The sequence below is a fragment of the Pseudomonas sp. PH1b genome (assembly GCF_000633395.1).
Taxonomy (GTDB): domain Bacteria; phylum Pseudomonadota; class Gammaproteobacteria; order Pseudomonadales; family Pseudomonadaceae; genus Aquipseudomonas.
Genome location: NZ_AYMU01000008.1, coordinates 57,203 through 172,545 on the forward strand (window position 1 = coordinate 57,203; position 115,343 = coordinate 172,545).

89 protein-coding genes (2 of these 89 running past the window's edge) are annotated in these 115,343 nt (G+C 64.6%); 42 read left to right on the forward strand and 47 right to left on the reverse strand.

Translation table 11 applies throughout. The annotated features are described in order from the left end of the window. A protein-coding gene (locus U873_RS0114630) for a M20 aminoacylase family protein (RefSeq protein WP_025128969.1) crosses the window boundary here: on the reverse strand, positions 1-136 show its 5' portion. 1,040 nt of this gene lie to the left of the window's left edge; 136 of the gene's 1,176 nt are visible here — the first part of the coding sequence; it begins with the start codon at positions 134-136; its stop codon lies off the left edge, out of view. Between the two features lie 145 nt (positions 137-281). On the opposite strand from U873_RS0114630, the gene U873_RS0114635 reads away from it, so the two are divergent. The 3 genes from U873_RS0114635 to U873_RS0114645 all read left to right on the forward strand — a co-directional run bounded on the left by U873_RS0114635 (position 282) and on the right by U873_RS0114645 (position 3,829). Next, entirely contained in the window at positions 282-1,232 is a 951-nt protein-coding gene (locus U873_RS0114635; RefSeq protein WP_025128970.1) for a LysR family transcriptional regulator, read from the forward strand. Between the two features lie 92 nt (positions 1,233-1,324). Further along, entirely contained in the window at positions 1,325-1,705 is a 381-nt protein-coding gene (locus U873_RS0114640) for a RidA family protein (protein ID WP_025128971.1), read from the forward strand. Between the two features lie 123 nt (positions 1,706-1,828). Further along, entirely contained in the window at positions 1,829-3,829 is a 2,001-nt protein-coding gene (locus U873_RS0114645) for a U32 family peptidase (protein WP_025128972.1), read from the forward strand. A 44-nt stretch (positions 3,830-3,873) separates the two neighbouring features. On the opposite strand, the gene U873_RS36950 is transcribed toward U873_RS0114645, so the two are convergent. The 3 genes from U873_RS36950 to U873_RS0114660 form a co-directional block, all read right to left on the reverse strand. After that, positions 3,874-4,011: a PSPA7_2676 family Cys-rich small protein gene (locus U873_RS36950; protein ID WP_177330277.1), complete on the reverse strand. Its 138-nt coding sequence runs from the start codon at positions 4,009-4,011 to the stop codon at positions 3,874-3,876. A 101-nt stretch (positions 4,012-4,112) separates the two neighbouring features. Continuing rightward, positions 4,113-4,634 (reverse strand): hypothetical protein, encoded by a 522-nt coding sequence (locus U873_RS0114655; RefSeq protein ID WP_115658605.1) that lies wholly within the window; start codon positions 4,632-4,634, stop codon positions 4,113-4,115. A 53-nt stretch (positions 4,635-4,687) separates the two neighbouring features. Continuing rightward, positions 4,688-4,909: a PLDc N-terminal domain-containing protein gene (locus U873_RS0114660; protein ID WP_025128974.1), complete on the reverse strand. Its 222-nt coding sequence runs from the start codon at positions 4,907-4,909 to the stop codon at positions 4,688-4,690. A gap of 256 nt (positions 4,910-5,165) precedes the next feature. Between U873_RS0114660 and U873_RS0114665 the strand changes: the two genes are divergently transcribed. Then, positions 5,166-5,873 carry a peptidoglycan DD-metalloendopeptidase family protein gene (locus tag U873_RS0114665; RefSeq protein ID WP_025128975.1) on the forward strand — a complete coding sequence of 236 codons (708 nt, stop codon included), beginning with the start codon at positions 5,166-5,168 and terminating at the stop codon, positions 5,871-5,873. A gap of 265 nt (positions 5,874-6,138) precedes the next feature. Next, the gene (locus U873_RS0114670) at positions 6,139-7,365 is read left to right on the forward strand and encodes an MFS transporter (RefSeq protein ID WP_025128976.1); all 1,227 of its coding nucleotides are present in this window, start codon (positions 6,139-6,141) and stop codon (positions 7,363-7,365) included. 34 nt (positions 7,366-7,399) lie between these two features. Here the strand turns inward: U873_RS0114670 and U873_RS0114680 are convergent, their stop codons facing one another. Together U873_RS0114680 and U873_RS0114685 are read right to left on the reverse strand one after the other, a co-directional pair. Beyond that, positions 7,400-8,491, reverse strand: coding sequence for a polyamine ABC transporter substrate-binding protein (locus tag U873_RS0114680; protein WP_371261312.1), 1,092 nt, complete (start codon positions 8,489-8,491; stop codon positions 7,400-7,402). A gap of 108 nt (positions 8,492-8,599) precedes the next feature. Next, positions 8,600-9,415: a carbon-nitrogen hydrolase family protein gene (locus U873_RS0114685; protein WP_025128978.1), complete on the reverse strand. Its 816-nt coding sequence runs from the start codon at positions 9,413-9,415 to the stop codon at positions 8,600-8,602. A 115-nt stretch (positions 9,416-9,530) separates the two neighbouring features. Here U873_RS0114685 and U873_RS0114690 point away from each other — a divergent pair, with 115 nt between their 5' ends. Then, entirely contained in the window at positions 9,531-10,340 is an 810-nt protein-coding gene (locus U873_RS0114690) for a helix-turn-helix transcriptional regulator (protein ID WP_029978414.1), read from the forward strand. 126 nt (positions 10,341-10,466) lie between these two features. Here U873_RS0114690 and U873_RS0114695 read toward each other — a convergent pair whose 3' ends face one another. Both U873_RS0114695 and U873_RS0114700 read right to left on the reverse strand, forming a co-directional pair. Further along, positions 10,467-11,564: a P1 family peptidase gene (locus U873_RS0114695; RefSeq protein WP_025128980.1), complete on the reverse strand. Its 1,098-nt coding sequence runs from the start codon at positions 11,562-11,564 to the stop codon at positions 10,467-10,469. 328 nt (positions 11,565-11,892) lie between these two features. Beyond that, complete coding sequence (locus U873_RS0114700) at positions 11,893-13,365, reverse strand: aldehyde dehydrogenase (RefSeq protein ID WP_025128981.1); 1,473 nt, start codon at positions 13,363-13,365, stop codon at positions 11,893-11,895. A 129-nt stretch (positions 13,366-13,494) separates the two neighbouring features. Between U873_RS0114700 and U873_RS0114705 the strand changes: the two genes are divergently transcribed. Further along, entirely contained in the window at positions 13,495-14,409 is a 915-nt protein-coding gene (locus tag U873_RS0114705; protein ID WP_025128982.1) for an AraC family transcriptional regulator, read from the forward strand. Here U873_RS0114705 and U873_RS0114710 read toward each other — a convergent pair. The 3 genes from U873_RS0114710 to U873_RS0114720 all read right to left on the reverse strand — a co-directional run bounded on the left by U873_RS0114710 (position 14,406) and on the right by U873_RS0114720 (position 19,129). Next, positions 14,406-15,155, reverse strand: a complete 750-nt coding sequence (locus U873_RS0114710; protein ID WP_025128983.1) for an SDR family NAD(P)-dependent oxidoreductase — start codon at positions 15,153-15,155, stop codon at positions 14,406-14,408. The genes U873_RS0114705 and U873_RS0114710 overlap by 4 nt on opposite strands. A 224-nt stretch (positions 15,156-15,379) precedes the next feature. Beyond that, positions 15,380-17,662: a P-loop NTPase fold protein gene (locus U873_RS0114715; RefSeq protein ID WP_025128984.1), complete on the reverse strand. Its 2,283-nt coding sequence runs from the start codon at positions 17,660-17,662 to the stop codon at positions 15,380-15,382. A gap of 57 nt (positions 17,663-17,719) precedes the next feature. Then, a complete protein-coding gene (locus U873_RS0114720) occupies positions 17,720-19,129 on the reverse strand; it encodes a hypothetical protein (protein WP_025128985.1) in 1,410 nt (469 codons plus the stop codon). A 362-nt stretch (positions 19,130-19,491) separates the two neighbouring features. On the opposite strand from U873_RS0114720, the gene U873_RS0114725 reads away from it, so the two are divergent. Continuing rightward, the gene (locus tag U873_RS0114725; protein ID WP_025128986.1) at positions 19,492-20,118 is read left to right on the forward strand and encodes a response regulator transcription factor; all 627 of its coding nucleotides are present in this window, start codon (positions 19,492-19,494) and stop codon (positions 20,116-20,118) included. Between the two features lie 10 nt (positions 20,119-20,128). Continuing rightward, positions 20,129-23,350 (forward strand): ATP-binding protein, encoded by a 3,222-nt coding sequence (locus tag U873_RS0114730; RefSeq protein ID WP_025128987.1) that lies wholly within the window; start codon positions 20,129-20,131, stop codon positions 23,348-23,350. A gap of 8 nt (positions 23,351-23,358) precedes the next feature. Here the strand turns inward: U873_RS0114730 and U873_RS0114735 are convergent, their stop codons facing one another. From U873_RS0114735 to U873_RS0114755, 5 genes are all read right to left on the reverse strand, one after another. After that, complete coding sequence (locus tag U873_RS0114735; RefSeq protein WP_025128988.1) at positions 23,359-24,399, reverse strand: fimbrial protein; 1,041 nt, start codon at positions 24,397-24,399, stop codon at positions 23,359-23,361. A gap of 3 nt (positions 24,400-24,402) precedes the next feature. Then, entirely contained in the window at positions 24,403-26,913 is a 2,511-nt protein-coding gene (locus tag U873_RS0114740) for a fimbria/pilus outer membrane usher protein (protein WP_025128989.1), read from the reverse strand. Between the two features lie 83 nt (positions 26,914-26,996). Further along, complete coding sequence (locus U873_RS0114745; RefSeq protein WP_025128990.1) at positions 26,997-27,722, reverse strand: molecular chaperone; 726 nt, start codon at positions 27,720-27,722, stop codon at positions 26,997-26,999. Positions 27,723-27,770: 48 nt separating this feature from the next. Then, positions 27,771-28,358, reverse strand: a complete 588-nt coding sequence (locus U873_RS0114750) for a fimbrial protein (protein ID WP_025128991.1) — start codon at positions 28,356-28,358, stop codon at positions 27,771-27,773. Between the two features lie 291 nt (positions 28,359-28,649). Next, positions 28,650-29,555: a helix-turn-helix domain-containing protein gene (locus U873_RS0114755; RefSeq protein WP_025128992.1), complete on the reverse strand. Its 906-nt coding sequence runs from the start codon at positions 29,553-29,555 to the stop codon at positions 28,650-28,652. Between the two features lie 163 nt (positions 29,556-29,718). Here U873_RS0114755 and U873_RS0114760 point away from each other — a divergent pair, with 163 nt between their 5' ends. From U873_RS0114760 to U873_RS0114770, 3 genes are read left to right on the forward strand one after another with little or no spacing between them, the layout of a single operon-like run. Beyond that, on the forward strand, positions 29,719-31,077 hold the full coding sequence (locus U873_RS0114760; RefSeq protein ID WP_025128993.1) for a glutamine synthetase family protein: 1,359 nt from the start codon (positions 29,719-29,721) through the stop codon (positions 31,075-31,077). 48 nt (positions 31,078-31,125) lie between these two features. After that, positions 31,126-32,214 (forward strand): polyamine ABC transporter substrate-binding protein, encoded by a 1,089-nt coding sequence (locus U873_RS0114765; protein WP_025128994.1) that lies wholly within the window; start codon positions 31,126-31,128, stop codon positions 32,212-32,214. Continuing rightward, positions 32,211-33,524 (forward strand): FAD-binding oxidoreductase, encoded by a 1,314-nt coding sequence (locus U873_RS0114770; RefSeq protein WP_025128995.1) that lies wholly within the window; start codon positions 32,211-32,213, stop codon positions 33,522-33,524. The genes U873_RS0114765 and U873_RS0114770 overlap by 4 nt, the downstream gene beginning before the upstream one ends. A 231-nt stretch (positions 33,525-33,755) precedes the next feature. On the opposite strand, the gene U873_RS0114775 is transcribed toward U873_RS0114770, so the two are convergent. Beyond that, a complete protein-coding gene (locus U873_RS0114775) occupies positions 33,756-34,703 on the reverse strand; it encodes an alpha/beta fold hydrolase (protein ID WP_025128996.1) in 948 nt (315 codons plus the stop codon). A gap of 92 nt (positions 34,704-34,795) precedes the next feature. Continuing rightward, positions 34,796-35,551: a TetR/AcrR family transcriptional regulator gene (locus tag U873_RS0114780; RefSeq protein WP_025128997.1), complete on the reverse strand. Its 756-nt coding sequence runs from the start codon at positions 35,549-35,551 to the stop codon at positions 34,796-34,798. A gap of 353 nt (positions 35,552-35,904) precedes the next feature. Here U873_RS0114780 and U873_RS0114785 point away from each other — a divergent pair, with 353 nt between their 5' ends. From U873_RS0114785 to U873_RS0114800, 4 genes are read left to right on the forward strand one after another with little or no spacing between them, the layout of a single operon-like run. Further along, entirely contained in the window at positions 35,905-36,609 is a 705-nt protein-coding gene (locus U873_RS0114785; RefSeq protein WP_025128998.1) for an ABC transporter ATP-binding protein, read from the forward strand. Beyond that, a complete protein-coding gene (locus tag U873_RS0114790; RefSeq protein ID WP_025128999.1) occupies positions 36,606-37,805 on the forward strand; it encodes an ABC transporter permease in 1,200 nt (399 codons plus the stop codon). Before U873_RS0114785 ends, U873_RS0114790 begins: the two co-directional genes overlap by 4 nt. Then, entirely contained in the window at positions 37,798-39,297 is a 1,500-nt protein-coding gene (locus U873_RS0114795) for a TolC family protein (RefSeq protein WP_029978416.1), read from the forward strand. Before U873_RS0114790 ends, U873_RS0114795 begins: the two co-directional genes overlap by 8 nt. Beyond that, on the forward strand, positions 39,287-40,573 hold the full coding sequence (locus U873_RS0114800) for an efflux RND transporter periplasmic adaptor subunit (RefSeq protein WP_025129001.1): 1,287 nt from the start codon (positions 39,287-39,289) through the stop codon (positions 40,571-40,573). Before U873_RS0114795 ends, U873_RS0114800 begins: the two co-directional genes overlap by 11 nt. Before the next feature lie 153 nt (positions 40,574-40,726). Here the strand turns inward: U873_RS0114800 and U873_RS0114805 are convergent, their stop codons facing one another. From U873_RS0114805 to U873_RS0114850, 10 genes are all read right to left on the reverse strand, one after another. After that, complete coding sequence (locus U873_RS0114805) at positions 40,727-42,430, reverse strand: AMP-binding protein (protein WP_025129002.1); 1,704 nt, start codon at positions 42,428-42,430, stop codon at positions 40,727-40,729. A gap of 19 nt (positions 42,431-42,449) precedes the next feature. After that, positions 42,450-43,748, reverse strand: coding sequence for an acetyl-CoA C-acetyltransferase (locus U873_RS0114810; protein ID WP_025129003.1), 1,299 nt, complete (start codon positions 43,746-43,748; stop codon positions 42,450-42,452). Next, positions 43,748-44,638, reverse strand: coding sequence for a MaoC/PaaZ C-terminal domain-containing protein (locus U873_RS0114815; protein WP_025129004.1), 891 nt, complete (start codon positions 44,636-44,638; stop codon positions 43,748-43,750). Before U873_RS0114815 ends, U873_RS0114810 begins: the two co-directional genes overlap by 1 nt. Positions 44,639-44,641: 3 nt before the next feature. Beyond that, the gene (locus U873_RS0114820; RefSeq protein ID WP_025129005.1) at positions 44,642-45,994 is read right to left on the reverse strand and encodes a 3-oxoacyl-ACP reductase; all 1,353 of its coding nucleotides are present in this window, start codon (positions 45,992-45,994) and stop codon (positions 44,642-44,644) included. 30 nt (positions 45,995-46,024) lie between these two features. Then, on the reverse strand, positions 46,025-48,574 hold the full coding sequence (locus U873_RS0114825; RefSeq protein WP_025129006.1) for an acyl-CoA dehydrogenase: 2,550 nt from the start codon (positions 48,572-48,574) through the stop codon (positions 46,025-46,027). A 277-nt stretch (positions 48,575-48,851) separates the two neighbouring features. Further along, entirely contained in the window at positions 48,852-50,267 is a 1,416-nt protein-coding gene (locus U873_RS0114830) for an outer membrane protein transport protein (RefSeq protein WP_025129007.1), read from the reverse strand. Between the two features lie 124 nt (positions 50,268-50,391). Beyond that, on the reverse strand, positions 50,392-50,883 hold the full coding sequence (gene praB / locus U873_RS0114835) for an alkane oxidation protein activator PraB (protein ID WP_025129008.1): 492 nt from the start codon (positions 50,881-50,883) through the stop codon (positions 50,392-50,394). A 204-nt stretch (positions 50,884-51,087) separates the two neighbouring features. After that, positions 51,088-51,579 (reverse strand): alkane oxidation protein activator PraA, encoded by a 492-nt coding sequence (praA, locus tag U873_RS0114840; protein WP_025129009.1) that lies wholly within the window; start codon positions 51,577-51,579, stop codon positions 51,088-51,090. A gap of 157 nt (positions 51,580-51,736) precedes the next feature. Further along, positions 51,737-53,014: an alkane 1-monooxygenase gene (locus U873_RS0114845; protein ID WP_025129010.1), complete on the reverse strand. Its 1,278-nt coding sequence runs from the start codon at positions 53,012-53,014 to the stop codon at positions 51,737-51,739. A 293-nt stretch (positions 53,015-53,307) separates the two neighbouring features. Continuing rightward, complete coding sequence (locus U873_RS0114850; protein ID WP_025129011.1) at positions 53,308-54,303, reverse strand: alpha/beta fold hydrolase; 996 nt, start codon at positions 54,301-54,303, stop codon at positions 53,308-53,310. A gap of 265 nt (positions 54,304-54,568) precedes the next feature. Here U873_RS0114850 and U873_RS0114855 point away from each other — a divergent pair, with 265 nt between their 5' ends. The 4 genes from U873_RS0114855 (at position 54,569) to U873_RS0114870 (ending at position 58,783) form a co-directional block, all read left to right on the forward strand. Continuing rightward, positions 54,569-56,137 carry an NAD(P)/FAD-dependent oxidoreductase gene (locus tag U873_RS0114855; protein WP_025129012.1) on the forward strand — a complete coding sequence of 523 codons (1,569 nt, stop codon included), beginning with the start codon at positions 54,569-54,571 and terminating at the stop codon, positions 56,135-56,137. Next, positions 56,124-57,020: an SDR family oxidoreductase gene (locus U873_RS0114860; RefSeq protein ID WP_025129013.1), complete on the forward strand. Its 897-nt coding sequence runs from the start codon at positions 56,124-56,126 to the stop codon at positions 57,018-57,020. Before U873_RS0114855 ends, U873_RS0114860 begins: the two co-directional genes overlap by 14 nt. A gap of 37 nt (positions 57,021-57,057) precedes the next feature. Then, complete coding sequence (locus U873_RS0114865) at positions 57,058-57,897, forward strand: metal-dependent hydrolase (protein ID WP_025129014.1); 840 nt, start codon at positions 57,058-57,060, stop codon at positions 57,895-57,897. A gap of 100 nt (positions 57,898-57,997) precedes the next feature. Next, a complete protein-coding gene (locus U873_RS0114870; protein ID WP_025129015.1) occupies positions 57,998-58,783 on the forward strand; it encodes a type 1 glutamine amidotransferase domain-containing protein in 786 nt (261 codons plus the stop codon). Here the strand turns inward: U873_RS0114870 and U873_RS0114875 are convergent. The 4 genes from U873_RS0114875 to U873_RS0114890 form a co-directional block, all read right to left on the reverse strand. Then, positions 58,759-59,961 (reverse strand): MFS transporter, encoded by a 1,203-nt coding sequence (locus U873_RS0114875; protein WP_025129016.1) that lies wholly within the window; start codon positions 59,959-59,961, stop codon positions 58,759-58,761. The two genes, U873_RS0114870 and U873_RS0114875, sit on opposite strands and share 25 nt — an antisense overlap. A gap of 575 nt (positions 59,962-60,536) precedes the next feature. Then, on the reverse strand, positions 60,537-61,397 hold the full coding sequence (locus U873_RS0114880; protein ID WP_025129017.1) for an NAD(P)-dependent oxidoreductase: 861 nt from the start codon (positions 61,395-61,397) through the stop codon (positions 60,537-60,539). A 147-nt stretch (positions 61,398-61,544) separates the two neighbouring features. After that, complete coding sequence (locus U873_RS0114885; RefSeq protein WP_025129018.1) at positions 61,545-62,147, reverse strand: TetR/AcrR family transcriptional regulator; 603 nt, start codon at positions 62,145-62,147, stop codon at positions 61,545-61,547. Between the two features lie 98 nt (positions 62,148-62,245). Then, positions 62,246-63,322 (reverse strand): sigma-54-dependent Fis family transcriptional regulator, encoded by a 1,077-nt coding sequence (locus tag U873_RS0114890; RefSeq protein WP_025129019.1) that lies wholly within the window; start codon positions 63,320-63,322, stop codon positions 62,246-62,248. 830 nt (positions 63,323-64,152) lie between these two features. On the opposite strand from U873_RS0114890, the gene U873_RS0114900 reads away from it, so the two are divergent. From U873_RS0114900 to U873_RS0114925, 6 genes are all read left to right on the forward strand, one after another. Then, on the forward strand, positions 64,153-65,226 hold the full coding sequence (locus U873_RS0114900) for an ABC transporter substrate-binding protein (protein WP_025129020.1): 1,074 nt from the start codon (positions 64,153-64,155) through the stop codon (positions 65,224-65,226). A gap of 22 nt (positions 65,227-65,248) precedes the next feature. Next, the gene (locus U873_RS0114905) at positions 65,249-66,472 is read left to right on the forward strand and encodes a lipase family protein (protein ID WP_025129021.1); all 1,224 of its coding nucleotides are present in this window, start codon (positions 65,249-65,251) and stop codon (positions 66,470-66,472) included. Positions 66,473-66,487: 15 nt separating this feature from the next. Then, positions 66,488-67,696, forward strand: coding sequence for an LLM class flavin-dependent oxidoreductase (locus U873_RS0114910; protein WP_025129022.1), 1,209 nt, complete (start codon positions 66,488-66,490; stop codon positions 67,694-67,696). Between the two features lie 4 nt (positions 67,697-67,700). Further along, positions 67,701-69,290 (forward strand): ABC transporter substrate-binding protein, encoded by a 1,590-nt coding sequence (locus U873_RS0114915; RefSeq protein ID WP_025129023.1) that lies wholly within the window; start codon positions 67,701-67,703, stop codon positions 69,288-69,290. A 372-nt stretch (positions 69,291-69,662) separates the two neighbouring features. After that, on the forward strand, positions 69,663-72,242 hold the full coding sequence (locus U873_RS0114920; RefSeq protein WP_025129024.1) for a TonB-dependent receptor plug domain-containing protein: 2,580 nt from the start codon (positions 69,663-69,665) through the stop codon (positions 72,240-72,242). A gap of 40 nt (positions 72,243-72,282) precedes the next feature. Then, complete coding sequence (locus U873_RS0114925) at positions 72,283-73,377, forward strand: LLM class flavin-dependent oxidoreductase (protein ID WP_025129025.1); 1,095 nt, start codon at positions 72,283-72,285, stop codon at positions 73,375-73,377. A gap of 162 nt (positions 73,378-73,539) precedes the next feature. On the opposite strand, the gene U873_RS0114930 is transcribed toward U873_RS0114925, so the two are convergent. From U873_RS0114930 to U873_RS0114965, 8 genes are all read right to left on the reverse strand, one after another. After that, positions 73,540-74,007 carry a transposase gene (locus U873_RS0114930; protein WP_025129026.1) on the reverse strand — a complete coding sequence of 156 codons (468 nt, stop codon included), beginning with the start codon at positions 74,005-74,007 and terminating at the stop codon, positions 73,540-73,542. A gap of 190 nt (positions 74,008-74,197) precedes the next feature. Continuing rightward, complete coding sequence (locus U873_RS0114935) at positions 74,198-75,988, reverse strand: ABC transporter ATP-binding protein (RefSeq protein ID WP_025129027.1); 1,791 nt, start codon at positions 75,986-75,988, stop codon at positions 74,198-74,200. After that, on the reverse strand, positions 75,985-76,830 hold the full coding sequence (locus U873_RS0114940; RefSeq protein ID WP_025129028.1) for an ABC transporter permease: 846 nt from the start codon (positions 76,828-76,830) through the stop codon (positions 75,985-75,987). Before U873_RS0114940 ends, U873_RS0114935 begins: the two co-directional genes overlap by 4 nt. Positions 76,831-76,853: 23 nt before the next feature. Continuing rightward, positions 76,854-77,915: an ABC transporter permease gene (locus tag U873_RS0114945; protein ID WP_025129029.1), complete on the reverse strand. Its 1,062-nt coding sequence runs from the start codon at positions 77,913-77,915 to the stop codon at positions 76,854-76,856. After that, a complete protein-coding gene (locus U873_RS0114950) occupies positions 77,908-79,479 on the reverse strand; it encodes an ABC transporter substrate-binding protein (protein WP_025129030.1) in 1,572 nt (523 codons plus the stop codon). Before U873_RS0114950 ends, U873_RS0114945 begins: the two co-directional genes overlap by 8 nt. A gap of 10 nt (positions 79,480-79,489) precedes the next feature. Continuing rightward, positions 79,490-80,689 carry an LLM class flavin-dependent oxidoreductase gene (locus U873_RS0114955; RefSeq protein WP_025129031.1) on the reverse strand — a complete coding sequence of 400 codons (1,200 nt, stop codon included), beginning with the start codon at positions 80,687-80,689 and terminating at the stop codon, positions 79,490-79,492. Between the two features lie 159 nt (positions 80,690-80,848). Further along, entirely contained in the window at positions 80,849-81,580 is a 732-nt protein-coding gene (locus U873_RS0114960; protein ID WP_025129032.1) for a class II aldolase/adducin family protein, read from the reverse strand. Between the two features lie 15 nt (positions 81,581-81,595). Next, the gene (locus tag U873_RS0114965; protein ID WP_025129033.1) at positions 81,596-82,651 is read right to left on the reverse strand and encodes an ABC transporter substrate-binding protein; all 1,056 of its coding nucleotides are present in this window, start codon (positions 82,649-82,651) and stop codon (positions 81,596-81,598) included. A gap of 756 nt (positions 82,652-83,407) precedes the next feature. Here U873_RS0114965 and U873_RS0114975 point away from each other — a divergent pair. The 6 genes from U873_RS0114975 (at position 83,408) to U873_RS0115000 (ending at position 92,636) form a co-directional block, all read left to right on the forward strand. Continuing rightward, the gene (locus U873_RS0114975; RefSeq protein WP_025129034.1) at positions 83,408-84,655 is read left to right on the forward strand and encodes an acyl-CoA dehydrogenase family protein; all 1,248 of its coding nucleotides are present in this window, start codon (positions 83,408-83,410) and stop codon (positions 84,653-84,655) included. A 354-nt stretch (positions 84,656-85,009) separates the two neighbouring features. Then, the gene (locus U873_RS0114980) at positions 85,010-86,791 is read left to right on the forward strand and encodes an ABC transporter ATP-binding protein (RefSeq protein WP_025129035.1); all 1,782 of its coding nucleotides are present in this window, start codon (positions 85,010-85,012) and stop codon (positions 86,789-86,791) included. Next, positions 86,784-88,691, forward strand: coding sequence for an ABC transporter ATP-binding protein (locus tag U873_RS0114985; RefSeq protein WP_025129036.1), 1,908 nt, complete (start codon positions 86,784-86,786; stop codon positions 88,689-88,691). Before U873_RS0114980 ends, U873_RS0114985 begins: the two co-directional genes overlap by 8 nt. Positions 88,692-89,310: 619 nt before the next feature. Further along, positions 89,311-90,468, forward strand: coding sequence for an LLM class flavin-dependent oxidoreductase (locus tag U873_RS0114990; RefSeq protein WP_025129037.1), 1,158 nt, complete (start codon positions 89,311-89,313; stop codon positions 90,466-90,468). Between the two features lie 19 nt (positions 90,469-90,487). Continuing rightward, the gene (locus U873_RS0114995; RefSeq protein WP_025129038.1) at positions 90,488-91,540 is read left to right on the forward strand and encodes an ABC transporter substrate-binding protein; all 1,053 of its coding nucleotides are present in this window, start codon (positions 90,488-90,490) and stop codon (positions 91,538-91,540) included. A 37-nt stretch (positions 91,541-91,577) separates the two neighbouring features. Next, positions 91,578-92,636, forward strand: a complete 1,059-nt coding sequence (locus U873_RS0115000) for an ABC transporter substrate-binding protein (protein ID WP_025129039.1) — start codon at positions 91,578-91,580, stop codon at positions 92,634-92,636. 240 nt (positions 92,637-92,876) lie between these two features. On the opposite strand, the gene U873_RS36955 is transcribed toward U873_RS0115000, so the two are convergent. Then, positions 92,877-93,158: a hypothetical protein gene (locus U873_RS36955; RefSeq protein ID WP_025129040.1), complete on the reverse strand. Its 282-nt coding sequence runs from the start codon at positions 93,156-93,158 to the stop codon at positions 92,877-92,879. A 100-nt stretch (positions 93,159-93,258) separates the two neighbouring features. Here U873_RS36955 and U873_RS0115010 point away from each other — a divergent pair, with 100 nt between their 5' ends. The 5 genes from U873_RS0115010 to U873_RS0115035 all read left to right on the forward strand — a co-directional run bounded on the left by U873_RS0115010 (position 93,259) and on the right by U873_RS0115035 (position 101,333). Next, complete coding sequence (locus U873_RS0115010; protein WP_025129041.1) at positions 93,259-95,529, forward strand: TonB-dependent receptor; 2,271 nt, start codon at positions 93,259-93,261, stop codon at positions 95,527-95,529. A 440-nt stretch (positions 95,530-95,969) separates the two neighbouring features. After that, a complete protein-coding gene (locus tag U873_RS0115015; RefSeq protein ID WP_025129042.1) occupies positions 95,970-98,441 on the forward strand; it encodes a TonB-dependent siderophore receptor in 2,472 nt (823 codons plus the stop codon). 548 nt (positions 98,442-98,989) lie between these two features. Next, positions 98,990-99,757, forward strand: a complete 768-nt coding sequence (locus U873_RS0115025; RefSeq protein ID WP_025129044.1) for an ABC transporter permease — start codon at positions 98,990-98,992, stop codon at positions 99,755-99,757. 9 nt (positions 99,758-99,766) lie between these two features. Continuing rightward, a complete protein-coding gene (locus tag U873_RS0115030; protein ID WP_025129045.1) occupies positions 99,767-100,528 on the forward strand; it encodes an ABC transporter permease in 762 nt (253 codons plus the stop codon). 10 nt (positions 100,529-100,538) lie between these two features. Continuing rightward, on the forward strand, positions 100,539-101,333 hold the full coding sequence (locus U873_RS0115035; protein ID WP_025129046.1) for an ABC transporter ATP-binding protein: 795 nt from the start codon (positions 100,539-100,541) through the stop codon (positions 101,331-101,333). Between the two features lie 481 nt (positions 101,334-101,814). On the opposite strand, the gene U873_RS0115040 is transcribed toward U873_RS0115035, so the two are convergent. Genes U873_RS0115040 through U873_RS0115060 form a run of 5 tightly spaced genes read right to left on the reverse strand, consistent with a single transcriptional unit; the run spans position 101,815 to position 106,258 of the window. Further along, positions 101,815-102,579 (reverse strand): ABC transporter permease, encoded by a 765-nt coding sequence (locus U873_RS0115040; protein ID WP_025129047.1) that lies wholly within the window; start codon positions 102,577-102,579, stop codon positions 101,815-101,817. Continuing rightward, positions 102,579-103,778, reverse strand: a complete 1,200-nt coding sequence (locus U873_RS0115045; protein ID WP_025129048.1) for an ABC transporter substrate-binding protein — start codon at positions 103,776-103,778, stop codon at positions 102,579-102,581. Before U873_RS0115045 ends, U873_RS0115040 begins: the two co-directional genes overlap by 1 nt. Next, positions 103,744-104,583, reverse strand: a complete 840-nt coding sequence (locus U873_RS0115050; RefSeq protein WP_025129049.1) for an ABC transporter ATP-binding protein — start codon at positions 104,581-104,583, stop codon at positions 103,744-103,746. The genes U873_RS0115045 and U873_RS0115050 overlap by 35 nt, the downstream gene beginning before the upstream one ends. Beyond that, positions 104,580-105,650 carry an acyl-CoA dehydrogenase family protein gene (locus U873_RS0115055; RefSeq protein ID WP_025129050.1) on the reverse strand — a complete coding sequence of 357 codons (1,071 nt, stop codon included), beginning with the start codon at positions 105,648-105,650 and terminating at the stop codon, positions 104,580-104,582. Before U873_RS0115055 ends, U873_RS0115050 begins: the two co-directional genes overlap by 4 nt. A 47-nt stretch (positions 105,651-105,697) precedes the next feature. Continuing rightward, on the reverse strand, positions 105,698-106,258 hold the full coding sequence (locus U873_RS0115060) for a carboxymuconolactone decarboxylase family protein (protein WP_025129051.1): 561 nt from the start codon (positions 106,256-106,258) through the stop codon (positions 105,698-105,700). 103 nt (positions 106,259-106,361) lie between these two features. On the opposite strand from U873_RS0115060, the gene U873_RS0115065 reads away from it, so the two are divergent. Next, positions 106,362-107,273 carry an AraC family transcriptional regulator gene (locus U873_RS0115065; protein WP_025129052.1) on the forward strand — a complete coding sequence of 304 codons (912 nt, stop codon included), beginning with the start codon at positions 106,362-106,364 and terminating at the stop codon, positions 107,271-107,273. A gap of 23 nt (positions 107,274-107,296) precedes the next feature. Here U873_RS0115065 and U873_RS0115070 read toward each other — a convergent pair whose 3' ends face one another. Then, positions 107,297-107,512, reverse strand: a complete 216-nt coding sequence (locus U873_RS0115070) for a molybdopterin-binding protein (RefSeq protein ID WP_025129053.1) — start codon at positions 107,510-107,512, stop codon at positions 107,297-107,299. A 227-nt stretch (positions 107,513-107,739) separates the two neighbouring features. Here U873_RS0115070 and U873_RS0115075 point away from each other — a divergent pair, with 227 nt between their 5' ends. The 4 genes from U873_RS0115075 to U873_RS0115090 form a co-directional block, all read left to right on the forward strand. Beyond that, positions 107,740-108,561 (forward strand): aldo/keto reductase, encoded by an 822-nt coding sequence (locus U873_RS0115075; protein ID WP_025129054.1) that lies wholly within the window; start codon positions 107,740-107,742, stop codon positions 108,559-108,561. 164 nt (positions 108,562-108,725) lie between these two features. Continuing rightward, the gene (locus tag U873_RS0115080; protein ID WP_025129055.1) at positions 108,726-111,563 is read left to right on the forward strand and encodes an ATP-binding protein; all 2,838 of its coding nucleotides are present in this window, start codon (positions 108,726-108,728) and stop codon (positions 111,561-111,563) included. Further along, complete coding sequence (locus U873_RS0115085) at positions 111,550-112,740, forward strand: EAL domain-containing protein (protein ID WP_025129056.1); 1,191 nt, start codon at positions 111,550-111,552, stop codon at positions 112,738-112,740. Before U873_RS0115080 ends, U873_RS0115085 begins: the two co-directional genes overlap by 14 nt. Positions 112,741-112,849: 109 nt before the next feature. Further along, positions 112,850-115,343, forward strand: the 5' portion of a protein-coding gene (locus U873_RS0115090) for a hybrid sensor histidine kinase/response regulator (protein ID WP_025129057.1). The gene runs 749 nt beyond the window's last position; only the first 2,494 of its 3,243 coding nucleotides appear in the window; its start codon is at positions 112,850-112,852; the stop codon falls past the right edge of the window.

Genomic DNA, 115,343 nt, shown 5'->3' on the forward strand with positions numbered 1-115,343 from the left:
GCAGGTGGTGGATCACCCGCTCCCGGGTGAGGAATTCTTCGTAGCCCAGCTCGGGCTCGGCGTGGATCGCCTGCCTGAGTTCGATCATGGCCGGGGTGATATCGGCGATGCCGGGGGTTATCCAGGTTTTATGCATGGGGTTATGTCCTGAGCGTCAAGGAAGGCTGGCACCGCCATTGAACCGGTCCAGGCCTTGTGGCTAACCTAGCGCCGCGAACCGGCGGACATAAGCCGCAAAAACGTTGTCGTGACAACCTTTGGTATTCAGGAGAGGCAAGCCCGTGAAGTTGCATCAATTGCAGGCGTTGATCGCGGTGGCCGAGGGCGGTGGGATACGCGCCGCCGCTCGCGGGCTGGGATTGTCCCAGGCGGCCGTGACCCGGGCCCTGCGCGAGCTGGAGGAGGAACAGGGCCTGCCCTTGCTGACCCGCCATGCAGGGGGCGCACGGCTGACGACCGCGGGGCAGATCCTGCTGCCCCACGCCACGCAGATCGCCAACCAGTTGCAAAATGCCCAGAGGGATTTGGCCAGCCTGCGCGGAGAAACCCCGTCCAGGCTCTGCGTCGGGGTCACGCCCTGGCTTGGGCAGACGCTCCTGGCCCCGGCCGTGCGGGCTTTTCGCCAAGCGCTGCCGGCCGTTCAACTGGAGTTGTACGAAGGCTTGCAGGCGGTCAGCCTGCCGTTGCTGCGCAGCGGTCTGATGCACCTGACCCTGGGCCCTGCCAGTGCCCTGCCCGCCCAGGAGTTCGTCCATCTGCCCCTGGCGCGCTATCGCATGCGGGTTCTGGCATCGCGCGCTCACCCGCAACGCGCCGCCCGCTCACTGGGGCAATTGCTCGATGAAGACTGGGTAATGAACTTCAGCCAGTCCAGCTACGCTGCGGTGATCCATGAACTGTTCAGCCGGCACGGCTTCAGCGTGCCGCCCGGACGCATCGTGTGTGCCCAGTCCAGCGCCATGCTCAGCAGCCTGATCGTCGACGCCGGCATGCTCGGCTACTCCCCCGAGCCCATGCTCCTGTGCGCCCCCTTGCGCGAAAGCGCCCAGGCGCTGGAGCTGGAGGAGCCCCTCGAAGAGGCCGACATCAGTGTGATTCACCTGCGCGACCAGCCCCTGGACTCGGCCGCCCGCTGCTTTATCCAGTGCCTGCAGACGACCCTGAAAGCCTGCAACCGCTCGCGCGAGGACCACCACCAGCGCCTGGCCAGAATGCTCAGCCTGCAGTTCTGAGCGGATCAGGTGCTCGGCAGAATATCCGTCACCTCGCTTTACCCTTAAACTGCCCGGCAGATCACCCTTTTTCCAAGCCACAAGAGCTCCCCATGACCAATCCGGACCTGACCTTCATTCCCGATCCCGACGCCGACTCCATTTCCTCCGACGTTGCCGGCTTCGGCGGCCTGCTGGTTTCCACCCAGATCCCCACCCGCGCCGACGGCAGCCTGGAACTGGGCGACATCACCGCGCAGAGCGAATGCACCCTGCAGGCGCTGAAGGTGGCCCTCGAAGGTGCCGGCAGCTCCATGGACCGGGTCCTGCACCTGACCATCTACCTCACCGACATGGCCGACCGCGCCGCCTTCAACCAGGTCTACCAGCGCTTCTTCGCCAAGCCCTGGCCCGTGCGCGCTGCGGTCGGCGTCGCCGCCCTGGCAGTGGAAGGCATGCGTGTGGAAGTCACCGCGATGGCCGCCAAGGGCTGAACCGGCTGCCACAGCTGCGGCCGTGCGATGCCGGCGGCCGCCATCGGGCAGCACACAGGTGCCGGTCGAGCGTTTCGCCGCTACAATGCGCGCCTCGACCGTGACAAGCCTGATTAAAAAAATATGTCCTTGCCCAAGCATCACCTGGAACTGCTCAGCCCTGCCCGCGATGTGGCCATCGCCCGCGAGGCCATCCTGCATGGCGCCGACGCCGTGTACATCGGCGGCCCGAGCTTCGGCGCCCGTCATAACGCCAGCAACGAGGTGGGCGAAATCGCCCAGTTGGTGGAGTTCGCCCGGCGCTATCACGCCCGGGTCTTCACCACCCTCAACACCATCCTCCACGACAACGAGCTGGAACCGGCGCGCAAGCTGATCCACCAGTTGTACGACGCAGGGGTCGATGCGTTGATCGTCCAGGACCTGGGGGTGATGGAGCTGGACATTCCGCCCATCGAGCTGCACGCCAGCACCCAGACCGACATCCGCACCCTGGAGCGGGCCAGGTTTCTCGACCAGGCCGGTTTCTCGCAGTTGGTATTGGCCCGTGAACTGAACCTGAAGGAAATCAGCGCGATTGCCGCCGAGACCGACGCGGCCATCGAGTTCTTCATTCACGGCGCCCTGTGCGTGGCGTTTTCCGGCCAGTGCAATATCTCCCACGCCCAGACCGGCCGCAGCGCCAACCGTGGCGACTGCTCCCAGGCCTGCCGCCTGCCCTACACCCTCAAGGACGAGCACGGCGGCGTGATCGCCTACGAGAAACACCTGCTGTCGATGAAGGACAACAACCAGAGCGCCAACATCCGCGCCCTGGTGGAAGCCGGCGTGCGCTCGTTCAAGATCGAAGGGCGCTACAAGGACATGGCCTATGTGAAGAACATCACGGCCTACTACCGCCAGCGCCTGGACGACGTTCTCGAAGACCGTCCGGACCTGGCCCGGGCGTCCAGCGGCCGCACCGCGCACTTCTTCGTCCCCGACCCGGACAAGACCTTCCACCGTGGCAGCACCGACTATTTCGTCAGTGAGCGCAAGATCGACATCGGCGCCTTCGATTCGCCGACCTTCACCGGTCTGCCGGTGGGCACCGTGGAAAAAGTCGGCAAGCGCGACCTGCAAGTGGTGACCTTCGAGCCGCTGTCCAACGGCGACGGCCTCAACCTGCTGGTCAAGCGTGAAGTGGTGGGCTTTCGCGCCAACATCGCCGAGGCCCGCGGCGAATTCGAGGAAGACGGCGAGAAGCGCTACCGCTATCGGGTCGAGCCCAACGAGATGCCCGAAGGCCTGCATCGCCTGCGGCCCAACCATCCGCTGAGCCGCAACCTCGACCACAACTGGCAACAGGCCCTGACCCGCACCTCTTCCGAGCGCCGCATCGGCCTGTCCTGGCTCGCACGCCTGAGCGCGGAGCGTCTGGAACTGAGCGCCACCAGCGAAGAAGGCATCAAGGCCAGCGTCACCCTGGATGGCCCGTTCGGCGTGGCCAACAAACCGGAACAGGCCCTGGAGCAATTGCGCGACCTGCTGGGGCAACTGGGCACCACCCTCTACCACGCCACCGACATCAAGCTGGACGCGCCCCAGGCGTATTTCATTCCCAACTCCCAGCTCAAGGCCCTGCGCCGTGAGGCGATCGAAGCCCTGGATGCGGCACGCATCACCGCGCACCCACGGGGTAGCCGCAAGGCCGAGAGCAACCCGCCGCCGGTGTACCCGGAGTCGCACCTGTCGTTCCTGGCCAACGTCTACAACCAGAAGGCCCGGGACTTCTACCACCGCCACGGGGTGCAGTTGATCGACGCCGCGTTCGAGGCCCACGAAGAGCACGGCGACGTGCCGGTGATGATCACCAAGCACTGCCTGCGCTTCTCCTTCAACCTGTGCCCCAAGCAGGCCAAGGGCGTGACCGGCGTGCGCACCAAGGTGGCGCCGATGCAACTGGTGCACGGTGACGAAGTGCTGACCCTGAAGTTCGACTGCAAGCCCTGCGAAATGCACGTGGTGGGCAAGATCAAGGGCCATATCCTCGACCTGCCGCTACCAGGCAGCGCCGGCGATTCCGTTGTCGGCCATATCAGCCCCGCGGACCTGCTCAAGACCATCCCTCGCGCGCCACACTGAGTGACCAGCGAGCGTGGCCAGGGCCACGCTCGCCTGCTCCCCCGTCAAGCCGACAGGCGGGTGGTCATGTGCCAGTAGCGTTGCGTGCCGCAGCGCAGGCAGCGCTGACACAGCAACTGGCCCTCGCTGGGTTGTTCTTTGGTGCACCACCGGCAACCACGCACCAGACAGACAATGCTCATGCCCCTTCTCCCGATGCCCTTCTTGCCGGGCTCCTACCCTGACTGACCACGCGGGCTCCCGAAGGTTTGGCCGGATGTGCCGCGCCCACCCATGAGCCGGCTCAAGACCCCGGGTTGGTCACCTGGATGTACACCGCCCAGCTCCCCAACAGCAGCCAGAACACCGCGAACAACCAGGGGGAGCGCATGGAAAACAGCAACGACTTGCGATAGCCCTTGTGGCTCGATTCGCTCTCGCAGAACAGTGGCGATTCGTCGTAGGCCAGGCCCATCAGCGGCTCACTGTGCAGCAGGTGGCTCTGCTTGAAGTGCCAGTGATCGATGATCTCGTACGCGGCCCTGATCCCCGGCCAGGCATTGAGGGAACTGAGGATTCCCAGCAACGCCAGAAACGGCGGCACCGACAGGGTAAAGAGCTTGCCCCACTCCGGATTGAGGTTGGCCATGCAGGACGCGAAGGCGATCACCAGGAAGGCCTGGGCCGTCAGGTACGCGTCGGTGCGGTTGGCCAGGATGGTGGTTTCGTACTGGATTTCTCGGCGGTAGAAGTCCAGGCGCTCCTTGGGTGAGCCGAACATCTTGGCGTTGTGCTCGCTGAGTTCGGCTTCATCCACCTGGGACATGAGGATTCTGGGCACGGCAAGGTCTTCCTCGGTTATGCAGTCAATACTGCGTCTCAGCCTTTGCCGGCATTCGACGCGGCGGCGTCACGGCTCAACGCCTTGGGGCCGACGCAGAGCCAGAGCAGCAGCCCCAGCAAGGGTAAAAAGATGATCACCACGATCCACAGCCCCTTGTTTTCGGCCCGCGCAGCGCTTTTGAGCAAAGCCTTGATGGCCCAGAGCTCGGCCAGCAGCACCAGCACTGCCAGAGCGATCCAGATGTATTCGATAGGCATGAAGTTCCTCCCGGTCTGAACTGCTTTAGGTGGGCGGCGCAAGCGAGGGTTCATTAAGTTTGCGCACTGGCAGCTCCCCGGACAGGGAAACGGCGGACAAGGCCCTGCACGCGGTGACATCCTGATTGAATTTAACGCTGCTTGTTGCGGTCTATAGCGCGCCTCTCAAGTCGCAAACAGGTATAGTTGCCGGCTTGCCTGGCGCGTCGCGGGCAGCTCGAGCTGCAGGGCTTTATCAGGACTTAATGGTTGCCGTGTGTTGGTAAGACTTCTATTGATTGCACTACTGCTGGCGGTATCGGCCTGCAGCTCCAATTCCTCCAGCCCTGGCGGCAACGCGCCCCTCAAGGCCGGTGAATATCGGGTCAAGCGTGGTGACACGCTGTATTCGATTGCCAGCCGCAACGGCAAGAACTGGAAGGAAGTGGCGCGGCTCAACGGCCTCCGGGCGCCCTATACCGTGGAAGTCGGCCAGGTGCTGCGGGTTGGCGGCGCGACCAGGACCACCCGAGTGGTCAGCAGCAAGTCGCGCAGCACCGCCAGCAAGAGCAAGGGCAAGGCCGCGCCGCCTGCCCCGCCGATGCCCAAGGTCACCTTGCAGGGCTGGAGCTGGCCACTGCGCGGGGTGCTGATCGGCCGCTTCTCGCCCACCGGCAAGCTCAACCAGGGCATCCGCATCGCCACCACCCAGGGCCAGCCGATCCACGCCACCCTGGGCGGCAAGGTGGCGTTCGCCGGCTACATGCGCGGCTACGGCAACCTGATGATCCTCCAGCACGGCCCCTCCTACACCAGCACCTACGCCTACAACAGCCGCCTGGTGGTCAAGGAGGGCCAGATGGTGATCAAGGGCCAGAAGATCGCCGAGGCCGGGTCCCAGGACACCGACCGCGCCCAGTTGTATTTCGAGATCCGCGCCAACAGCGTGCCCGTCGACCCGTTGCGCCTGTTGCCGCCGGGCTGAGTGGCGTCTTGCCCCACAAGGCGCCGGCTGGACGCAGAAGAAACAACTCGGGGGTTTCAAGCATGGTAGTGGCCAGGGCCGGCGCTATCATTTGCCGGAGGGTTTGAGCGGGGGTATTTCAGCCCATGGCGCTCGAACTCCCTGTCCCGAGACGGGGCCGGCACAGCACCTGGGTTATCGCCCCGAGCGGTAACCTGCCCGCCAACCTGCTCTTCCTGCGTCCCCCTTACTGCCATGCAGATACAACCATTGGCCTGGATAACTCATGTCCACGAATACTCACGCCTGCAATAAAGCGCCGTCCCGAATCTTTCTGGTCTTTCTGACGCTGTCACTGATGGTGTCCTTGATGAACAGCAGCGTGCCAACGCCGCTGTACCCCTTCTATAAGCAACAGCTGCAGTTGAGCGCCGTAGAGCTGACGTTGATCTTCGGCGTGTACGGCGTCGGCGTCCTGCTGTCGCTGCTGACCCTGGCCGGGATCGCCGGGCGCCTGCCGGACCTGCGCAAGCTCTTGCTGCCCGCCGCCAGCCTGGTGGTGCTGGGCGCCTGGCTTTTTTCCCAGGGCAACTCCCTGTGGCAACTGGGTAGCGGGCGGCTGATCGCAGGCCTGGGCTCGGGGGCGATGACCGTCGGGGTCAACCTGGCGCTGTTGCGCTTCGGCCCCGCCGACAACGGCAAGCTCGCGGCGCTGCTGGCTACCCTGGCGATGGTCAGCGGGCTGGCCCTGGGCCCGCTGCTCAGCGGTGCCGCCCTGCAGCTGGAGCTCTATCCCCTGATGCTGCCGTTCTGGTTGATCATGCTCCTGGGGCTGGCGGCCTGCGTCGGTGTGCTGGGATGCTGGCCGTCAGCGCCGACCCTAGCGCCGACCGTTGCCAACCCGCCGCCGATCAAGTCCCCCGGGCTGATCCAGAGCCTGCAGGGCATTGGCCTGCCCTATCACCTGTGCGCCTGGGCGGTGTTTTTCAGTTGGTCGTTTGCCGCCTGCGTGTTCGTCATCGGCCCTGGAGCCGCCGAGCAACTGCTGGGGCTGCAGGACCACGGAATATTCGGCTACGGCATTTGCGCCTATCTGCTGATCGCCGGGGCCAGCCAGCTGTTCTGCCAGCGCCTGGAGGCCCGGCGCGCCCTGCTGGGCGGCCTGCTGTGCCAGAACCTGGCCTTCGTCATGCTGCTGATGGCCTTCTACCAGGGCTCCTTGCTGTTGGCGGTGCTGGCCATGATCGTCGGCGGCTACGCCTACGGCGCAATCTTCGTCGGCAGTGCCCGGCTGATCAACCAACTGGCCCAAGGCCGTAGCCACGGCACGCTCATCGCCTACTTCTACATGACCATCTACGGCTTCAATGCCGTGCCGATTCCCCTCGGCCTGCTGGTGGACTCATCCGGCATGGCCCGGGCGATCAACAGCGCGCTGATCGTGTTCCTCGTGCTCGGCAGCGCGCTGTTGCTGATGGCCCACAGAACCCGCCTGGCCTGCCCGCGCCCGTGACCGCGGAGCCGGGCCCAAGCCACCACCGGCACCGCTAGCTGCCGCTCTTGACCTTGCTCCAGACCCGGGTCCGCACCCGCTCCAGTTTCAACGGCAGCGGCTCCAGGGGGAACAGAGTGTCGAGCACTGCCTGGCTCGGGTAGACGCTGGGGTTGTCGCGGATCTTCTGCTCGATCAGCGCCTTGGCGGCCAGGTTGCCGTTGGGGTACTTCAGGTAGTTGGTGGTCTGGGCGATCACTGCCGGGCGCAGCATGTAGTCAATGAACTGCAGCCCCTGTTGCGGGTTGGGTGCATCGTTGAGCAGCACCAGGCTTTCGACCCAGATCGGCGCGCCCTCCCGAGGGATGCGGTATTCGATATGCCGGCCATTGCCAGCCGCTTCCGAGGCGGTCCTGGCGTCCAGCACGCCACCGGCCCAGCCCAGCACCACGCAGATATTGCCGTTGGCCAGGTCGGTGATGAATTTCGAGGAATCGAAGTAGCGCACATAGGGGCGCAGCTTCAGCAACAGGGCCTCGGCCTGGCGATAGTCCTCGGGCTTCTGGCTGTTGTAGGGCAGGCCCAGGTAGTGCAAGGCGATGGGAATTACTTCGCCTGGGGCATCCAGCATGGCCACGCCGCACTGGCTGAGCTTGGCCAGGTTGTCTTCCTTGAAGATCAGGTCCCAGGAATCCACCGGTGCGTCGGCGCCGAGGATCGCCCTGACCTTGTCGGCGTCATAACCGATACCGGTGGTGCCCCACAGGTAGGGCACGGCGTAGCGGTTGCCCAGGTCGTTGCCCTGGACCTTGGCCAGGATCTGCGGGTCCAGGTGGGACCAGTTGGGCAATTGGCTGCGGTCCAGCTCCTTGAGCACCCCGGCCTTGATCAGGTTCGGCAGCAGGTCGCCGGTGGCCACCACCACGTCGTAGCCGCTGCGCCCGGCCATCAGCTTGCTCTGCATGACATCGCTGTTGTCGAACACGTCGTAGGTCGCAACGATCGAGGTTTGCGCCTGGAAGTCCTTGGTGGTGTCCGGGGCGATGAAGTCGTACCAGTTGTAGATGTGTACCTGGGGCTCGGCGCTGGCGGCGCACGCCAGGCTGAAACTGAACACCAAGGCCAGGGCCCGTCGGGCGCAGCGCATGCTTGTCATCGGGATACTCCACAGCGCCGGCTTCCGCCCCTGGGGGGACAGCACCGTGCCTGCTGATAGTGGGATTGTTGTGGCAGGAATCAGAGCGCTGAAGCTGCGTCAGGGAATCAACAGTTCACGACGACCGTCCGGGTGGTCGATGCGTTCGCCGTTCAAGAACAAGCGACGGTCGCTGAGGTAGTGGTAATCGCGGCGGGCAGCCTGGAGCTGCTGCGGATCGAGGCTGACCACCTGCCGGCACTCATCGCGCCCGGCCTCGAACAGCACCCGGCCGAACGGATCGATGGCGGCGCTGCCACCGGCGAACACCAGCCCGTCGTCGCCCTCGCCGACCCGATTGACCATCACCGCGAACAGCTGGTTCTCCTGGGCCCGGGCCATGATCGCGGTGCGGTGCACCGGCCCATAAGGGTCCATATTGCCGTTGCTGACGATGATCAGCTCGGCCCCCAGCTGCGCCAGGGCCCGGGCGCTTTCCGGCAGCTCGATGTCGTAGCAGATCAGGAGGCCGACCCGCAGGCCCTTCCACAGCACCGTGGCATAGCGGTCACCGGGACGGAAATCGCCGCGCTCCGAGGGCCACAGATGGGTCTTGCGGTAGTGCAGCGCGATGCCTTCGGGGGTCAGCAGCAACGAGCTGTTGTAGTAGTGGCCTTCGGCACTTTCCGCCAGGCCGATGACCACCGCCACATTGCGCTGGCGCACCACCTGCAGCACCGCCTGCACGCTCGGCCCGTCGAGGGGTTCGGCGCACAGCGGCAATTGTTCGGCGCCGACGAACCCGCTCAGGCAGGTTTCCGGAAACACCAGCAGATCGGTGTCCGCGGCGCAGGTTGTAATGGCTTCGAGCACCCGCCCCAGGTTATAAACGCTGTCGCCGTCACGGCCAGCCAGTTGCACCAGTTCAATCTTCATCTCTGATCCTTGCACGCGTTGGAGGCGTCGCCGATGGCCGCTACAGGCACCGGCGACCCTTGGAGTATGGAGCGCCGCACAGCGGCAAAGAATCACTTCGATGGGGTACCCCGCTATGGGTAGCGAAACGCACCTGACCTTGCAGGATGTGGCCTGGCACGACGCCGTGGGCCGCTTGATCGAAACCCTGGACCAGGAGCATTTCTGGAGCGCGCTGGTACGCCTGCTCCGCCACTACGTGCCGGTGGACAACTGGGTGGTGCTGATCTTCAGCCCTGGCCGGCCCCGGGTCCTGGCCGAGTCCGCGGCGGCAGACGGCGAGCCGGACGCCCTGTTCCAGGACTACCTCAAGGGCCTGTACCTGCTGGACCCGTTCTACATCCACAACCGGGAAACGCCCCGCAGCGGTCTGTTTCGCCTGGAGGACGTGGCCCCGGAATGCTTCGAGCAGACCGACTACTACCAGCGCTATTTCCGCCTCAACGTGGTGGCCGACGAGGTGCACATCAATGTCCAGCTCGATGGCCAGCGCACCCTCAGCCTGTCCCTGGGCTGCCAGTGCCGCTTCAGCCCCGAGCAGACCGCCCTGCTGGGGCTGGTCCAGCCCTGGGTGGCGGCGCTGATGCGCCAGCGCCTGGTGTTCGAGCGCGAGCCGGCGGATCTGCCCCAGCCCGCGCCCAGCTGGCAGAGCCGCCTGGAACAGGCCACCTGGCAATCGGGCACGGCCCTTTCGGCGCGGGAAATGGAAGTGGTTCAACTGCTGCTCAGCGGCTGCTCGAACAAGGAAATCGCGCGCAAGCTGGCGATTTCCGCCGAGACCGTGAAGGTGCATCGCAAGCACCTGTACAGCAAGCTGGGGATCAAGTCCCAGTCCGAGCTGTTCGCCCTGTTCCTGCAGGCCCAGGAAGGTGGCGAGCAAGGCTAGAGAGGCAAAAAAAAAGCGAGCGGACCACTCAAGATGCGCTCGCCAGATCAAATCGTGGATCAGCCCGTTTGCGGGCCCCCGCAGCGGTCGGTCAGGCAACCCGTCAGCAGGGCCGGGCCATCGCTTTCAGCGGCGCCAGCCCACCTGCTCCAGGGCCGCCAGCAGGCCCTCGGGCTTCAAGGCCAGGACTTGGCGGCCACAGCCGCTCAGGTCATCGGCGGCCAGCATCGCATTCAGGATCGCCTCCTCCACAGCATCCGCAGCGGCCAGGAACAGTGCCGAGATGTAGTCGTTGTTGACCATTTGCACAGCCGTGGTCGGCGCCCCCGGATGCCCGTGGTTGGCCACCGGCAGGTTGCGGTTGCCCACCGAGAACGCCAGGAAGATATCGCCGCTGGAATCCTCAGTCCCGCCACCGACCCGGGCCAGGCCGACACTGGCTCGCTGTGCCAGCCGGGTGCACTGGTGCGGCAACAAGGGTGCATCGGTGGCAATGGTGATGACGATCGAGCCCATGCCCGGCTCGCCGACATGGCCCGCGCCCTTGAACGGCGATGCCACCTCAGCCAGCACCCGGCCCACCGGGTAGCCCGCTACGCGCAACTCTTCGCGCACGCCATAGTTGGCCTGTACCAGTGCACCCACGGTCCAGCCCCCCTGCTCCTGGCTCAAGACCCGCGATGCAGTGCCGATGCCCCCCTTGAATTCATGGCAAATCATCCCGGTGCCGCCGCCGACATTGCCCTCGGCCACCGGCCCCGAACGTGCCTCGCCCAGGGCCGCCGCCACATGCTCGGCCGTGACATGCTGCCCCCAGATATCGCTCAGCACCCCGTCGTAGGTCTCCAGCACCACCGGCATGCACCAGTAAGTGTGTTGCCTGGCCATCTCCCGCTCGGCCGCCACCAGCGCATCGCGGACCACACCCACACTGTGGGTGTTGGTGTAGGCAATCGGCGAGGCCAGCAGGCCCGCCTCGCGAATCCACTCCAGGCCCGTGGCGTCACCATTGCCATTGAGCACATGGACCCCGGCAAAGCAGGGTTCCAGGTGCGCCGATCCGCTGCGCGGCTCGATCACCGTCACCCCGGTATGAATCGACGCCTCGGCGGTTTCCAGGCTGAGGGTGTGATGGCCGACCCGCACGCCGGGCACATCGGTAATAGCGTTGTAGACGCCTGGGGTACCCGAACCCAAGGTGATGCCAAGGTCGCGTAAACGCATTGTTGCACTCTCCACATTCGATCGATTAAGGGCTCGAAGTGTAGGAACCTGCACTGCAATTGACGATAACCCTCATTTGTTACCCCCAGCAGGTTAATGCCCTGCGGGGTAACTAAAACGCACCGGCTACGTCGCAAAAGTTACTGCCGGCGGAGATAAAAGTTAATAAAGACAGACCCGGCAATATGCATGATCAGCACAAATCAGGAGGCGGACCCTGCTCTTCGAAAGAGCCAGGCGATTCAACTCGCAATCATCAACTCGATAATCAACCGAACACGGCCCGCCCTGAGAAGTTCATCTCTTAAGTTGGAAAAACCCTTGGCAGTTAACGCGGAGCAAACCAGGGTGCCGGCACTTCAGCCTGAACGGTAATGGTCTTGACCTGGGTATAGGCATTCAGGGTTTCGCGGCAGAATTCACGACCGATGCCACTGTTCTTGTAGCCGCCAAAGGCAGTGCCATCACTGATATTGGAGTAGCGGTTGATCCACACCGAGCCGGCCTCCAGGCGGTTGGCGGTGGCCATGGCGTTCTTCAGGTTCGCGGTATAGATCCCGGCGGCCAGGCCGTATTCGGTGTCATTGGCCTGGGCGATCATCTCTTCGTAATCGTCCCACTGGATCAACGACAGCACCGGACCGAAAATCTCTTCCTGGCAAATACGCATGTGATTGCCGGCGAGCAACACCGTGGGCTGGATGAAATAGCCCGCCTCGCAACCGGCAACTTCGGCCCGTGCGCCCCCTACCAGCAGCGTGGCGCCCTCGGCTATGCCGATATCGATGTATTCCAGGACCTTGCGCCCCTGATGGGCCGAGACCAGGCAACTGACCCGGGATTCTTCATCCAGGGGCGAACCGACCCTGACCCGCCGGAACGACTCGATCAGCTTGTCCTTGAAGGCCTCGAAAATATCCCCGTGGACAAACAGCCGGGTGCCGGCCAGGCACGACTGGCCGTTGTTGTGAATCGCCGCGAAGGTGGCGTTATCCACCACGGCGTCCAGGTCCTCGACATCGGCAAAGACGATATTCGCGCTCTTGCCCCCCAGCTCCAGGGTCGCCGGCACCAGGCGCTCGGCAGCCACCCCGGCGACAATCCTGCCCACCTCGGTGCTACCGGTGAACGACAGTTTGCGCACCTGCGGATGGGCACTCAGGGCCGCGCCCACCACTTCACCGAGGCCGGTGACGATGTTGACCACCCCGGCGGGGAAAATCCGCGCGATATGCCGCCCCAGCTCCAGGGTCGACAGCGAGGCATTTTCATCGGGCTTGAGCACCACGGTATTGCCCGCGGCCAGGGCCGGCGCCAGCTTGAATGCCGCCATGATGGCCGGTGCGTTCCAGGGAATGATCTGCCCGCAAACGCCCAGGGGCTCACGCTTGCCCAGGGCATAGCCACCAGCGATCTCGCGACCATGGTCCTCATGGGCCAGGATCACCGAGGCAAAGTAGCGGTAGTGCCGCACTGCGGTTTGGTAGTCCTTGCGCACTTCACTGATGCAGCGCCCCACATCCAGGGCATCGATCCGCGCCAGGCGCTCACTGTCGGCCTCCACTGCATCGGCCAGGGCATTGATCAGCCGTGCGCGCTCCTGCTGCCCCAGGGCTTTCCATCCGGCAAAGGCGCCATGGGCAGCACTGACCGCACGATCAACATCCTGTTCATTGCAGTAATGGATAGTTGCCAGGCACTTGCCCGTCGCCGGGTCCTGTGCGGTAAATGTGCCGTTATTGTTTATTTCAAATACGCCGTTAATCAACGGCCCGTACACTTCAGAAAATTCGACGTTCATGATCCTGCCTCTTGAAATTGAAACTCTCGACAAACTGCTATAGGGATAAAAATGGCGCTTTATATATCTCGCTGGATAATCACGGTGTTAACATCCCTCTCCCACTTTCAACAACACAACGGATGACCAATGGACCCGCTCTCAGGTGTTCTGTCTTTATTGCGCATTCGCAACTATCACTCTGCAACATTGAAACTGGCAGGCGATTGGGCATTCAGCTTTCCTGAAAATGCCGGGATCAAGTTCACCACCGTGGTCCAGGGTGGCTGCTGGTTATTAGTTGAAGGCGAACAACCACAACAACTGCAACAAGGTGATTGCTTCCTGATGACCCGGGGCGTTCCCTTCGCCCTCTACAGCGATATGACTCAGGTTGCGCTGGATTCCACCCCGTACTTTCGACGGCTCGCCGAAGATGAGATCGCCCTCGATCATGGTGGCGAACAGACCCAACTGGTCGGCGGCCGCTTCGAGTTCACCGGAGTGCCGGCCCAGGTCCTGCTCAGCACCCTGCCGTCACTGGTCCACATCACCGGGGCTTCAGCCCAGGCGTCCATCCTGCGCTGGGCCCTGGAGCGATTTACCTCGGAGCTGCGCCAACACAAGCCGGGGCGCTCGCTGATGACTGAACACCTGGCTCACATCATGCTCGTTGAGGTGCTGCGGGCTCACCTGAACGCCCTCGGCAGCGAAGGCACCGGCTGGTTTGCCGGCCTCGCCGACCGCAACCTCAGCGCCGCGCTGAGTGCGCTGCATGCCGACCCGGCGCGACGCTGGTCTGTGGAAGAGCTGGCCCAACGGGCGAACATGTCGCGCTCGGCCTTCGCCCTGCGCTTCAAGAGCATTGTCGGGGTCGCCCCCATGGAGTACCTGACCCGCTGGCGCATGCTCCTGGCCAGCGACCGCTTGCGCAATGGCGACGACAGCATCTCCAGCATCGCCTTCTCCCTCGGCTACGAATCGGAAAGCGCCTTCAGCACCGCGTTCAAGCGGGTGATGAGCGAAGCGCCGCGGCACTACCAACGCGGGCAACAACGCCGCTAGCGCAAGCCACCGCCGATGATCAGGGTCTCGCCGGTGATCCAGCCGGCAGCGTCCGAGGCCAGGAATGCCACCGCCGGTGCAATGTCCCGGGGGCTGCCGATCCGCCCCAGGGGCGTGATGGACTCGATCTTGCTGCGGAACTCGTCGGCGAAGAAACCACTGGCGTGCACACCCTCGGTCTCCACCAGCCCCGGGTTCACCGAGTTGACCCGGATCTTCCTGGCCCCCAGCTCATTGGCCAGGGTGCGGGTAATGGCGTCCACCGCCCCTTTGGACGCGGTGTAGACCGTGGAGTTGGCCGGGGTGAACGAGGTGACACTGGAGCTGATGTTGACGATGCTGCCACCGGCCGGGTTGAAGTATTCGAGGGCGGCCTGGGAGCAGAGAATCAGGCCCAGGACATTCAAGTCGAAGTGGCGGTGGAAGGCTTCTTCGGTGACATCGGCCAGGGCCCCGGTGGAATAGACCCCGGCATTGTTGACCAGGATATCCAGGTGGCCGTACTGATGGCCGATGGTCTTGAACAGCGCCTTGACCTCAAGGCTTTTCGAGACATCGGCCTGGATCGCAAAGGCCCTGCCGCCCTGCTCGACGATCTGCGTCACCAGCTGCTCGGCATCGGCCTGGCTGCGGGTGTAATTGACGATGACCGTAGCGCCCTCTGCGGCGAGCTGCCTGACGATCTCGGCGCCGATGCCCTTGGAGGAACCGGTCACCAGGGCGATTTTCTTTTCCAGTTTTTTCATGCTTGAACCTTCTGCTGCGCTCGTCAGTCATCTGTTCGCCCAGTGGCACCGGGCGATGGATTGAGCTTAAGCCTGAGGTCCGAGGGTGTTAATCACTGAAAAGCCGGGAAACTTGCTCCAGCGTCCAGGGCAGTGCGTGCAAGGTCCGCTCGCCGCGTTGTAGCAGGAACAGGGTGAAGCGAAGGCATGACGGCAGCTAAACAAGGCTGATCGACAGTTACGGATCACAACAGGCTTTGCAGTGGATGCCAAATATCGCCCTCCCGGCCATTCCACCACGCGGGCAGCGGCAGCAGTTCCACTGCCACGCCACCGCGCAGCAGTCGCTGGTGCAGCTCCTCCAGGTAGACCAGCGTCTGTATTCTCGGCTCGACCTGCATCAGCGCTTCCCAAGCCAGTTCAATGTACCGGGCATGAAGCGGCGCCGAGTACTGGGGCATTAGCGATAGGATCCCGTCCTGCTCCAGGCCAAAGTTACCCAGGTAGCTCATTGCGTTCTCGGCCACTACCGCCTGCTGCCCAGGGTTTCTCGGGCGCCGCATGAGCTGCTCCAGCTGCTGTACTGCCTCCGGTGTTCGATACAAGGGGGACGTCATGGAGTTCAGGACCCAGAGATATTTCGACTCCCCCTTGAGATAGGCGTTGGCGATTCCGTTGGGTAGGAAGAACAGCTCCAGGGCCCGACTGATGAGCTCCGGTATTACTGACTGGCTTATATCCTGCAGGTAAGCCATTCGCAGCTCCGGGTCCTGTCGGCTATAGGTCAGGTTGTTCTGCAACTCCTGGGCCTGACGATAAACCACCGTAGGGTCGTTGCAGCGCCGGGCGATGTCGCGGGCCAGCGCCCGTTCACGCTGGCGCAGGTCGCGCTCAAGCGCGGTGTCATCCTGGGTCGAGTAGTTAAAGAAGGTCCTGATCGCCGTTACACAAGTCTCAGGTTCACGACCGACAACGGCCAGCACGCCTCCCAGCTCGCCGCCGTACAAGAGCGCCATCAGTTCAAGCAGGTCAGCACAGTTTTCAGAGGCACGTTCAAACCCGTCGCGCGAGTAGCTCGAACGCGCCTCGTTGCACAGTTGGGCATAGAGGATATTGACAGCCTTGAGCATGTCCGCGGCCACGGCCGCTTCAGCTTCGCCACTTCGATCCACTGCGCCATGAATGAATTCATCAATGATTCGCGGGGTTCTGTGCTCAAGCCAGGCGTCGAAAAACCCTGTGAGCTCGGAAGAGGTAAAGGCCGGTACGCCCACTGCCAGGCTCATCTCGTAGTGGATTTTTTCCAGCCACGACTGGCTATCGATCCGGGCTTTGATCACCTCCTCGAACAGCCCCAGCGCCCAGGTACCTTGCGGGCTGTTGGCGGCATGGGGCGTCATGGCCAGCGCAGCCTGCCGGTGCAGGTTGCACGCCTCTTCATTGGGCGAAGCAAACATCAGTGGCCTGAATGCATTGACGATCTCCTGGAAGTGCTGCGTGAAATACTCCGCCATGCCCGGCTCGCTCTCGCGCAACAGGGTCTGCAGGATAATCCCGCGCCAATCCAGCTCATCCTTTGCGTGCCGATCGCGGGCTGCGCCGAAGACCGACAAGCTGCGGCAGATGCGCTTGGCGTAGCGCGGGTTGCCGGGAAACCACTGGGCGCACTGCTCGATGGCCAGGGCCGGCAGGAACCCACAGCTGTCCGCCAGACTTTTAGCCGCCATTCTCTGCACCTGCTTGGGCGTTGGTGCCGGCAAGGTGAAGGGCAGGTCGATGATCTTGTCGAGAAAATGCTCGGCAGACTCGCCAAAGGCCGCGGAATAGCTGTGCAGCGCCCGGCTGACCAGCGCCTTGTCAAAGGCCAGGACAAACACGAAATCCGGCCAGTCGAGCAGTTCCCGCAGGGCCAGCAGCGTCTGCGGAATCACCTGCGGATCGGCCCGGTCGAGGTCGTCGATGAAGACGATCACCCGCTTCTTTGCCAGTTTTTCGTGCAATGCGCTCAGGTCTTCTGCATCCAGCTGCAGCATGCCACTGAGCTTGTCGAAAACCACTCCGGATACCTGAGCTGCGGCGCTGATCACCGAGGCGTACTCGGCCGAGTCTGGAAGCGGCACCTGGGCAGTGGAGTTCGACACTTTGCTCAGGGTGTCGGTGACCTTTTTACTCAACCGCTTCAACCAGGGCTGCAAGGGCTCGGCCAGGTTCCTGCGGTGCAACTCCGTGGTCAATTGCAGATAGAACTGCGCCATGAACCCCGCCTCTCCGGTGACCTGCCACACGGGCAAGCGCACCACGATGTCGCCGGTCTCCTCGGCAATCTGCTGCAGAAAATTCAGCACACTGGTCTTGCCGCTGCCCCACGGGCCGTACAGGCCGATCCGGGTGGACCAGCCCGTGGGCGTCGCGGTGATCATGCGCTGGATCAGCTTGGCCACCGGCCAGCGGTCCAGGAGATCGTCGGCGCGTTGAGTGAGCGCCGCATCATGCCCGCCCGGGGCGCTGAATACCTGTGTTGCCAACATCTGCCTAGATCCTTGTGCTGGTTTGCGTTTGCCTGCCGGGCTGGATGAGCCGCAGCCCTATTGCTGCTGCGGCTTGATCAGGTCGATGGAAATCATCTTGTGCATGCCACTGAGCGGCACCATGCGCTTGATGTCCATCTGGTAGAAATCGGTCACCGGGCTGATGGACGCCGGCATGCCGGGGGTGCAGCCGGTCAGGCTGTAGAGGTTCATGTAGTCGGCATTCGGCTCGCCCACGGTGCCCTGGCGCATGGACAGGCTGCAACGCAGGCTGCCCTTGAGCCCCGGGCCGCCGTCACCCTGGACTTCCAGGCGCAACGGGCAGACACCCATGCGTCGCCCGCCCATCCAGGGGTCCTGGGCCTGCGGGCATTCCTGATCGCCGACGGTGGCCATGACCTGGCCCACCAGCTGGCGCAGGTCCTTGTTCTGGTCGGGCCAGACTTCGCCGTTGTCGACCATGCGGTCCTTGATGAACAGGGTGTAGCGCACCGGGAAACCGACCTTGTTGCTGAGCATGAAGGCGCCCTGGGAATAGGCGAGCTTGTCACCGGCCTGGCAACCGGCGCGGTCGGTGACGGCAAACTCGGTGGTGTTGAGGTTCCTCATGTCGGTGCCGCCGTTGAACCTGATCAGGCACTGGGCCTGCCGGCCGTCGCGGCAGCCGTTTTCCATCAGGCGCAAGCCTTTGCCGACCACGGCGCTGTCGTCGATGACAAAGCCGTTGAAGTTGCTCATGTCGCTGGGCAGCACGCGGTTGACTCGCAAGTCGACGAGAAAGTCGCCGTTGGCCGCCAGCGAAGGTTCCAGGTTCATCGAGAAGCGCGCGTTGCACTGCTGCTTCAGGGTCACCTTGAAGTTCTGCACGTCCGGCAGGCCGCCGATCATGCCGGCGGCACCGAACGGCAGGCCGAGCACGCTGCCCAGGGTGGTGAGAATGCCCGAGACCATGACCTTGGTCTTGGCGTAGGCGTCCAGCTCGTCATTGGTCAGGTTGCTGACTTGCGCGTCGCTGAAGTTTTTCGACTGATTCCAGTTGAAGCTGGTGGTGGAGCGGATGGTTCCGCTGAGCCGGGCCTCGTCGCAGGCTCCGCGCTCCTGGCAGAACTTGAGGTTGAAGCCCCAGTCCTTGCTGAAGATATCGAGGAAATTGAACATCGGCTTGCTCAGGGCCATCACCAGCATCCCCTGCTGGCGCGCGCCGATCACCACCGGCCCCGTCTCCAGGCCCTTGACCGTGGCATACCGGGGCACATCCACCGGGTACTTGCGCTCGAAGTCCGAGGAGTTGACGTTGAACGGCGGCTCGAAGGTGATGGGATAGTCGCCTTCGTTCTCGATCACCAGGGTGATGAAATCAGGCTCCGCGGCCTGGGCTTCAAGGCTTAGAGCGGCCAATGGCAGGCCTAGCAGGCAACTGATCAGCAAGGCTGTCTTGCAACGGGTCCAGAGTCGGGTTCTGCGCATCGCCAATCCTTGAGCATGGGGTGAGGGGCGCTCACTTTAAATGCTTTATGGCGCATTGCCATCCCCCCGCCCTGGCGCTGCTTGCCGCGGATCGGCCCTGGAGCGTCGCGGTCATCATGCGCGAGAGGGAAATTGAGCTTCGACGCAGTGAATGAGAATTTTCTTGATAAGACTCGGGCCACTTCTCGAACAGAGGCCAGTCGTTTTCTGGTGATCCGGGGGGGCTTATTGGGCATAATTTTTCAAATTTATCTATCCGCATCCTCCTTATTAGTCAGAGATTTTTCTCCAAGAAGAGCAGAATAAACCTACTCTCCTGACTACTCCTTGGCCTTTTGATGTTCCATCCTGGATAACCCGCCATGAGCAAAACTGTACTGATTGTCGATGATCACCCGGTGGTGTGCGAAGCCATTCGGCAAACCCTGGAGGCGCAAGGCTATGTGATCGTCGGAGAAACGGCCGATGGCATCAGCGCTCTGACCATGATCGAGTCGCTCAAGCCGGAGATCGTGATCCTGGATGTCAGCCTGCAGAAAATGGACGGCCTCACGGTACTCAAGCGCATTGCCTTGTTGAATCTGGAGGTGAAGGTCCTGGTGTTCTCCGCCCAGTCGGTCGATACCTACGCCATGCGTTGCCTGCAGGCCGGCGCCAGTGGTTTTGTCAGCAAGAGCGAGCCTCTGAGCAAACTGCTCAAGGCGGTTGAGACCATCGTCGAGGGCTATGTGTTCTTTCCCAAGAAGTCCATGCCGCTGCAGGACACCGACCGCCACAGAAACGGCAGCGACATGCTCGCGGTGCTGACCAACCGTGAGCTGGAGATGCTCAAGCTGCTGACCGAGGGCCTGACCAACCTTGAGATCGCAGCGAAACTGCACCTGAGCAACAAGACCGTCAGCGGTCATAAAATCAACATCCTCAGCAAACTAGGCGTAACCTCAGTGGTAGATCTGGTCAACATTGCCAGGCAAAACAATCTCGTCTGAGAGCCACAATGTGAAGTCACTGAAGCGCCCATGGCTGTTCGTGCTGATGTTACTGCTGTTCGCTCCACTTCTATTTGCCCAGGACTCTGAACTCACCATACGTGCGCGCCAGCCCCTCGAGTTTGTGCGCCTGCAATTGAGCGCCGACGAGCAGGCCTGGCTACGCCAGAAGCAGTCGTTGTTAGTTGCAACCGTCAACCAGGACTTCCCGCCCTACCGTGAAATCAACGATGAGCGCCAGGAAATGGAAGGCATCAGCGCCGACTTCCTGGCTGCCTTGCAACGGGAACTGGGTATCCCGATCAAGGTTCGCACCTACCCTTCGATCAAGGCCGCCTACCAGGCCCTCAGCGCAGGCCAGGTGGATATGGTCGATACCGCAAGCCGGGCTCAGGCCGAAGACCACCATGTACTTCTGAGCCCGCCTTACGCCTTCACCGAGCTGGCACTGTTTGCCGAAAGCGGCGACCTGCGCGACTACAACAGTGACCTGAGCCTGGCCCATACCCGGATCGCCGCCACCCACGGCATAGGCCTGAAGCATTACCAGAGCAACGGAGGGCAAGGCCTGATCACCGTGTACGGATCGCCCCTCTCGGCCATGGCTTCGGTGCTCGATGGCGAGTCTGATGTCTACCTGGGAGACACCCTGTCCACCAGTTATCTGTCCAGCCAGCTGTTCAGCCGGCAACTGGTGGTCAACGTCAGCGCCCAAAGCCCGGAAATCCAGGTAGCCTTCGCCGTCGCGCCACAGGACCGGCGCTTGTATGACTTGCTTGAGCGCGCGCTGGGTGGCCTCGACCGCTGTCAGTTGGCCTCGGCGCTGGCCTTGTGGGGTAGCGAGGAAACCTGCGAGCTGAACGGCTTTCGCGCAAGCCTGGAGGCTGCCGAGCGCGACTGGCTGGACCATGCGCCAGCGGTGCGGCTGGTGGTCAGCGAAGACTTGGCGCCCTATGCATTTTTCAATACGCGAGGCCGCTTCAGCGGTGTCACCTCGAATGTCCTGGACATCATTCGCCACAAGACCGGACTGCGCTTCGACATCATCCGGGTCAGCTCCCTGAGCGAAGCCTATGCTCGGTTACACGATGCCGGGGCGGACCTCAGTGTGCTGACCCATATCACCCCGCACCATGCATCCCTGCTGTTCACCCGCCCTTTTGTCACCGCCCCTTACGTTATCGTGCGGCAGAAAAATGCCCCGCCGTTGAAACCCCTGGACCAGGACGCAACCGGTAAAGCAGCGACCGCCATGGGTTACCTGCAACGCGATGAACTGATCCGGCAGTACCCGAAGTTGCAGATCAGGCAAACCCTGACCATCGCCGATGCGTTCAATCGTGTACGTGCAGGCAGCGTGGATTTCGCACTGGCGCCCGCCAACCTGGCGCGTTACTACCTGTCCTACAAATACGAGAGCAGCTTGAAGATCAACGGTGTCATCACCGGCCAGGAGGCACAGATTGCCTTCGCCGCGCCCAGAACACAGGCACTGTTGACCTCGATCCTGGACAAGGCCATGGCGCAGATCAGCCCGCAGGAATACCTGCAGATTGTCGACCGCTGGCGAGCCAACTCGGCCACCGACGACAAATACTGGGAAGGCGTGGCGTCGTCCATCTGGAACACCTTCGGCGGGCTCGGCGTGATGCTGGCCCTGGCCGCCTGGTGGATTCTCAGCCAGCGGCAGAAGATCATTCGTAAACGATTCGACCTGATGCAACGCCAATTGATTCTCGATGAACTGCGGGTCACCAAGGACTCGGCAGAGAAAGCCAGCCGCAGCAAGACGGTGTTCCTGGCCACCATGAGCCATGAAATCAGAACCCCGCTGAACGCGATCATCGGCATGTTGGAACTGGTCCTGGCGCGCAAGAACGCCGCGGCGCTCAACACCCGTTCAGTGCAGATCGCCCACGAATCGGCGCAGAACCTGCTGGGGCTGATCGGTGACATCCTCGATATCTCGCGGATCGAATCCGGCAAGCTGACCTTGCGCCCCGAAACGGCCAGCCTCAAGGAACTGATCCTGTCCGTGAGCAAGGTGTTCGAAGGCCTGGCCCGGCAAAAGCATCTGGACATCTACCTGGAGCTGGATGCCCTGGCCGCCGAGCAGGTGTGGATCGACAGCCAGAAGTTCAAGCAGATCCTCTCCAACCTGTTGAGCAATGCCATCAAGTTCACCGACCAGGGCTGCATTCGGATCCGCTGCCAGGGCCAGGACAGCCACGACAATTCCCTGGCCTTCAGTGTCAGCGTGGCTGATGAAGGCATCGGCATTGCGCCCTCGCAGTTGCAGCAGGTATTCACCCCTTTCTTTGAAATCGAGGGCGCGGTCAACAACCCCAACGCCGGCTCCGGGCTGGGCTTGTCCATCAGCCATTCGCTGAGCCTGTTGATGGACGGCCACCTGAGCGTGGACAGCGAGCCCGGGGTTGGCACCACCATGACCTTCAAGGCGCGATTCGATCGGGTCAGCGACGAGGTCGGGTGCTTGGCCGATGACCCGGAACAAGCCACGGCCAGTGCCATTGAGCGGCCGCTGACGGTGCTGATCGTCGAGGATCACCTGCCCAGCCAGTACCTGCTGGACCAGCAGATCAACTACCTGGGGCATCACCCGCTGATCGCCAACAATGGCCTGGAAGGCCTGGCCATGTGGCAGGAGCATGACATCGACATCATCATCACCGACTGCAACATGCCGCAGATGAGCGGCCACGAGATGACCCAGGCGATCCGGCGCATGGAAGGCCAACTGGGTCTGCGGCCGTGCATCATTGTCGGCCTGACCGCCAGTGCCCTTCCTGAAGAACTGGAGCACTGCCTGAACTCGGGGATGACCAGCGCCCTGGCCAAGCCGGTCAACCTCACCGGCCTGAATCGGGTGGTGCCCATGCTCAGCCGCGAGCGGCGCCCCGAGGCCAGTGCCGAGCCTGCGCCGAGTGACAAGGTGCCGCCGGCGCTGGCCGAAAAGGTGATCAACAGCAACCTTCAGGAACTGCAGGCATTGCGCAGCGCCATGGCCGCTGGCAACCGCAGCGACCTCAACGCCATTGCCCACAAGCTTAAGAGCACGGCCTATCTGCTCGATATCGAGGAATTGCTGAGCCTGTGCCTGGCCCTGGAGCAGCGGATTGCCGGCGATGCCGATGAGCAGCAACTGGGCGCTGCCGTAGCGCGCCTTGAACAGGCATTGCTGGCCCTCAACCACTCGTTGCAACCAGACTGAAGCAAGGCTTAGTTGTACTCGAGGATATAGTTGAGCGTTGCATCGGCCTTGCCCGGCTTAACCTGGGAGTTCCATCCAATCTTGACGTAGCGGGCCTTGATCGGCAGGTTGTACAACTCGCCTTGAGGCGAAGTTGCCGTCCACTGCATGGATAGCGCCTTGTACGATTTATGGAATGGTAGAGGGGTGTCGCCACTGCCACCGAGTAGAGAAACTTCCACGCCCCTGGCCACGCCGGGAGCCCCAAGAGCGTTCAGGCTCAGACGCCCATCAGTCGACGAGTTACCCTCAAAGTACACCTTGACCGGCAACTTGCTTGCAGCAGGCAAGCCGGTGCAAAGCACATCGAGGTCGAATGACTTGCTAGGTGTAGCCTCGGCCTGCATATCCCCCGCCCAGACCTTGCCCATCGGCACGCTTATATTTTTTTTCACCCCTGCGCAACCGGCAAAATAACCGCCGGTTTCCACTTGGGTGATGCCATTGATATTGATATTCGCGGCGTACCACTGGTCCACCATGAACCTGATCTTGAAGTTCAGCCTGAGGTCGCCGGAACCCACACCTTGGGCTGTCCGAACAAACTCGTATCTAAGACTTGTTACAACACTATTCACCGAATTTATATGGTTTGCATAACTATATGAGGCAGGTATCGAGGCATCGTTCAAACCACTGCCGGACACCTTGAACCTGATGCCTATACCCACTACTCCGGTCTTGTAGACATCTCTATAACCACTCTCAAGTTCTGCGCCACTATCAGGGGCGATTGCATAAGTGGATTTAACGGTAATCACAGGAGGTACGGGACATTTATAATGCTCGCCTGACATTTGATAAACAGCCGAAGTCGCCATTACTTTGCCCACAGCCACCATCTGAAACTTCATGGTGCTCGATGCGTCTACACTGAACTCTCGTCGCTCTGTGTCGTCGCCACTCGAATTACCATTCCACCAATAGCAGTTATTGGGGTTATCCGCCCTCGCTGTATCGAAAGCCATGGTCAAAAACACGATCGCCAGCAACAAAATAATAATTCGCATGGTTTACCTCTCTACATCTTGATCAGCGCAGACCACGGCTACCCGGTCATACACCGTGGACTTGTCCGCTGCCGGCAGTTGGTAGGGGAAGCTGCAGGCGCCGTCACCCCAGGTCACTCGCAACCGCCCTTGTTCCTTGATGCCGAACGCCAGGGCGCGGGCCATGTTGTCCACCACCGCCAGTAGCTGGCCCTGCTCATCGAGCAACAGGGCGCCAAAGGGAATCCGCGCACCGGCGGCGTGGCTCAGCTCGAACTGCACCCGGCGTCCGGACTCGGCCTCGAAGCGCGCCTTGACGATGGCGCCACGGCGCGGCACCAGCATTTTTGAGCTTTCGCTGAGCTCCACATCGCTGCCCAGGGTCTGGGTATCCAGGTTCACCCAGTTGTAGCGGTAGGGCTGCGCATAGCTGCTGACGATGTAGCCGGAACCGTCGCTGCGGGCATTGGAGCCTTGCAGGCCGACGTTCTTGACCCCCGGCACTTCGATCAGGGCGAAGGTCTCCCCCACCGGTTGACCGAAGGTCACGCCGCCGGCGTGGGCCACCACCGACCCGGAGGCCGTGAGGTCCATGTGGCGGCTGTCGCCACTGCGCGAATAGTTGCCCGCCAGCCGCGCCGAGGGCGCGTCCCAACCCAGCCCGACACCGGCGGAACTGTCGATCTGATCCACCCCGGCCTGGGCCGAATAGGACAGGGTCGCGGCATCGTCGATGTAACCGTTGATGCCCGACTGCAGGCTGCGCTGGCCATTGCCCGAAGAGGTCATGTTGCTGTAGAGACGATGGGAGCGCCCCGGGCTGCCAAAGGGAACGCTGAAAGACAGCGACACCTGGTTGTCCGAGCCTTGGGAACTGCCGGAGTTCTGGGTGCGCGACAGCGACAGGCTGTAGCTGACGTTCTTCAGGTTGCCGCTGTAGCCCATCTGCAGGCGCCGGGTACTCCCGGCGCGGTTCCAGTAGCTGGTTTCACCGGCGCTGACGAACAGCGAGCCGCGGCCGCGCAACGACTGGTTGACGTTGAGGTCGATGCGGCTTTTCTGCCGGCCGAAGTTGTAGCCCTCGCTGCGCCCGGAGACGTACTCCTGCTCATCCACGTGCTGGCTCAGGGTGCGGTAGCCATCGGTGGAGTAGCGGTAACCGACCATGGTGAAGGTGGTGTCGGTCTGGTTCAGGGTCTTGGAATAGAGAAAGCGCACACTCTGCCCCTGTTTGTTCTCGCCGTGATCCGGCTGCGAACGGCTGTTGGTCACGTCCAGCGACATGCCGCCCACGGGGGTGTTGAGCCCCAGGCCGAGGTTGAACGCGTCATAGCCCTCGGAGCGCAGAAAGCCGCCGTAGGTAGTGAGGTTGTCGCTGGCGCCATAGACCCCAGTGGCCTGGACCAGGCTCGGCGAGGCGCTGTCCTGGTTGTCGTACTGCCCGGCCGCCATGCTGTATTGCAGGTTGCCGCGCCGGGTCATGACCGGCAGGTAGGAGTAGGACTGTGAATAGCTGCGTTCACGGCCGTCGGCCTCGATGATCTTGATCTCCAGGTCGCCGTTGGCCCCCCCCGGGTAGATGTCGCGGATTTCGAAGGCCCCCGGAGACACCGCAGTGGAGTAGATCACATAGCCGTTCTGCCGCACTTCCACCGTCGCATGGGTTTCAGCGATGCCGCGCACCACCGGTGCATAGCCGACTTCGTTGTCCGGCAACATGCCGATATCCGAGCCCAGCAATACGCCACGAATCCGCGTGCTGTCGAAGATTTCGCCGTTGGTGTACAGCTCGCCGAAGGACACCCGGCTACTGAGACTGGACACATCGCGCTCCACATAGCTGCGGTTGCTGGAGAACTTGCGCTGCATGCCCGTGCCCTGGGTCAGCGACGATTCGTTGCGCAGGCGCCATGGGCCGATGTTGAAACCATTGCGCAGGCCCAGGTAGGCGTAGTCGCTCTTGAAACCATTGTTGCTGTTGCGGTTGAAGTTGGCCTGATAGTCGCTGAAGCCCGCAGTGATGCCTTCGTCCCACAGCGAGGGGTCAACGTAACCGTGAGCGTTACGCAGGATATAAGCGTGGGGAATGCTCACCGACAAGGTCAGGCTGGCCACGTCGAGTTCTGCCGAAGCATTTTCGATGCGGTCGATATCGTAGATGTCCGCTTCATCGCTGCCGGCCAGCAACAGGCCTTCCTGCTCCAGCCGCTGGATGTTCACCCCCAACTCGCGCAACAGGGCGATGGAGAGCAAGGGGCGCACCACACCGCTTTCGCTGTCGGCGGCGAAGGTCACTTCCTGCCGACGGCTCAGGGTCTGGTTCAAGTACAGATCGACACTGTAGGTGCCGGGCACCACGCCGTTGTTCTTTTCAAAAAAATGCAGGTCTGTCGCGGCGCCTTTATCCTTGAGAAAGTACGGGTTGAACTGCGCAGCCAGAACACTAGGCGAACTGAGCAAGCCGAGCAGCGCCAACCAGGAAAAACCTGCCTGAAAACTGAACTTAAAACTCCATTTTTTTCTTGAATCCGACATGAGTTTATCCGGCTTCCCATATGAGAGGCTGCGCTTAATTCAAGTAATGAAACCCATCAAGAATATAAAACGCTCAACCAGGTTTATTGACCGAGTTTGGTTTCGTGCTTGATCAGGGCGCCATAATCATTGATCGATTCCCAGTGAAGCTGGGCTTGGCCTTTGGGCATTGCACCAAGGCTTCTGACTTTCATGTAGGCGGTGCTTTTCGGGGCAATCATTTGCTCTTGCACGTTGTAGCTTTGTTGCCCGCTACTCAATGTCAAAGTTCCCAGGGAGATGTTCAAGGCTGAAGGGTTTTGCACTTCCAGTTGAACCGCGCCATCACGGGTTACCAGGCGCCAGTGCAATTGGCTGGCGGATTCTTCCAGGGTTGCAGTCACCGCCGCCGGGCGATAGAACACTTTGATTCGCTGGCGGATTGCCACCTGCAGGGAGTTCTCTTCCTTGGCCTGCTGGGGGATTTCCTGGACGTTGAGCCAGAACACCGATTCACGGTCCTCGGCCAGGCCCTTGCCGTGGTAGAAGATGCGCAGCATCTGTTGCTTGTTGCCGCCCATCCGCGCCAGCGCCGGGGTAATGGCGAAGGGTACATCGGCGTCCTGATCCCGGGCATCCGCCTCGATCCACGACTGGATCATGATGTCCGCCGAGCCTAGGTTTCTCACCAGGATCGAGGCTTCACGATCGGCCGCCGGGTAGACAATACGGGTGCCGCCCAACTGGATTCCTGCCGAACAGACACCGGAAAACACCCACAGCGCCAGGATCAGCGCCGGGCGATAACGCACTGTAAAAAAACTTTTCATAAGTCACTCGCTGAGAGCGGGAGCATTGCGCCCCCGCTGGACGGAGATTTACTTGTAGGTCAGGGTAAACGGCAGGGTGCCGTCGGCGGGGCCTGCTTCCAAGGCTTCACCGTTGGCAACATAGGCCGCGCGCAGATTGAGGATGGCGCTGTACTTGTCGTCTGCGCCCTTGACCAGATTGCCATCGAAGCTCTGGTTCGCGGACAAGTTCAGCAAGTTGCTGTCGACGTCGTAGAGACCGATGCCCACACCCTTGGCGCTGCCCACCGTCTTCAACAGACTGTTGTTGGCCAAGTCGACACCGGAACCGGACATCGGGTCGAAGTTGACGCTGACGGTGTTCAGGCCTGTACCGGTGTTGCCGCAATCCAGGTTCAGGTTGATCGCGGTGCCACCCACGATACCGGCGGAACTGCCACTACCCAGGGAGTCCATACTGACCTTGCCGAGTTTGACTTCGATCTCCTGCTTACCTGCGCTTCCACCAACAGTGGTACCGCTACCGGCGGAGATCACACAAGAGGCAGAAGTAATTTCACCGGTGAAACTAATGGTGCCATCAGCAGCCATCGCACTAGTGGCGAATGCGCAAATTACTGATGTAGCCAACAGTTGCTTGATCATTTTAATAGACACGATTTACTCCTTGGATATTAGGTTCATTCAAACTAATAAGTGACACCATCACTGGTGCCAAACAAGGATAAAATCTTGCAGATTCCCAGACCACAAGAGTCATCTTCCGGGTATCCGAGAATCTTCTTGGAGGTGCTCAACGGCAGACTTTTCAGTCTTCCTTCAGAGCGCAAGGCGATAATCGATCAAGTCTAAATAAGCCTAGACTCTAAGGATAGTTAATGCTCGTAAAGTTCATGCTGCCGCAAAGCGAATAAACTTCATTAGTTAAACTTGAAAAGACTTGTTACATCACCCCGGCCGACGTTTCAACGTCTCACTGGGCAACTCCCTGAACAGCGCCCGATAGCTGCTGGAGAACCGTCCCAGGTGCCAGAACGACCAGTGCATCGCCACCTCGGCCACGGTGGTCTCGCTGGGCCCGCGGCTGAGCAGTTCGCGGTGCGCGCTGTTGAGCCGGCGCAGGCGCAGCCACTGGCTGGGGGCCATGCCGGTAAAGGCCTTGAACGCGCTTTGCAACTGACGCAGGGAAACCCCGGCCACCTGGGACAATTCCAGCAGGTTGAGGGTTTCCTCGGGGACGTCGGCGGCCCATTGCGCCACCCGCTGCATGATCCCCCGCTCCTCGTTGCGCCGTTGCAGGCCGCCCGGGTCCAGGCGCACACAGGCGTTGTCGAGGATGTACAGGCAGTCGTCCAGCAGTTGCTGGGTCAGGGCTTCGCGGCTGGGTGGGTCAAAGGTCTGGGACAGGCGGGTCAAGGTGGAACTCAGCCAGCGACAGAACAGGGCGTTCTGCTGGTTGGTCAGCGGCGCCATGAACAGGCCGTCCAGGCGCTCCAGCCCCAGGCCCTGGCGCTGGACGAACTCGGGGCCGAACACCACCGCCACTTCCTGGTAGTTCTCCGGGGTGATCCAGATATTGCGGCTCTCGCCATTGAGCAGGTACAGGGCGTTGTCGCTGCGATCGAAACAGAACGCCAGGGCGCCCTCGGGGGCGCTGAAGTTCTGCTCGACCCGGGTGTTCATGCACTCCTCGTAGATCTCTACGCCCTGCAGGTCGAGGTAGCGCACCAGGCCATTGAAATGCCCGGGGGACATCTGCTGGTAGTGCTGCACCCAACCCGGGGTGGCACGGACCTGCTCGGCCACATCGAAGGTGTTGAAGGCTTGAACCTGGAGCGGATTGGACGCTGTCATCGGGGGACCTTGCGCACTCTTTTGGTGCGCTTTGGTGCTGCTTAAAGTGGATAGATGGAACAACAAGGCTCGCCCAAGATAGTCGCCAATGCGCCGCAGGGGAAGCCTTGCCGGGATACTCCCGCTCACCTCGGGGCAGGTACAACCAATCATCGAGGTCTTTATGAACGCCCCTTTCGATCAGCTTTCCTCCTGGCTGAAAGATCACAAGATTACCGAAGTAGAGTGCGTGGTCAGCGACCTGACCGGCATTGCCCGCGGCAAGATCGCGCCCACCAACAAGTTCCTGCATGAGCGCGGCATGCGCCTGCCGGAAAGTGTCCTGCTGCAAACGGTAACCGGGGATTTTGTCGACGACGACCTGTACTACGAACTGCTGGACCCGGCCGACATCGACATGGTCTGCCGCCCGGACTCGTCATCGATCTACCTGGTGCCCTGGGCCATCGAGCCCACCGCCATCGTCATCCACGACACCTTCGACAAGTTCGGCAACCCGATCGAGCTGTCGCCGCGCAACGTGCTGAAAAAAGTGCTGCAGCTGTACACCGACAAGGGCTGGCAGCCGATCGTGGCCCCGGAAATGGAGTTCTACCTGACCCAGCGCTGTGAAGACCCGGACCTGCCGCTCAAGGCGCCGCTGGGCCGTTCGGGCCGCGCGGAAAGCGGTCGCCAGTCGTTCTCCATCGATGCCGCCAACGAATTCGACCCGCTGTTCGAGGATGTCTACGACTGGTGCGAAGCCCAGGGCCTGGACCTGGACACGCTGATCCACGAAGACGGCCCGGCGCAGATGGAAATCAACTTCCGCCACGGCGACGCCCTCGATCTGGCGGACCAGATCACCGTGTTCAAGCGCACCCTGCGCGAGGCCGCGCTCAAGCACAACGTCACCGCCACCTTCATGGCCAAGCCGGTGGCCGACGAGCCCGGCAGCGCCATGCACCTGCACCAGAGCGTGGTGGACATCGCCACCGGCAAGCCGATCTTCGTCGACGCCAACGGTGAGAAAAGCAAGCTGTTCCTGCACCACATCGGCGGCCTGCAGAAGTACATCCCCAAGGTGCTGCCGATGTTCGCCCCCAACGTCAACTCGTTCCGCCGCTTCCTGCCGGACACCTCGGCCCCGGTGAACGTCGAGTGGGGCGAAGAGAACCGCACCGTGGGCCTGCGGGTGCCGACCGCAAGCCCGGAGGCCATGCGCGTGGAAAACCGCCTGCCCGGCGCCGACGCCAACCCCTACCTGGCGATCGCCGCCAGCCTGCTGTGCGGCTACCTGGGCATGGTCGAGGGCATCGAGCCCAGCGCCGCGGTGGAAGGCCGGGCCTATGAACGGCGCAGCCTGCGCCTGCCGATCACCATCGAGGACGCCCTGGCCCACATGGAAGACTGCCCGACCATCGAGCAGTACCTGGGGCGCAAGTTCGTCCGCGGCTATGTGGCGGTCAAGCGTGCCGAACACGAGAACTTCAAGCGCGTGATCAGCTCCTGGGAACGTGAGTTCCTGCTGCTCAGCGTCTGAGTACCCGCAGTCTGCAATCCACAAAAACCAACCCGAAGAGGTGTCGACATGCGTCTTTTGAAAGCAGTGATCCCGGCCGCACTGGCGGTCTTGTGCAGCACCGCCGTCCAGGCACAACCCAGTGTCAGCGTGTACAACTGGACCGACTACATCGGCCAGACCACCCTCGCCGACTTCCAGGGCAAGACCGGGGTCAAGGTGATCTACGACGTCTTCGACTCCAACGAAACCCTGGAGGGCAAGTTGCTGGCCGGGCGTACCGGCTACGACGTGGTGGTGCCCTCCAACCATTTTCTGGCGCGCCAGGTGAAGGCCGGCGCGTTCCTCAAGCTGGACCGCTCGCAGTTGCCCAACTGGAAGAACCTGGACCCCAAGCTGCTGGCCCTGCTGGAGCAGAACGACCCCGGCAACCAGTACTCGGTGCCCTACCTGTGGGGTACCAACGGCATCGGCTACAACGTCGACAAGGTCAAGCAGGTGCTGGGCATCGACCATATCGATTCCTGGGCGGTGCTGCTGGAGCCTGCGAACCTGAAGAAGCTGCAGCAATGCGGGGTGTCGATGATGGACTCCCCCGATGAAGTGTTCCCGGCGGTGCTCAACTACCTGGGCCTGGACCCGCGCAGCGAGAACCCCGAGGACTACAAGAAGGCCGAAGCCAAGCTGCTGACCCTGCGCCCCTACATCACCTACTTCCACTCCTCCAAGTACGTCTCGGACCTGGCCAACGGTGATATCTGCATCGCCTTCGGCTACTCCGGCGATGTGTTCCAGGCCGCCAACCGGGCCAAGGAAGCCAAGAACGGGGTGAACATCGCCTACTCGATTCCCAAGGAAGGCAGCAACCTGTGGTTCGACCTGCTGGCGATCCCCGCCGATGCCGGCAACGTCAAGGAGGCCCACGCCTTCATCAACTACCTGCTGGACCCGCAAGTGATCGCCAAGGTCAGCGCCTATGTCGGCTATGCCAACCCCAACCCGGCGTCCCAGCAGTACATGGAGGCCGAGCTGGTGAGCAACCCCGAGGTGTACCCGCCTCAGGAGGTGCTCGACAAGCTGTACATTTCCACCACCCAGTCGCCGGCCATCATGCGTTTGATGACCCGCTCCTGGAGCAAAGTGAAATCCAACAAATGAATCAGCAAACTGTTTTCACCCACGCCAACGAGCACGCCCGCTCCTACTACGCTGCATCCGCTGGCGAGCTGCCCCGCTATCCGCTGCTGGAAGGCGACTTGCAGGCCGACGTCTGTGTGATCGGCGGCGGTTTCACCGGGGTCAACACCGCCATCGAACTGGCCCAGCGCGGGCTGTCGGTGATTCTCCTGGAGGGCCGACGCATCGGTTGGGGCGCCAGTGGCCGCAACGGCGGCCAGTTGATCCGCGGCATCGGCCATGACGTCAGCGGTTTCGCCCGGCATGTCGGCCATGAAGGTGTGCGCTACCTGAACCGCGCCGGCATCGATTCCGTGCAAGTGGTGGCCCGCCGGGTCATCGAGCACGGCATCGATTGCGACCTGCGCTGGGGCTTCTGCGAACTGGCCAATACGACGGCGCAATTTGCCGCCTTCAAGGCCGAGCAGGAGGAGCTGGCCGCCCTTGACTACCCTCACCCCACGCGCCTGGTGGCGCCCGAGGACATGCAGCAAGTGGTGGCATCCTCGGTGTATGCCGGGGGCCTGGTGGACATGGGTTCGGGGCATTTGCACCCGCTCAAGCTGGTGGCCGGCGAGGCTCGGCTCGCCGCATCCCTGGGGGTGCGGATCTTTGAGCAGAGCCCGGTGCTGGAGCTGCTCCACGGTGACAGTGTGAAGGTGCGCTGCGCCACCGGCACGGTGCGAGCCGGGCGCCTGGTGCTGGCCTGCAATGCCCACCTGGATGAACTGGAGCCGCGCCTGAGCGGCAAGGTACTGCCCGCGGGCAGCTACATCATCGCCACCGAGCCTCTGCCCGAGGCCCTGGCTGCCCAGTTGATCCCGCAGAACCTGGCGCTCTGTGACCAGAAGGTCGGCCTGGACTACTACCGGCTCAGCGCGGACCGGCGCCTGCTGTTTGGCGGCGCCTGCCATTATTCCGGGCGCGATCCGACGGACATTGCCGCCTACATGCGGCCGAAGATGCTCAAGGTGTTCCCGCAATTGGCCCAGGTCGCCATCGACTTCCAATGGGGCGGCAAGATCGGCATCACCGCCAATCGCTTTCCCCAGGTCGGGCGCCTGAACCAGTACCCCAATGTGTTCTATGCCCAGGGTTACTCCGGCCATGGCCTCAATGTCACCCACTGGACCGCGCGCCTGTTGGCCGAAGCCATCCATGCCGGCCACAGCCAGGGTCTGGATGTGTTCAGTGCGGTGCCGCACATGACCTTCCCCGGTGGCCCGGCCCTGCGCGCGCCGCTGCTGGCCCTGGGCATGCTCTGGCACCGGATGCGGGAAATCCTCGCCTGACGCCCGCCCCGCACCACCGTAGGAGCCGGCTTGCCGGCGAAGAGGCCTTCGAGTCCTGCACCACCCTCGCCAACGCCTTCGCTGGCAAGCCAGCTCCTACAACAAAACGCCTCCCCCGTAGGAGCCGGCTTGCCGGCGAAGCGGCCCGCGAGTCCTGCACCACCCTCGCCAACGCCTTCGCTGGCAAGCCAGCTCCTACCTGCAAGCCAGCTCCTACCCGCAAGGGGGCGCCTATGGGAAACGGCGCTGCAGGAAATCCAGCAGCAATTCGTTGACTAGCTGCGGCTGCTCGCTCTGAATCCAATGCCCGCTATCAGCCAGCACGTGCTGTTCGAGGTCGCTCACCCGGCTCGGCATGCGTTTGAGGGTGTGGGCTTCAAGGACGCCCACCGGGTCTCGGTCGCCAATCAGGAATAGCGTCGGCTGATGCACCCGGGCCTCCTGGAGAAACTCGGTGCGCTGCCAGGTGCGCTCAAAATTGCGGTACCAGTTCAAGGCACCGCGAAATCCGCGGCCGGCAAAAGTCTGGCGATAAACCTGGAACGCTTCCTCGGAACACCAGACGGGTAGCCCGTCCGGCACCGTTACTCCGTCAAACAGTCGGGCAGCGGCCGGTTTCGCCACCAGCAGCGCGCCGACGTTGCCCATGAACAGTCGCAGGCTGGCGTCGATGTCGGCATCCAGTTCTGCCTCGGCCACTCCGGGCTGCTGAAAATAGAGGATGTAGTTGAAATGCTCGCCATGCACCTCGCGCATGATCTCGCTGGCCGGGCGTTTCGGCCGCCCGGCAAAGGGCACCGAGAGGGTCACCAGCGCCCCCACCCGCTCGGGCTCCAGCAGCGCCAGGTGCCAGGCTACGGGTGCGCCCCAGTCATGGCCGACCATGCACACGCGCTGGTGGCCGAAGGCGTCCATGGCGTGCTGGATATCGGCACACAGGGTCAGCAGGTCATAAGCCTCGATGGCCTCGGGAGCGGAGCTGCGGCCATAGCCGCGCATCTCCGGCACGAACACCCGGAACCCCGCCTCCACCAGGGCCGGCACCTGATAGCGCCAGGAATACCAGCACTCGGGAAAGCCGTGCAGCAGCCACACCGGCCGGCCCTGTTCGGGGCCGGCCACCTGGATGCTGAGTTCGATGCCGTTTACGGACAGAAGGTGTGGTTGATAGGCCGTCATGTCGGGTGCTCCAAAGCAGGTGCAGGGAGCAGAACCTAACAGATGCCGGTGACGATCCCGGCCATCATTGATCAGTCGAATGACCGGGCTGTTCAGCCGGGAATCAAGCCCGCCAGGGATTGGCTGTGCTGGCGGATCAGGCGCTGGGTATTGAGGACTTTCTCCAGTGCCTGCTCGGAATCGGGGTCTTGCATCGGCGCACGAATCGCCGCCGACACCAGGCTGATCAGCTTGGCCATGACTTCAGCGTCGGTGGCCGGGCGCCCCAGGCTCATGGCCTGCATCAGCAGGCGCAATTCAGTGCCGGCCATTACCCCGGAGATCGCCTTGAGGGCGAATTGCAGGCGCACCCCGAGTTCGTTGCGCGGCAGATCCGGCAAGGCCAGGGCGAAACCCTTGAAGAAGCGCTCGAACACCGGCTGGTAGTGTTCCTTGAGGTATTCCTGAATGAACGGCGAGGTGTCGCTGTACACCCGGCCCAGGAAGCGAATGAACGAGCGCCCCTCCAGCCCACCACTTTCATCGCTGCGCTCCAGGCCCATGGCCGGTGCGAACAGCACCCCCAGCAGGGTCTCGCAATCCAGGGGGCCGTCCGATTGTTCTTCGCATTTGGCCAGCAGTTCGAGGCGCTGGTCATTGAGCGGGCCCAGGCGCTGCATGAGCAGTGCCTTCATCAGCGAATCCTTGTCGCCAAAGTGGTAGTTCACCGCGGCCAGGTTGACCTTGGCTCGCTCGGTGATCTGGCGCAGCAGCACCGCGTCGTAGCCGTACTTGATGAATAATGCCTCGGTCGCTTCCAGCAGTCGGGTCTTGGTGACATTGGGGGCACTGAGTTTCTTGGCGACCATGGAGGACTAACCTTTGCTGGGATGAAAAACTGACCGATCGAACAGTGTTTTAAAAAAAAATTTGATTTTTTATACCCGTGAGAAGCCCTAAAAGCAAGCGCCTGGGGGACTCTCGAAGTGGCCGAAGGCCTTTTTGTGACCCGTGGGTTCCTGTAGAAAAACCGCCGAAAAAAGCCCTCAATTACCCGGTTCAGACGGCTGGCGCGCCAGGATGAACGCAGTTACTATTCAAACAAAGTTTTTAAAATAATAAATAAAACCAGAGCTTGGCGCTGCCCTCGAAAATCCCGCCCGATGAGTCCCGTGGCGCGACCCCGACCAGCAGTCCGTCGAGCCAGCCGGCGCAGTAAGCGATGACAGAGACGATAATCGAGCAAGGTTTTATCTCCCTGCAGGGCATAGGCAAGAGCTATCGGCTGGCGGAGCAACCGCTCCATATCCTGAAGAACGTTTCCCTTTCCATCGAAGCCGGCGAAAGCTGCGCCATTCTCGGCGCCTCCGGCTCCGGCAAGAGCACCCTGCTGAACATCCTCGGCCTGCTGGACCTGCCCGACAGCGGCGACTATCGCTTTGCCGGCCATGACATTTTCCGCGCCAGCCCGGACCAGTTGGCGGCGATCCGCAACCGGCAGATCGGCTTCGTGTTCCAGAGCTTCAACCTGCTGCCGCGCCTCAGCGCCCTGGACAACGTCGCCTTGCCCCTGAGCTATCGCGGCGTGGCCCGGCGTGAATCCCTGGAACGGGCCATGCACATGCTCGAACAGGTAGGCCTGGCGGAACGCGCCGGGCATCGCCCGGCGGACCTTTCCGGCGGCCAGCGCCAGCGGGTGGCGATCGCCCGGGCGCTGGTGGGCGAACCTGCAGTGATCCTCGCCGACGAACCCACCGGCAACCTCGACAGCCACACCGTCCAGGACATCATGGACCTGCTGCTGGCGCTCAATCGCCAGCAGCAGGTGACCCTGATCATCGTCACCCACGACCCCAACATTGCCCTGCGTCTGGAACGGCAGATCCGCGTCACCAACGGCGTGGTCCAGGAGGCCTGCCCGGCATGAGCCTCAAGGTCGAGCAAAGCGCCAGCCAGTTGCTGCATGAAGCCTTCGTCAGCCTGCGGACCCTGGGCAAGCGCTCGATCCTGGCCCTGCTGGGGATCATTATTGGCAGCTCATCAGTGGTGGCCCTGATCAACATCGGCCACAACGCCGCCAAAGACGCCGCGGCGATTTTCCAGGACATGGGCACCGACACCCTGGCGGTGCAGTTTCCCGATACCTCGGCAGGTCGTACGCCGATGCCGGCAACCCTGGACACCCAAGCGCTGCACCAGGCCCTGCCCACGATCCTGCACATCGCGCCGATCGCCCTGTTCAGCGGGCCGGTGGTCTTTCAGGGGCGCAGCACCAACGCCAACCTGGTGGGCAGCACCGCGTCCCTGGCCAATGCCATGCGCCTGCAACTGCAGGAGGGGCGTTTTCTTTCAGAGTTCGACGCCACGCAAACCTACGCGGTGGTCGGCGCCCAGGTCGCCCAGGCCCTGGGCAAACCCCACGCCCCCCTGCGCCTGGGAGACCGGATCCGCATCAACGACTACCTGTTCCAGGTCATCGGCATCCTGCGCAACCAGCCCGCCGCCGTGCTGATTCCGGTGCAGACCAACGAATCGCTGTTCATTCCCCTGGAAGGCATGCGGCGGATTTCCAGCAGCCCGCAGATCAGCAACCTGATTGCCCGGGCAGCCCCGGCCCAGGACATGGGCACACTGGCCGCGGCTCTCGGCACGCAACTCAAGCACATGCTCCCGGGACGTGGCGTGGAGGTGCAGATACCGCAGAAGATCATCGACGGCATGACTCGCCAAAGCCGCACCTTCGGCTACCTGCTGATGGCCCTGGGCGGGATCTCGCTGGTGGGCGGCGGCGTCGGGGTGATGAACGTGATGTTGATGAACGTCTCGGAGCGGCGTCGGGAGATTGGCATCCGCATGGCCCTGGGGGCCCGGCGTCGAGACATTCGCAACCTGTTCCTGCTCGAAGCGGTGACCCTCACCGCAGTGGGCGCTATGTCCGGGGCCGTGCTCGGCATGGCCGCAGCCTACACCTATGCCCGGGTCTCGGGCTGGGAGTTTTCCCTGGCTTCGGCGTCCTTGCCCCTGGGCATCGGCAGTACCCTGTTGATCGGGCTGTTCTTCGGTCTGTATCCCGCCATCTCGGCCTCACGCCTGCAACCGGTGGAGGCCCTGCGAGATGAATAGCCCGCGCCGCGCCGCGCTGTTGCTGCTGTGCCTGCTCAGCCCCCTGGGCCAGGCCGGCTCCCAGGACATGAACGTGGCCCGCCAAGCCTCGGCCCCGACCATGCGCAGCGCCTATGACCGCAGCGTGATGCTCAGCCAGCAGCAGACCGACCTGACCTTGAGCGATGCGGTGTACCTGGGGCTGCGCAACAATCGCGGGATTCGCAGCGCCTACCTGCAGCGGGTGGCGCAGAAGTTCGACCTGCGGGTGTCCGAGGACACCTTCAACCCCAAACTCTTGCTCAGCGCCACCTCCCAGGCCAACCGCGGCAGCAACGATGGCGTACGCAACACCACCCTCAACCCCTCCTCGAGCCTGCTGGGGGAGTACGGCACCCGCCTGAACCTGGCCTGGCGACAAGAGTTGAACAACGCCAACCATGCCGGCTACTACCGCCGCGACGGCCTGGACCTGGCCATTATCCAGCCGTTGCTCAAGGGCGCCGGCTGGGACGTGACCACCGCACCGGTGCGCCTGGCCCGGATCAACGAGCAGGCCTATCGCCTCAACCTCAAGGCCAGCGTGGCCCAGACCATCACCGACATTATCGGTGCCTATCGCGAACTGCTGCGGGCCCAGGAACAACTGGCGATCGTGGAGGATGCCCTCAAGCGCGCCAATGCCCTGCTGGAGGTGAACAAGGCGCTGATCGGCGCCGGGCGCATGGCCGAGTTCGAGATCGTGCAGACCGAAGCCGATATCGCCACCCAGGAACTGGGGGTCGAAGAGGCCCGCAACCAGGTGGACATCAATCGCCTGTCCCTGCTGCGCCTGCTGGCCCTGGACCTGTCCACCCGCGTTCGTGCCAGCGAGGGGTTGCAGGCGGCGCGCATCAGCATCGATCAAAAGGAAGCCCTGCGCATGGCTCAGGTCCAGCAGCCCGCGTACCTGGCAACGCTGCTGGGCAGCCAGCAGGCCGACCTGAACCTGGTGATCGCCAAGGACCAGAGCCGCTGGGACGTCTCGCTGGTGGCCGGTGCCAACCAGGTGCGCAACCGCTACGACAACGACGGCGGCAGTGGTTCTGGGCGTACCTGGGACAGCTACGCCGGGGTTCAGGTACGGATTCCCATTGGCGACCTGAGCACCCGCCAGGCCGAAGTCCATGCCCGGGTCGACGTGGAAAACCAGGAGCTGGTGCAGGCCGATGCCCGCCAGGCCCTGGAACGCAGCGTCAATGATGTGGTGCGGGACCTGGGCACCCGCTGGCGGCAATACGAAATTTCTCAGCGGGCCGTGGAGCTGTCCAAGCGCAAGCTGGACATCGAACGGGAAAAACTCAGCGCCGGACGCTCCAGCAACTTCCAGGTACTGAGTTATGAAAGCGATTTGCGCACCAGCGAGAATGCTCGCCTCAATGCCCTCATCGCCTACCTCAACGCCCAGAGCCAGCTGGATCTGACCCTGGGCATGACCTTGGAGACCTGGGACATTGCGCTCAATGACTTCTGACCCACGATCACCGCGCAAGCGCTACCTGCAAGGGGGCGTGGCCGTTGCCCTGCTGGCCCTGGCGGTCGCGGGGCTGCTGGCCTCCCGGGCACCGGCCGACCCGAGCCCCGACAGCGGGCGCTGGATCCAGGTGAACAGCGCGCCGCTGATTCATCAGATCGGCCTGGTGGGCAAGATAGAACCCCAGGCAACCATCAGCCTGACCGCGCCGTTCGATGGCAATGTCCTGGCCAACCTGGTGGAACAGGGCCAACGGGTCGCCGCCGGCCAGGTGTTGCTGAAAATGGACCCCAGCCTGGTGGAGATTCAGCTGCGCGAGGCGCTCTCGGCCCAGCTCAAGGCCCGCCGCGCGGTGCAGGAACTGCAGGACTGGAACAACAGCGCCCAGGTCACCCGGGCCCGACGCACCCTGCGCACTTCGCAGATGACCGTGAGCAATTCCGAACGCAAGCTCAATGAAAGCCAGAACCTGTTCGCCCGTGGAATCATTCCCCGCAACGAGCTGGACGACCTCAGCCAACTGCTGCAGACCCAGCGCCTGGACCTGACGGCGGCCCAGGGCGAATTGCAGCAGGCGCTGAACCAGGGCACCGGTGAGTACCGGCAGATCGCCGACATGGAACTGACCAATGCCACGGTCAAGTATGAAGCCCTGCGCACGCTCCTGGCGGGCAAGGATGTCACGGCGCCGTTCGCCGGTATCGTGGTGCCAGCGCCGGGGATCAACCTCGCCCAGGCGGCGTCGACCGGCGCCGCAGGTCCAGTGCAGACCGGCAGCAAGGTCGGCCAGGGCCAGGTGCTGTTCGGGCTGGCTAACATCGAGCAACTGAAAATCGTCAGCAAGGTCTCGGAACTGGACATCAACCAGTTGCACCAGGGCCAGAGCGTGGAGATCCTTGGCGACGGCTTCGACGGTGAGCGCCTCAGCGGCGTGGTCGATATCGTCAGCAGCCTGGCCTTGCCAGGGGACGCCTCCAGCGGCAGCGCGCAGTTCCCGGTGAGCCTGTCGATTCCCAAGCTGAGTCGCGAACAACTGCAGCGGGTGCGCCTGGGCATGAGTGCGCGGCTGACCATCATCACCTACCGCAACGACCAGGCGATGGTCGTCCCGCCCGCCGCGATCCAGCGTGGAGCAGACGGCATGAGCGTGGAGTACCGGGCGAGCGCCGATCAGCCGGCAAAGCGGCTGTCGGTGAGCGTTGGCCAATCGACCGCCGAGGGGGTTGAAGTGTTCGGCCTGCAGCCGGGCCAGGTGCGCCTCCCCGGCGCCCCGTGACGCCCCCACAGACACCCACAACACCCTCGTAGGAGCTGGCTTGCCAGCGAAGGCGCCAGCGCGGGCGCTGCAGATCTTGCGAACCTCTTCGCCAGCAAGCCGGCGCCGACACAAACACCGTCGGCGTGTCGGCGCTGGCGGCCGTTCAGGGGCTCAGCGCAAGGCCCGGCGCAGGACCTTGCCCACCGTGGTCTTGGGCAGCTCCTCGGTGCGGAACTCGACATAGCGCGGCACCTTGTAGCCGGTGAGGTATTCGCGGCAGTGAGCCAGCAGTTGCTCCTGGGTCAGGTTCGGGTCCTTGCGCACGACGAAGATCTTCACCTTCTCGCCGGTCACCTCGTCCTCGATGCCGATCGCCGCCACTTCCGCCACCCCCGGGTGCAAGGCCACCACGTCCTCGATCTCGTTGGGGTACACGTTGAAGCCGGACACCAGGATCATGTCCTTCTTGCGGTCCACCAGGCGGATGAAGCCCTGCTCGTTCATCACCCCGATGTCCCCGGTGGCCAGCCAGCCGTGACGGTCCAGGACCTTGGCGGTTTCCTCCGGACGCTGCCAGTAACCCTTCATCACCTGCGGGCCACGGACCTGCAACTCGCCCTCCTCGCCCAGTTCCGCCAGCTCACCGTCCTCACGGATGAAGCGCACCCAGGTGGACGGCAGCGGCACGCCGATGGTGCCGGTGAAATCACCTTCACGCATGCGTGCGATGTCGATCGGGCTGATGCTCACCACCGGCGAGCATTCGGTCAGGCCGTAGCCCTCGATGATCGGCACCCCGGTGACTTCCTTCCAGCGGCGGGCCACCGAGGTATGGGTGGCCATGCCGCCGGCGATCGCCAGCTTCAGGTCGGAGAAATCCCGGCCGCGAAACTCCTCGTTCTCCAGCAGGCCGTTGAACAGGGTGTTGACCCCGACGATGCCGCTGAACTTCTCCTTGCGCAGGATCATCTGCACCCGCTTCACGTCCCGGGGGTTGGCGATCAGGATGTTGCGCCCGCCCAGGCACATGAACATCAGGCAGTTCACTGTCAGCGACAGCACGTGATACAGCGGCAGCAAGGTAACGTTGGTTTCCTGCTGGCTCTCGTCCAACTGGTCGCCGACCCAGGCCTTGGCCTGCATCAGGTTGGCGAGGATGTTGCGGTGAGTGAGCATGGCGCCCTTGGCATCGCCGGTGGTGCCGCCGGTGTACTGCAGGAAGGCGATGTCCTCCTGCTTGAGCTCCACCGGACGATGCTCCAGCACCGAGGCCTGTTTCATCATCGCCGGAAAGCGAATGGCCCCAGGCAGGTTGAATGCCGGGATCTGCTTCTGCACATGGCGCAGCACGAAATTCAATGCCGCGCCCTTGAAGGTCCCCACCAGGTCACCAATCGAGGCCACCACGATGTTCTTCAACTGGCTGCCTGGCATTGCCTGCTCCAGGGTATGGGCGAAGTTCTCGAAGATCACCACGGTCTCGGCACCGCTGTCCTTGAGCAGATGCCGCAGCTCATGGGCGGTGTATAAGGGGTTGACGTTGACCACCACCGCGCCCACCAGCAGGGTGCCGAACAGGCAGATCGGGTACTGCAGGCTGTTGGGCATCATCAGCGCCACCCGGTCGCCCTTCTTCACCCCTTTCGACTGCAGCCAGGCGGCAAAGGCGAATACCCGCTGTTCCCACAGGTCGTAGCCCATCTCGGTGCCGATGCTCACATAGGCGACCCGCTGGCGGTACTTGTCCACGTGCTCGAGGAACACTTCCCGCAGCGACGGGTAGCGGTCGATCTCGGCTTCGATATCGCTGGGCACACCCGGCAGGTAAGCGTTCAGCCAGATGCGCTCGACAGGTTGCAGGCTCACGACACTCATTGGCAGTCTCCTTGTTATTTTACTTTTCGACGATGGCGGTGATACCCAGCCCGCCTGCTGCACAAACGGAAATCAGCCCGCGGCCGCTGCCGCGCTCATGGATCGCCTTGGCCAGGGTCGCCAACAGCCGCCCGCCGGTGGCGGCAAACGGATGCCCGCAGCCCAGGGAACCGCCGTTGACGTTGAGCTTGCTGCGCTCGATGCTGCCCAGGGCGCCGTCGAGGCCGAGCTTGTCCTTGCAGTAGTCGGGGTCCTCCCAGGCCTTGAGGGTGCACAGCACCTGGGCGGCGAAGGCTTCGTGAATCTCGTAGAAGTCGAAATCCCCGAGGCCCAGGCCTTCCCGGGCCAGCATCCGTGGCACCGCATAGGCCGGGGCCATCAGCAGCCCTTCGCTGCCATCGACGAAGTTCACCGCCGCGGTTTCCCCGGTACGCAGGTAGGCCAGCACCGGCAGGTTGTTGGCCGCGGCCCAGTCTTCGCTGGCCAGCAGCACCACCGAGGCGCCATCGGTGAGCGGCGTCGAGTTGCCGGCGGTCAGGGTACCGTTGGCGCGGTCGTAGGCCGGGCCCAGGCCGGCGAGCTTCTCCAGGCTGGCATCGGCCCGCAGGTTGTTGTCGCGCTGCAGGCCGCGGTACGGGGTCATCAGGTCATCGAAAAAGCCGCGCTGGTACGCTGCATTCAACTGTTGGTGGCTGGTGAGGGCCAGCTCATCCTGGGCCAGGCGCTTGATCTGCCAGCGCTTGGTCATTTCCTCGCAGTGCTCCCCCATGGACAAACCGGTACGCGGTTCGCCATTGCGCGGCAGCAACGGCTTGAAGAACATCCCCGGGCGCACCTTGAGCAGGCTGCGCAGCTTGTCGCCGGTGCCCTTGGCGCGGTTGGCCTGAAGCAGCGTGCGCCGCAGGCCTTCGTTGATGCCGATGGGCGCATCGGAGGTGGTGTCGGCGCCGCCGGCGATGCCCACTTCGATCTGCCCCAGGGCGATCTTGTTGGCCACCAGCAGCGCCGCTTCAAGACCGGTGCCGCAGGCCTGCTGCACATCATAGGCGGGCGTCTCGGGCGCCAGGGTGGTGGACAGCAGGCTCTCGCGGGCCAGGTTGAAATCCCGCGAGTGCTTGATCACCGCCCCCGCGGCGAACTCCCCCAGGCGCTGGCCCGACAGGCCATAGCGGTCGACCAGGCCCTGCAACGCCGCCACCAGCAGATCCTGGTTGCTGTCATTGGCATACACCGTGTTGGAACGGGCGAACGGAATCCGGTTGCCGCCAATGATCGCCACCCGGCGCACCGGCGCCGGATTGAAACTGTACTCAGCCATCAACGAGCTCCCCAGATAAATAGACCGCGCATGTGGGGCTTGTCCCCCGCGTTGTTGCGCACTTCGAACTCATGGCGTGGACCCTCCGGCAGGCGGTTCCACAGGGTCACCGCGGCCGGCAGGAAGATCGGCAGCTTGAACTCGCAGTGCAGTTGCGCCGCGACCAGCGGGTGCGGTGGCTGCTGGGCCGCCAGGGCCCGCCCCAGGGTCCACATGCCGTGGGCGATGGGCCGCCGGAATCCGAACAGTCGGGCGCCGAGCCAAGAGCTGTGGATCGGGTTGAAATCCCCACTGACCTGGGCAAAGCGCCGGCCCAGGTCGCTCCCCAGGCTCCAGCGCTGAGTGCGTACCAGGGCCTGCTCGTCGAGATTCAGGGAGCTTTCCCAGGGCTCGCCGATGGGCCCGGCGACACCCCGCCGCAAGTACAGGCTGTCACTCTCCCAGACCAGGTCACCGCCACTGTGGACCCGGGTGGCAATGGACAAGGCCTGGCCCTTGGGATGGGCCAGCCAGCGTTCGGCGAACACTTCCAGGCGCAGGGCCTGGCCTTCTTCGAGCCTCTGGTACTGACGGATGCGATTGGCCAGGTGCACCATGCCGCTGGCCGGGTAGGGAAACCTGCGGTGGGTAAGCAGCAGCAGGTGCAGGGGGAACGCCAGGGTATGGGGAAATGCCAGGGGCACCCCGTGTTCCCGGCGAAACCCGCAGGCCTGGGCATAACGGGCAATGTCCCCAGCCTGCAGTTCCACCGCCGGGCGCACCAGGCGCTCGGCAGGCAGTGGTGGCGCAGCCTCGAGCTTGGGTTTGCGCAAGCTGCGGATGCCGTCGTAGAGCAATTGGCCCCGGGACGGCGGCGGTTCGATGATGCGGATCGCGGAATCGGCATTCATGGTTCAGGCTCCCAGCAGGCTTTGCCCGCAGACGCGGACCACTTGGCCATTGATCCCGCCGGAGGCCGGATGGGCCAGCCAGGCGATGGTCTCCGCCACGTCCACGGCCTGCCCGCCCTGGGACATGGAATTCATCCGCCGTCCCGCCTCGCGGATCATCAGCGGGATCTTCGCGGTCATCTGGGTTTCGATGAACCCCGGTGCCACGCCATTGACCGTGATCTGCTGGCGTGCCGCCAGCGGGGCCAGGCTCTGCACCAGGCCGATGACCCCGGCCTTGGAGGTCGCGTAGTTGCTTTGCCCGAGGTTGCCGGCGATCCCGGAAATCGACGAGACGCAGACAATCCGTCCACCCGGGTTCAGCCCCTGGCCCTCCAGCAGCGTCTGGCTGAGCAGCAGCGGCGCCTCCAGATTGACCGCCATGACCTTGCGCCAGGCGGCCTCGGTCATCTTCGCCAGGGTCTTGTCCAGGGTGATTCCGGCGTTGTGCACCACGATATCGAAGGCGCCGTGCTCACCGACGAACGCCAGCAAGCGCTGGCCGGCGTTGGCGGCGGTGATGTCCAGGGCCAGGGCGCTGCCCCCCAGGCTGGCGGCGGCTTGTTGCAGCTCGGCCTCGCTCTGGGGAATATCCAGGCACACCACCTGGGCGCCTTCACGGGCCAGGACCTTGGCAATGGCCAGGCCAATGCCGCGGCAAGCCCCGGTGACCAGGGCGCGCCGGCCGCTGAGCGGCTGGTGCCAGTCCAGGTCCCTGGGCAGCTCCACCGGTTCGCCAATGCGCACCACCTGGCCCGAGACATAGGCCGAACGCCGGGACAGGAAGAACCGCAGACTGCTGTCCAGCTCGGCTTCGGCGCCGGGCTCGACGTACAGCAACTGCACGGTGATCGCCCGGCGCAACTCCTTGCCCAGGGAACGCACGAAGCCTTCCAGGGCGCGCTGAGCCACCGCCTGGGCGAGTTCCTTGCAGTGTTCCGGCGGCGTGCCCAGTACCAGCACCCGGCCGTGGGCGGTCAGACGCCGGACATTGGCATGGAAGAAGCGGTACAGCTCGTCGAGCTGGGCAATGTCCCCCAACCCGCTGGCGTCATACACCAGGCCCTGGACCTTCACCGTGGAAGGCGCAGTGATGCTGGCGGCCTGGGCCGCCACCGTGTCCGTGGCGGCGAAGATCCGTTGCAGCTCACCCAGCAGGCGCCCCTCGGGTGCCGCGGCGAGCACCACCGGGTTGACCAGTTGGCTGCCCTGCCCTTCGCGCTGACGTTGCAGCGGCATAGGTTGCGGCAGGCCGGTACGCTGGGCCAGCCAGCGGCCCCACCCGGAATTGACGAACGAAAGATAACCGTCAGACATAAAGAGATCCCGATCAAAACCAGTAGAAGGTCAATAGGCCGAATCGCTGGCCGTCACCGCGTCTTCGCTGCTGGCCGCGCGTTTGCGCGAGGCCGGCTTGGCGCTCTGCTCGAGGTGCGCCTGACGCTGTTGCAGGGCTTCCAGCAGACCGAAGTCCTGCGGGAAGTCGTCGACCTGGATCGCGTGATCACCGTACTCCACATACCGGCCCAGCAACTCGTCCTCGTCCTGGCTGATCAGTTGCAGTTCCAGGGCCTTGACCCGCCAGATCACGAACGCCTCGCGGGAGATCGGCAGCGGCGCCAGGGTGCCCTGCTTGATCGCCGGCTTGAGCCGTGCCTCGATCAGGTCCACCTGGGGCTGCAGACGGAACGCCAGTTCGCCATAGGCCAGCTTGTCGATGTCCGGCTGTGGCATGTAGGAGTCTGCCAGCAGGCGATCGCGGGTCGGGCCCGGGGTCTGCACCAGCTCGGCGACTTCGGCCAGCAAGCGGTCGGAGGGTTTGTGCTGGGGAATGCCCAGGGGGAAGCTCAGGCCGCGAATGATGCGCGCCGCCGCCCGGGACGGATAATTGTCCAGCACCTCGGCCAGGGCTTCATGCGCCCGCAGCAGGCAGTCCTGGGCTGACCAGTGCACCAGCGGCAGGTCGCTCTGGGGACGGCCATCGTCCTCGAATCGCTTCAGCACGCAGGACAGGATGTACAGCTGGGACAGGATGTCTCCCAGGCGCCCGGTGATGCTTTCCTTGCGCTTGAGGGCACCGCCCAGCACGCCCATGGAAATGTCCGAAGCCAGGGCCAGCACCACCGATAGACGCTGGATCTGCCGGTAGTAAGGGGCCAGGGCCTTGTCGGCCTTGGCCGGGGCCTTGATCAGGCGCCCGCCGCTGAGCCCATGCACCGCCGCACGTACGGTGTTGGCGAAGACAAAGCTGATGTGCCCGAACATCGCGCTGTCAAATTCCTCCAGGCCCTTGCGCCCGGTGTCGCGTGCCGCTTCCATTTCGCGGAACACATAGGGATGGCAACGAATCAGCCCCTGGCCGTAGATGATCAGGCAACGGGTCATGATGTTCGCGCCTTCCACGGTGATGGCGATCGGGCTTTGCTGGTAGGCCCGGGCCAGGAAGTTGTTGGGCCCCATGCAGATGCCCTTGCCGGCGACGATATCCATGCCGTCGTTGACGATGGCTCGGGCCCGTTCGGTGACGTGGTACTTGGCAATGGCCGAGATCACCGAAGGTTTTTCTCCGGCATCCAGGGACGCCACCGAGACCTTGCGCACTGCATCGCAGGCATACAGGTGCCCGGCCATGCGCGCCACGGGCGCCTGTACCCCTTCGAACTTGCCGATGGGCAGGCCGAACTGCTTGCGCATCGCCGCATAGGCGGTGGTGCCGCGTACCGCGACCTTGCCCATGCCGACGTTGGCCGAAGGCAGGGAAATTGCCCGCCCGGCTGCCAGGCACTCCATCAGCATGCGCCAGCCGTTGCCCACCTGGTCACCTCCGCCGATCACCCATTGCAGTGGGATGAACACGTCCTTGCCGGTGGTCGGGCCGTTCTGGAACACCGCGTTCAGCGGCCAGTGGCGGCGCCCGGTGTTGACGCCCGGATGGCTCGTGGGGATCAGCGCGCAGGTGATGCCCAGGCTGCCCTTGCTGCCCAGCAGGCCGTCCGGGTCCTCGGCGCGAAACGCCAGGCCGAGCACGGTGGCGATCGGCCCCAGGGTGATGTAGCGCTTGTCCCAGGTGACGCGAAAACCCAACACTTCCTGGCCTTCGAACTGGCCTTTGCAGACCACCCCGACATCGGGAATCGCCCCGGCGTCGGAGCCGGCATAGGGGCTGGTCAGGGCAAAGCACGGGATGTCTTCACCCCGGGCCAGGCGCGGCAGGTAGTGCTGGCGCTGGGCCTCGGTGCCGTAGTGCAGCAACAGTTCGGCCGGGCCCAGGGAGTTGGGCACCATCACCGAGATCGCCGCCGCCGAGCAACGGGTGGAAAGCTTCATCACCACCTGGGAGTGGGCGTAGTGGGAGAAGCCTTTGCCACCGTACTGCTTGGGAATGATCATGCCCAGGAAGCCGGCGTCCTTGGTGTACTGCCAGGCCTTGGGCGACAGGTCCTGCCAGACCTGGGTGGTTTCCCAGTCGTTGGCCATGTCGCACAGGGTTTCCACTTCATGGTCCATGAACGCCTGTTCTTCGGCGCTCAGGCTCGCGGGGGCCGAGTCCAGCAGGCGTGGCCAGTCGGGCTTGCCGCTGAACAGCTCGGCGTCCCACCAGACCGTGCCGGATTCGATGGCGGCGCGCTCGGTGTCGGACATGGCCGGCATGATCTTGCGAAACATCGCCAGGGCCCGGCGCGTGAGCAAGGCCCGGCGCAGGGGCTTGACGCTGAGCAGCGCCGCCGGCAGCAGCACCAGCAAGGTGCCGAGGGTCAGGCCCAGGGTTCCCGACAGGTTGAACACATACCCGGCCGCCAGCCAGGCCAGGCCGGCCGCCAGCCACAGGGCCGCAGTCGCCTGTCGGTAAGCCAGTGTGAGTGCGGCGGCGAATCCCGCCAATAACCAGACAATCATGGAATACCTCTCTTGTTCTAACGAGACGACGACTTGGAGCCTGGGCGTTGTGCCGGCCCCTCGAAGCTCACCCTACAAAGGAAACCGACGCGTTTCAAATTTTATTTTTAAATATTGTTTTGAGAGATTTCAGCAACGCACAACGGCCGAACGATGTCAGCCAGGGCTTGGGAAAATGGCGGGCCAAGACGGGTCCTGAGATGACCCGTCCCGCCGACGGCAGTAGCACAGTCCTTTGTACTGCCGTCATTTCGAGGGGTGGGTAAGGCGTTTACCCTCAGAAGTGATAAGTCGCGGAGAGACTCACCACCTCGCCCTTGGCGTCGACCTTGCCGTCCAGGCGAGAGCCGCCAAGACGATCCTGGTTCTGGGTCTGGATCCGGGCTTCCTTGACGAATTGCCGTGAGTAGGCGCCGTCGATGGTCAGCCCTGGAACCGCCTTGATGTCATAGCCGAAACCCAGCGAGGTGAACCAGCGATCGTTGTCCGGAATCCGCGGGTCACGGGTCGAGCCACGGGTCGGCGTCTGGTCGAAGGCCACACCGGCACGCAGTGTCAGCTGATCGGTGAAACGGTAATCGCCACCCACCGAGTACATCATCGAGTCCTTGTAGCGGTAGGGAATCGAAATGAGGGTGTTGCCATCGGACTTGAGCGTCAGGTCCTTGAACGACGACCACTGCGTCCACAGGGCGCTGACACCCAGGGTGAAGCGATCATTGAACACGTGTACCCAGTCGATCCCGGCGCTGGCCGGAATGTCCAGCTGAGCCGAGGCGTTGGCACCATCCGGGTACAGCTTGAGCCCCGGGTAGGCGATTTCCACCAGGGACGGCCCCGAAGAGGAATCGGTGTAGGCCCGGCCCAAGTCGTCGGCGCGAATATTGTATTTGCCTTCCAGCTTGTTCTTGATCTTGGCGTGATAGTTGACCCCCAGGGTGTCCCGTTCGGTGGGCTTCCAGGTCACCCCGGTAAACCAGCCGACGGAGGTGTTGTCCACCTTGACCCGCATCAGGTTGGAACCCACGCCTGAAGGCGCGCCCGGCAGCAGCGAGACCCCGGCGGCACCACTCAAGTTGAGGTTCTGACTGACAAAGCCATTGGTGTGTTGCAGGATCGCGCCCAGGCCGAGGGAGAATTGATCGTTGACCTTGAACGAGAAGGAACCGGAGACCCCCGCCGTTTCGATCTTGGTGTCCACCGCAAAGTCCTGCCCCTTCCAGCCGTTGTCCCAGGTGCTGCGCATGCCCATGGGAACCACCTGGCTCAGGCCAAAGGCAAAGCGATCATTGATCGGCATGACCAGGAAGCCGGTCGGCAGCCAGGCGGTAAAACCACCCTCGCCACCATTGCCTTCAAGAGGGGTCTGGGCGAAAGGGTCGTCGATCGGAGAACTGGACGCCGGATTGCCTTGATAGTCGTAGGCACTGCCCTTGTATTTCATCTTGATTCGCGCGTAGTCGACGGTCATCTGAGCCACGTTGTGATCGATGAACGCCATGGCCGCCGGGTTGTTGTAGGCCGCACTGGGATCATTCTTGAACAGCGAGCCGCCACCGAATGCCCGGCCCCAACCGGGGGTGCCATAGGTAGGAGTAGTAAAGCCGCCTGCTTGCACTGGTCCGGAACTGATCAAGCCACCCAGCACCGCCAGACCGACGACCACCTGGATCCTCTGTTTCTTATTATTCATGCCCCACTCCTTATTATTATCAACCGTGACCGGTCACCACCGATCCAGGGTGTTGCAACAGGCGCCTCTGACGAGGCGCCTGTTTTTTTCAGCAAGTGATCAACAGGCTGAAGTCACATCAACTTCATGGAGTAACGGTGAAGGCTGGGCTTGGGTTGACGCTCAGAGCAGTGATTTTGCAGCTGCCGACAGTTTGCGCCGAAGGAATGCTCAGGGTGTTGGTCGCGTTGTTCCAGGTGGCGTTGATGGTCACCGGAGTGCTGCTGCAATTGGAGAGGATCTTGAAGTTGACGCCCGTTACAGTGCCGGCAGTAGCGCTGGAGGCAGTCAGGGTCCAAGGCAGGTTCAGCAGGACCGGCACGCTGCACAGGGAGTTGCTGCCGCTGACCGTGGCACCGGTGATCGCAGCACTGGAGCCGTTGGCGGCCACGGTACCGGTGAAGTTGATGTTGCAGGTGACCGGCAGGCCGAACGAAGCAGGCGAAGATACCGCGATGGTACCCGGTGCCGAGAAGGTTGCCCCGGCAGGAGCGATGGTTGCAGCGCTGGCCAGCGACGCGGCGCCCATGCAGATAGCGAAAGAAGCTACGGATACCAGAGTCTTGATGCTTTGCATTGTTGTTTTCCTCAAGATTTAGGCAACAGGCAGTTGCCAGGGGGTTATCAGCCTTGCCAGGGGGTCGATGACGCCATCGGCTCTCGGACTCGACCGAATTCGGTGCTGGAGCACGCTAGGGCGATACCGACCCGGTTTGAACCACCGGTGCTTGCGCAATCAATCGCAGTTTCATCAGCGTCCCTCCATGGATTCTGTAGTGCTTCAGGGTGCGACCCGAAACGTGGGCGGCATCTGGATCGATACGGTCTTGATGGTGCAGCCACCGTCAAGGCTGACCTGGGCCGCCTCGAGTTTCCCGGTGCTGTTGTTCCATGAGCCTTCGGCGGTGGTCGGCCCGCAGTCACCGCCCACCAGGGGCGCGTGCACGGTGACCTGGATGCCGGACATGGCACCACTGGTTTCATCCTTGGCGATCAGTTTCCAGGGCAGGTGGGTGGCTTCGACCTGGCCGCACTTGAGGCCGCCGCTGAAGTCGACCTTCTCGACGCTGGCGAAACTGCCATCGGCACTGACCTTGCCGCTGACCTGGATGGTGCAGTCGGCATTGATGATGCTCTTGGCAAAGCTGATGGGGCCCTTGGCGGTGAACTCGCTGTTGGCCGGTTCGATGCGCGCGGCATCGGCAGCGCCCATCAGCGATACCCCCACCAGGACCACGAACAGACGGGCAGCGAACAAAGGTGAGATAGACATCCGTGACTTCCTTACAGTTGCTTATTGTTGTTGTCGGTCAACCTGCTTAAGGACTTCTGTGTTGCTCTGCTCACACTTCAAGCGGGGGAATCGCCGGCGAACACCGCAGGTTCACGAGCACTTGAAGTGGTGAGCAGTACGACTAAAGAGCGGTGTCTCAATCGGTGTTGCTGAAACCGTAGCGCTTGAGCAATTCATCGCGCTTGGCCGGGTGCATGTTGGCCAGGCGTACATCTCCCGCGTAGTGCGCCAGCACCCGGTGATCCATCAAGCGCCGCCAGAGCGCCGGCACGTAGGCCCAGACGATCATGGTGGCGTAGCCGTAGGGCAGCTGTGGCGACTCGTCGAAGTGGCGCAGGGCCTGGTAGGCACGGGTCGGGTTGGCGTGATGGTCGGAGTGACGCTGCAGCTGGAACAGGAAGATGTTGGTGACGATCCGGTTGCTGTTCCAGGAGTGACGCGGCGAGCAGCGTTCATAGCGGCCGTTGGGCTGTTTCTGCCGCAGCAGGCCGTAGTGCTCGACGTAGTTGACCACCTCCAGCAGGGAGAAACCGTAGATCCCCTGGATCACCAGGAAAGGAATCACCGCCGCCCCCAGCCAGGCAATCAGCACACCCCAGAGCACCACGCTGTACAGCCAGGCGCTGAGCACCCCGTTCTTCCAGTGCAGGGTCGGCAGGCCGAGCTTCTCCAGGCGCTGGCTTTCCAGATGCCAGGCCGAACTCAGGCTGAACCACACGGTGCGTGGCAGGAAGCTCCAGAACGACTCGCCCAGACGCGAACTGGCCGGATCTTCCGGGGTCGCCACCCGCACATGGTGGCCACGGTTGTGTTCGATGAAGAAGTGCCCGTAGAAGGTCGAGGCCAGGGCCAGCTTGGCCAGGAACTTGGCCATCCCGCGGTTCTTGTGCCCCAGTTCATGGGCAATGTTGATGGCGATGCCAGTGGCCGCGCCGGTGGACATGGCCATGCCCAGGTAGGTGAACCAGCCGACACTGCCGTGCAACTGTGAGCGCTCGGTGAGGAAGGCGGCGAAGCTCGCCAGGCTGCCGTGCAGGTTCAACTGCTCGCTCAACTGCAACAGGCCGCCGGCGATGATCCAGTCCACCCCGCTGACCGCCATCCAGGCCGTCACCACCAGGGACAGCACCGAGAGCACGGCGCAGCTGTAGACGATGAAGCGGTAGTAGGGTTGTTTTTCCAGATCGGGGACCGCCGACTCCGGCGGGTTGCTGGCGTCCTCCCCCATCAGGCCGTCAATCAGCGGGATCAGGCCGAAGATCACCAGTACTCCACTCCACCAGAACACCTGGACACCGGTGGCCAGGGCAAACAGACCGGCCAGCAATGGGGTGATCATGGGCAAGGTGCCGAGCCACCACAGGTGGCGCTTGCCATCGGTCCAGACGCCGGGTGCCGCCACGGAAACAGTCATGGCAGCCTCCGCAGGATGGCAGTCGGCAGAGGTGCTATAAAGGACAGCGCGGTGGCGCCGTTCAGAGCGTGAAGGGATGAAAAAACAAAAGCGTGAAATGGCGTTATTTTCATTATTTTAATCGCTCAATTGCACTTTCAAAAAAAACATTCAAAACATTTTTTTAAAAAAATAGCTCGGGTTCGTTAGCTCGTCAACTATTTTTTCGGCTTGTTTCGAATGTCACCCGTGAAGCGTTTACCACTGCTGTCGAAGCCGTGACGCGAGCGCTCAAGACCGCCCTCGCCACCCCCTCAACTTGCTCTTGAAGCCGCGAACGGCGGATGCAGGATCGTCGCGCTGCGCTGCGGCGCAGCCTGGGAAGCAACGTGCCGGACCATGGCCACCACCCGCTCGACCGCGCTGATGGGCAGCATGTGCCCACGGCCCGGGACCACCTCCAGCGTCAGCCCTGGCACCTTGCCGACCATGGACTCGCCATGCCGGCGGTAGTTGAGTACCGGATCGGCCGAGCCGTAGATCAGCCCGACCGGCAGCGTCAGGCTGGGGTAGTGCTTGACCATGTCCGGCAGGAAGCGATTGACCAGCGCAATCTCGCTGGAGGCGTTGTAGAAGTTTTCCGAACGCATGCCCAGCAAGCCGCCGCCACGCTCGGCAAAGTCCTCGGGCACCGGGTCCGGGGCAAACACCGCCTTGACCAGACCGCGGCGCCCGAGCATGGCCATGGGTGCCGCCAGGGTCAGGGCCACCCAGCGCCGCAGCAATGCCGGGCGCACCCCCAGGGACAGGAACACCAGCGGCAGCATGCGTTGCGGATGGGTCAGCGGCGCCACCAGCACCAGGCCGGACACCGACTGTGGATGATCCAGGGCCAGGGACAGGGCAACCGCGCCACCCAGTGAGTGCCCGAGCACCAGGGGCTGTCCCAGGTCCAGGGTGCGAATGAACTTGGCCACCAGGCTGGCCTGGGCCGGCAGGTCCGCCGACGCGCCCCGGGCCCGGGTGGAGTAACCGGAACCGGGGCGGTCGATGGTGATCACCCGGAACTGCTCGCGCAGCTGCGGCGCCAGGGAGTGGGTCAGGTTGCGTGCGCAACCGGACAGGCCGTGGATCATCAACAGCGCCGGCCCCCTGCCCTCGTCCGTGTAATGAATGCGCTCGCCGCCGATCTCCAGGAACCGCCCATTGATCGGCACCTGGCGTTCGATCCGTCGATTGATGCGATAGCTCACCACCCCGAGCACCGCGCTGACCGCCAGGAACACCGCTGCCGCTACCAGCCACTCCATAACGCGCCCCCTCAGCTTCCCTGCGCCGGCGTCCGGGATCAGGATGATCCGGCTCGCGGCTGTCGCCTTAGGTCCGGTACCGCCGGTGACGTCCCATCCTTGATCCGGATGAGCCCCACACAATCCACTGGCGGCCGGTGCAGGTGACATTTCCAGGTAATTTATTTAAATTAATTTTTAAAACATTATTTTAAATTGTGCAATCCTGAGTTTTCACCCACCGACGAAAGTCACCCCAAGCGTCACCACAATCGAGGTACACACCATGAATGCGTACTCGCCACCCAACGACCCCGAGGTCGTTGACATCGCCATCATCGGCGCCGGCTTCGCCGGGCTGTGCATGGCGATCAAGCTCAAGGAAGCCGGGCTGGAAGACTTCCTGGTTGCCGAACAAGCCGCGTCCCTGGGGGGCACCTGGCGCGACAATCACTACCCCGGCTGCGCCTGCGACGTGCAATCCCACGTTTATTCCTTCTCCTTTGCCCCCAACCCGAACTGGACCCGGCAGTTCGCGCCCCAGGCGGAAATCCGCGAGTACCTGGAGAACTGCGCCAGGGACTTCGCCCTGGCGCCCTTTCTGCACTTCAACATGGGCCTGGAGCGGGCGGTCTTCGATGAGACCCGGGAGCGTTGGCAGCTGCGCTTTGGCAATGGCCGCGAAGTCAGTGCCCGAGTGCTGATCTCCGGCATGGGCGGCCTGTCGCGCCCGGCGATCCCGGACATCCCCGGGCTCGACAGCTTCACCGGCAAGCGCTTCCACTCCCAGCAGTGGGACCACCGCTACGGGCTGCAGGGCAAGCGGGTGGCGGTGATCGGCACCGGTGCCAGCGCGATCCAGTTCGTGCCGAAAATCGCCCCGCGGGTGGCCCAGCTGAAACTGTTCCAGCGCACCCCGCCGTGGATCATGCCCAAGCCCGACCGCGAACTCGGCACTGTGGAGCGCTGGGCCTTCAAGCACCTGCCGTTCACCCAGCGGCTGATGCGCTCGGCGCTGTACTGGGCCCTGGAAAGCCGGGTGATCGCCTTTGCCCGGCGCCCCGGGCTGATGAAAATGGTGCAGCGGGTGGCCTTGCGGCACCTGCGCAAACAGGTGCCCGACCCGGCCCTGCGCCAGCGCCTGACCCCCGACTACACCATCGGCTGCAAGCGCATCCTGATTTCCAACGACTACTACCCGGCCCTGTCCCGGGGCAACGTGCGGGTGATCAGCGATGACATCCAGCGCATCGACGGCGACGCCGTGGTCACCGCCGACGGCAGCCGCCACCCGGTGGACTGCATCATTTTCGGCACCGGTTTCCAGGCCACCGACCCGATCCCCCGGGGCCTGCTGTTCGGCCGCCAGGGTCAGGACCTGATGGACAGCTGGGCCAGGGGCGCCCATGCCTATCTCGGCACCTGCCTGCCGGGTTTTCCGAATTTCTTCATGATCATCGGCCCCAACACCGGCCTGGGGCACAACTCGATGATCCTGATGATCGAGGCCCAGGTGGACTACCTGCTCAAGGCCCTGGAGCAGATGCGCCAAGGGGCAATTGCCACCCTGGAGGTCAAGCCCCAGGTCGAGAGCCAGTACAACCAGCGCCTGCAACAGCGCCTGGCCGGGGCCATCTGGTCCACCGGCGGCTGCCGCAGCTGGTACCTGGACCCGCGCAGCGGCCAGAACACCACCCTCTGGCCCGGCTCCACCTGGGCCTTCAGGAAGACCGTGCAGCACTTTGCACTGCAGGACTACCTGACCACCCACCTGCCCCATCCCGGTGTGCTCGCCACGCCGGCTGTAGCACGCCCATTGAACCTGCAAGAGGCTGCCCTCGATGAAAAACTTTAACGGTAAAGTCGCCGCCATCACCGGCGCCGCCTCCGGCATGGGCCGTGCCCTGGCCGTGGCCCTGGCCCGGGAAGGCTGCCACCTGGCCCTGGCGGACAAGAACCCCCAGGGCCTGGCCGAGACCGTGGCCCAGGCCCGGGCCGCCACCTTGCTGGCACTGCGCATCAGCAGCCAGGAACTCGACGTCGGCGACCGCCAGGCCATGTTCGCCTGGGCGGCCGCCACTGTGGCCGAGCACGGGCAGGTCAACCTGATCTTCAACAACGCCGGGGTGGCCCTGTCGAGCACCGTGGAAGGCTCGAGCCTGGCGGACCTGGAGTGGATCGTCGACGTCAACTTCTGGGGCGTGGTCCACGGCACCCAGGCCTTCCTGCCCTACCTCAAGCAGGCCGGCGAAGGCCATGTCATCAACACTTCCAGCGTCTTCGGGCTGTTCGCCCAGCCGGGCATGAGCGGCTACAACGCCACCAAGTTCGCCGTGCGCGGCTTCACCGAATCCCTGCGCCAGGAACTGGACCTGCAAGGCAACGGCGTCTCCGCCACCTGCGTGCACCCGGGGGGCATCCAGACCGAGATCGCCCGTTCCAGCCGCATCTGCGACAACGTCAAGGGCTTCCTGATCGACAACGAGCAACAGGCCCGCGACGACTTCGAGAAACTCTTCATCACCTCGGCGCAGACCGCCGCCAAGGTGATCCTGCTGGGCGTGCGCAAGAACAAACGGCGAGTGCTGATCGGACGCGATGCGCACTTCCTCGACCTGTTCGTGCGCCTGCTGCCCAGTGCCTACCAGGCCCTGGTGGTGTGGATCAGCCGGCGCATGGCGCCCAGGCCAGGCAAGGCGCCGGCGGTCTACGAAACCCAGGACGAGCGGGGCCTCTGAGGCCCCATGCCGATTCATGTCTAGAGGAGCGCCAGCCATGCTGCCCATCCGCCGTGACATCAAGGTCGAGCTGCCTGCCGACCGTGCCTGCGACTGGCACGAACAAGGCAGCCACGTGAGCCACTTCTTCAATGCCCTGTCGCTGCTGTTCCCTGCCGGCGAGCTGTTCTTCATGGACAGCGTGCGCCATTACCGCGACCGCATCCACGACCCCGAGCTCAAGCGCGAGATCCAGGGTTTCATCGGCCAGGAAGCCATGCACAGCCGCGAGCACCTGCGCTACAACGACCTGCTGCAGGACGCTGGGCTGCCGGCCCATCTGCTGGACCGACGGCTGCGGATGATCCTCGACTTCCAGAAGAAACACTTCCCCGCCGCCTTCAACCTGGCAATCACCGTGGCCCTGGAGCACTACACGGCGATCCTCGCCGACCTGCTGCTGCGCGACCCGAGCCGCTTTGGCGATTCGCTGGCGGGCTATCGGCAGATGTGGCTGTGGCACGCCCTGGAGGAAACCGAGCACAAGGCGGTGTCCTACGACGTCTTCAACAGCGTGCTCAAGCCCGGGCCCAAGCGTTACCTGATCCGCACCGGGACCATGCTGTTCACCACCCTGACCTTCTGGCTGGTGGTGTTCGACTTTCACCTGCGCATGCTGATCGCCGACCGCCGGCGCGGCGGCCACTGGCGCGGCCTGTGGCAGGTGATCAAGTACCTCTACGGGCCCAAGGGCGTGTTCCCGCGGATCGCCCTGCCCTGGCTGCAGTTCTTCAAGCCGGGCTTTCATCCCTGGGATCACGACAACCGCGAGCAATTGCAACGGATCGACGGCCTGGTCCAGGACATCGAACGCACCCGGGCCGCCGCGGCCAAGTGAGCGGCAACAGCGCGCTGCAACAGCGCCCGGCCCTGAGCCCCTGCGCGTACGCCAGGGGCTGCTAACCTGCAGCGCACCCTTTGTGCTGCGAGCCTGCGCCATGATCCTGATCCTGCTGCCCCACGCCGACTACGACCCCACTGAAAGCAGCCTGCCCTGGCAGGCTGCCAGGGAGGCCGGGTTCGAGGCGCAATTCGCCACGCCGCTGGGGTTTGTGGCCTACGCCGACTCGCGCCTGGTGAGCCTGGGCTTCGGCCCGCTCAACCCGCTGTTGATGACCCCGGCCGCCGACCTTGAGCGCTACCACAGCATGACCCGCGACCCGGCGTTTCTCAGCCCCCTGAACTACGCCGAAGTCGATCCGCAGGCCTTCGAGGGCTTGCTGATTCCGGGCGGGCATGCCCGGGGCATGCGCAGCCTGCTGGAGTCCGAGGAGGTCAGGCGCATCATCCTCGCGTTCTTCAAGGCCGATAAACCCGTGGCCGCGGTGTGTCATGGCCCCCTGGCGCTGGCCCGCTGCATCGACCCCGAAAGCCGGCGCTCGGTGCTCTACGGACGCAAGGTCACCGCCCTGCTCGCCGGCCCCATGGAACTGGCGGCCTGGATCGTCACCGCGCCGTGGCTGGGGCGCTACTACCGCACCTACGACCACAGCGTCGAGCACGAGATCAGGCAGGCACTGGCCAGCCCGGCGGACTTTCTCCGCGGCCCCTGGCTGCCCCGCCGGGACTCGGCGGCGCATCCCGAACGCGGCTTTGTGGTGCGTGACCGCAACCTGTTGACCGCACGCTGGCCGGGGGACTGCCACCGCTTCGCCAATGAATGGGTAACCCTCCTGCAGCAGGCCCGCGAGGCAAAACCTCAGGCCGAGCAGGTCGCGCGCTGACCCGGCTTGAAGGCGTGGCTGCGTGCGCCCCACACCAGCATCAGGCCCGCCAGCGCCAGAGCGGCCATGGCCCAGGGAAAGGACACCGCGCCATAGCGTTGCAACAGCAGGCCACCGACCACACCGCCACAGGCGATTCCCAGGTTGAAGATCGTCACCAGCATCGACTGGGCGACGTCCGCGCCCTCCCCGGCCACGTCCGCCACGGCGGTCTGGAGCAAGGTCGGGGCGCCGCCGAAGGTCAGGCCCCAGGCGCCAATGCCGAGCCACAGCAGCCAGGGCTGGCTGGCGCCGATGCCCAACAAAAGGCAGGCCAGGGCAAAGCCTGCGAGGCTGCACAGGGTCAGCCCGCGCAACCAGCGATCGACGCCGAGCCCGGTCAGCCAGATCCCCGCCAGAGAGGCCAGGCCGAACACCAGCAGGGCTCGATCCAGGGAAGCCGCCTGGCCCAGGGACGCCAGGAACGGCGCGATGTAGGTGTAGAGAATGTTGTGGGCCAGGATCCACACGAAGATCACCAGCAGCGCCTGGGGCAGGCCCCGGGTGAGAAAGATCCGCGCGATCGGCTGGCGCTGGTGGGCCGACTGGCCGGGATAGTCCGGCACCGCCAGGCGCACCCAGAACCACAGCAGCAGCGCCAGCAGCGACAGCCCCCAGAAAATCTCCTGCCAATCCATCCGCGTTCCCAGCCAGGCCCCCAGGGGCACCCCCAGGCACAGGGCAATCGGCTGACCGACCCCCACCACCGCCAGGGCCCGGCCCTGCAGCTCGGGCACCACCAGACGCCGGGCATAACCGGCCAGCAAGCCCCAGACCAGCCCGGCGGCCATGCCTGCGGCAAAGCGTGCGGCCAGGGTCAGCAGATAGTTCGTCGACAACGCGGTGAGGCTGTTGAACAGCAACAAGCCGCCGATGGCCAGCAACAGCAAGGGCCGGCGACGCCAGCTGCGGGTGAGCGCGATCAGCGGAATCGCCGCGGCCACCGAACCCAGGGCATAGACACTGATCAACTGCCCGGCCAGGGCCTGACTGATGCCCAGGCCCTGGCTGATCTGCGGCAGCAGGCCGGCGGGCAGTGTTTCGGTGACGATGGCGACAAAGCCGGCCAGGGTGAAGGCCAGCAATTGCCAGATCGGCAGCCGGTTGGAGGCGGCCGGAAGAGATGAAGAACGATTCATGAACAGGTGCTCACACAAGAAAAAAAAGTCCACCCTGTAGGAGCCGGCTCGCCGGCGAAGAGGCCCTTGAGCCTCGCATCGCCCTCGAAGCAGTCCGCAAGACATGCAGCGCCTGGGCCGACGCCTTCGCTGGCAAGCCAGCTCCTACAGCAGTCAGGTACACCGTGCAGGCCCCTGTAGGAGCCGGCTTGCCGGCGAAGAGGCCCTTGAGCCTCGCATCGCTCTCGAAGAAGTCCGCAAGACATGCAGCGCCTGGACGGCAGCCTTCGCTGGCAAGCCAGCTCCTACAGCAGTCAGATACACCGTGCAGGACCCTGTAGGAGCCGGCTTGCCGGCGAAGAGGCCCTTGAGCCTTGCATCGCTCTCGAAGAAGTCCGCAAGACATGCAGCGCCTGGACGGCAGCCTTCGCTGGCAAGCCAGCTCCTACAGCAGTCAGATACACCGTGCTGCCCCCTGTAGGAGCCGGCTCGCCGGCGAAGAGGCCCTTGAGCCTCGCATCGCTCTCGAAGAAGTCCGCAAGACATGCAGCGCCTGGACGGCAGCCTTCGCTGGCAAGCCAGCGCCTACGGGGCATTCAGCCGAGGTAGGACGCGGCCATGTCCTTGTCTGCGTGCCCCCGGTCCAGGGCCCGCTGAAAACGCTGGATGCCCGCCTCGGCCAGGTCCAGCCGGACCCCGACCTTGTGGGCCGCAGCCACCATCAACTCGGCATCCTTCAAGGCATTGGCCAGGGTGAAGCTCGGGCTGTAGTCGCCACTGAGCATGGCTTGGGTCTTGGCCTGGAAATAACCGCTGTCCAGGGGGCCACCGCTGACCAGTTCCACCACCAATGCCGGGTCCAGCCCCAGGCCCTTGGCCAGGGCCAGGCTTTCTGCCGCTCCGTGAGTCAGGGCCAGGACCCAGCTGTTGAGGGCCAGTTTCAGGCGACTGCCCGCCCCCGGCTCTTCACCGACCCAGAGCACGCGCTTGGCGATGGCGTCGAACAGCGGCTGCAACGATGGCCGATAGGTACCGGAACCGGCCCCCAGCACCACCAGTTGCCCCTGCTCTGCCGGTTGCCGGGTGCCCAGTACCGGCACGTCATAGAAGACCAGCCCCCGGGCCTTGGCAAAACCATGCAGCTCATCGATTGCGTCCACGCCGACCGTGGCCATTTGCAACCAGATGGCCCCGTCTTCAAGCCCATCCGCAGCCTGTTGCATGGCCTGCAGAACGGCAGGCCCATCCTTGTTCAAGGTGATGATCACCTGCGCCCCGCGCACTGCCTCGGCGGCCTGGTCAAACACCTGGATGTCCTCCGCCAACAGCGCCTGGGCCCGCTGTGGCGTGCGGTTCCAGGCGTGCACCGCAAATCCCTTGCGCCGCAGATTGCGCGCCACCGCCGCGCCCATGATGCCGATGCCCAATACCGCGATGGTTGCTGGTTGCTTGTCCATCTGTGTGTCTCCAATGTTGATCGAATTATGGAATGGTCATTCCAATACAAGGCAAAAAAAACGCCCGCTCCGATAGCAACCGACTTGCCAGCGAAAGCGCCCTTGAGCCTGATAGCGCTGAGGGCCTCTTCGCCGGCAAGCCGGCTCCTACGGGAGGGGCTGCGCCGGGGACAGGCTGGCCAGCGTCACCTCGACCACATCCAGCAAGCGCTGGCGCCGCTCATTGGGCAGGCTGCCCTTGCCCAGCACCCGCAGCCCCTGCACGGTGCACACCACAAAACTGGCCTGGGCCCGGGGATTGTTCTGCGGATTGATCTCGCCCTGCTCCTGCCCCTGGCGCAGCACCTGCTCCAGGGCGCTTTCAATGCGCTGAAAATTCTGCGCGACGATCTGCGCCACCGCCGGGTCCTGCCCGGCCATTTCCAGGGACGCATTGGCCGCCAGGCAACCCAGGCGTTGGCCATCCTCCAGCTCGTTGTCGACAATGCGCATCAGCAAACGCCGCACCCGCTCCAGCACCGGCACGTCCGCGCCGAGCAATTCGATATTGGCACTGGTCATCTGCTGGTAGCGCTTGAGCGCGCAGGTGTAGAGGCCATGCTTGCTGTCGAAGGCGTTGTACAGGCTGCTGCGGCTCAGGCCGGTGCCTTGCACCAGGTCCTGAATCGAGGTGGCCGCGTAACCGCGCTGCCAGAACACCTGCATGGCCGCATCGGCGATCTGCTCGGGGTCGAACTCCTTGGGACGCACGGCTGTTACCTTTCTGGAATGATCGTTCCAAAGACTAGAGATCCAGCCGGCAGCCGTCAACCGGCCCGGGCAAAAAATCTCCGGGGCGGTTTCCGCGCCTAGGAAACCGAGGTTGCCAGGGGCTTGTTCAGCTCGCCGATCTTTTCCAGGCGGGCGCGCACGATGTTGCGGCTGATGTTGAGCAAGCGCCCGGTCTGCAACTGGTTGCCGTGGCAATAGCGATAGGCCTCACGGAAGATCGTCTCTTCGATGTGCTCGTACAGGTCCGGAATGTTCTGCTCGAACAGCGCCTGCAAGGCCCGGCCCAGGTCTGCCGGCGCCTGCGGCGTCGATACCGCCAGGGGCGCCTGTTCCTGGCGGATGCCCGAGGAGCGCATGTCCACCAGGTGCAGGTCCCCCGGTGCCACCCGCTGCTGGCGGCACACCAGCAAGGCGTGGTGAATGGCGTTTTCCAGCTCGCGGATGTTGCCCGGCCAGCTGTGCTCCAGCAGCTTGCGTTCGGCCTCCTCGGTCAGCGAGGCGCGGTTGTAGCCCAGGCGCTGGCAGTGTTCTTCAAGGAAGAATTCGGCCAGGGGCAGGATGTCCCCCGGGCGTTCGCGCAACGGTGGCAGGCGGATGGTGGCCACGTGCAGGCGGTAGAACAGGTCTTCGCGAAAGTGCCCGGCCACCACCGCATCGGCGAGGTTGACGTTGGTGGCCGCCACCAGCCGCACATTGATCGGAATCGGCGTACGCGAGCCCAGGCGCACCACTTCCCGCTCCTGCAGCACCCGCAGCAGCTTGACCTGCATGTTCAACGGCAGGTCGCCGATCTCGTCGAGGAACAAGGTGCCGCCGTTGGCCGCTTCGAACCAGCCGGCCTTATGGGTGGTGGCGCCGGTAAAGGCGCCTTTTTCATGGCCGAACAGTTCGCTTTCCACCAGGGATTCGGCAAAGGCCCCGCAGTTCACCGCAACAAAGGGCTCGCGCCCGCGGCGGCTCAAATGATGGATATGCCGCGCCACCAGCTCCTTGCCGGTGCCGGTCTCGCCAATGATCAGGGTATTGGCCTCACTGGGGGCCAGGCGCTCGATGCGGCTGAGCAATTCCTGGGAGCGCGGGTCCTTGAACACCAGAACGGTGGCCCGTACCGACTTGGTCAATTCGCGGGCGTGTGGATGAGTGATCAGCGACATGGTGCATTCCTGGCAGTAAAAGCGCGGGTTCAATAGTGCACGAAGATATTTAGACTAAATAATTATTAATTAATATTTAGATATTCATTTTAAGAATATAAGCAATGACTGCGCCTTGCCTGCTGCTGGAGCAGCAATCGGCCAGCACCCAGCTGTTCGCCGATCAGCAATAGAGGCCTGCGACGGGTCGCCCCGACTCTTCTGAAACCCTTGCCCTGCAAGGCCTGCAGCGATTTTTCAGGACCCTGGCATGCAATCTGCTCTCTCCCTGCCAACACCGGCCCCCACGCCGCTGCAACCAACACCGCCCCCTGTAGGAGCTGGCTTGCCAGCGAAGACATCCGCAAGGACGACACAAGGCTCAAGGGCCTCTTCGCCGGCAAGCCGGCTCCTACAGGAAACACCGCCACACCCCGTAGGAGCTGGCTTGCCAGCGAAGGCGTACGCAAGGACGACACAAGGCTCAAAGGCCTCTTCGCCGGCAAGCCGGCTCCTACAGGAAACACCGCCACACCCCGTAGGAGCTGGCTTGCCAGCGAAGACGTCCGCAAGGACGACACAAGGCTCAAAGGCCTCTTCGCCGGCAAGCCGGCTCCTACAGGAAACACCGCTACACCCCGTAGGAGCTGGCTTGCCAGCGAAGGCGTACGCAAGGACGACACAAGGCTCAAGGGCCTCTTCGCCGGCAAGCCGGCTCCTACAGGAAACACCGCCACACCCCGTAGGAGCTGGCTTGCCAGCGAAGGCGTACGCAACGGCGGCACAAGGCTCAAGGGCCCAGGCCGAGATTCGCTCGGGCGATGACGGCAAACATTTTTAGGGAGAGTGCAATGCAAGCTTTATGGCGCAACACCCTGGCCGCATTGGCCGCACTGCTGATCAGTGGCACCGCCCTGGCCAACCCGGCCCCGGCGTCGGTGAAGATCGCCATCGTCGCCTTTACCCAGGGCGGCAAGCCGGTGTTCGGCGGGATCGCCGGGCGGGTCATCGAGGACGGCTGGCTGGAGCAGCAATTGAGCCAGCGCGGAATCAAGCTGCAGTGGATCGCCCTGCCCCACGCCGGCGCCGGGCCGCAGATCAACGAAGGCTTCAGCAATAACAGCATCGACTTCGCCGTGCGCGGCGACCTGCCCTCGGTGATCGCCGGCGCCGGCGGCGTACCCGGCAAGCTGATCGTGCCCGGCGGCAGCGGCAACAATATCTACCTGGTGGTACCGGCAAACTCCACAGCCAAGAGCATCGAGGACCTCAAGGGCCAGCGCCTGGCCCTGCATCGCGGCCGGCCCTGGGAGTTTGCCTTCAGTAACTTCCTGGCCAGCAAGGGCCTGAAGCTCGACGACTTCAAGATCGCCAACCTCAACCCCCAGGTCGGCGCGGCCGCGGTGTCCGCCGGCAAGGTCGACGCCGCGGTGCTGCTCAGCGAGGCCTACGCCCTGGAAGACAAGGGCGTGGGCCGGATCATCTGGTCCACCAAGCAAGGGGCCAATGACTGGCGGCTGATCTCCGACCTCTGGGGCACCGACAGTTTCATCGAGCAGCACCCGGAGCTGACCCAACTGCTGGCCACTGCCTGGGTCAAGGCCGCCTGGTGGATTTCCCAGGAACAGAACCAGGACGCCTATTACCAGCTGTCGTCCCGGGCCGGCACCACCGAGAGCGTGCTGCGCCGCGACGACCAGGGCGATCCGGTGGCCTGGAAGGAGCGCTGGGCGCCCAAGAGCGACCAGCAGCTCAAGGCTCACTACCAGGCGCTGAGCACCTACGCCCTGGCCAACCAGCTGATCCGCACGCCCTACGACATCACCCCGGCACTGGCCACCGGTTTCACCAACCAGGCGCTGATCGATTTGCACCTGAGTGACTACTGGCCCGCCCTGCGCGGCCAGATCGCCACCCATCCCTGAACCCTGAACACGAGTCTTCTTGATGAAACTGTCCGCAAAATTCACCTTTGGCCTGAGTGTCCTGGCCGTCTCCCTCTCGGCCCTGGCGGCTCCAACCTACGCGCCCAAGCCCGACCCATTGCAGGGCGACGGCCGGGTCTCGGCCTTCTACACCTGGCAGGACGCGATTCCCGCCACCCCCGGCAAACTGCTGCGCAGCGAGCCCCTGGAAGCCACCCTGAGCCTGGCCAACGCCGCCAGCGCACAACGGATTCTCTATACCTCCACCGACGGCATTGACGGCAAGACCCCGGTGGTGGTCTCTGGCACCCTGTTCCTGCCCAAGGGCAAGGCCCCGGCCGGCGGCTGGCCGGTCGCTTCCTGGGGGCACGGCACCGTGGGCGTGGCGGATGTCTGCGCACCGTCCTGGCAGGGCCGCTCCTACCGTGACGTGCAGTACCTGAGCCGCTGGCTGGATGAAGGTTTCGCCATTGTCGCCACCGACTACCAGGGCCTGGGCGTGCCCGGCGGCCATCCGCTGCTGAACAACCGCATGGCTGCCTACGGCATTCTCGACGCCGCCAAAGCCGTGGTCGCCGGGGTGCCCGGGCTGGCCAACAAGGTGCTGATCGTCGGCCAGTCCCAGGGCGGCGCCGGGGCTTTCGCCTCGGCCGCCTATGCCGCCAGCTACGCCCCGGACCTGGGGGTCAAGGGCAGCATCGGCACCGGGGTGATCTACACCATCGGCGCGAAAAATGTCGGCGAGCAGGATCCGAACAAGGTCGATGCCTCCCTGGCCTACGGTTTCTACACCCTGCTGGCCGCCCAGCAGTACGACCCCAGCATCAACCCCAAGGACTTCTACACCGACAAGGCCCTGCCGCTGTTCGAACAGGCCCGCACCAGCTGCCTGGCATCCCTGGTCAGCGACGTGGTGGGAGTCGGGCTGACCCCGGCCAACGCCAAGAAGGACTACCAGGGCAACCAACTGGCGGCCTGGCAGCAACAAGTGTCCTACCCGACCCTGAAAACCGCCCAGCCGGTGTTCATCGGCACCGGCGCCGAAGACAAGACCCCGGCCGCCGCCACCCAGGTGGCGCTGATGCAGGACGCCTGCAAGGCCGGCTCGGTGGTCGAGGGCCACCTGTACAAGGGCCTGGGCCACAGCGAAACGGTCAATGCCTCCCTCAAGGACTCGGTGCCCTTCGCCCACAAGGTCATCAGCGGCCAAGCCATCACCCCCGTCTGCAACCCCAGCGTGCAATAACCCGGAGCCATTGCCATGAGCATCGAATTCTTTACCCGCCTGCCCCTGCACGGCGAAACCCAGTTCCTTCCCGGCGACCCGCGCAACCGTGGCGACTGGCACCGCGGCGGGCCCAGCACCGGCGCCGTCTCAGGCTTCAGCGTCGGTGACCACTTCACCTACATCGACTACCTGGGGCAGATCGCCCGGGCCGCGGAAATCAACGGCTTCGGCGGCGCGCTGATGGTCAACGCACCCTCCGGTGAAGAGCCCTGGACCGTGTGCTCGCTGCTGGCCCGGGAAACCCGCACGCTGAAGTTCGTCACCGCCTTCCAGCCCTATCACTACACGCCCTGGGTCGCGGTGCAGCAGGCCGCCACCTACCAGCGCGCCACCGGCAACCGCCTGGTGTGGAACATCATCAATGGCGGCTCGGACGCGATTCAGCGCCAGGTCGGCGACTTCAGCGACCACGATGAGCGCTATGCCCGCGCCAGCGAGTTCATGGACCTGGTCAAGGGCTACTGGCACAACGAGAACTTTCACTACGAAGGGCGCTTCTACCGCGCCGAAGGCGGTGGCCTGCGCGGGCCCTTGAAGAAGGCCGAGCTGCCGCTGATCTGCACCGCAGGATCGTCCATCGCTGCCCGGGAGTTCGCCGCCAAGCATGCCGATTTCTACCTGATGCGCGCCGAACACCCGGACGAGATCGCCGCGCTGATCGCCGACATCCGTGAGCGCGCCTTGCAGTACGGGCGCAGCGACATCCGCTTCGGCCTGTCGATCGACGTCATCACCCGGGAGACCGAAGAGCTGGCGCGCACCGAGGCCAAGCGCTTCTTCGACGAAGGCATCGCCAAGGGCGCGGTCAAGGCCGTGGCCGCCCATGCCGGGCTGCGCACCGCGCGCAAGCTCAGCTACGAGAACGGCTTCGCGCAGAAGAACGAGACCCAGGGCTTCGACGACTTCTTTATCCACCCCAATGTCTGGACCGGCTTCGGCTACATCGGCATTCCCCCGGGCTGCGCCCTGGTGGGCAGCTACGAAAACGTCGTGGCGCGCATCCGCGAGTACCACGCCATCGGCATCGATCTGTTCTTCCTCGCCGGCTACCCGCACCTGGAGGAGGCCTACCGCCTGGGCGAGCACATCCTGCCGCACTTTCGCGGCGAACGCGCCGCCTTGAACCGCCAACCGCAAGCGCCGCTGGAACTGCGCAGCGCCAACGGCCCGGCCGGAGCCTGATGCCATGAGCCAGGCCCCCTCCGGTTTCAGCCGTCGCAGCTTTTTGAGTCACAGTGCCTTGTTCGGTGGCGGCCTGCTGCTGGGCGGCGGCCTGCTAGCCGGCTGCGGTGCCGAAAGCTCCAGCGGCACAGGCAGCGTGACCGCCACCAGCCACTCGCCGCGCTACGGCGGGCGCTTGCGCCTGGGCATCCTCGATGGCAACCAGAGCGGCAACCTGGACGCCCACAAACCCATCGGCAGCGGCATCGTCCGCGGCTTTGCGCTGTACAGCAAACTCTGGGAATGGGACGAACAGATGCAACCGCGCCTGGCCCTGGCCGAGTTTGCCGAACCCAATGCCGATGCCAGCAGCTGGACCCTGCGCCTGCGCCAGGGCCTGGAATTCCACCATGGCAAGAGCATCGACGCCGACGACCTGATCTTCTCCATCCGCCGCCTCACCGACCCGCAGCTGGCCTCGCCCTACGCGGCGCTGCTGCACTGGGTCGACCGCGACAACCTGGTGAAGCTCGACGAACGCACCGTGCGCCTGAGCTTTCGCCAGGGCCGCAGCTACATGCCCCTGGCGGAAACCTGGGTCAACTTCGGCGGCATAGTACCGGTGGACTACCACCCGGTGACCAACCCGGTGGGCGCCGGCCCCTACAAGCTGAAAAGCTTCACCCCGGGCCAGCGCTCGCTGTTCACCCGTTTCGACAACTACTACAAGGACGGCCAGCCCTACGCCGACGAACTGGAGATCATCGACTTCAAGGACCAGGTGGCGCGCCTGGCGGCCCTGCGTTCCGGGCAGATCGACATGGCCAACGTGATGCCCACCGAACAGCTGCAGGTGCTGCAACGGGACCCACGGGTACGGCTGTTGAAATCGGTGACCGGCAACTGGCTGTCCTTCGACATGAACCTGGACAAGCCACCGTTCAACGACCCAAGGGTGCGTGAGGCCTTTCGCCTGCTGGCCGACCGCGAGGAACTGGTACGCCGCGCCCTCAATGGCCAGGGCCGGGTGGCCAGCGACCTCTATGCCCCCAGCGACCCGACCTTCAACCACAGCCTGGGCCCGCGCCCCCACGACCCACAGCGCGCGGCGCAACTGCTTAAGGACGCCGGGCAAGAGAACCTGGAGCTGGAACTGGTGACCACCCCTGGGCCGGGCCTGACCTCGGCCCTGGTGCTGGCGGAACAGGCCAAGCGCATTGGCGTGACCCTCAAGGTTCGCCAGGTGGACCTGGCGACCTTCCAGGGCCCGCAGCGCGACGACTGGACCCTGAGCACCGGCGGCAGCATCGGTGCGCCGTTCCTGGCCAGCGCCATCCACACCGACGCGCCGTTTGCCGTGTCCAACAAGACCCACTTCAACGACCCGCAGTTCGCCGAAGTGTTTCTCGCCGCCATGGCCCAGCCCGACCTGCAACGGCGCACGGCCCTGGTGCACCAGGCGCAGCAGATCCAGTACGAGCGTGGCGGCCTGCTGATCTGGGGCTACGCCGACCTGCTGGACAGCGTCTCCACCCGCGTCGGCGGTGCCCACGAAGAACAATCGCTATTCAGCACCTGGCGTTTCGAAAGGTTGTGGCTCAACGACAGCGCCTGACCCCGTAGGAACTGCACGATCTATCTGGCAGCTGTAGGAGCTGGCTTGCCAGCGAAGGCGCCCACAAGAGCACCGCAAGCCTCAAGGCCCTCTTCGCCGGCAAGCCGGCTCCTACAAGGAACCACCGCACCGCCACATAACCCGTAGGAGCTGGCTTGCCAGCGAAGGCGCCCACAAGAGCACCGCAAGCCTCAAGGCCCTCTTCGCCGGCAAGCCGTCTCCTACAAGGAACCACCGCACCGCCACACAACCCGTAGGAGCTGGCTTGCCAGCGAAGGCGTCCGCAAGAGCACCGCGAGCCTCAAGGCCCTCTTCGCCGGCAAGCCGGCTCCTGCAGAACACCCATGCGATTCAACATGAGGCTCATGTGCCATGCCCTCCAACGCCTTCGCTCGCCCCGCATTCGGCCCGGCTCTGGCCGTAGTGATGCTTTCACCCCTGGCATCGCCGCTGTGCGCCGCCGATACCCAGCTGCAAACCGTCACCGTCCAGGCCAGCAGCCAGCCCGACGACGACGCCCTGCCCACCCGGCCGCCGACTTCAGTGTATGGCGGCACCGAAACCAAGGTTCTGGACACCCCACGCTCGATCACCCAGATCAACGCCGAACAACTGGCCAACGACCCGATCCGCAGCGCCGACGACCTGGTCAAGTACGCCCCGGGCATCACCCGCGGTGGCGGGCAGAACGCCGGTATCGCCCCGCAGTTCCGCGCCCAGGGCTCGGAGGTATTCCAGGACGGCCAGCGCGCCTACGGCGTGCGCCATCCGGCCAACTTCAACGCCTACGAAGGGGCGGACATCGTCGCCGGCCCTTCCTCGGTGACTTACGGTTCGGTGTCCGGCAGCGGCGGCTACGTCAACTACCTGAGCAAGAAGCCCAACTTCAGCGCATTCAAGACCCGTCTCAGCGGCGAGCTCGGCGCCTGGGTACCTGACGGCCAGTCCCGGGATTCCAGCAAGTTCAGCATCGACAACACCGGCCCCCTGAGCGATCAGCTGGCCTACCGGGTGAGCATCAGCAAACAGCGCCAGCAGGACTACTACGACAACGTCGACAACAATTTCGACGCCTTCTACGGCGCCCTGGCCTGGCGCAACGACCACCTGCGGGTGGACTGGAACGCCAGCTACGACAACTACTACGACTACAACATCACCCACGGCTGGAACCGCGCCACCCAGCAACTGGTGGACAGCGGCAAGTACTACGCCGGGCGTGCCACGCCGATCATCCAGAATGGCAACAGCCTGTGGTCGCCGGTGCTGGCCTCGGGCGCGGCCAATGCCCCGACCCTGGGCTGGGTGCAGCGCCAGCGCAACGCCCAGGGCCAGTACAGCGTGGTGGATGGCAGCTTCCAGGCGGCCTCGCCCAATACCCAGGCCAGCCCCGGCACCCTGCGTGGCTGGGTGTATGACCCGAGCCTGGCGGGCAACGGCCTGAGTTCCCTGTCGCCCCAGGCCGGGCAGCGCCGCGAAGACCAGAACAGCTCGCGGCGCTTCACCACCCAGTTGCGGGTCGAGGCCGACCTGTCACCGACCATCACCCTGGCCAACAGCACCTTCTACCAGCGCTCCAGGGACCTGACCGACGCCGTCGGCGCCTTTCAGGTGCAGTCCAGGGACAACCTGCTGGACAACCGTTTCGAGTTCCGCTCAGGCAATGAAACCCGGCTCGGCAACCTGACCCTGCGGGACGACAGCAACAGCGGGCTGATCTACCGCCGCGAGTTCAACCAGTCGATCGCTGCCAACAACCACTTCGGCTCCACCATCAACGCCTACGACCTGACCCAGGACCCTTCCGGCAAGAACCCCGGCGACCTGCTGGGGCTCACCGGCAGCAACCCCGCCGGCGGCAACGGCGCCTGGATCGGCCAGCCCGGGGTGCCCCAGTACTCCAACTATTACGGCTGGCTCAACCTGGCGGCCATGTACCCCGCCGGCCACGGCCTGTACGCCGAATCCCTGGCGCCCTACACCGCCGAAAGCACCTGGACCACCAAGACCCTGTTCAGCCAGCACAACCTGCGCCTGGGCGACCGGGTGGGGCTGAACATCGGCGCCAGCCGCAGCTGGATCGACGCCGAGATCGACAACCCCTTCGTCCTCAAAGGTGGCAACGACCGGCGCGACAGCCACAACTACCGGCTGTTCGCCTTCCAGGTCAGCCCCTACGTCAAACCCACCGAAAACAGCACCCTGTACTACACCTTCGACCGCTCCCTGGCGGTCAACACCGGGTTCTTCTCCAACGGCCTGGGCTGGGGCAGCGGCAGTGGCGCCAACCAGCTCAATCCCCTGGCCTTCCAGAGCCTCAGCGTGCTGCATGAACTGGGGCTGAAGGTCGAAGCCATCCCCGACCAGCTGTTCATGACCCTGGCCACCTTCAAGCAGGCCCGGGACCAGTCCCCGGACAGCAACAACAACATCGCCCGGCTGATCATCAAGGGCACCGAGGCCACCCTGCGCTACCAGCCAGACCCGCACCTGCGCAGCGGCCTGAACCTGTCCAGACTCAGCGCCTACAACGAATTCACCTCCCAGGCCGGCTTCGCTTCCGCCGGGTTCATTGCCGACAACGGCACCGTGTTCGGCGACAACAACAGCCTCAACCAGCGGCCCTCCGGGCGCTTCGACGCGGTGCAGATCCCCGAATACACCGCCAGCGGCTACCTCGACTACCGCTTCGACTCGGGCTTTGGCGCCGAACTCTCCGGCTGGTGGACCAGCAGCTGGTACCTGAACCTGAGCAAGACGGTGAAGATCCCCGACGAATACAACCTCGACCTGGCCCTCTACTACCGCCAGCCCCAGTGGAGCAGCACCTTGCGCGTGCTCAACCTGACCAACGAGCTGAACTTCGTCAGCGGCCTGGCCGGCCCCACCAACACCTTCCTGCAGCCGATGCCCGGACGCACCGTGCTGGCCCAGGTGGATTACCGCTTCTAACCCCCTTTTCCCACACGCTGCCCCCGAGGAAACGCCCCCTATGAGCATCGAATTCGTCGGCATGATCTTCCCCCGCCAATGGTCCGAAACCCGCGGCATCCGCAGCCCGGACTTCGACCTGGCATTCATCCGCGAGCACGCCCGCGCCCATGAACACGCTGGCTTCGACCGGGTACTGATCGCCAGCGGCCCGGGCAGCGCCGACAGCCTGCAGATCGCCGCCTATGCCGCGGCCCACACCGAGCGCCTGGGCTTCATGATCGCCCACCGCCCGGCCCTCAGCGCCCCCACCGTGGCCGCCCGGGCCTTTGCCACCCTGGACCACACCACCGGTGGCGGGCGCATCCGCCTGCATGCCATTACCGGCATCACCGCCGAGCCCCAGGAAGGCGACACCCTGCTGGACAAGACCGAACGCTACAAGCGCACCGACGAATACCTGGAGATCGTCCGGCGCACCTGGACTGCCGAGGAACCCTTCGACTTCGAAGGCCGCTACTTCAACATCAAGGGCGCCTTCTCCCCGGTGAAACCCCTGCAACAACCGCACATTCCGATTTCCTTCGGCGGCTCCTCCGACATCGCCTACCAGATCGCGGTCAAGCACGCCGACCTCTATGCCCTGTGGGGCGAACCCCTGGACGGGGTTGCCGAACAGATCGGCAAACTGAAGGCTGCCGCCAGCGCCGCCGGAGTCAGCGCGCCCAGGGTCAGCCTCTCGGTGCGGCTGATCCTGGGGGCAACCGAAGAGTTGGCCTGGCAACGGGCCGAGCAGATCCTCGCGCAGATCCAGGCCAACCCGCAGTTCGCCGCTGGCAGCCCCTGGCAGCAGCGCCTCAAGGGCACTGGTTCCGAACGCCTGCTGGCGGCGGCGGCCCGCGGCGACCGCCACGACCGCGCCCTGTGGATGCCCACCGCCACCGCCGTGGGCGCCTACGGAGACACCACCGCCCTGGTCGGCACCCCCGAGACCGTGGCCCAGGCCCTGCTGGACTATGTCGACCTTGGCGTCAGCACCTTCCTCAACCGGGGTTACGACCCGTATTACGACACCGTCGACTATGGCCGCTGGATCATCCCTGCCGTCCGCGAAGCCGCCGCCCGCCGCTCCCCCGCGCCCGCCCCACCCCGGTAGGAGCTGGCTTGCCAGCGAAGGCGTCCGCAAGGGCAACACAAGGCTCAAGGGCCTCTTCGCCGGCAAGCCGGCTCCTACGGGGAACTGTAGGGTCTATCTGACTGCTGTAGGAGCTGGCTTGCCAGCGAAGGCGTCCGCACGGGCAATACGAGACTCGCGGCGCTATTCGTCAGCAAGCCAGATAGCATCCCAAAGGGGATAGTCGTGCACGCGAGTGACGAGGCCGGCGCGGATCGGGTTGGCGATGAGGTAACGGGCAACCAGGCGCAGGTTTTCTTCGCGACGCAGGGCGCGGTCGTGGTAACCCTTTTGCCAGAGCCGTCCGCTCCGGTGCAGGCGAGCGTTGATATCCCCTGCGCTGCAGGATTTGATCCTGCGCATCAGGCTCGATAGCGAGCAACCGCCCAGCTCCAGCAGCCAGTGAAAATGATCCGGCATCACCACCCAGGCCAGGGAATGAGCCAGCCCGTGGAGCTCGGCCTGACGCAGTTGCTGCACCAGCAGGCGGCCGATGCGCCAATCATCGAAGATCCGCTCTCGGTGGTGGGTCACCGCGGTAAGCAGGTAGACCTGGCCAGTTTGCGAGTAGCGCCCGATGCGCAGCCGGTTGCCGTGAAAACGCTGGGGCATGCTGTTGCCCTCCAAATGCCGGGGTGACATTGGAAGGCTAATGTGTGGGGGTGATGGCGGCGGCGGATTGTGGGTCGGGGTGTGTCTGTGACGCCCTGTTCGCCGGCAAGCCGGCTCCTACGGATGCGCGCGGCCCCTGTAGGAGCTGGCTTGCCAGCGAAGGCGGGGCAATGGTCTCTGAAGATGTCGTTCACCCCCCAAGCCGCGGCGAGTTCTCCAGCAGGGTCCGGGTATAGGCATGTTCGGGCCGGCCCAGCACCTGATCCACCGTGCCCTGCTCCACCACCCGTCCCTGCTTGAGCACCAGCACTCGATCGGCAATGGCGCGCACCACGCCCAGGTCATGGGTGACGAACAGCAGGGTCAGGCCCTCTTCCTGCAGTTGCCGCAACAACGCCAGGATCGAGGCCTGCACCGACACATCCAGGGCCGAGGTCACTTCATCGCAGATCAGCAGTTTCGGTTCGCACACCAGCGCCCGGGCAATCGCCACCCGCTGGCGTTCGCCCCCCGACAGGCTGTGGGGATACTGGTCCGCCAGGGCCGGCGACAGCGACACTCGCTGCAACACCGCGTCCACTCGGGCCCGGGCCTCGGCGCCCTGGATGCCGAAGAAATGCTCCAGGGGCGCACTCAGGGTCTGGTACAGCGTGTGCCGCGGGTTCAGCGCCCGGTACGGGTTCTGGAAGATGTACTGGATCTGGTGCCGCAGGCCTTTCTCGCGCTGGCGCGCCGACAGGCTCAGGGGCCGGCCGGCATAGCGCACCCGGCCTTGGGCGTTGTCGCCCAGTCCCGCCAGGGCCCGGGCCAGGCTGGTCTTGCCGGAACCGGACGCGCCCACCAGGGCCAGGCACTCTCCAGGCGCCACCTGCAGTGACACATCAAAGAGCACCTGGCGGTCGTAGGCCAGGTTCAGGTCTTCGACCTCCAGCAAGGGCACCAGCCCGGCTCCGGGCGCCAGCTGCAGCGCGGGCCCGGGTACAGGCTCCGGCAGTGCCTGGCGATGGGGATCGACGCAGGCCACCTGGACCTCAGGGGCAAGGGCGCGCAATGGCGGTTCGAGCACGCTGCATTGCGGGCCGCGACGCGGGCACCGGGGGGCGAAGGCACAACCCCGGGGGCGCTGTCCCGGCGCCGGAGCCTGCCCGGGGATCGCCAGCAATGGCCGGCGCTGGCCGACGTCGGGAATCGCCGCCAGCAAGCCCCGGGTATAGGGATGGGCCGGCTGGCGAAACAGCGCCTCGCGGGATGCGCTTTCGACGATCCGCCCGGCATACATCACCAGCACCCGGTCCACCAGGTCCTTGATCACCGCCAGGTCATGGGAGACGTAGATCGCCGCCACGCCCTGGCTTTTGCACAGCTGGCGCAGGGTCGCGAGGATGTGCGCCTGGGTGGTCACATCCAGGGCCGTGGTCGGTTCGTCCAGGACAATCAGCCTGGGCCGCAGGACAAAGGCCAGGGCCAGCATCACCCGTTGCTGCTGGCCACCGGACAGCTGATGGGGAAAGCGCCGGAGGAACTCGGGGTCTGCCGGCAGCCCGACATTCTCCAGGGTTTCGACGATCCGCTGCTGCTGCGCGCCCCGTGCCAGGTGCTGCTGATGCACGGCCAGGGTTTCGCGCAGCAGGCTGCCGATGCGCAGGGACGGATTCAAGGCGGTGGCCGGGTCCTGGGCGACGTAGCCGATCAGGCTGCCCCGGGCCCGGCGCAAGGCCTGGCCCGAGAGCTCCAGCAACGATTGACCGGCCACTTCGACCCGGCCGTCGACGATGCGCGCGCCCTGGCGGGCATGGGCCAACAGCGCCGTGGCCAGGGTGGTCTTGCCCGATCCGGACTCCCCCACCAGGCCGAGGATCTCCCCGGTGGCGACGTTGAAGGACACCCCCGATAGCACATCCACCTCGGGCGCCAGCTCCACCCGCAGGTCGTCGACCTGCAGCACCCGCACGTCCCGGGCAATTTCCGCGACCGCGTTCATGGGCGCTTCTCCCCGATCCGCGACTGACTGCGCCCAATGCCCTCAGCAAGGATGTTGGTGCCATAGGCGAATATCCCGATCAGCAGCGCCGGGGCCAGTACCGCCCAGGGTTGGACCAGCAGTCCGGCCTGGTTTTCATTGATCATCAGCCCCCAGTCGGCGGCGGGCGGCGCCACGCCATACCCCAGGAAGCTCAGGCCCGAGAGCATGCCCACGCCCCAGGTCAGCATGTTACCGAAATGCACCAGCAAGGGCGTGAGGATGTTGGGCAGGATCTCCCGGGACACAATCCGCCACTGCGAATACCCCATCATCTGCGCCGCCTCGACGAACTCCTGGCCGGCCACCGCCACCGCGCTGCCCCGGGCCAGGCGCACCACCCCGGGGGTGAAGGCGATGGCCACGGTGAGCACGATCAACCAGGGCGCACGCCCGAGCATGGAGACGATCAGCAGCACCAGGATCAGGTCGGGAAAGGCCAGGGACACATCCGCCAACCAGCTGATCAACTGGTCCAGGCGGCGCCGCGACAGGCCTGCCAGCAACCCCAGGGTGCCCCCCAGCAGCAAGGCGATGGACGCCGCCGCCAGGGACATCCACAGCACCGACAGGCCACCGCTGAGCAGGCGCGACAGCACGTCATGGCCGAGAAAGTCATAGCCGAGCCAGGCTCCGGCAGCGGGCGCACCGTAGACCGGGCCGAGCATCTCGGTGCTGCCCCGGGGCGCGAGCCAGGGGCCAAACAACGCCAGCAGCACCACCAGCAAGGTGATCAGGGCGCCCTTGCGGGTTTGCGGTTCGGCCAGCCACAGGCGCCAGCGGGTCGTACGGAAATCACTCATGGATCAGTTCTCATGCCGCAGGTTCAGGGGGCCTTGGGCGCCGAGCGGCGCCACCAGGGCTGGATGCCGCGCCGGTTGCGGCGGATCAGGCCGACCCGCCTCGCGGTGCGCAGTTTCGGGGTGAGCAATACCGTGGCCAGGTCCGCCAGCAGGTTGATCAGCACCACCCCCAGGGTGATCACCAGCACGATGGCCTGGATCATCGGCAAATCGCGCATCTGGATCGCCGAGTTCAGCGAGGTGCCGATGCCCGGGTAGCTGAACACCACTTCCGCCAGCAGGGCCCCGCCAATCAGCGTGCGCAGGGTCAGGGCCAGGCCCTGGATGGCCGGCACCAGGGCATTGGGCAAGGTGTGGCGCCAGACGATGCGCCACTGCGGGATGCCCCGTAGCCGCGCGGCAATCACATAGTCGGACTCCAGGGCCTCGATCATCGCCGCACGCAGCATGCGCGTCAGGTAGGGCAAGGCCGACAGCGCCAGGGCCAGCGCCGGCAGCACCAGGAACTGCAACTGCCGCCACAGCGGCAACTGCGGGTCGAGGATCGACACCGCCGGCAGCAGGTCCATGTGGGGCATGGAGAACAGCAGCACTAGGCCAATGGCCAGGAGAAACCCCGGCGTCGCCTTGAGAAAGATCAGCAGCGACAGGCTCCAGCGATCCAGGCGGCTGTCCCGGCGCAGGGCCAGGGCCACCCCCAGGCCCAGGGCTACGGGCACCACCAGGGCCATGACCCCGGCCAGCAGCGCCAGGGTGTAGCCCAGCCGGGCAAAGAGCACCTCGGCCACGGGGGCATTGGAATCCAGGGACTGGCCCAGGTCACCGGTCAGGGTCTGCCCCAGCCAGTGCCGGTATTGCTCCAGCAGCGGCCGGTCCAGCCCCAGCTGGCGTTGCAGGGTGAGGATGCTGTCCAGGGGCGCATCCGGGCCGAGGATCACCCGCGCCGGGTCCGAGGGCAGTGCCTGGGTGGCGACGAACACCACCAGGCTGATGACCCAGGCGGTGAGCAGGCCATAGCCCAGGCGACCGATGAACCAGGACAGCCAGGCTGGGGTTCTGGAGGCTTTTGCGCAGGGTTCAGACATGGTTCAACCACAACTCGTCGAAGCGCCAGGAGGCGAAGGTGGTCTGTTCCGGCGTCAGGCCGCCGACCCGCACCGAGGCGGCGTCCAGCACATCGTTGAAGCCCCAGATCAACAGCCCGCCACGTTGGTGCTGGATGGCCTGGGCCTGATGCACCAGGGGTTTGCGCAATTCCAGGTCGGGCTGGGCCAGGGCCTGTCGGTAGAGCTCGGTGAAACGCGGATCGTGGAAATTACTGCGGTTGTAGATGGCCTGGGGCGCGTCGTTGTGCAACGCCGAGGCAAGAAAGCCCCGTGCCGGGGTCGACCCGGGCGACAGCAGCCAGTTTTCCCGCTGGGGCCCGTTGAACACCGAGCCGTCGACCTGGGTCACCTTGATCTGCACCCCGGCTTTCTTCGCCTGCTGGGCGAACACCAGGGCCGCATTGACACCAGCACCCGGGGTGCTGGTCAGCTCTACCCGCAAGTCGCTCTGCCCGGCCTGGCGCAACAGCGAGCGGGCCTGCTCCAGGTCATAGGGGCGCTGGGCAATGCCGTGGTTGTAGGTCGGGTCGTGGGGCGAATACAGGTCATTGGCGATCCGCCCGAAACCGTTGAGGCCGCGATCCACCAGTTCCTGGCGGTCGGCCAGCAGGCGAAACGCCTGGCGTACCCGCTCGTCCTGGAACGGTGCCTTGGCCAGGTTGAGGTTGAAGCCGGTGAACGAGGTGCTCGGCGAGGCATAGAACCTGAGCCGCGGATCGGCCTTGAACAGCGCGCCGTGCTCGGCCTGGACCCCACTGGCCACATCGATCTGCCCGGCTCGCAGGGCGGCGGCCCGGGACACCTGGTCCTTGAACTCGATGATTTCCAGCTCGTCGGCATAGGGCTGCCCCGGCTTGTAGTAGTTCTCGAAACGGCTGTACAGCGAACGCTGGCCGGGAATGAAGCGCTTGAGCCGGTAAGGGCCGGCGCCCACCGGGTTGGTCTGCGGGTGGTAGTCGGTGGGCACGATGCCGCCGAAGCTGATCAGGGTCTCGTCCAGGGGAAAGAAGCTCTGGCCCTGCTTGAAACGGATCTCGATGGTGCGCTCGTCCAGCTTGCGCAAGGCCTGGCGGTCAATGGCCCCCACCAGCCCGGCGAAGGGTGACGCCAGTTGCGGGTCGGTCAGACGCAGGATGGAAAACAGCATGTCGTCGGCGCCGATGCTCTTGCCGTGGTGAAACTCCAGCCCCGGCTTGATGCGGATGGTCCAGGCGCTGGCATCGGCATTGGGTTCAGCGAACTCCGCCAGGGCCAGGCGGGTGCTGACGTCCGGGTTCCACTCCCAGAACTTGCTGTACAGCGCCCAGCCACGAATGATCCCGCCGCCCACGGGTTTATGGGCATCGAGGTTGCCGGACTGGTCGCCATCGATGATCCCTACCCGCAGGCGTCCGCCGCGCACCGGCGTGCTGGACGCCAGCGCCGCAGCGCTTAGCGCCGCGCCACTGTCGCAGCCGCCGAGCAGGCTGGTGCCCAGCAACAGGCCGCCACCCACGGCCAGGGAATTGCCGAGAAACTCCCGGCGGGAAAACACCTCGCTCATGGCTCGCTCCTCAGGCCTGCTCGCTGGCAACCGCCGGCTCTCGGGCCGGCGCAGTGGCCCCCAGGCGCGGTACTTCGAAACCGTGATCCAGGTCCAGCAGCGGGAACAGCAGGTCTGCCACCCGATGGGCTTCGTCGATCAGCGGAAAGCCCGAAAGAATGAAGGCCGAAGTGCCCTGCTCCTCGTATTCGCGAATACGTTCGGCCACCTGCTCGGCACTGCCCACCAGGTAGGTGCCTGCAGCCGGACCGAGGATGTTGAAGCCGAACAGACTCGGGCCCAGCCAGACATTGGGGTAGATCTCCAGGTCCCGGGCCCTGGGCAGGCGCCCGGCACGGATGGCCTCGACATTGCGCTGGATCTGCGGATCGTCGCTGTGGAAGCTGTCCAGGGTTTCTCCCGGCGGCAACTGGCGCTCGATGGAGGCCCGGGCGGTCTGCAACGAGGTGCGCTGCAGCAGCTTCTCGGCGTGGGCCCAGGCCTCCTCCGCGGTTTCCCGGACAATGATCTGCAGGCGCGTGCCAAAGCTCAGCTCGCGGCCGATCTTCGCCGCTTCGGCGGCCACCTTGCGAAACTTCTCGCCAAGCTTCGGCGGGGTGTTGGCAAAGCTCAGGTACACATCCAGCAACTGCACTGAATGCGCCACTCCCGGGCCGGAAGTGCCGGCACCCCACAGCGGGATTCCGGGGCGCTGCCTTGGTGCGTGCCAGCCGCCCAGGGGATGGCTGGCCGCAGCCGGCGAGCGCGGCGCCAGCCTGACGTAGCGACCGTCGTAGCCGGCGGTATCGCCGGCGTAGAAGCCCTGAAAGGCCCGCCAGTACTCCAGGCTGAAGTCATAACGTTCATCGTGGGGATAGTGCACCCCGAGGGTGGCCAACCCGGCGTCGCTGCCGTTGACCACATTGAACAGCAAGCGACCGTTGGAGAACTGATCGAAGGTCAGCGCCCACTTGGCCAGCACCGCCGGTGACAACTCCCCCGGATGCTGGGCCACCAGAAAGCGCAGGCGCTGGGTGGCATCGATCAACGCCGCCGAGACGGCCAGGCTTTCATTGGGGCTCGAGCCCAGCAGCGAGCCGTAGTAACCCAGGCGATCACTGGCCACCGCCAGTTGCTTGAGGTGTTGAAAATCAGTGTTCCAGCGCCCTTCCGGCTCCCAGGGATAGGGGCCATCGGGGGTGGTGAGGTACCAGAGAATCTTGACGGCCATGTGCCTGTTCCTTGAATGATTGAACGCCTTTGGCAGCATTCGGGCGTTGTCCTGGCGTTGCCCTGGCGAACGCTTTCGCTGGCAAGCCAGCTCCTACAGCAGTCAGATAGATCCCGTAGGGACCCGACCCGGTGCGGCGCGACTCGGTGGGGCGTCAGGTCAATTGCGCCGGTCGATGGCCGGCACCAGGCCCAGTTCGCTGGCACGCTCGTAGAGGCCGCTCATCTTCCATTGCTGGGTCAAGACCCCCGGCCCATAAGGACGGGAGCCGCCCAAGGCGTCGGCCAGCAGTTGCAGTTGCGCGCCCTCTTCCAGCAGCAGGATGAATTCCGCCGTGGCCCGCAAGCCTTGCTTGCCCCATACGGTGGAGCCGCCATTGGCTTCGAGAATCGCCAGGTTGAAGGGGTTCTGGGCAATGCTGTCGAGGATGAAGTCCACCTCGGGCTGGCGCCGGTCGATGTACACCGGCAGCTCCCGGGCCAGCTGGTAACGCTGCACCGGCACGTAGTGGAACGGCAGGCTCCGGTGGGTCTGGGCCCAGGCCCCCAGGTACGGCGAATGCACGTGGGACACGGTGGTGATGTCGGGGTGTTGCTGGAACAGCTTGGTGTAGCGCCCCAGGCCGCCCTTGCCCTGGCCGAGGATGACCTTGCCGGCAAAGTCGCTGACCGTGGCCTGCAACGGCTTGTGGTAGTTCCACGGGCCGCCGTAGTTCACCGACACCAGCAGTTCCTGGCCCGGCACCCGTTCGATGAAGCCCACGGTGCCGTTGGCGGTGATGGTCCGGGTTTCGCGGAACACGGTGAACGCCTGTTCGGCCTCCAGCAGCACCTGGTCGATAAAGGCCTGCAGTTCCTGGGTAATGGGTGTTTCGTTGATCAATACGGTCATGGCGATTCTCCGGGTTCAGGCGCGGCGCTTGGCCAGCAGTTCGTGGGCGGCGAGCAATGGGCGTGGATCGACCCAATCGGCAATGGCGAAATCCCGTTCCAGGAAGCCGTGCCGGTAGAGGAAGTTTTTCTGGATATCGAGAAACTTAAGACGCTGGGGCGACAGGTCCGGCGCCAGGGTGGTGTGGAAATCGCCGCGGTAGGCCTCATTCACGCCGGCACTGCCGGCACGGGTTTCCTCTTCCAGGATGGCGTTCAGCGCCGGGCGGTTGTGCGCCGCCCAATCGGCGGCGCGCAGGGTCTGGGCGAGAAAGCGCACCACCAGGTCGAAGTGGTTGTCCAGCAGGCTCTGGTGCACGGTGATCGGCCGCGGCGTGCCGTTGTTGATGCGGTAGCGCGGCTCGGCGATCAGGTCCAGGTCGATGCCCACCACCAGCCCCAGGCGCCGAGCGGCATCGGCGGCCGCCGCGCCCTTGACGTAGACCGCATCCACCTCGCCGCGCGCCAGGTAGTCCAGGCCGGACCACAGGCGCTGCAAACCTTCCTGGGGGTTGGCTGCCCGCTCCTGGTCCTGCAGCGCCACTTCCACCAGTTCGACATCATCGAAGCTCAGGCCCGCCAGGCTCAGGGCGCCCTTGTAGCCGTGCAGGCTCATGGCCCGGGCAATGCTCCCCGGACGATTCTCGCCCCAGGCCGGCAAGGCCAGGCGCTTGCCCTTGAGGTCCTCGGGGCGGCGGATGCCGGAATCCGGGCGCACCAGCAGGGTCTGCCATTCCTCGATCCAGGTCAGGCCGATCAACCGGCTCGGCGAACCGGCGGCGCGGGCGGCCAGGGCCGGGACATTGCCGCCCTCGCGAAACAGCCCGGGCAGTTGGTGATCGTAGTGGTGATGGCCCAGTTGCCGGGCTTCCTGCAGGGTCGCCACCGGCAGGCCGTCGGCGGCGAACTCCTCGCTGAGCCAGCCCAGCTTGTAGGCGATTCCGGACGCGGTGGGCACCGGGCAACGGGTGAACCAGATCTGCTCCAGTTCGGGCTGGGCAGTGGATAGGGGTAAAGAGGCAGCAAGCGTCATGGACCGGTTCCTGTGCAATGGCGGTTGCCGGAGCCATTGCAGCGCCCGTGCCAACCGGGCAAGGCCGCGGATTACGGGGCCTGCGCCGCTGCTGGCGAAATCGACGCGAGGCCGACTGCTGCCCGGCCAGCAGCATTGCGCGGCGACTGCTGCTGTTGGAGCAACGGGCCGACGGGCATTGCTGCTGGAGCAGCAACACCTGCTTTGGCCGCGCCTGATCAACCGCCCGAGGGCCTTGTTGCACAAGGCCTGCAACGGATTTTTCGCCTGCTGAAAAGGCCCTGGCGCAGAACTTGCTCAAGCCCCTCACAACACCTGCTGCAAGGGTTGGCGGGCCAGCGAAGGCGTTGCCAGGACTGGTGCAAGGCTCAAGGACCTCTTCGCCGGCAAGCCGGCTCCTACGGATCAGGCCGATACACACGCCCCCTGTAGGAGCTGGCTTGCCAGCGAAGGCGTTGCCAGGACTGGTGCAAGGCTCAAGGGCCCCTTCGCCGGCAAGCCGGCTCCTACGGACCAGGCCGATACACACGCCCCTGTAGGAGCTGGCTTGCCAGCGAAGGCGTCGCCAGGACTGGCGCAAGGCTCAAGGGCCTCTTCGCCGGCAAGCCGGCTCCTACGGATCAGGCCGATACACACGCCCCTGTAGGAGCTGGCTTGCCAGCGAAGGCGTCGCCAGGACTGGCGCAAGGCTCAAGGGCCCCTTCGCCGGCAAGCCGGCTCCTGCGGTGGATCGATTCCTTTGATAGAGGTAGACACATGAGTAGCGTACAAACCCTTAGCATCGCGCCGGTACGCGTCCTGCGCAGCGAGGCCGAGGCCATCGCCGCCGCCCGGGAAATCGCCACGCAAATCGCCGCCATCGCCGCCGATCCCCAGGCCAATGGCCAGTTGCCCCGGCGCCAGGCCGAGCTGCTGTCCACCAGCGGCCTGACCGCCATCGGTGTACCCAGAGCCTTTGGCGGCCTGGGGGCCTCGGTGGCCACCATCGTCGAGGCGGTGCGCCTGATCTCGGTGGCCGATGGCGGCGTCGGCCAGTTGCTGCAGATCCACAACGTGATGCTGCGGGGCATCTTCAATGGCTACCCGGATGCCGTACGCGATCGGCTGATCAGCGATGTGCTGGCCGGCAAGCGCTTTGGCAACGCCCTGGCGGAAGTCGGCGGCAAGAACAAGTTCGCCCTCAAGACCCGCATCGAACGTCGCGCCGACGGCAAGCTGATCCTCAATGGCAGCAAGTTCTACTCCACCGGCGCCTACCTGGCCGAGTGGATTTCCCTGACCGCCGCCAGTGAGGACGGCGGTGCCGGAGTGCTGCTCAACCGCAACACCCCGGGCCTGACCCTGGTGGACGACTGGCACGCCTTCGGCCAGCAGAACTCGGTCAGCGGCACGGTGATTTTCGACAACATCGAACTGGACGAAGACTTCGTCTCGCCGCGCAAGGGCCCGATGAAGCGCACCGGCCTGACCTTCCCGCAGATCCTCCATGCGGCCATCGACACCGGGATCGCCGCCGGCGCCCTGGGAGCGGCGGTGGACTACCTGAAACAGCACGCCCGGCCCTGGGTCGAGAGCGGCGTCGACCACGCCAGCGAAGAGCCGCACATCATCAAGCAGATCGGCGAATACGCCGTGGCCCTGCGCGCCGCCGAATCCTTGCTGCGCGACGCTGCCAGGGTGTTCGACGAACACGAGCAGGACCCGGACAACAAGGAACTGCAGGACCAGTTGATCCTGTCCGTGGCCACCGCTCGGGCCCTCTCCGACAGTGCCTCGCTGAAGATCTCCAGCGACATCTTCTCCCTGCTGGGGGCCAGCTCCTCCCTGAGCAAATGGAACCTCGACCGTTTCTGGCGCAACGCCCGGGTGCACACCACCCACGACCCGATCCGCTGGCGTCTGCACCACGTTGGCAACTACTACCTCAACGGCGTCGACCCGGGCGAATACACCGCCATCCTCAATGCCAAGGAGCAACAGGGAGCGACCCGCCCGACCCCATAACCCAACCACCGCCGCCCCCCGCGTAGGAGCTGGCTTGCCAGCGAAGGCGCCTGCAAGAGCGATGCAAGGCCCGAGGGCCTCTTCGCCGGAGAGCCGGCTCCTACAGGGACTGCGGGATCCATCTGACTGCTGTAGGAGCTGGCTTGCCAGCGAAAGCGTCTGCAAGAGCGATGCAAGGCTCAAGGGCCTCTTCGCCGGCAAGCCGGCTCCTACGGGGACTGCGGGATCTATCTGTCTGCTGTAGGAGCTGGCTTGCCAGCGAAGGCGCCTGCAAGAGCGATGCAAGGCTCAAGGGCCTCTTCGCCGGCAAGCCGGCTCCTACGGGGGTGTCCGACTTTTTTGAATGAGCCCTGCATGATCGAAAAACACCCTCTCTTGCGCGCCTTGGCGATCTACCGGGAAATGCCCTGGCGCTTCGCCCTGGTGGCGCTGCTCTATATCGCGGTCAATCTGGGGCTGGTCTGGCAGCAGTGGCTGATCGGCCATGCAATCAACGATGTCAGTGCCGGGCGGGCGGTGCAGCGTCTGGCAGACGGTAGCCTGGACGCCCGCCTCGGCTGGTACTGGTTGTGGCTGATGCTGGCGGTGGCCCTGGGCCGTGGCGTATTGCAGTACGCCGCCAGCGTCTTGTCCCTGGTGCTCAGCCAGGAGCTGTTGACCCGCCTGCGCGAACGCATCCTGCAGCAGGTCCAGGGCCTGCACCTGGGCTACCACTGGCAGCACGGCATGGGCGAGATGATCACCCGCACCACCCGCGATGCGGACAAGGTCCGCGATGCCCTGATCAGTTTCTGGCGCCAGGTGGTGGAGACGCCCCTGGTGGTGCTGGCCACCGTCGGCCTGCTGAGCTGGTACAGCCCCTGGCTCGGCGTGGTGCCGTTGTTGCTGACCGCCTGTGGGCTGTGGATTTTCGTGCGCCAGACCGGGCATCTGGTGAGCCTGGACCGCGCCGTGGGTGCCGCCTACGACCGGGTCAACCAGGACCTCAGCGAGGGCATCGGCGGCGTGCGGGTGATCAAGTCCTTCGCCCTGGAGCACAGCCGTGTCCAGGGCTTTGCCGCCCAGGTCGCGCTGTTCGCCGAACAGGCACGCCGGGCCCTGGCCTATTCCAGCTCGCGGATTCCCCTGCCCCAAGCGGTGGTCGCCCTCAGCCATGTGTGGGTCCTGGTATACGGCGCCCACCAGGTGGCGGCCGGGCAATTGGCAATCGGCGAGCTGGTCAGCGCGCTGTTGATCGTCACCACCCTGGTGTTTCGCATCGAGGGCATTGGCCGGGTGATGCAGACCTTCGCCGACGCCCGCTCCAGCGCCGAACGCATCTGGCACCTGCTGGATGAGCCGGCCGGCATTCGCAGCGGCACGGCCCTGCTGCCACAGACGCCTCTGGGGCTGAAGCTGGAAGAGGTCAGCGTCTGCGCTCCGGGCGGTGGCCGGCAGATCCTCGAGCACTGCTCCCTGACCTTGCAGCCCGGCGAGATCGTCGCCCTGGTCGGCGCCACCGGCACCGGCAAGAGCCTGCTGGCCAGCCTGCTGCCGCGCCTCACGGATGTCGGCGCAGGCCGCCTGCTGCTGGGTTGCGAACAGAGCGGCTGGCAGGACGTGCGCGACCTGGACCTGGACCAACTGCGGCGCCGAGTGCATGTGGTGCCCCAGGAAAGCTTTCTGTTTTCCGACACCCTGGCCGCCAACCTGCGCCTGAGCGCCCCCGCTGCCAGCGACCGGCAACTGCGCCAGGGCCTGGCCCTGGCGGCCGCCGAAGAGGTACTCGAACGCCTGCCCCAAGGGCTGGACAGCCGGCTCGGCGATCGCGGGGTGACCCTGTCCGGCGGCCAGCGCCAGCGCTTGAGCCTGGCCCGGGCCCTGCTCGGCGAGCCGGACATTCTCTGCCTGGACGACGCCACCAGTGCCCTGGATGCCATCAGCGAACGCCAGGTGCTGCACAACATCCGCCAACTGCGCCGGGACCAGGGCCGAGCCACCACCCTGCTGCTGATCTCCAGCAAGCTCTCGACCATTCTCCTGGCGGACCGGGTACTGCTGCTCCAGGACGGGCGCATCAGCGCCAGCGGCCGTCACGCCGACCTTTTGAACACCAACGCGCACTACCGCGAACTGCTGGGAATCGACCATGGCTAACCCAATCGCCGGCAAGGCCCTGAGCGACATCGAAATAGAAGAAATGCTCGCCAGGCAGGCCCTGGACCGCAGCATGTTTTCCCGCCTGCTGCCCCTGTTGCGACCGATTCGCGGGGCCATCCTGGGCGTGATCGGCATCGAGCTGCTGCTGGTGTTCACGGTCTTTCTGCGGCCCTGGTTCGTCCGTGAACTGCTGGACCATGGGTTGGTGCTCGACCAGGGGCACTGGTGGCTGGACGAGTCGCTGCTGCTGTGGCTGGGACTGGGGCTGGCGGCCAGCTGGCTGGGGCGCTTTGTCCTCGCCGGGCTGTCACAGTTCGTCGCCGGCAGCGCGGCGATCCGGGTGCTCAACGACCTGCGAATCAAGGTCTTCGCCCATGTCCAGGCCCTGAGCATCAGCTACTTCGACCAGACCCGTGCCGGACGGATCATTTCCCGCGCCGACCGCGACGTCGACAGCCTGGAGCCGCTGTTGATCCAGGGCCCGCCGGAGCTGTTGGGGGCCCTGCTGCGCTGCGGGCTGGCCGCGGTGATGCTGTGGCGCATCGACCCGCGATTCTTCCTCAGCCTGGCGGCCACGGTGCCGCTGCTGGCAGTGGCGACCTGGGGGTTCAAGCGTATCTCCCAGCGCAACTGGGCCAAGGTCGCGGAGAACCGCAGCCGTTTCACCGCGCACCTGGTGGAAAGCGTCAGCGGCGTGCGCATGCTCCAGCAATGCGGCCAGCAAGGGCGCAACTTGCAGCGCTATCGCGGCCTGCTGGAGGACTTCAATCAAGCGCTGATCCGCGGCAGCCTGCGCTCCAGCTGGTTCGCCCCGTTCACCGCCCTGCTCAGCTCCGCCGGCATGGCCGCGCTGTTGCTGGTGGGCGCCTTTGGCCTGGCCAGTGCGCAAGTCAGCGTGGGCCAGGTGGCGGAAAGCCTGTTCTACGTGTTTCTGTTTCTCGGCCCCTTGCAGGAACTGTCCGACCTGTTCGAGCGCTATGCCACCGGCTCGGCCTCGGCCCAGCGGATCTTCCTGCTGCTCGATACCCGGCCCCAGGTCCTCGACCCGCACAAGCCGCACCCCTTGCAGCGTCCACGGGGCGACGTCAGCTTCGAACAGGTGCGCTTCGCCTATGACCCCAACAGCCCGACCCCGGTGATCCATGACCTGGACCTGCAGATTGCGGCCGGGGAAGTGCTGGCGATCGTCGGCCCCTCGGGTCACGGCAAAAGCACCCTGGTGCAATTGCTGACGCGCTTCTACGACGTCCAGGGCGGCGCCGTGAAGCTCGACGGCATCGACATCCGGCAACTGGCCCAGCATGACCTGCGCCGGGCCGTGGGCGTGGTGCTGCAGGACAATGTGCTGTTCAGCGGCAGCATCCTCGACAACCTGCGCCTGGCGGCTCCCGACGCCGATGACGCGACCCTGATCGCGGCGGCCCGGGAGCTGGGCGCGGACGAAGTGCTGGAGCGCCTGCCGCACCAGTACCACAGCGAGGTCGGCCCCCTGGGCGGGCATTTGAGCCATGGCCAGCGGCAACTGGTGTGCCTGGTACGGGCCTACCTGGCCAACCCGGCGGTGCTGGTCCTGGACGAAGCCACCTCGGCGGTGGACATCCACACCGAGCAGCGCATTCAGCGCGCCCTGCGCCGGCTGTGCGAAGGGCGCACGGCGATCATCATCGCCCACCGCCTGGCGACCATCCGCGACGCCGACCGGATAGCCGTGATCCGCCATGGCCGGCTGGTGGAACAGGGGCCGCATCAACAGTTGATCCGGCAGAACGGTGCCTATGCGGCGTTGTACCAGGCTTACCTGCGCAGCGCCGACCAGCCCGGCGGCGCAACCCCCGCAGCCCCTTTCGCCGACAAGCCCGCGCCGACAAAAGCACCGCCGCTATCGCGCCAGCTGTAGGAGCTGGCTCGCCAGCGAAGGCGTCCGCAAGGGCAGCACAAGACTCAAGGGCCTCTTCGCCGGCAAGCCGGCTCCTACAAGAACGACGCCGCTACTGCGCCAGCTGTAGGAGCTGGCTTGCCAGCGAAGCCGCCCGCAAGGACAGCACAAGGCTCAAGGGCCTCTTCGCCGGCAAGCCGGCTCCTACAAGAACGACGCCGCTATCGCGCCAGCCGTAGGAGCTGGCTTGCCAGCGAAGGCGTCCGCAAGGACAGCAAAAGGCTCAAGGGCCTCTTCGCCGGCAAGCCGGCTCCTACAAGAACGACGCCGCTATCGCACCAGCCGTAGGAGCTGGCTTACCAGCGAAGGCGCCCGCAAGGGCAGCACAAGACTCAAGGCCCCCTTCGCCGGCAAGCCGGCTCCTACGGGGGTATTGGGCGGCGGCGCCTCTGTTGCGCGCTCAGCAACGGTTGCTGACCAGGTGCTGCTACAGCAGCACTCGCCCTCGCCAAGGCCGCTGGCATGGCCCCTCAATCCCCTTGCCAGAGGCCTCAGCGGCCCATGGCATGGCCGTTGCAACCACTCCTGTAGGCGTCTTCGCACCCGCGCGGCGCAACGCGTTACTGAATCAGGAGCACCCATGAGCACTGAATTTTTCTGGCGCCTGCCGCTGGGCACCGACGGTCCGCAGTTGAGCACCGACAAACACAATCGCGGCAACCCCCAGCACCGTCCCGGGCATATCGCCCCCGGGCGTTTGCCCAACGGCGAGGCCGACGGTTTCACCTACATCGACTACATCGCCCAGGTGGCCAAGGCCGCCGAGCTCGCCGGCTTCGAGGGTGCGCTGCTGCCCACCGGCCCCGAGCCGTGGATCGCCGCCGCGGCCCTGGCCCGGGAAACCCGGCGCATCCGTTTTTTGATCGCCTTCCAGGCCACCTGGACCCTGCCCGCCTATGCCGCCCAGCAGGCGGCGATCCTGCAGAACCTCAGCCACGGCCGCCTGGACTGGAACATCATCACCGGCGGCAACCCGGTCAGCCAGCGGGCCAACGGCGATTACCTGGACCATGACCGGCGCTACCAGCGCACCGGCGAGTTCCTCGACATCATCCAGGGTCTCTGGGACAACGAGCGCTTCTCCTATGAGGGCGATATCTACCAGCTGGAGAACGGCGCCCTGCCCCCGGGCCTGCAACATGAACGCAAGCCCGGGGTGTACTTTTCCGGTTTCTCCGACGCGGCCCTGGACGTGGCGGCCAAGCATGCCGACGTCTACCTCAACTGGGCCGAGCCCATCGACCAGCTCAAGCCGCATATCGAACGGGTTCGCGAGCTGGCGGACAAACAGGGGCGCACGGTGCGCTTCGGCCTGCGGGTCGACCTGTTCGCCCGGGAAACCGAGGAGCGGGCCTGGGCCGACCTGCGCCGCCAGTTCGACAGGCTCGAAGGCAACAGCAGCCTGATCGCCAAGAACTTCACCAGCGGTTCCGACTCCGTCGGCGGCGCCCGACAGACCGCCTATCACCAGAATATCGACCGTTTCGACGACCTGATCCTCGGCCCCAACCTCTGGGCCGGCTTCGCCAAGGCCAAGCCCGGCCCCACCGTGGGCCTGGTGGGCAGCCACCAGAACATCGCCGAACGCCTGGCGGAGTACCGCGACGCCGGTTTCTCCACCTTCATCCTGGCCGGCAACCCGCACCTGGAAGAAGCCTTGCGCATCGGCCAGGAAGTGCTGCCCCTGGTGCAGCAACGCCCCGTCGCCCAGGCGACGCCCTTGCAGGCGCGTGCCTGACGCCTTAAGGAGCTCGTTCATGTCTCATCCTCTGGACACCCTCTGGTACACCCGCTGCCCGGTCCCCACTGGCCTGGGCATCGCCGTGCAGCAAGGCTGGCTGCAGGACAGCCTCAGTGCCCTGGGCACCCAAGTGCAGTCGCTGCGCGAGTCCGCCGACCAGGCCGTGCGTGAATCCCACTTCGACCACAGCCTGCGCAACTCGGTGCGCCACGGCGGCAGCATCCCGGCCCTGTGGGCCCGGGCCCAGGGCCGGGAAACCCGGTTGATCGGCCTGTCCTGGGCCGACGAGGTGCAGTTGATCCTGACCCGCGCCGACAGCGGCATTCACAGCATCAAGCAGCTCAAGGGCCGGCGTTTCGGCTTGCCCGACTGGGCCGCGGCGCAGATCGACTTCACCCGGGCCCAGGCCCTGCGCGGCCTGGAAAACGCCCTGGGCCTGGAGGGCCTGCAAGTGGGCGACCTGCAACTGGTGAACTACCGCTACGGCGGCACCTTCAGCGACCCGCAGGTGCAGACCCTGGCCGACACCCCGGTCAGCGCCCAGCCGGCCAGTGGCCGCAACCTGGAACTGCAGGGCCTGCTGCGGGGCGAGGTCGACGCGATCTTTCTCAAGGGCGCCAGCGCCGCCCGCCACGCCCACGAGTTCGGCCTGCGCACCCTGATCGACACCGGCGCCCACCCTGACCCGCTGATCCGCTGCAACAACGGCACGCCACGCACCCTGACGGTGGACAGTCATCTGCTGGAGCAGCACTTCGACGTTGCACAGGGCATTCTCGGCGCGGTGCTGAAGGCCGAAGACTGGGCCCACAGGCACCCGGAAGACACCCGCCGCTACCTGGCCCGGGAAACCAACAGCAGCGAGTACTGGGTCAGCGCCGCCTATGGCGACGACGCCCACCTGCGCCTGCGCACCGGCCTGGATGAACAGGCCATCGCTGCGCTGCAAGACTTCAGCGCCTTCCTGCGGCGCTGGCGCTTCATCCCGCAACAGGTCGACGTACGCCAATGGATCGACCGCCGGCCGCTGGATGCGCTGCTGGCTACCCCTACCGCTCTGGCCGGCTGACCGCGCCAGGTTTCATGGATTCGAACTGAAGACCCTTATGAGCAAACCACTCGATACCCTCTGGTACACCCACAGCCCGGTGCCCACCGGGCTCGGCATCGCGGTACAGTCCGGACGCCTGGCCGAGGCCTTCCTGCCGTTCGGCACCAATATCCAATCCCTGCGCGAATCCAGCGAACGCGAGGTGCGCGAGGCCCACTACGACCACCACCTGCAGAACTCGGTGCGCCACGGCGGCAACATCCCGGCCATCTGGGCCTACTCCAGCGGCGTGCAAACCCGGGTTCTGGGCTTGTCCTGGAGCGACGAGGTGCAGTTGATCCTGACCACCGCCGAAAGCGGCGTGAAGAGCATCCGCGACCTGAAGAACCGGCGCTTCGGCCTGCCCAAGTGGGCCAACGTACAGATCGACTTCACTCGGGCCCAGGCCCTGCGCGGCCTGGAGAACGCCCTCAGGCTCGAAGGCCTGGAAGTCAGTGACGTCGAACTGGTGGATTACCCCTACGGCGGCACCTACAGCGATGAGCAGAAACAGCACCTGTACGGTTCCGAAGTCAGCCTCGGGGTGACCCGCTTCAGCCGCCGCAACAACGAACTGATCGGCCTGCTGCGCGGCGACATCGACGCGATCTTCCTCAAGGGTGCCCACGCCGTGCACCTGGCCAACGAGTTCGGCCTGCAAGTGGTGGTGGACACCGGCTCCCACCCCGACCCGCTGATCCGCTCCAACAACGGCACCCCACGGACCCTGACCGTGGACACCCATCTGCTGCGCGAGCACTTCGATGCCAGTGTGAAAATCGTCGACACCGTATTGCGCACCGAGCAATGGGCCTGGGCCAACCCCGAGGAAACCCGGCGCTTTCTCGCCCGAGAGCTGAACACCAGCGAGTACTGGGTGGCGGCGGCCTATGGCGAGGATGCCCACCGGCGCCTGCGTACCACCCTGGATGCGCGGTCCATCGAAGCCTTGCAGGACTTCACCGACTTCCTGCACCGCTGGCAGTTCATTCCCCGACGTTTCGATGTACGGGAATGGATCGACTTCAGCGTGCTGGAGACGGTCATCGGCTCCACCTCCCGAGTAGCTGTCTGACCCGCCGGCAAGCCGGCCCCTACCGGGGAACACCGCAATCACCCGGGACCTGTAGGAGCTGGCTTGCCAGCGAAGGCGTCCGCCAGTTCGGCGCAAGGCTCGAAGGCCCCTTCGCCGGCAAGCCGGCTCCTACGGGGGAAACACCGCAATCACCTGGGACCTGTAGGAGCTGGCTTGCCAGCGAAGGCGTCCGTCTGTTCGGCGCAAGGTTCGAAGTCCTCTTCGCCGGCAAGCCGGCTCCTACAAGAACGACGCCGCTATCGCGCCAGCCGTAGGAGCTGGCTTGCCAGCGAAGGCGTCCGCCAGTTCGACACAAGGCTCGAAGGCCTCTTCGCCGGCAAACCGGCTCTTGCGCTTGTGTTGGTGAGGCAGCATTTCGCGGGGTACGCGGTGCTGCTCCAGCAGCAGCCACCCAGCAACTTCTGCTGAATCCACCGCAGGTGTTTTACCCCCTCTCAAATGCGGCTGTTCGCCTCGGCGCAAGTTGCCGTTTTCACGGCCCAAGCCTTTGGCTTTAATCATTTGTTTTCAATCACTTAGCAATTCAAAACAGCCATAAAAAACTCTTGGCACGATCTCTGCTCCTGCCCCTTCAGCGAAACTTTAAATGGGGGAGATTCACATGCATACGCTTAATCCGATCACCAAGAGTCTATGGCTGGCGCTAGCCCTCACCGGGAGCTCATTCAGCCAGGCTTCACTGGCCGCTGAAACCACCGAGGCCGACACCACCAGGAACAGCACCGAGCCGGCCTTGAAGACCGTGACCGTCACCGCCCAGCACCGGGAGGAAACCCTGCAAGAGGTTCCGGTGGCGGTGTCGGCAGTCCAGGGCACCAGCCTGGTGACCGACGGGGTGCGCAACATGGGCGACATCACCACTTTCATTCCCAACGCCTCGGCCAAGAACCCCGACGGTGACGGCCGGCCGCGCTGGTATATCCGCGGCCTGGGCACCGGTGATACCGGGGCCGCCACGGTGTTCCCGGTGGGCATCTACGCCGATGACGTCTACCTCAATGCGCCGATTGCCGGTGGCGGGCCGTTGTTCGACCTGGAGCGCATCGAGATCCTGCGCGGCCCCCAGGGCACCCTGTACGGCAAGAACACCACCGCCGGTGCGGTCAACGTGATTTCCAAGAAGCCGACCTTCGACACCGACGGCTACGGCACCCTGGGCATCGGCAGCAAGAGCGAGCGCATCCTCAATGGCGCCATCGGCGGCGCCCTGGTGGATGACCGGCTGGCGGCGCGGCTGTCGCTGTATTCGGAAGAGCGCGACGGCTTCCAGAAGAACCTCACCGACGACCATACCTACGGCGACGTCGACAAGAAGGCCCTGCGCCTGCAGTTCCTGGCCAAGCTCAACCCGGACCTGGACGCCCTGCTGAAGGTCCATGCCCGTGAATACAAGGGCGACGGCAGCAACGGCTCGCTGCCGGTGGGACGCTACTACAACGTCGGCTACCAGCGACCCGCGGGGCGCAACATCGCCCTCAACGTCAACGAGGACGCCAAGCTCGATCACGACGGCACGTCCCTGACCCTGAACTGGCGCTTGGGGGACTACACCCTGACCTCCATCAGCGCCTACGACTACATTCGCGGGCAGTCCACCAGCGACGCCGACTACACCCCCTACGAGGTCAATGGCGCGGCCATCAGCGACAACCGCTACAACCAGTACTCCCAGGAACTGCGCCTGGCTTCGCCACAGCAAGAAACCCTGCGCTGGCTGGCAGGCGTGCACTACTTCCATGAGGACCTCGACAGCTCGGCCAAGCGCCTCATCACCCCGGGCCCCACGCCCAATGGCAGCGGCTCCAACCAGACCGGCGGCGCCACCGACTTTCGCGACCTCAACTACCAGCACACCACCGACAGCTACGCGCTGTTCGGCAACCTGACCTACGACTTCACCGACAACTTCACCGTCACCGGTGGCCTGCGCTGGACCCAGGAAAAGAAAGACATCGACCTGGACCTGACCCAGCTGACCCGGGCCACCGCCAACGGCCCGCTGATTCCCCTGGGCGCCGCCGGCAGCAATGGCAGCCGCGACGAGAGCAAGACCTGGGAAGCCTGGACCTACGACCTGACCCCGGAATACCGGATCAACGACAACGTCCGGGTGTTCTTCCGCTATGCCCACGGCTTCCGCTCCGGGGGCTTCAATACCGGGCTGTCCACCAGCCTGGCGCAGCTGACCACGGTGGACCCGGAACAGCTGGACGCCTACGAGATCGGCCTCAAGTCGGAATGGTTCAACCACCGCCTGACGGCCAACGCCAACGTCTTCTACTACGACTACTCGGACATCCAGGTGAACCTGCTGACGGTCAACAACGGCGTGCTCACCACCGCCCTGACCAATGGCGCCAAGGGCAAGGTCAAGGGCGCCGAGCTGGAGCTGGAAGGCCAGCCCACCGACTACCTGCACCTGCGGGCGGCAATCTCGTTCCTGGATACCGAGTACACCGACTTCAAGAACACCAACCCCAACACCGGCGCGATCACCGGCGACTACAGCGGCAACAGCTTCGTGCGTTCGCCGCGCAACGTAGTGTCCCTGGGGGCCGACTACACCATTCCCCTGGAGATCGGCGGCAAGCTGGTGGCCGGTGGCGACGTGAGTTTCCGCGACAAGGAATACTTCCTCGCCGACCGCCAGAGCAGCGCCGACAAGACCCTGAGCCAACCCCACTACACCCTGGCCAACAGCCGCCTGACCTGGTTCAGCCCGGATGAAAAGCTCAGCGTCACCGGCTTCGTCAACAACCTCACCGACCGCCGCTACCAGGTCCATGGCCGGCCCAACGGCACCCTGGGGCAATACGTCATCACCTACGGCGACCCGCGCACCGTAGGCCTGAGCGTCACCAGCCGCTTCTGACGCCGCAGCACCGCGCGCCCTTTCCGCTAGGAGCCGGCTTGCCGGCGAACAGGCCTTCAAGCCTTGCGCTGTCCATGCGGACGCCTTCGCTGGCAAGCCAGCTCCTACGGGAGCGAGAACCCGAACCCTGATTTCCGGGCCGCCGGTATCGCTAACCACCGCCGCACCCTGTAGGAGCCGGCTTGCCGGCGAAGAGGCCCGCAAGCCTTGCGCCGTCCATGACGACGCCTTCGCTGGCAAGCCAGCTCCTACGGGAGCGAGAACCCGAACCCTGATTTCCGGGCTGCCGGTATCGCTAACCACCGCCCACATCCACCCTGTAGGAGCCGGCTTGCCGGCGAAGAGGCCCGCAAGCCTTGCGCCGTCCATGACGACGCCTTCGCTGGTAAGCCAGCTCCCATGGGCCGGTTGGGGTCATCCATTTCAGAAGGAATCCAACCATGTTCCATCGCCATCCGTTGGCCGGCGCCGTGGCGCTGGTCGTCGGCAGCCTTGCCGTGCCCACGCTCGCTGCCCAAGCCTCAAGCAATGCCCCCGGCGCCAGCGCCGATCACCTGGACACCGTGGTGGTGCTGGGCACCCGGCGCAGTGATGTCACCGCCCTGGAAAGCGCCGCGCCGGTGGACGTGCTGTCCGCCACGCAGTTGCAGCAGACCGGCGCCAGCGACCTGTCCGGCGCCCTCACCGCCCTCTCGCCTTCGTTCAGCTACCCGCAGTCGCCCCAGGGCGCCTTCTCCGGGTCCATCGCCCAGGGCGCGTCCCTGCGCGGCCTGGCCTCGGATCAGGTACTGGTGCTGGTCAACGGCAAGCGCCGCCACACCAGCGCCAACGTCACCCGCCAGAGCCTGGTCAACGGCCGCGGCGCGGCGGCCGTGGACCTGAGCCTGATCCCCCTGAGCGCCATCGAGCGGGTGGAGATCCTGCGCGACGGCGCGGCAGCGCAATACGGCTCCGACGCCATCGCCGGGGTGATCAATATCGTGCTCAAGGAAAAGGACGACGGCGGCAACCTTGGCTACCGCTTCGGCGGCTACGACAAGGGCGACGGCCTGCAGCGCAAGCTCAGCGGCTGGAAGGGTTTCAGCCTGCCCAACGACGGCTTCCTGACCCTGAGCTTCGACGCCGGCAGCCAGGACCCGGCCAGTGACACCAATCCCGACAACCGGATTTTCTATCCCGGTTCCACCAGCACCAGCACCCCCCGGGAACAGAACAACCGCTACCGCACCTGGCGCTGGGGCTCGGGCAGTGTCTCGGACCAGTACAACTTCGCCGCCAACAGCGAGTTCGGCCTGAGCGAGGGGCTGACCGCCTACGGCTTTGCCACCTACTCCCACAAGAACACCGACGCCGAAGGCTTTTTCGACCCGCCCACCACCTTGCGCAACAACTACGGCAGCGACGCCCTGCAACGCTACCCCGACGGCCGCCTGCCGATCACCCGCTACGCGCTGGAGGACTATGCCCTGACCGGTGGCCTGCGCTATGAGGACGAGCGCCTGGGCAAGTTCGACCTGGCCCTGAACCACGGCGACAACAGCCTCAAGTCCACCGACCGCAACGCCATCAACCCCAGCTGGGGCGACGCCAGCCCGGCGAAGATCTACACCGGCAAGCGCGAGGCCGACCAGACCAACCTGACCCTGGACTGGGTGCGGGACTTCCCCACCGACCTGCTGTTCAAGCCCCTGACCCTGTCGGCAGGCCTGGCCTGGCGCCAGGAGAACTATGAGCTCAGTGCCGGCGAAGCCGCGGGCTGGCAGAACGGGCCGCTGTTCAATACCGCCGACCCGGTCACCGGCCGGCGCATTCCCGGCTACTACTCGGGCATCACCCAGGTCGACGCCGCATCCCTTGAGCGCAAGGTCTGGGGCGCCTACATCGACGTCGAAGGGCAGATCACCGAGAAGTTCCAGGCCGGGGTCGCGGTGCGTACCGAGCACTATTCGGATTTTGGCGACACCACCAACGGCAAGCTGTCGCTGCGCTACGACTTCACCCCGCAACTCGCCGCCCGGGCCACCGCCAGCGCCGGCTACCGGGCGCCGTCCCTGGTGCAGAGCGGGCTGTCGTCGTTCAGCGTGCAGGTGGTGGAACAGCCGCCGGGCAGCGGCAACTACGTCGAGGTGCAGCAACGCACCCTGCGCGCCGACAGCCCGGAGGCCAAGCTGCTGGGGGGCAAGGCACTGAAACCCGAAGAGTCCACCAACTACTCCCTGGGCCTGGTCTGGCGCCCGCTGGCCAACGCCTCGGTGACCCTGGATGCGTACCGGATCAACATCGACAACCGCATCACCCTGTCCGACCAATTGCCGGCCGCAGTGGTCGCGCCGATCTTCGCTGGCACCCCGTACGCCAACATCCAGAGCGCGGCGTTCTACACCAACGTCGCCGACACCCGCACCGATGGCGTCGAGCTGACCGGCAACTACCAACTGGACCTGCAGCAATGGGGGCGGCTGAACCTGTCCAGCGGCTACAGCCAGAACAACACCCGGATCACCGCCCTGCGGGACGTGGGCAACATCGCCGGCTCGCAGATTGTCGGCCGTACCACCCAGGGCCTGATCGAGGACGGCACGCCGAAGAACAAGCTGACCCTGAGCGCCAACTGGCTGTACGACAGCTGGGGCCTGACCCTGGCCCAGCGACGCTACGGGCAATGGAAAAGCCTCAATGCCAGCAACCCGACCCTGGACCAGACCTACAGCGCGCAGTGGGTGACCGACCTGGACATTTCCTACCGCTTCGACAAAGCGCTGAAACTGTCCGTGGGCGCCATCAACCTGTTCGACACCCACCCGGACAAGGCATCCGGGGCGCAATTGTATGGCGTGCCGAAATACTCCATCACCAGCCCCGAGGGCGCCCAGGGCGCGTTCTACTACACCAGCCTCAGTTACGACTTCTGATGCCGGACTGCTGCCGGGGTGTTGCCCTGGCAGCAGTGACTGCTGCCCAGGCACCAGCGGCGCTCCTCCTGTAGGAGCCGGCTTGCCGGCGAAGAGGCCCGCAAGCCTTGCACCGCACCGGCCAACGCCTTCGCTGGCAAGCCAGCTCCTACAGCCGTCAGATAGACCCTGCAATTCCCCCCGTAGGAGCCGGCTTGCCGGCGAAGGGGCCCGCAAGCCTTGCACCGCACCGGCCGACGCCTTCGCTGGCAAGCCAGCTCCTACAGCCGCCAGATAGACCCTGCAGTTCCCCCGTAGGAGCCGGCTTGCCGGCGAAGAGGCCCGCAAGCCTTGCACCGCCCCGGCCGACGCCTTCGCTGGCAAGCCAGCTCCTACAGCCGTCAGACAGACCCTGCAGTTCCCCCGTAGGAGCCGGCTTGCCGGCGAAGAGGCCCGCAAGCCTTGCACCGCCCCGGATGACGCCTTCGCTGGCAAGCCAGCTCCTACAAGGGTGGAATGGCACAGGTCTTGCGATAGGCAGCGGGTACTTCGCCGATATAAGAACCGCCATGGCTCATTCCTTGCGCTGCATCCTCACTTCCCTGACCTGGCTGATCTCACCCCTGGCCCTGTTGCTGCTCTGGACCCTGGTGGCCGACGCCGGGATTTTTCCGCGCAATCTGCTGGTGCCCCCAGCCCAGGTGCTGCAAACCTTCGAAACCCTGCTGGCCAGCGGCGAGCTGCTGGAGCACTTGCACAACAGCCTGTCGCGCCTGGGCCTGGGCTTTGCCCTGGGGGCCCTCGGCGGCCTGGTGTTCGGGGTGTTGATGGCCCTGTCGAAAAGCGTCGAGGCCTACTGCGCGCCGCTGTTCCATACCCTGCGGCAGGTCCCCAGCATCGCCCTGATCCCGCTGTTCGTGCTGCTGTTGGGCATCGATGAAACCTTCAAGATCGTCATCGTCGCCAAGACCGCGTTCTTTCCGGTGGCCCTGGCCGCCAGCGAGGGGGTCAAGGCCATTCCCCGCAGTTACTTCGAGGTGGCCGACGTTTACCGTCTGCGCTGGCCGACCCTGGTGTGGAACATCGCCCTGCCCGCCGCCGCGCCACCGATCATCACCGGGCTGCGCATCGGCCTGACCCGCTGCTGGGTGGTGCTGGTGGCCACCGAGCTGCTGGCCGCCGACAGCGGCCTGGGGCAGATGATCGAGATGGCCCGGCAGATGCTGCGCATCGATGTGGTGATGGTGGGGATAGTGGTCACTGGGGTGATCGGCTTTGCCCTGGACTTTTCCTTGCGCCGCCTGGAGCGGCGTGTGCTGCGCTGGCAAACCCGCTAGGAGCTTCCCATGACATTTTTACTGACCCGGCTTCGCGGTCTGTTGCTGCCCCTGCTGCTGATCGGCGGCTGGGAATACCTGTCGCGCCAGGACGCCGCCGGGGCCTATGCCTTTGTGCCGCTGTCCACCATCGCCAGTGCCCTGCTGGAGCTGCTGGGTAACGGCGAGCTGCTGGTCAACCTGCTGGCCAGCCTGGGGCGGGCCAGTGGCGGCCTGCTGCTGGGCGCCCTGGCCGGGGTGGTGCTGGGGGCGCTGATGGCCCAGTCGGCCCTGGCCAACCGTCTGATCGGCCCGTTGTTCCATGCCATCCGCCAGGTGCCGATGCTCGGCTGGATTCCGCTGATCGCCATGTGGTTCGGCAACGGCGAGTTCTCCAAGATGCTGATCGTCAGCCTGGCGGCTTTCTACCCCATGGTGCTCAACACCTATCAGGGTTTCAGCCAGCTGGAGACGCGCTACCGCGAGGTCGGCCAGGTGCTGGTGCTGGGGCCCTGGCAACGGTTGCGGCACATCCTGCTGCCGGCGGCGCTGCCGAGCATTGCCACCGGCCTGCTGCAGGCCCTGGCCTTTGCCTGGGTGACGGCGGTGGGCAGCGAGCTGTTCCTGTCCTCCGGTGCCGGCCTGGGCAACCTGATGATGAATGCCGAGGCCGGCTCGCGCATGGAGGTGATCGTGCTCTGTGTGCTGTGCATCGGCCTGTGCGGCTACCTGATGACCCTGCTGCTGACCCTTCTGAGCCGCCGCCTGCTGCGCTGGCGGCCAACCCGTTAAGGCCCCTCCCATGAATGCAATCGCCCAACACGCCCCACTTCATCGCCAGCAGCAACAGTCCGGCGCCCTTGAAATCCGCGGCTTGAGCAAGCGCTACCAGATCCAGGGCCAGTCCCTGCCGGTGCTGCAAGGCATCGACCTTGACGTGCGCCCCGGCGAGTTCATCAGCATTGTCGGCGCCAGCGGCTGCGGCAAATCCACCCTGTTGCGGCTGATCGTCGGCCTGGAAGGCGACTACCAGGGCCAGATGCTACTGGATGGCAAGCCGGTGACCGGCACCAGCCTGGAGCGCGGCATCGTGTTCCAGGACCATCGGCTGTTTCCCTGGATGACCCTGGCCCAGAACATTGCCCTGGCGCTGAAGAACCACCCCCTGTCCGAAGCGGAAAAACAGCAGCGGGTGGCCGAGCATATTGCCCTGGTCAACCTGCAGGGCTTCGAGCAGGCCTATCCCCATCAGCTGTCCGGCGGCATGGCGCAACGGGGAGCGATTGCCCGGGCGCTGATCAACCAGCCCAAGGTGCTGTTGCTGGATGAGCCCCTGGGGGCGCTGGACGCCCTGACCCGAGTGCGTTTGCAGCATGAGCTGCAACGCATCTGGGTGCAGCAGCGCTGCACGGTGATCATGGTCACCCATGACATTGAAGAAGCGCTGTACCTGGGGGACCGGGTGATCGTGATGGACGCCCATCCGGGGCGGATCAAGCATGAGATTCGAGTCGACCTGCCCCATCCGCGGGACCGCAGCTCCCCGGTGTTGCAGGGCTACAAGGAGCAGCTGCTGGAGGAATTGGTCGGGCATTGATTGTCGGGGTGCACCGCGAATACGTGGGGGCCGTAGGAGCTGGCTTGCCAGCGAAGGCGCCGGCACCGGCGGTGCAAGGCTTGCGGGACTCTTCGCCGGCAAGCCGGCTCCTACACAGGTAACGTCGCGATTGCGCTGAGGCCGTAGGAGCTGGCTTGCCAGCGAAGGCGTCGGCCGGTGCGATGCAAGGCTTGCGGGACTCTTCGCCGGCAAGCCGGCTCCTACACAGGTACTGCGGCGATTGCGCTGGGGCCGTAGGAGCTGGCTTGCCAGCGAAGGCGTCGGCACCGGCGATGCAAGGCTTGCGGGCCTCTTCGCCGGCAAGCCGGCTCCTACACAGGTAGTGCCGCGATTGCGCTGGGGCCGTAGGAGCTGGCTTGCCAGCGAAGGCGTCGGCACCGGCGATGCAGGGCTTGCGGGCCTCTTCGCCGGCAAGCCGGCTCCTACGAGGGGAGCCGGGGTGGCGCCGGCAATATGGGCCTCAGGCGTGGGACCAGCGTCGGTGCAGGGCCCGGGCGCAGGCGTCGAGGGCGAATCCAAGGACGCCAATCAGCAGCACCATGGCCATCAGTTCCGAGTAGGCTAGGCGGTCTCGGGTATCAAGAATGAAGTAGCCCAGGCCGGCGCTGACACCAAGCATTTCGCAAGGCACCAGGACGATCCACAGGATGCCGATGGACAGTCGCACCCCGGTCAGGACGTGCCCCACGACACCCGGCAGGATCACCTTGCGCAGGGTTTCCCAGCGGGTGGCGCTGAGGCTGCGGCTCAGTTGCAGCCAGCGTGGGTCGAGCTGGCGTACGCCAGCCGCGGTGTTGAGCAGGATCGGCCACAGCGCGGCAAACGCCAGGAGGAAGTAGATCGGCTGGTCCCCTACCCCCATGAGCATCACCACCACTGGCATCCAGGACAGCGGCGAGATCATCCGCAGAAACTGGAACGCCGGGGTGGTGGCCGCCTCCAGGTGCCGGTAGCTGCCCACCAGCAGGCCCAGGGGCACGCCGATCAGCAGGGCCAGGAGCAGCCCCACGAGGATGCGCTTGAGGCTTACCAGCACATGCTCATACAGCTCGCCGCGCCCCAGCAGTTCCAGCAGGCTGGCGAAGGTTGCCTCGGGGGAGAAACGCGCCGCCAGGCCATTGCCGTCACCCAGCAGGTGCACCCCCAGCCACCAGCCCAGCAGCAGGCTCAACAGCCCGGCAAGGCCCAGGACCCAGTGGCTCAGGGAGGAAGGTTGCTTGCCCATCAAAGACCGAACTCCTCGCTGCGTTCGAAGCTGTCCGCCAGGCCGAAGGCCTTGAGCCCGCCCACCGCGGCGATGGCGTTGCGCACGAAGCGCTCGTCCACCAGGTCCTTGGCGGTGTGGGCCGGATCGAGGCCGGCGAGAAAGCCCTTGTCGCCCTCGATCAGGGTGTCCTTGAGGCGCTTGACCAACTCTTCGGTGTAGCTGGGAAACGGATAGGGCTGGAAGTCGATGCGCTGCTCATCCCAGTGGCTGTGCTGGATCGCGCCGCTGGCCAGGTAGGCCTCGCGGTCGGCCGCCGCCGGCGCCAGCACCCGGTTGAGCACCTGGGGCGCATGAGGCGTGTAGCGGTTGGCGCCGTCCTTGGACAGCAGTTGTGCGGCCTCGGCGCGGTGGTCGCGGGTCCACAACTGAGCCTTGACGATGGCGTTGACCACCTTCTGCGACCATTCGGGACGGTTGTTCAGGTCATGTTCGTGCATGAACACCACGCAGCAGGCGTGGTTGCGCCAGACATCTCCGGTAAAGCGCTGCACCCGGCCGACCTTGAGTTCCTCGGCCAGGGCATTGAAGGGTTCGGCGACGATGTAGCCGGCAATCCGCTTGCTGGCCAGGGCCGGTGGCATGTCCGACGGCGGCAGCACCAGCAGGTTGACCTCGTTGGCCCCCAGGGTGCTGCCGGCGGCCTTGCTCACCGGCACCAGGCCGTGGTCGCGAAACAGTTGCTGCACCACCACGTTGTGGATCGAGTACCAGAACGGAATCGCCACCGACTGCCCGGCCAGTTGCTTGACCTCAGTGATCCCCGGGGCCACGGTCAGACCCGAGCCGCCGACGTGGTTCCAGGCCACCACCTTGGCCGGCACCCGGCTGCCATAGCGGGCCCAGACGGTCATCGGCGACAGCAGGTGAATCACGTTGACCTGCCCGGAGATGAACGCCTCGATCACCTGGGCCCAACTGCGCAGCAGCACCGGGCGCTCGGCCTTGATGCCCTCGGCCTCGAACAGGCCATTGTTGTGGGCCACCAGCAGTGGCGTGGCATCGGTGATCGGCAGGTAGCCGATGCGCACCGGCGCATCCGGCTCCTGGGCCGCACGGGCTTGCAGGCTGCTGAGCAGCGGCAAGGCGCCGCCGGCGGTCAGCAGCGCGCTGAGTTTGAGGAAGTCACGACGGGTGTGGGTGAAGTCGTCCAGGCACATGGTCAATCTCCGACGATGCAGGCAAAGGGGAATGAAGGGGGTTGCGGCTCGCCCGCCGAAGGGTTTTGAGAATCTCGATACGCAGGGCGCCCAGTTCCTCGATCCGTTCGGCACGCGGCGCCGGCAGGTCGATGCGCCACTGGCCGAGGGTACGCGCCGGGCTGTCACCCAGTAGCAGGACCCGATCGGACAGCAGCAGGGCTTCGTCAATGTCGTGGGTGATCAGCAAGGCGGCGGTCTGGTGCTCGCCAATCACCTTGAGCAGCAGTTGCTGCATGTCGGCCCGGGTCACCTCGTCCAGGGCGCCGAACGGTTCGTCGAGCAGCAGCACCTGAGGCTGGCGGGCCAGGCAACGGGCCAGGGCGGTGCGTTGCGCCATGCCACCGGAGAGCTGCGCCGGGTAGCGCTGGCGCGCCGGCGCCAGGCCCACCGCGGCGATCGCGTGATCAATCCGTTGCTGGCGCTCCGGTGCACTGAGCCGAGGCTGGCGGGCGAAGTCCAGGCCGAACGCCACATTGTGCTCAAGGTTCAGCCAGGGCAGCAGGCTCGGGTCCTGGAACGCCACGGCGACCCGCGGATGGGGCGCGGTGATCGGCTCCCCCAACAGGCTCACCGTCCCCTGGTGGGCCTGCTGCAGGCCGGCCAGGACCCGCAGCAGGCTGGACTTGCCGACCCCGCTGGGGCCGAGGATCGATACCACTTCGCCGGCTTGCAGTTGCAGGTCGAAGCCCTCCAGCACCCTGTGCCAGCCGCCCTGCGCGGCATACCCCAGGCTGATCCCCTGGGCGTTGAGCAGCGCACTCATGCGGCTGCGTTCCGTGCCTGGCGCTGCAGTTCGGCACGCAGTTGCACCAGGCTCGGGGTGACGATCGGCACGAACGCCGATTCACGCCAGCGCCGGGCGAAACCACTGCCGTATTCGTCCAGGTACGCCTTGCCGCCGCTGGCCTGCAGCTCCAGTTGCAGCGCATTGGCGGTGGCCTCGGCCAGGGCGATGCGCACCCGGAACAGCGCCGCCGGCTGAGCCAGGAAACGGCCGTCGAGCAGGCCGCTCTTGAGTTCGCTGATGGTCTGCTCCAACTGCTCGCGCTGCTCCTGCAAGGCCGGCAGCAGAAATGAACGGGCGCCTTCGATGTGACGCCCCGCCTCAACCAGGGCGCGACGCGCCAGGCCGATGGCCAGCGAGCATTGCAGGCCGAGAAAGGCCGGGCGCACCGCCGGCAGGAACACCCGGGCGTCCTCGTGCAGCAACCACTCCCGCGGCACTTGCACCTGATCCAGGTCCAGGGCCGCGGTGTTGCTCGACTGCAACCCCATCAGTTGCAGGTCGTCGGAGCGCTGCAACCCGGCCAGGGCATCGGGAATCGCCAGGATAAAGGGCGCGCCGCCCTCCTCGTGCTCGATGGCCGCGGCCACCACGAAGCCGCTCTTGCGCAGGTTGGTGACCCAGTGCAGGCGCCCGCTCAGGCTCCAGCCGTGGTCCTGGTCCTGCGCCCGAACCTGCAAGGCCTCGACCCCCGACAGGTACTTCATGGCGTTGGACAGCCCGGTGGCCCCTGCCAGCTCGCCGTTGAGCAGCGACGGCAACAGGCGCTCGCGCAGCGCCGCATTAGGGCTGTGCAGCAGGTATTCGACAAAGGCGCGCTGGCCCCAGAAGACAAAGGCCGCGGCCAGGGAGTGGCTGGCGACGGCGGCCATCACTTCCAGGGCATCGGTCAGTTCACCGCCGCTGCCGCCCTGGGCCTGGCTGATGCCGACCCGCAGCACACCGGCGTCGGCCAGGCGCGCCAACACTTCCTGGGGGTCGCAGTGGCCCTGGTCGAGGGCCTGGGCCTGGGCATCCAGCCATTCACTCAATTGCGCATCGAGCATGGGTTTTCTCCTTGAAGGGGACGCCGGTCAATCACCGGCGTGCTGATTCATTGACCTTGCACGGACCAGCGATACTTGGCCAGTTCGGGGTTCAGTTCGGTGCCGGCGAACACGTTGGCAAAGTTGCACAGGGTCGCCAGGCTGATGCCCAGGATCACTTCCAGGGCATTGCCTTCGCTGTATCCTGCGGCCTTGAACTCGGCATAGCCTGCGTCGCTGACCTTGCCCCGGGTGGCGATCACTTCACGGGCGAAGGCGGCCAGGGCTTCCAGCCGGGCTTCGGGCAAGGTGCTCTGCTCACGCAGGGCACTGACCACCGGGTCGGAGAGTTTGGCCTTGTTCAGGGCCACCGAGGTATGACCTGCGACACAGAAATCGCAGCCATGGGTGGTGGCGGCAATCAACTGCACCACTTCACGTTCGGCCAGGCTCAGCTCGGCCTTGCCGTTGAGCGCCGAGACCGTGACATAGGTTTCCAGGGCCGCCGGCGCATTGGCCAGGATGCCCAGCAGATTGGGGATGAATCCGGAATTCTTCAGCGCGTTCTCAAGAAAGGGCCGAGCGGCTTCGGGGGCGCTGTTCAAGGTGTGTAGAGTGACGCGGGACATGGAGTGGACTCCTGCTGTGGGGTGTGCGCCAAGTCTGTTGGTTATAAGAAATTCGATCCATATTCTAAAGTAGCTATTACTTGCTCCTGAGTGTTTCCCTTAGATGATTTCATCAAGCCCACTGGTTGATTGGTTATTAGAAGGCCTGGAACTCGACGCCAGCCTGTTTCACGTCGGACGCTACTGCGGTGGCTGGCACGCCAGCACCCAGGGCCTGGCCCGGGCCAGCTTCCACCTGATCGTGCAGGGCCATTGCTGGCTGCACATCGACGGCCAGCCTGAAGCCTTGCGCCTCGATAGCGGGGATGCGGTGTTCCTGCTGCAGGATCTGCCCTACCGATTGTCCGGCGCCGAACAGCCGGACCTGGCGCGCCGGCTGCCACGCCAGGCCATGACCGCCCTTGATCCCCAGGCCCAGGACGGCGTCGGGCTGGTTTGCGGCTTCTTTCACTTCAAGTCCGGGCTATCGTCGCTGATCATCGATGGCCTGCCGGGCTGGCTGATCCTGCGGGCCGGCGATCCGTCCCTGAGTGCCGCCCGGGCACTGTTCCAGCTGATTCTCGAGGAATGCCAGCGCACTCCCGCGCCGTCTTCGGCCCTGCTGGAGCGCCTCAGCCACTTGCTGTTCCTGTACGTGCTGCGCCAGCAGGTCAGCACCAACCAAGACCTCGGCGGGCTGGTGGCCCTGGCCCGTCACCCGGGGTTCGCGCCCCTGCTGGAACAATTGATCCAGCACCCCGGCCAGCCCTGGCCGCTGGAAAGCATGGCAGCCTGCACCGGGCTCTCGCGTTCGGCATTCTTCAAGCGGTTCAACGAATTGGCCGGGCAATCCCCCGGCCAGGTGCTGCTGGCCCTGCGCATGCGCCATGCCTGCCAGTTGCTCAAGGCCAACCAGACGGTGGAGCAAGCAGCCGCCGCCGTGGGGTATCAGTCCATCGCGGCGTTCACCCGAGCCTTCACCAAGGCCGTGGGACTGCAACCGGGGGCCTACCGCAAGCAGCATGAAGGGCGCTGAGCCCTGGGTCAGTGAGGACGGTCTCAGAGCTTGGCGATGGACACTTCCGTGGATTTGACGAAGGCAATCACCTCACTGCCGATCTTCAGTTCGAGGTCCCGTACCGAGCGGGTGGTGATTACCGAGGTGACGATACCCGAGGCGGTCTGTACGTCGATTTCCGAGACCACCTGGCCTTCGTGGATCTGCTTGATCACACCTTTGAACTGGTTGCGCACGTTGATGGCTTGAATAGTCATGGGAAAAATCCTTCGCAAGGGCCGGAATCAGGAGTTGAGCGGCTGGTGGTTAACATGCACCCTTGGAAAAAGTCTTTAAAGGAATAAATAATTAGTATTTTATTCCTTTATCGAATATATGATTTCCCCCCTTGCCGCCCTCGCCCCCCAGGGCCTTGACCCCTGCTGACGGCTTTGCTTCCCTGTGCCCCTCACTGACGCCATTCGACACCTACCAGGAGGTAGCCATGCGCATGTTGCAACTCGCCGACACACAGGTTCCGGTCATTGGCCAGGGCACATGGCGAATGGGTGAGGGTCGGCAGCAGCGGGATCAGGAAGTCGCCGCGCTGCGCACGGGTATCGACCTGGGCATGACCCTGATCGACACCGCGGAGATGTACGGTGAGGGCGGCGCCGAAGAAGTGGTCGGCCAGGCCATTGCCGGACGCCGCGACGAGGTGTTCCTGGTGAGCAAGGCCTATCCCCACAACGCCAGCCGCAAAGGCTTGCCCCTGGCCTGTGAGCGCAGCTTGAAACGCCTGGGCACCGAGGTCATCGACCTGTACCTGCTGCACTGGCGTGGCCAATACCCGCTGACGGAAACCGTCGAGGCCTTCGAACGCCTGCGCGAAGCCGGCAAGATCCGCCGCTGGGGTGTCTCCAACTTCGATGTGGCCGACCTGGACGAGCTCGATTCAAGCGCCTGCGCCACCAATCAGGTGCTGTACAACCTCGAGTCCCGTGGGGTCGAGTTCGACCTGCTGCCGGCCTGCCAGCAGCGGCACATGCCACTCATGGCCTACTGCCCGATCGGCCAGGGCGGCGCGTTGCTGGCCGAGCCGGCGCTGCAGCAGGTCGCCCAGCGCCACGGGGTCGACACGGCCCAGGTGGCCCTGGCCTGGCTGCTGCGCCAGGAAGGTGTGTTGGTGATTCCCAAGGCGGTACGTCCGGCCCACATTCGCCTCAATGCCCAGGCGGCGGATTTACAGCTGGCACCGGAGGACCTGCAGGCCCTGGATCAAGCCTTCCCTGCCCCACGGCGCAAGCAGCGTCTGGAAATGGTCTGAACCGGCAGCGACCTGACAAGACAATCGATTCTTGAGAACCGTTGTCGTTTAAAACGCTCAAAAAGCCCTAGTTTAGAGCCCAAAAACAACAATGCTACTTTGTACCTAGTGATTTAAGAATCGTCTGATCCCTGCTTGGCATGCCCCCCAATTACAGTGGGCGGATGAGATTAAAAAGCTACCTGCATCAGATCAATCCTCTTTTTTCCAGTCCTGAAGCAGCCCGTCGGCTGCTTCGTGTCGTGGCGCTGATTCTTTTGATTGGCCTGCTAGGCGCCGTTTACAACTTCCTGCGCACCAGTTTCAACAACGAATTGTCACAACGGCGCAGCTACATGAGCAGCGCCATCGCCGAAGCCCAGACCTTCTTCACCAGCCGCGAGGCGCTGCTGGAAAGCCTGAGTCTTTCGGCCGTGCATCGCTCTCGAGGGGACGATAGCAACGCAGACTCCGAATCCGATCCGAATGAGGAAATCCACCTGCAACTGGGCGCCCCGAATGAAAACCAGTGGAGTGTCTGGCTGACCCAGCGCATGCGCGACTACCTGCAGAACAAACAACTGAACCTGCTCTATGTCCGCGACGGCGACCCGCCCCAGGTGCAACGCCTGTTCAGGACACAACCGGAATCGGCCTATTTCCCCAAGATGCTGCTCAACAAGCTGAGCGAGCTGGACCTCGACGACGTGCCGCCCGGCGAAGAGTTGTGGTTGATGGACCACTCCGCCGGTGCCGCCCACCTGTACATATTCACCCGCCTCGACGAACGTTTCCCCAACTCTGGCTGGCTGGGCCTGGAAATGGACGGCCAGAGCGTCTCCACCGCCCTCAGCGACCAGAGCGCCGGGGACTTCATGATGTTCAATTCCCAGGGCGGATTAATTTTCAGCACCACCCCCAGTGCCCGATTGAGCGCGGACGTGCAACGGGTCCAGGGAGGCAGTTTCTTCGGTTTTCTTGGCGGTCGCTGGTGGCCGGACCACCTGGTGATACGCAAGCAGCTGGGGTCATCGGACTGGCAACTGGTGTACTCCTTCGATCTGCACAACCTGCTCAAGAGTCTCTGGCCGCAAATACTTGCGGCCTTGCTCATCAGCCTGCTGGGCATGGGCTTGATCAGCCTGCTCACGCATTGGATCGAAGTGCGCCTGATCAGTCCGGCGCTGCACCGGATCCAGGCCCTGATCGAAAGCGAAGCCTTCAGCCGCGACGTGATCCAGATCGCCCCGGTAGCCCTGTGCGTATTGCGTCGCAGCGATGGCCGGGTGGTGCTGGAAAACACTCTGTCCCAGCAGTGGCTGGGCAATGGCAGCGAACGCGACCAACTGTGTGCCGGCTGGATCGAACAGGCCTTCAACCCCAGCCGCCCCAACAGTTCGGACTACTTCGAGACTGCTGACGGGCGCCACCTCTACCTCAGCTCGGCTCCCACCCGCTACAAGGGCGAGGATGTGCTGTTCTGTGCCTTCAGCGACATCAGCGCACGCAAGCAGATCGAGGCAGCGCTTGAGGAAGCCAAGCGCCTGGCCGACACCGCCAATGAAGCCAAGACCCTGTTTCTGGCCACCATGAGCCACGAAATCCGCACCCCGCTGTACGGTGTGCTCGGCACCCTGGAACTGCTCTCGCGGACCCATCTGGACAACCAGCAGAAAGACTACCTGCGGGCCATCGAAGGATCGTCCGGGACCCTGCTGCAACTGATCTGCGACGTGCTCGACGTGTCCAAGATCGAAGCCGGGCAACTGGCCCTGGAACTCAGCGAGTTCTCCTCCCTGGACCTGGTCCACGAGATCATTCAGGGCTACGCCGCCGCAGCCCAGGCCAAGGGCCTGCAGTTCTATGCCTGCATCGAACCGCAATTGCCGGAAGTGCTTCTGGGTGATGTCACGCGGATCCGCCAGATCCTCAGCAACCTCTTGAACAATGCGGTCAAGTTCACCGACTCCGGGCGCATCGTCCTGCGGGTCAGGGTTGACAGCCGCGATGGCGAACGCAGCAACATCCTCTGGCAGGTATCGGATACCGGCCGCGGCATTGCCCAGGACGATCAGGCCTTGATCTTCGAACCCTTCTACCAGACCGAGGGCAATACCAACGTCATCGCCGGCACCGGCCTCGGCCTGCCGATCTGCCAGCGCCTGACCCAGTTGATGAACGGCAACCTGCGCATGGTCAGCGAGCTCGGGCTGGGCAGCAGCTTTACCTTGACCCTGCCGCTGGAGGCCTCCTCGACGATGCCAGGCACGCCAATGATCAGCCCGTTGCTGCCAGAGATGATCTACGTGGTGTCGCCGGTGCGCGAGCTTGCCGAATCCGTGGCCGGCTGGCTGCGCCGCTGGGGCGCCCGGGCTCAGTTCAGCCTGCCCACCCAGTCGGATCGCTGCCGCGGCCATGTCCTTATCGAGCTGCACCCCGGGGCACTGGAACACCGGCTGGAGCCTGACTGGCAAGGCCCGCTGGTGCTGGCCAGTGGCGACGGTCACAACGAACCGCGGATCCATGGCGGCAGTTGGCAGGTCAACACCAACAACCTGCGGGCGATCCATCAGGCCGTTAGCCAGGCCCAGGGTGTATGGGTGGCCCAGAGTGAAGAACACCCGGATATCCGCGAGTTGAAGAAGCTCAGCCTGCATGTGCTGGTGGCCGAGGACAATGTGATCAACCAGTTGATCCTCAAGGACCAGCTGGAGGAACTGGGCTGCAGCGTGGAACTGGCCTCGAACGGTGAAGAAGCCCTCGCCATCTGGAGAAGCGGTCAGTTCGACGTGGTGTTGACGGATGTGAACATGCCGAAGCTCAACGGCTATGAACTGGCCAAGGAGCTTCGACGTCTGGGCTGTTCGATCCCGATCATCGGGGCGACGGCCAATGCAATGCGCGGAGAAGAAGAGCTCTGTATTGCAGCCGGGATGAACCACTGCCTGGTGAAGCCCTTTGCATTAAGAGCGTTGTTCAACTATCTGGCGCCTTATGAAAGAGCTCCCCATGAAGTCCTGTAGCATTTTGATCGTCGAAGATCAGCCGTTTCAGTACATGTACCTGCAACACCTGTTCAACGAGCTGGGCCCCTATCAACTGGAGGTTGCGCGCAATGGTGCAGAAGCTCTGGAGCGTCTCAAGCATCGGCACTTCGATCTGGTACTGACTGACTTGCTGATGCCCGGCATGGACGGCGTGCAGTTCATCCAGGGCCTGGCCGACCAGCGTGCCCGCCCGGCCCTGGCGATCATGAGCGCCTCGTCCCGGCGCATGCTGATGGGGGCAAGCCTGGTGGCGCGCAACCTCGGGCTGCGGGTGATCGGGCTGATATCCAAACCGGTGAACCTGGCAGCCTTGCGCAGCCTCACCGCCCAATTGCCCGGCCTTCTCAGCGCGGCTGAAAAGCCCGCCCTGGGCGTGGAGTGCAGCCGTGAAACCCTTCTGGATGCCCTGCGCAACGGGCAGATCCAGGCCTGGTTCCAGCCCAAGAAGGCCCTGAACAATGGGCGCATCGTCGCCGCCGAGGCATTGGTGCGCTGGATGCATCCGCAACACGGCATGCTGCTGCCTTGTGATTTTCTCCCCGAGCTCACGGTGGAGGGCCTGGAAGAAGACCTGCTGTGGCTGATCCTGCAGCAGGCCCTGGACGCCCAGATGCGCTGGCGCGACAACGGCTATGACATCCCGGTGTCCATCAACCTGCCGACCCACCTGCTCAACAGCCCGGATCTGGCCGACCGCCTGCACGACTTCGTGATCCAGCGCCAAGGCGTACCGAACAAGATCTGCTTCGAACTCATGGAGTGCTCGACCCCGGAACACATCAGCAACTTCTATGCGGGCGCCTGCCGCCTGCGCATCAAGGGCTTCGGCCTGTCCCAGGATGATTTCGGCAAGGGCTACAGCTCCTACATGAACCTGGTATCGACTCCGTTCACTGAATTGAAGATCGACCGCGGCCTGGTCCAGGGCTGCCACAACAATGAAGAAATGACCCAGGCCTTGACCAGCATCATCGCGCTGGGCCGGCAGTTGGGCCTGACTGTCGTGGCCGAAGGGGTGGAGAGCGCGCAGGAGCTCGCCCTGCTGAGGAAAATCGACTGCACCCAGGTCCAGGGGTTCCTGATCTCCCATGCGGTCTCTTCGCAACAGTTTCAGCAACTGCTGGCCCAAGACGGACCGGCAACGATGTATTAGCCGATGAACCCATTGCTCACCCGCGCAACAGTCACTCATCGCTGACGGCCTTGCTTCAGAGGTAGGAATCTCAAGATTGAGGCCCTTATACGTGTTTGGGAAATCAGTGATGAAAAACAGCAACACCTTCCTGGAGAACCTGACTCGCAGCTCGATCCGGTTGAACAAAGGCATGTTGATCCTGCTGGGCCTGGCACTGCTGTTGTTCGCCACTCTCTACTGGACCACCCAGCGCCTGATTGACGAACAGTACAGCAGCGTGCGTTTCCACTTCGCCCGGCTGATGGAGAATGTCCAGGAGCAGGAACTGTTTCTGCGCCGCCTGGCAGCGCACCATGCGGTCGACTCGATGATGAGCGACGAGCCTCACGCCCTGTACCTGCAGCGGCCTTTGCCCAGCGTGGGCAACAATGCCTATGAAGGCCAGGAATACCCCTACTCGATTCCCTTCAGCCTGAACTTCAATCACCAGCAGCTGGCCATCGGGGAACTGCCCAAGGTGTTCGCCCTGGGCGTGCACCTGTCGACCTTCTACAGCGCCTTCTGGTCCACTTCGCACTATCCCGCGCCCCGTACCTTCATCTTCAACGCCTACGGCAATTTCGACATCAGCGTGCCGGCGGCGCGGCACATGCGGGGCAACCCCTGGCGCAGCGAGATACCCTACAACAGCGTGGTGGAGCGGGTGCTGCGCCACCTGACGGTGAAGAACAACGGCTTCCCGGACCGCCAGGTCTATTGGGAGCGGTACAACCAGCCGGACTCGGGGGATGTCGCCCCCAAGCTGCTGGCCTTTATCAACCTGCACCTGGGCTCGGAACAGTTGCACATCAACGGGGCCAGCGACTGGGTGGTGGCGGCATCGCTGCTCAACCTGGACGGTGTCAACAACATCGAACGGCTCATGCACTGGTCGATCTATGACGATTTCACCCTCATCGACCCCTCGGGCCTGGTCCTCACCGGCGCCAATGACCCTGCCAATGCCTTGCAGGAAGGCTTGAATTTCGGCCTGCGAGGAATGACCTTCAAACTCACCAGCCAGTCCTCGGCGCTTTGGACCGGGCTCTACACCATCAGTTACCAGAGCTATTTCGACTATGCCCAGTGGGCGCTGCTGGGCCTGCTGGGCCTGGCCCTGGGCGCCGTTGCCTGCGGCTGGGCGGCGTGCCGCTGGTACCGCAACCACGTGGTGATACCCGCACAACTGGCGCACCAGACCATCGCCGAAAGCGAAGCCTTCAACCGGGTGATCATCGACACCGCCCCTACCGGCTTGTGCGTGGCACGCCGGGACAACTTCAAGGTGCTGTTGGAAAACCACCAGGCCCGGCACTGGCAAGGCACGGCAAAGCTGCTGTCGCTGCTGCAACGTGACCAACGCCTGGTCGACGCAGGGGAAACCTATCTCGACATCGATGGGCGCCACCTGCAGGTCGGTTTCGTCTCGACCCGCTACAAGGGCCAGGATGCAGTGCTCTGTGCCTTCAATGACGTCACCCATCACGTCGAGGATGCCCAGGCGCTGGATCAGGCGAGGCGCTCGGCAGATGCTGCCAACGAAGCCAAGACCCTGTTCCTGGCGACCATGAGCCATGAGATCCGCACCCCGTTGTATGGTGTGCTCGGCACCCTGGAGCTGCTCGGGCTGACCACCCTGGATCCACGCCAGAGCGACTACCTGCAGACCATCCAACGCTCCTCCAGCACCCTGTTCCAGCTGATCAGCGACGTGCTTGACGTGTCGAAGATCGAGTCCGGGCAGATGAGCATCGACCCGGCGGAGTTCTGCCCGCTGGACATGCTGGAGAACGCCCTGCACACCTACGCCGCCTCTGCCGAACAGCGCGGGCTGCTGCTCTACGCCTGCATCGACCCGAACCTGCCGGCCCTGATGCTGGGGGACGCGACACGGATCCGCCAGATCCTCAACAACCTGTTGAGCAACGCGATCAAGTTCACCGACAGTGGCCGGGTGGTGCTGCGGGTCCGGGTGCTGACGCTCGAAGAGCGAGAGGCCTGCATCGAGTGGCAAGTCACCGACACCGGCATCGGCATCTCTGCCCAGCAGCAACCCTTTCTGTTCGATCCCTTCTATCAGGTGCGCGATGCCTCCAGCGAGGCCGGGGCCGGGCTCGGACTGGCCATCTGTCAGCGCCTGAGCCAGATGATGGGGGGCCAGATGCAGGTGATCAGCGAGCCTGGGCTGGGCAGCAATTTCTCCCTGCGCCTGAGCCTGCAGCACCTGCCTGGAGCCCTGCCGGCAACTCCGCTGGTGCCCGACGGGCCTGCGGTCTATGTCCGCGCGCCGGTGCCGGAACTGGTGAAAAGCACCTGCGACTGGCTCGGCCGCCTGGGGGTCCAGGCCTACCCGCTGCCCAACGGCTGGGAAGACCAGCCCCAGGAGCGGCTGCTCATCGACCTGCTGCCCCGGGGCTCCCTCGCGCCCTGGTCCGGGCCTTGTCTGAGGGCTGTATCCAGCGGGCACAGCAGCGACAGCCGCCAGGGGGAAAAATGCCAGGTCGACGCCCACGACATCCGCGCCATCGCCCGCGCCGCAGCCCTGGCGCGCCAAGGCCTTCCCCCGCACCTGGCTCCGCAGC

Bases quoted from the DNA above. Each gene is read 5' to 3' on its own strand.
- U873_RS0114980 (WP_025129035.1), top strand. From the start codon at position 85,010: ATGATCGAAAAACACCCTCTCTTGCGCGCCTTGGCGATCTACCGGGAA.
- U873_RS0114680 (WP_371261312.1), bottom strand. From the start codon at position 8,491: ATGCGCTGCGCCCGACGGGCCCTGGCCTTGGTGTTCAGTTTCAGCCTG.
- U873_RS0115065 (WP_025129052.1), top strand. From the start codon at position 106,362: ATGATTTCATCAAGCCCACTGGTTGATTGGTTATTAGAAGGCCTGGAA.
- U873_RS0114695 (WP_025128980.1), bottom strand. From the start codon at position 11,564: ATGCGTTTACGCGACCTTGGCATCACCTTGGGTTCGGGTACCCCAGGC.
- U873_RS0114995 (WP_025129038.1), top strand. From the start codon at position 90,488: ATGTCTCATCCTCTGGACACCCTCTGGTACACCCGCTGCCCGGTCCCC.
- U873_RS0114890 (WP_025129019.1), bottom strand. From the start codon at position 63,322: ATGTCGCTGATCACTCATCCACACGCCCGCGAATTGACCAAGTCGGTA.
- U873_RS0115085 (WP_025129056.1), top strand. From the start codon at position 111,550: ATGAAGTCCTGTAGCATTTTGATCGTCGAAGATCAGCCGTTTCAGTAC.
- U873_RS0115030 (WP_025129045.1), top strand. From the start codon at position 99,767: ATGACATTTTTACTGACCCGGCTTCGCGGTCTGTTGCTGCCCCTGCTG.
- U873_RS0114720 (WP_025128985.1), bottom strand. From the start codon at position 19,129: ATGCGCAGAACCCGACTCTGGACCCGTTGCAAGACAGCCTTGCTGATC.
- U873_RS0114755 (WP_025128992.1), bottom strand. From the start codon at position 29,555: ATGACAGCGTCCAATCCGCTCCAGGTTCAAGCCTTCAACACCTTCGAT.
- U873_RS0114880 (WP_025129017.1), bottom strand. From the start codon at position 61,397: ATGGACAAGCAACCAGCAACCATCGCGGTATTGGGCATCGGCATCATG.
- U873_RS0114645 (WP_025128972.1), top strand. From the start codon at position 1,829: ATGTCCTTGCCCAAGCATCACCTGGAACTGCTCAGCCCTGCCCGCGAT.
- U873_RS0114865 (WP_025129014.1), top strand. From the start codon at position 57,058: ATGCTGCCCATCCGCCGTGACATCAAGGTCGAGCTGCCTGCCGACCGT.
- U873_RS0114945 (WP_025129029.1), bottom strand. From the start codon at position 77,915: ATGTCTGAACCCTGCGCAAAAGCCTCCAGAACCCCAGCCTGGCTGTCC.
- U873_RS0115060 (WP_025129051.1), bottom strand. From the start codon at position 106,258: ATGTCCCGCGTCACTCTACACACCTTGAACAGCGCCCCCGAAGCCGCT.
- U873_RS0114860 (WP_025129013.1), top strand. From the start codon at position 56,124: ATGAAAAACTTTAACGGTAAAGTCGCCGCCATCACCGGCGCCGCCTCC.
- U873_RS0114710 (WP_025128983.1), bottom strand. From the start codon at position 15,155: ATGAAAAAACTGGAAAAGAAAATCGCCCTGGTGACCGGTTCCTCCAAG.
- U873_RS0114930 (WP_025129026.1), bottom strand. From the start codon at position 74,007: ATGCCCCAGCGTTTTCACGGCAACCGGCTGCGCATCGGGCGCTACTCG.
- U873_RS0114735 (WP_025128988.1), bottom strand. From the start codon at position 24,399: ATGCGAATTATTATTTTGTTGCTGGCGATCGTGTTTTTGACCATGGCT.
- U873_RS0114915 (WP_025129023.1), top strand. From the start codon at position 67,701: ATGAGCCAGGCCCCCTCCGGTTTCAGCCGTCGCAGCTTTTTGAGTCAC.
- U873_RS0115010 (WP_025129041.1), top strand. From the start codon at position 93,259: ATGCATACGCTTAATCCGATCACCAAGAGTCTATGGCTGGCGCTAGCC.
- U873_RS0114740 (WP_025128989.1), bottom strand. From the start codon at position 26,913: ATGTCGGATTCAAGAAAAAAATGGAGTTTTAAGTTCAGTTTTCAGGCA.
- U873_RS0114805 (WP_025129002.1), bottom strand. From the start codon at position 42,430: ATGAGTGTCGTGAGCCTGCAACCTGTCGAGCGCATCTGGCTGAACGCT.
- U873_RS0114910 (WP_025129022.1), top strand. From the start codon at position 66,488: ATGAGCATCGAATTCTTTACCCGCCTGCCCCTGCACGGCGAAACCCAG.
- U873_RS0114815 (WP_025129004.1), bottom strand. From the start codon at position 44,638: ATGAATGCCGATTCCGCGATCCGCATCATCGAACCGCCGCCGTCCCGG.
- U873_RS0115055 (WP_025129050.1), bottom strand. From the start codon at position 105,650: ATGCTCGATGCGCAATTGAGTGAATGGCTGGATGCCCAGGCCCAGGCC.
- U873_RS0114705 (WP_025128982.1), top strand. From the start codon at position 13,495: ATGGACCCGCTCTCAGGTGTTCTGTCTTTATTGCGCATTCGCAACTAT.
- U873_RS0115040 (WP_025129047.1), bottom strand. From the start codon at position 102,579: ATGGGCAAGCAACCTTCCTCCCTGAGCCACTGGGTCCTGGGCCTTGCC.
- U873_RS0114990 (WP_025129037.1), top strand. From the start codon at position 89,311: ATGAGCACTGAATTTTTCTGGCGCCTGCCGCTGGGCACCGACGGTCCG.
- U873_RS0114770 (WP_025128995.1), top strand. From the start codon at position 32,211: ATGAATCAGCAAACTGTTTTCACCCACGCCAACGAGCACGCCCGCTCC.
- U873_RS0114780 (WP_025128997.1), bottom strand. From the start codon at position 35,551: ATGGTCGCCAAGAAACTCAGTGCCCCCAATGTCACCAAGACCCGACTG.
- praB (WP_025129008.1), bottom strand. From the start codon at position 50,883: ATGCAAAGCATCAAGACTCTGGTATCCGTAGCTTCTTTCGCTATCTGC.
- U873_RS0114845 (WP_025129010.1), bottom strand. From the start codon at position 53,014: ATGACTGTTTCCGTGGCGGCACCCGGCGTCTGGACCGATGGCAAGCGC.
- U873_RS0114775 (WP_025128996.1), bottom strand. From the start codon at position 34,703: ATGACGGCCTATCAACCACACCTTCTGTCCGTAAACGGCATCGAACTC.
- U873_RS0115025 (WP_025129044.1), top strand. From the start codon at position 98,990: ATGGCTCATTCCTTGCGCTGCATCCTCACTTCCCTGACCTGGCTGATC.
- U873_RS0114820 (WP_025129005.1), bottom strand. From the start codon at position 45,994: ATGTCTGACGGTTATCTTTCGTTCGTCAATTCCGGGTGGGGCCGCTGG.
- U873_RS0115000 (WP_025129039.1), top strand. From the start codon at position 91,578: ATGAGCAAACCACTCGATACCCTCTGGTACACCCACAGCCCGGTGCCC.
- U873_RS0114850 (WP_025129011.1), bottom strand. From the start codon at position 54,303: ATGGAGTGGCTGGTAGCGGCAGCGGTGTTCCTGGCGGTCAGCGCGGTG.
- U873_RS0114785 (WP_025128998.1), top strand. From the start codon at position 35,905: ATGACAGAGACGATAATCGAGCAAGGTTTTATCTCCCTGCAGGGCATA.
- U873_RS0114830 (WP_025129007.1), bottom strand. From the start codon at position 50,267: ATGAATAATAAGAAACAGAGGATCCAGGTGGTCGTCGGTCTGGCGGTG.
- U873_RS0114760 (WP_025128993.1), top strand. From the start codon at position 29,719: ATGAACGCCCCTTTCGATCAGCTTTCCTCCTGGCTGAAAGATCACAAG.
- U873_RS0115050 (WP_025129049.1), bottom strand. From the start codon at position 104,583: ATGAGTGCGCTGCTCAACGCCCAGGGGATCAGCCTGGGGTATGCCGCG.
- U873_RS0115045 (WP_025129048.1), bottom strand. From the start codon at position 103,778: ATGTGCCTGGACGACTTCACCCACACCCGTCGTGACTTCCTCAAACTC.
- U873_RS0114955 (WP_025129031.1), bottom strand. From the start codon at position 80,689: ATGGCCGTCAAGATTCTCTGGTACCTCACCACCCCCGATGGCCCCTAT.
- U873_RS0114975 (WP_025129034.1), top strand. From the start codon at position 83,408: ATGAGTAGCGTACAAACCCTTAGCATCGCGCCGGTACGCGTCCTGCGC.
- U873_RS0114960 (WP_025129032.1), bottom strand. From the start codon at position 81,580: ATGACCGTATTGATCAACGAAACACCCATTACCCAGGAACTGCAGGCC.
- U873_RS0114825 (WP_025129006.1), bottom strand. From the start codon at position 48,574: ATGATTGTCTGGTTATTGGCGGGATTCGCCGCCGCACTCACACTGGCT.
- U873_RS0114655 (WP_115658605.1), bottom strand. From the start codon at position 4,634: ATGTCCCAGGTGGATGAAGCCGAACTCAGCGAGCACAACGCCAAGATG.
- U873_RS0114715 (WP_025128984.1), bottom strand. From the start codon at position 17,662: ATGTTGGCAACACAGGTATTCAGCGCCCCGGGCGGGCATGATGCGGCG.
- U873_RS36955 (WP_025129040.1), bottom strand. From the start codon at position 93,158: ATGATTAAAGCCAAAGGCTTGGGCCGTGAAAACGGCAACTTGCGCCGA.
- U873_RS0114790 (WP_025128999.1), top strand. From the start codon at position 36,606: ATGAGCCTCAAGGTCGAGCAAAGCGCCAGCCAGTTGCTGCATGAAGCC.
- U873_RS0114725 (WP_025128986.1), top strand. From the start codon at position 19,492: ATGAGCAAAACTGTACTGATTGTCGATGATCACCCGGTGGTGTGCGAA.
- U873_RS0114640 (WP_025128971.1), top strand. From the start codon at position 1,325: ATGACCAATCCGGACCTGACCTTCATTCCCGATCCCGACGCCGACTCC.
- U873_RS0114905 (WP_025129021.1), top strand. From the start codon at position 65,249: ATGAAACTGTCCGCAAAATTCACCTTTGGCCTGAGTGTCCTGGCCGTC.
- U873_RS0114745 (WP_025128990.1), bottom strand. From the start codon at position 27,722: ATGAAAAGTTTTTTTACAGTGCGTTATCGCCCGGCGCTGATCCTGGCG.
- U873_RS0114935 (WP_025129027.1), bottom strand. From the start codon at position 75,988: ATGAACGCGGTCGCGGAAATTGCCCGGGACGTGCGGGTGCTGCAGGTC.
- U873_RS0114810 (WP_025129003.1), bottom strand. From the start codon at position 43,748: ATGGCTGAGTACAGTTTCAATCCGGCGCCGGTGCGCCGGGTGGCGATC.
- U873_RS0114690 (WP_029978414.1), top strand. From the start codon at position 9,531: ATGGGTAGCGAAACGCACCTGACCTTGCAGGATGTGGCCTGGCACGAC.
- U873_RS0114925 (WP_025129025.1), top strand. From the start codon at position 72,283: ATGAGCATCGAATTCGTCGGCATGATCTTCCCCCGCCAATGGTCCGAA.
- U873_RS0114685 (WP_025128978.1), bottom strand. From the start codon at position 9,415: ATGAAGATTGAACTGGTGCAACTGGCTGGCCGTGACGGCGACAGCGTT.
- U873_RS0115080 (WP_025129055.1), top strand. From the start codon at position 108,726: ATGAGATTAAAAAGCTACCTGCATCAGATCAATCCTCTTTTTTCCAGT.
- U873_RS0114795 (WP_029978416.1), top strand. From the start codon at position 37,798: ATGAATAGCCCGCGCCGCGCCGCGCTGTTGCTGCTGTGCCTGCTCAGC.
- U873_RS0115070 (WP_025129053.1), bottom strand. From the start codon at position 107,512: ATGACTATTCAAGCCATCAACGTGCGCAACCAGTTCAAAGGTGTGATC.
- U873_RS36950 (WP_177330277.1), bottom strand. From the start codon at position 4,011: ATGAGCATTGTCTGTCTGGTGCGTGGTTGCCGGTGGTGCACCAAAGAA.
- U873_RS0114670 (WP_025128976.1), top strand. From the start codon at position 6,139: ATGTCCACGAATACTCACGCCTGCAATAAAGCGCCGTCCCGAATCTTT.
- U873_RS0115035 (WP_025129046.1), top strand. From the start codon at position 100,539: ATGAATGCAATCGCCCAACACGCCCCACTTCATCGCCAGCAGCAACAG.
- U873_RS0114875 (WP_025129016.1), bottom strand. From the start codon at position 59,961: ATGAATCGTTCTTCATCTCTTCCGGCCGCCTCCAACCGGCTGCCGATC.
- U873_RS0114940 (WP_025129028.1), bottom strand. From the start codon at position 76,830: ATGAGTGATTTCCGTACGACCCGCTGGCGCCTGTGGCTGGCCGAACCG.
- U873_RS0114700 (WP_025128981.1), bottom strand. From the start codon at position 13,365: ATGAACGTCGAATTTTCTGAAGTGTACGGGCCGTTGATTAACGGCGTA.
- U873_RS0114800 (WP_025129001.1), top strand. From the start codon at position 39,287: ATGACTTCTGACCCACGATCACCGCGCAAGCGCTACCTGCAAGGGGGC.
- U873_RS0114870 (WP_025129015.1), top strand. From the start codon at position 57,998: ATGATCCTGATCCTGCTGCCCCACGCCGACTACGACCCCACTGAAAGC.
- U873_RS0114965 (WP_025129033.1), bottom strand. From the start codon at position 82,651: ATGACGCTTGCTGCCTCTTTACCCCTATCCACTGCCCAGCCCGAACTG.
- U873_RS0114855 (WP_025129012.1), top strand. From the start codon at position 54,569: ATGAATGCGTACTCGCCACCCAACGACCCCGAGGTCGTTGACATCGCC.
- U873_RS0115075 (WP_025129054.1), top strand. From the start codon at position 107,740: ATGCGCATGTTGCAACTCGCCGACACACAGGTTCCGGTCATTGGCCAG.
- U873_RS0114985 (WP_025129036.1), top strand. From the start codon at position 86,784: ATGGCTAACCCAATCGCCGGCAAGGCCCTGAGCGACATCGAAATAGAA.
- U873_RS0115015 (WP_025129042.1), top strand. From the start codon at position 95,970: ATGTTCCATCGCCATCCGTTGGCCGGCGCCGTGGCGCTGGTCGTCGGC.
- U873_RS0114765 (WP_025128994.1), top strand. From the start codon at position 31,126: ATGCGTCTTTTGAAAGCAGTGATCCCGGCCGCACTGGCGGTCTTGTGC.
- praA (WP_025129009.1), bottom strand. From the start codon at position 51,579: ATGTCTATCTCACCTTTGTTCGCTGCCCGTCTGTTCGTGGTCCTGGTG.
- U873_RS0114920 (WP_025129024.1), top strand. From the start codon at position 69,663: ATGCCCTCCAACGCCTTCGCTCGCCCCGCATTCGGCCCGGCTCTGGCC.
- U873_RS0114660 (WP_025128974.1), bottom strand. From the start codon at position 4,909: ATGCCTATCGAATACATCTGGATCGCTCTGGCAGTGCTGGTGCTGCTG.
- U873_RS0114900 (WP_025129020.1), top strand. From the start codon at position 64,153: ATGCAAGCTTTATGGCGCAACACCCTGGCCGCATTGGCCGCACTGCTG.
- U873_RS0114950 (WP_025129030.1), bottom strand. From the start codon at position 79,479: ATGAGCGAGGTGTTTTCCCGCCGGGAGTTTCTCGGCAATTCCCTGGCC.